The following is a 112,789-nucleotide window of genomic DNA, read 5'->3' as shown; positions in this document are numbered from 1 at the left end:
TCTTAGCCACGCTTAACTCCTGTCATCGCGTCGGACAGCCCCGACCTTAGGCTTCTGCCAAAGGCAGGCGTTGTTCGATAATACCTCCACCAAGGCACACTTCGCCGAGATAGAACACGGCAGATTGGCCAGGCGTGACGGCCGCAACCGGCTCGTCAAATCGGACTTCAATACGGTCGTCGCCGTGCGGAATGATTTCGCAGGGAATATCGGTTTGACGATAGCGGGTTTTTACCGTGCAGCGTAGCGGGGCCGCGATAGGCTGACGATTGACCCAATGCAGCTGCTGGGCAATCAAGCCGACCGACATCAGGCGCGGATGGTCGCCACCTTGCGCCACGATCAGGCGATTGCGCGCCACATCTTTGTCGACCACATACCAGGGATCGTCGTTGCTCTCTTTACGACCACCGATACCCAAGCCTTTACGCTGGCCGAGCGTGTGATACATCAGGCCCTGATGTTCACCAACGATTTCGCCGTCAACGGTTTCAATCTCACCCGGCTGGGCTGGCAGATAGCGGCCAAGGAAATCGCGGAATTTGCGCTCGCCGATAAAGCAGATGCCGGTGGAGTCTTTTTTCTTCGCCGTGATGAGATCGAGCTGCTCAGCGATGCGGCGTACTTCCGGTTTCTCCAGTTCGCCAACCGGAAACAGACTTTGTGCGATCTGCTGGTGGCTCAGGGTATAGAGGAAGTAGCTCTGATCTTTATTGCCGTCGAGGCCGCGCAGCAGGTGACTCTGACCGTCAACATCCTGACGGCGCACATAGTGGCCAGTGGCGATGAAGTCTGCGCCGAGATCGTCTGCCGCGAATTCGAGAAAAGCTTTGAACTTGATCTCTTTGTTGCACAGGATATCAGGATTCGGCGTGCGTCCCGCTTTGTACTCTTCCAGGAAGTGTTCGAACACGTTGTCCCAGTACTCGGCGGCGAAGTTAATTTTGTGCAGTTTGATGCCGAGTTTGTCACACACGGCTTGTGCGTCAGCCAGATCATCGGCGGCGGTGCAATACTCCTCGCCGTCGTCTTCCTCCCAGTTCTTCATGAACAGGCCTTCCACCTGATAGCCCTGCTGTTGCAGTAACCAGGCGGAAACGGAAGAATCGACGCCGCCGGACATCCCGACGATCACTTTTTTCTGGCTGTTGTCAGACATGACGCACTCTTAAATTACGATAAAAACAGGCGGCGCATTCTATCATGCAGAAGCGGGGCGCGCACCCTCATGAAACGGCCACTGGAACGGCGCGACCAGTTGCAGCGGATAACGCGCGCCTTGTTGCCACAGTCGTACGCTCTCTGCCACCAACGGCGACCGCAGGCGATTGGCCGTCAGAATCTGCTCTGGCGGCAGCCACCAGCAGCAATCGATGTCGCGATCGTGCGGTGAGGTTTCCACTTTTTCCGCCAGATCGAGGCCAAACAGGAAACGCACAAAAGGTGTATCGTCCGGCGCAATCCACTGCTGCACGCCGAGAAAATAGTCGGGTTGGGCATCAATGCCCGTCTCTTCAAACAGTTCGCGCTGCGCTGCTTCGAGCAGGGTTTCATCGGCTTCAAGATGACCCGCTGGCTGGTTCCAGGTAATACGGCCGTGTACGCGCTCTTCTACCACCAGTAAATGTCCCTGGGCCTGCACAATACAAGCGACCGTTACATGAGGTTTAAACATCCTTCCTCCAAAATTGTTAACTAAAAGTTATTAAACGGCGGCGCTGATATCGCGCCATTCGCCCGGTGATAAATCGCCTAACTGGTGCTCACCCATCGCAAAGCGAATCAGGCGTAACGTAGGGAAACCAATGTGCGCGGTCATACGGCGTACCTGCCGATTGCGCCCTTCAAATAACGTGATTTTCAGCCAGCTGGTGGGGATGGCTTTGCGCTCACGAATCGGCGGCTGGCGTGGCCACAGCCACGCTGGCTCGGTCACTAATTCAATTCCCGCCGGTAAGGTTGGACCATCATTCAGCGTCACGCCGTGACGTAACAGGGATAAATCTGATTCCTGCGGCGCACCTTCAACCTGCACAAAATAGATCTTCCCGGTGCGCTTGCCGGGCTGCGTCAGCTGGGCCTGCAGCGCGCCATCGTTGGTTAAAATCATCAACCCTTCACTGTCGCGATCGAGGCGGCCCGCGGCATAAACGTCACTTACCGGCACAAAATCTTTCAGCGTGCGGCGTCCAGCCTCATCGCTAAATTGCGGTAAAACATCGAAAGGTTTGTTAAAGAGTATGACGCGTCTTGGGCCTTTCGGGCGGGTATCTCGGCGCACAGGCTTACGCGTTGGGGCGTTAGCACGCTTATCCTGGTGAATTCGTTGAGAAGTTTTTCGCATGGGCTTTGCAGTCGGAAACATTCGGCGCATTATAGCGCGAAACTACGGTGATTGGCGTAGCGGAAATAATCAAGTAGTATTGACCCGCATCTTACAAATCATTAACAAAAAATCGCTCGAAGGAGAGGTTGATGGAAAGCAAAGTAGTTGTTCCGGCGGAAGGTCAAAAAATCACCCTGGATCAGGGAAAACTGAATGTTCCGAATAACCCGATTATTCCTTACATTGAAGGTGACGGTATCGGCGTTGATGTTTCCCCGGTAATGTTGAAAGTGGTTGATGCCGCTGTGAAGAAAGCCTACAACGGCGAGCGAAAAATTTCCTGGATGGAAATTTACACCGGCGAAAAATCAGTAGAACTCTACGGCCAGGACGTCTGGCTGCCGCAAGAAACCCTCGATTTAATCAAAGAGTACCGCGTTGCCATTAAAGGCCCGCTGACTACCCCAGTTGGTGGCGGTATTCGTTCCCTTAACGTTGCGCTGCGCCAGGAGCTGGATCTGTACGTGTGTCTGCGTCCGGTTCGCTACTACAAAGGCACACCAAGCCCGGTTAAGCGTCCAGAAGATACCGATATGGTGATCTTCCGTGAAAACTCAGAAGATATCTATGCAGGTATCGAGTGGAAAGCGGGCACGCCTGAAGCCGATAAAGTGATCAAGTTCCTGCGTGAAGAGATGGGCGTGAAGAAAATTCGCTTCCCAGAGCAGTGCGGTATCGGCGTTAAGCCTTGCTCGGAAGAGGGTACCAAACGTCTGGTGCGCGCAGCGGTAGAGTACACCATCACCAACGATCGTGATTCTCTGACGCTGGTTCACAAAGGCAACATCATGAAGTTCACCGAAGGTTCTTTCAAAGACTGGGGCTACCAGTTAGTGAAAGAAGAGTTCGGCGGCGAGCTGATCGATGGCGGCCCGTGGATGAAGTTTAAGAACCCAAACACCGGTAAAGAGATCATCGTTAAAGACGTGATCGCCGATGCCTTCCTGCAGCAGATCCTGCTGCGTCCGGCTGAATACGACGTTATCGCCTGTATGAACCTGAACGGCGACTACATCTCTGATGCCCTGGCGGCACAGGTTGGCGGTATCGGTATCGCACCGGGCGCAAACATCGGTGACGAATGCGCGCTGTTCGAAGCGACGCACGGTACAGCACCTAAGTATGCTGGTCAGGACAAAGTGAACCCAGGTTCAGTGATTCTGTCAGCAGAAATGATGCTGCGTCATCTGGAGTGGTTCGAAGCGGCTGACCTGATCGTGAAAGGTGTTGAAGGCGCTATCGCTAACAAAACCGTGACTTACGATTTCGAACGTCTGATGGACGGCGCTAAACTGCTGAAATGTTCAGAGTTTGGTGACGCAATCATCAATAACATGTAATTTGCCTGACGGCAGAAAACATAACGGGAGCCAGTGGCTCCCGTTTTTTATTCACGTGTTAGAATGAGTTTGCGAAATTATAAAATTTTTTCTGATAAATAATGGGTTTTGTTAATACTTACTTTTTCTTCTTTAATAAAAAATCACTCACGATAAATGCCACGACAAGATATACAGCTGATGAAATTAACGCATATTCTGGCCAGTAGCGGGCAGCAATAACGGCAAAAATAACGGCAGTTAGTATGGGCAGGCGAACGCCAAATAATTCCCATATGAAGTCCTGAAGCCAGGCTTTAAAGGTTTTTTTCATGATGCAACGTTTAGAATAATAGAGACCCTATCTCCTGCTTTTTGACCGGTAAAAACATCAAAAACTTCGTCAATATGAATTTCTATCAGCACGTTATTGATCATATTCCCCCACAGCTTTGCTGTTTATCCTGACAACAGGGAGCCAATGGCTCCCGTGATGTTTATATCATCCAGTCTGCTGCTCATCTGAATTTGTCGTCTGCGCACGCGCTTGCGACAGCCGCCAGAAATCGCTACCGCCTGGATGTTGGTACATTCGCAATGAAAACTGACCGATAATCGCATAGATATACTCGAAAATGGCCGATTGTGAATTCTCGTAGTCAACCCATAGCACCGATGAGGTAAAGCAGTACACCTCCACCGGCAGGCCTTCAGGTGAAGGTTTCATCGCTCGCACTACGATATACATATCTTTTTTAATATCGTCGCGCTGCGACAGCCACGCCGTCAGGTATTTGCGAAAAACAGTTAAATTGGTGATGCCGTTTTCCGCAAACCAGCGCTCATTGACCGCATTCGTATCGCGCCCATCCATCAGCGCGGAAAGCTGTTCACTGACGCCGCGAATCTGGCTCATCTGCTGCACCATGTCGTGATCGAGAAAACGGATCGACATCTGATCGAGATGGAAGCTGCGCATAATGCGGCGCGCACCCGATGAGAACATCGCTTGCCAATTGGTATAGGTTTCTGTGAGGAAGTTTTTAGTTGGGATGCGCGACAGCGTGTTGTCCCAGTTGCGGATCGTAATAGTATGCAGCGCAATATCGATCACTTCGCCGCTGATCCCGTTATCGGGCATTTCAATCCAGTCACCCAGCTGCAGCACGTCATTTGATGACACCTGAATATTTGCTACCAATGACATTAGCGTATGCTGGAACACCAACATTAATACCGCAGCCACCGCACCCAAACTGGAAATGATAATCACCGGTGATTTATTCGACATAATCGCCAAAATCATGATCGCCGAAATAATGTGCACCAGAATTTTACCGATCTGAATATAGCCTTTGATCGAGTGATTCTTACGTTTGGCTTTTTTCGAGTAGGAGTTATTAACAATCTCCAGCACTTCGGTAAAGAACAGCGATAAATAAACGAAGAACAGAATGCCGCAGATGGTCTTGATCGCGATTAACAGATGTTCGGGCAAATCCGGCATAAACTGCAGCAGATAATAGACCGTAATCACCGGAATGAAATTGGAGAGCTTTTCAGATAAGCGGACATCTTTATCGAGCGGCACTTCATTCTTGTGCGCGCTGAAGAACACCTTTCTGACCACTTTAACGATAAAGAATTTGCAGATTAGATGGGCGATCATGCCAGCGACCATCAGGATTAGCAGGCTAAAAGCGGCAGACAATACCGTATTGCCCTCAATAAAATTTTGGATATTACTTAAAAAAGTCATTTCAACCACATACCGGACAGTGTTGAGGAGAATTCAAACATAATTGGCGTCAAGGGCGATATGCGACGCGTGCGTAATACGCTACCTGACTGCGGGTTTACAATCCCTTTCCTGGAAGTTTGAAACAGCTAGCATTTAAACATTAACGGTAGTGTGCGTTATCTCATAAACCGCTATCTTCATCGCATTCGTGAGAGGAGGTGGTATGCAAGGTGTCATTAAGTTCGTCAAAGGTTGGCTGCTGTTTTCGCTGCTGTGGGGCATTTTTATGTGGTTTGTCTCCTGGCAAGCGCAGGGTAAAGAGATGGGCATGGTGATCGTGATGAGCTTATATGCGGGATTAATTTATCAGGCGTTAATGACCATGGTGGCGCGCTATAAAGCACGACGTGCACAGATCTGATGAGAAATGAAGCCTGATGAGTAACGGGGCCCTGGAGGCCCCGTTTTGACGGATTATTTCCGTCCGAGCAGGAAACCGACAATCACGCCAATGCTGGCTGCCACGGCCAGGCCGGTTGCTGGATTATCACGCACCGATTTCACCACGCAATCCGCTGCATCCTGAACCGCATAGCTGGCCTGAGAGGGATAACGGCGCGCTGCGCCTTTCGCTTGCTGACGGCGTGAACCGGTGACTTCGCCAAATTTTTCCTGAACGGCACCCGCCGCTTCGTTCAATTTTGCTTCCGCTTTATCGCTCATGTTAACTCCCTGATAGTGGTGGATGTCTTACTTAGCGTAGTCAGAGAAACTGCAGTCAGCAAATGACGCAGCGGGAAAGGTTGTAACAGCAATTTGCAGTAAGCAAAAATTCTGTCCAGACTAAAAAGCGGTCAAGTGCATTCAGCACGCAGGTTAACGGGCGATTCAAAGCGGAGGAATCATGAAGCGCGATGTATTAAACGAAGACGATTATGATGAAGTATGCCGCGTGATCGGCGATGCCGTCATTGTATTAACCGAACTGGGACATGAAACCCGTCGGGCGGAAATCACCAGGCTGCTGCAACGTACACGTCATCAGCGCGCCCATGATGAGCGTGATGAACAGCGTATGTTAGAGCACGCCATTCGGCTGGTTAAGCCGTAATCTACTCATTTACGACATGGTTAGCTTTTATCTCGATACGCCGGATACCAGCTGACCAAAAAATGGCGCAGATGATCAAAACACCACTCCGCATCCTCGGCTTGCTGGCAGTAATAGCGCAACGTCACTTTTTCATAGTGCCGATGCCGGAGGTGAAGCGGTGACCAGCCCCAATCCAGCACGGCGCGCGCATAATTGATTAACGTTCCACTCTGCATGTTGTGCTGCTTTTCCTGACGACTCAGGTAAACCTCAAATGCCTGATCGAGGCTTTGTGTCTCTTCACGGCTGGCAGTGGATAGGGTTGGGCGAAAGGCGATATCGATAAAACCGCATACGCCATCCTCACGCCGCTGCCAGTCGCAGGCCAGCGTCATGAATAAGCCGTCCTGCAAATTGACCTCTTCGAGCAAGCGCCGCATATTTTCGGAATACTTTCCTGCAGCGATCTCGTCAATGCGACCGGTTTCTAACGTGAGGTCAAATCCGCAGGGATTCACCGAACCATCCACATTGGTGGTGGCAGGGAAGGGGAAATCGATATAACCGTTATTATCCAGACTTTTTTCCATCATGCAGGTCCGCAGCGTGAGATGGGCAGACAATAAACCATCTCACGTCGCGACGCACGGCTTAAGGGCACGTCCAGGTAATCATGGTGTTCTGATAAGGATTGATCAGGCGAAACTGTTTATCCGATAGTCGCTGGGCATAGAAGCCTTCGGCAGTAATGGCCGAGGGCACATACTGAAAGCGATCGGTGGAGTGCAGCGTACCGCTTTGGACTTTTACCCCATCGCGCGTAACGGCAAAGGCGTTGACCAAATCGAAGATTCGCGCCTGGGTATTGCCCATCGACTGACCATAAATTGTCGAAACCTCACCAGGACAGTCGACACCTTTTGGTGTCGAACTGCAGCCAGCTAAAACGAAAAGGGTGAGTACAACTGTGATTCGCCACATGAGCACCTGCTTCATTCCCTGGTTTGCCATGGCACGCCAATGCGTACTGATAACTGGATCATAGCAGGTCTGACGCTGCTTCCCATTTGTCATTTGTATAATCGTTAAGCGGAAGAAATGTAAAGGGGTGACTTTACTAGCTGATAAACGGTATTCTTGCCAGCGTTGCGCACCGGGTAAGCAAAACAAGGGTAAATGAATGAAAGAAGAAGAAGCGAGTTTAATGATTCTTCAGCACGCGATCGACAAATTAGAAGCCGACAAAAAAAAGCAGGTCATGAACTGCGTAGCGGCCATTCAGGAAGTGATGCAGCGTTTTGAAGCCGAAGAGGCCGGCCTGGCCTTGATGTTAGTCGCCGCACAGGTGGCTGCAGAGTAAATCCTCTCTCCCTCGTCTCACCATAAATTCTGTCAAATAGCTTTGCTGCTGCTCAGTCGACAAGACTGATGCCCAGCAGCAAAGCTATTACGTATTAATCTTTCTCCTGGTTTTCTTTCAGGCAGTCTGTGCTACACCTGTTTGTGAATCCAAAAGGAGGATGAGATGAAAAAGACACTGTTTTTAGTGGGTACTTTTAGCCTTGGCCTGCTGCTGGCGGGTTGTGCATCCGATCACGTCTTGCATACCACCGATGGTCAAACCATTGTGGTTCAGGGTAAGCCGAAGGTCGATGACGATACCGGCATGATTACTTACAAAGATATTGACGGTAAAGAACAGCAGATTAATCGCAATCAGATCAAAGACATGAACTCGATAAACTGACCTTTCCAGTTTGATTTTTTTTAGTGCGGCCCGCGTCCTGCAGGCCGCTTGCCTTCATCATCCCCACAAATGTGTTACCCTTCTGCACGAAAATCCCAACGAAATCATCATTTAACCTCAGCGGAGAATCCAATGAAGGCGATAGTTATGGCCGTTGGCGTGCTGGCTTGTCAGATTGCGCCCGCCTGGAGCGAAACCGAATATCAAATCACGTGTCCGGGTCGTCCTACCATGACGGTATCACGTGCCGAGTACGGACTGAGCACCCTGATGTGGCCTGCGCGTCATTTTCAAATTGCTGCCGGGCAGCAGCGTACCAGCCTGAAAGAGGGTGACAAGGTTTCCATCACCCGCTTTCGCAATGGCGATCAGTTGATTGTGAACAAAAATAATCAAGAGACCTTTTTCGTCTACGCAGACAGCGATAAGCTGTTGCCCTGCAGTCGCACGGAAAAACGCGACGCGGAAATCCTTTCACTGGAACGTTATGACGATAGCGCCCGCCCAAACTCGTGATTGCCATTACAAGGAGCTCGTTATGCAACTCAGCATTACCGATAGCGTCTCTCATCAGGATCTTGATGAAGTCCGCCTTGGCCTCAACACCTACAATAGTCGCTTCATTAACGTTGATGAGTTAAAACCGATTGGCGTGTTTATTACCGATGCATCGGGCCGTAAACAAGGTGCATTAACCGGTTCCACTTATGGCAACTGGCTACGCATCGATATGCTGTGGGTCAGTGATGAACTGCGCGGGCAAGGGGCAGGCAGTCAGTTAATTCTGGCGGCAGAAGAGGAAGCGCGTGCGCGCGGCTGCCGCTATGCGCAAGTTGATACCGCCAGTTTCCAGGCGCGTCCGTTTTACGAGAAGCTGGGCTATACGTTACGGCTGAGCCTTGATCACTATCCCCGCCATCATCAGCGTCACTATCTCAGCAAAACGCTGTAGTTAAATCAGCTGCCGCTGACGCAGATCCAGCGGCGACTGTTCTGCTTCATCAATCGCTGCCAGCCAGCTTTGCAAGTTCACCTTTGCCCATGAAAGATGTCCGCGCGTGGTGCTCATCAACACCACATCGGGTCGCAAAGAGCGATAGAGCTCCAGCGACTGCTGCAGCTCAGTAAGGTTACTCTCCGGCATCAGTACGCTGATCCAGCGATTGTAGTCACGCGTTAGCGTATCACCCACAAACAGATAGGTATGACCCAGCGGGGAGCGATAAAGATAGCTGCTGCTGCCGGGCGTATGGCCGGGCGTCGGCAGCAGATGAAAATCGCCGAAATGCGTCTCTTGCTGGGTAAAGGTTTCATCTGGCTCGATAACCAAACTCACCGGACCCAGCGAACGGCTGTGGCAGTAGAGCGCGCTATTAAAGCGTTGCTGAATGGCGCGCGCGCCGGGCGCCGCTTCATGCCAGTGCGTGAAATAGTGACGAATCACGCCACCCGCATCGTCGAGAAATTCGTGGTCGAGTGGATGCTCCACGCGCCCAATTAATAAATTGCCGCGCGGATGGCGCAGCATAAAGCCATGCATCATTAAATCGCTTGCCGTTTGTTCGGCAGGGAATTCTGGCGTGGAGATCCACAAATCGTCGTACAGTGGCTTCATTGTCGGTCTCCTGCGGCAAAACGTTAGCGCAATGTCGGGTGGCCGGTGAAGGCGAGCTGTGCTTCTCCGCTCTCAATCTGCAACGTGGCGCTGGCACCCAGCGGCAGCGTCACGGTATCAGCATCGTGACCAAATGCCAGATCGCTAATCACGGGGATGTGGTACTCATCTCGGACGCGCTGCCAGACGGTGGAAAAATCAAAACCATTGTCGTAGGCCGACAGCGACGTACTGGTAAAGCTGCCGGTGATAATTGCTTTCTGGCGCGGCAAAATGCCACTCTGCTGTAGCTGAATCAGCATGCGTTCAATGCGGAAGGGATGTTCATTAACATCCTCGATCACCAAAATCCCGCCTTCGATCTGCGGCATCCACGGCGTACCAATCAGCGAGCAAATCATGGCCAGATTGCCACCCCATAACGTACCGTGCCAGCGGCCGCGATCCGGACTCTCACTTGGCCAGCTAACGTTGACTGTAGGTGAAGTTAGCGCTTGCCAAAAGTGGTACTGAGTAAATTCAGATAAAGCCTCTGCGCCGAAATTGCCCGCCAGCATTGGCCCATTGAAAGTAATCAAGCCCGTTTGCGCCAGCAATGCCAGCTGAATGGCGGTGAAATCGCTGTGTCCACATAGCGCCACCGGCTGATTAAGCAAGCGACGTTGCAGGCCGATATAATCAATCTTATCGAGCAAACGCGATGCGCCATACCCGCCGCGCACTGCCAGCATGATATCGGGCAGAGGTTCCAGTGTTGCCAACTCATTGATATCATTCAGCCGCTGGGCATCATCGCCGGCAAAACGTTGATAGCGGCGAGTAATCGCGGATTGATTCTGCAGATGATGGCCTGCGGCCTGTAAACGACTGACCGCGCGCTGGGCGGCATCCTGATTGTGGCAATAGCCGGAAGGGGCGATTAAACGTAGCGTGCGGGGCGTGAACATAACTTCCATCCTGCTGTCTATTTGCCTGCCGATGATGACGAAATGCGTTAACGAAGTCACGGCAGCATAAGGTTTTTTACCGATTTAGGATAAACGGTAATTTTGCATCGCGCTGCGCCAGGTATGATAGCTTGCGCCAACCCTATTGCGGAACCAAAAATCAGTGAAAATTCGCCTACTTATGCTTTCTGCACTGTTGCTAGCTGGCTGTTCAAGCGAGCCGGAGAAACCGGCACTGCCCGAGAAGAATACGCCATTAACGCAGGCACCCCCCTCGAAAGTAAATGATGCATGGTCAATGTTTACCGAAGATGCCGCCAGTCATTATGGCGTTGATGAGAAGTTAATCAGCGCCATTATTAGTGTCGAATCCGGAGGCAATCCCACCGTAGTGAGCCGCTCCAATGCGGTTGGTTTAATGCAAATTAAGGCTTCGACCGCCGGCCGTGAAGTTTATCGTACGCAGGGCCGTCGTGGTCAGCCATCCTCTTCAGAGCTGCGCGATCCGGCAAAAAACATCGATATCGGGGCCGCGTATCTGAAAATTCTGCAGGATTCAGCGTTAGCCGGCATTCGCGATCCGCTGACGCTGCGTTACGCCACCATTGTTTCCTATGCGAATGGTGCGGGTGCGCTGCTGCGCACCTTCTCGCGTGACCGCGATCGTGCCATTGCGATGATCAACGCCATGACGCCGGACGAGTTTTACCAACACGTACAGAACAAACATCCGGCGGCGCAGGCCCCGCGTTATCTGTGGAAAGTCACCACCGCGTACCGCACCATCGGTTAATGTACCGTAGGGTCGCCATTCATGGCGACCCGGTTAACAACCGCAATATTCATGGCGACCTGGTTAACAGCCGCACCACATTAACCCTCTGCCAATAATCGCGCCGTCGGATAATCGACAATCAACACCTGCACATAGCCGCCGCGCAACGCGCCGCGAATCGCCTGCGCTTTCTCTTTGCCGCCGGCGAGTGCCACCACTTGCGGACAGCGTTTAACCTGCGCCAGCTCCATACCAATCACCGGATCTTCTGCCGCGCTCAGCACCGGCTGACCATCGGCATCGAAATAGTGCAGGCAAATATCACCCACCGCGCCACGCTCGGCCAGCGTGCGCAGCATCTCGCCGTCGTAATAGTTGCCGGAGTTACGCAGCAGGGCGGATGGCTCAAGATCGCCAATGCCGACAATCGCCAAATCCACCTGGTCAAACTTCTCCAGTACCACCGCCACCTCGGGATTAACCGACAAACGCTGGCGATCCTGCACCGAATGCTCAATCGATTGCGATGGCAAAAGCCATGCCGGACAGTTCAGCAGCGCCGCCAGATTTTGCGTCAGGATCGTCGCCTGCACGTTGCCATTGGCGCCAACCCCGCCCAGCAGCTGAATCACCCCTTTGCAGGGGGCGCTCAGCGGATGCAGCGCATCCACCATAGCGCGGATGGTGCCGCTCCATGACGAAATGCCAATCAGCTCATCGGCGCGCAGACGCGTTTCCAGATAGTGCGCGGCAGCGGAACCGATCGCCTGTTTGATCTGCAAAGCCGATGCCTGATCCGGCACATCCACCACAATTACCTGCGGCAGTTGATACCGTTGCTCAATGGCTTTTTCCAGTTCGGGAAACACGTTGGCAGGCGGCACAACGCTTATCTTCACCACGCCTTCTTTCACGCTGCGATTGAGAATACGTGACACGAAGGATTGTGACAGCTTCAGCAGCTGCGCAATGTCGGACTGCTTCCTGCCTTCCACGTAATAGAGCGTGGCGATTTTCACCATCAGCCGCTGTTCATCCTGTTTTGCCATGGTTTTTTCTCTCTCTTAACCTGCCTGGTATTGTTAATCAGCCGCTGATAAATAACAACGCAGAACATTTTGTGATCGTTTTCGCTTTTTAAACATCGCGCATTGGACGTGCTCATTAAGGCAGCGCATAGTCACTATGCATATAAAATCATAATTGAATATATATTCAATCGGAGATCGCCAATGAAAGCCTCTGTTCTTAAAGTCTCTCTACTTGCTTCACTCATATTGATATCGGCAGCGTCGCTAGCGGCGGATAAGGGGCTGCTGGCCATCATCACGCCATCGCATGACAACCCGTTCTTTAAAGCGGAAGCCGACGGCGCGCAGGAAAAAGCCAAAGCGCTGGGCTACACCACGCTGGTGGCCTCGCATGATGATGACGTCAACAAGCAGAACCAGTTGATCGAAACCGCTATCGCGCGCAAAGCCAAAGCCATCATCCTTGATAACGCCGGCGCTGATGCCACCGTTGGACCGGTACAGAAGGCCAAAGACGCCGGTATTCCCACCTTCCTTATCGATCGTGAAATCAACAAAACCGGTATCGCCGTGGCACAAATTGTCTCTAACAACTATCAGGGCGCGCAGCTCGGTGCGGAGAAGTTCGCAAAGCTGCTGAACGGCAAAGGCGATTATGTGGAGCTGCTGGGTAAAGAGTCGGATACCAACGCGGGCGTGCGTTCGCAGGGTTATCACGATGTGCTGGACGATTATCCCGATCTGAAAATGGTGGCACAACAGAGTGCCAACTGGAGCCAAACCGAAGCGTTTAGCCGGATGGAAACCATCCTGCAGAAGAACCCCAACATTGTCGGTGTGATCTCCGGTAACGACACCATGGCGCTGGGTGCGGAAGCGGCACTGAAGGCGGCGGGCAAAACCAACGTGATTATCGTCGGTTTCGACGGCAGTGATTACACCCGCGACTCCATCATCAACAAAGGCAATATCAAAGCTACCGTGCTGCAGCCGGGCTGGGATCAGGCGCAAATGGCGGTTGAGCAGGTGGATTATTACCTGAAGAACGGCAACGCGCAGAAAGAAGAGAAGCAGCTGATGGATTGCGTGCTGATTGACGACAGCAACGCCTCGAAGCTGAAAACCTTCAAGCTGGCGCAATAATATGGCGGTCGGCATGAAGGAGAAGATGTTGGTCGTGCTGCTGACGCTGATGTTAGCCGCCTGCACCGTGGTAGATCTGGATGCCAACGGCAATCCCATCATGCCGAAAGATCCTCACGCGCAGCCGGGTTACCGCGATCAAACCCCGCAGCAGATCGCGGAATCGAGCTGGGCCAGCCGCGTGCAGCAGCCCGCAGAGAAACAGGCGCTGAGCTGGGCCGATATGGAAACCAAAAGTCATACCGTCAAAACGGGCGGCAGTGCAAGCGTGTTCGTGCGCGCCTCTGGCACGGTGACGGCATTTGACAACAGCAATGAGCGTGAGCGCAGCCTCACCATGACCATCAACGGCAAGCCGGTGAAGGTGTTGATTGGCCCGGTGTTGCGCGGCAATGCCATTCGCGACGCCGCCGGCTTTCGTTTTGAAGAGTTCACCAATCAAGTGCAGTACGCGCAGCTGACCAAAGCGCTCAATCGCCATGCGGTGCAGCAGTTGCCGACGGTGGATGCCAGCTGGGTCGGCAAACCGGCGCAGGCGCTGCTGGCCGTCAGCATGGGCGCGGGCACGGTGGACGATGCAGTGGCACTTCAGCTGCAGCAGGGGAATCCATGATGAGCGATGAAATCATTCTGCAGGCTAACCAGATGTCGATGCTGTTTCCTGGCACGCTCGCGCTAGATCGCGTGGATTACCGCGTATGGCGCGGCAAGGTCAACGTCATCATTGGCGAGAACGGGGCGGGTAAATCGACGCTCATGAAAATTATCGCCGGCGTGCAGCAGCCGACCAGTGGTGAAATGCTGCTTAATGGGCAAAAAGTGGCTTTCAGCAGCACGCGTGACGCCGCGCGCCACGGCATCGGCATGGTGCATCAGGAACTTAACCTGTTTGAAAACCTCAGCGTGGCAGAGAACATTTTTCTTGGTCGCGAAATTCAGCGCGGCATACGTCCGATCAACGAAGCCGAGCAGAAACGCCGCACCGCTGCGCTGATGCAGCGCCTCGATCAGCCGATTTCACCGGATGAGAAGGTCGGCAACCTCAAAGTTGGCCAGCAGCAGCTGGTGGAGATCGCCAAAGCGCTGGCGGAGGATGCTGACATTCTCATCCTCGACGAACCCACCTCGGCGCTGAGCAAAACCGAAGTAGAGATGCTATTTCGGGTGATCCGCGAACTGACGCGTCAGGGCGTTTCCATCATCTACATCTCGCATCGGCTGGAGGAGTTGATGGCGATTGGCGATGTGATCACCATTCTGCGCGACGGCCGGTTTCAGGCTGAAGCCCAGGTGAGCGATATCGATGTGCCGTGGATCGTGCATGAAATGCTCGGCAGCGATCCGGTTAACACCTTCCTGCCAGCGAACCGGCAGTTTGGCGCACCGGTGCTGGAAGCGGAACACATCACCTGCGTCAGCCCGAATGGCAATACGTTGGTGGATGACGTCAGTTTCCAGGTGCGTTCCGGCGAAATCGTCGGCATTTACGGCTTAATGGGCGCCGGGCGTACCGAGCTGTTTGAGTGCTTACTCGGCACCCAGCGTAACTATTTGGGCAAGCTGTGGCTTGATAGCAAACCGCTGCCGACGCGCCTGCCCACCGCAGAACGCATCCGCATGGGGATGAGCCTGGTCCCGGAAGATCGCAAACGCTCAGGCATTTTTCCCATCTCGTCGGTGGCGAGCAATCTGACCATCGCCAGCCTATGGCGACGCCTCTCCCATCGCACCGTGATTTCTGATCAGGCCGAACGCGACGTGGTGGCCAGCACCGTTGGCAATCTGGCCATCAAAATCTCCTCGCCGGATGTCGCCATCAGCGCGTTAAGCGGCGGTAATCAGCAGAAAGTGGTGATTGGCCGCTCGCTGCTGACCAACCCGCGCTTGCTGCTGCTGGATGAACCGAGTCGCGGCATTGACGTCGGTGCAAAAGGCGAAGTGTTCCGCATGATGGTTAAGTTATCGGAGCAGGGCATTGCGGTGGTGTTCTCCACCTCGGACCTGAAGGAAATTATGGCCGTTGCCGATCGCATCCTTGTGATGTCCGGCGGCAAACTGACTGCTGACCTGCCGCGCGCTGAAGCGGAAGAGGCGGCGCTGGTTAAAGCAAGCGCACAAGGGTTCTGATATGAAAAATAACGGCGCGCTCGCGCTCTCAACGCCGGGCAAAGCGTTCAATTCACGCGAAAGCCTGATATTGCTGTTGTTAAAACTGCGCACCTTTATTGCGCTGTTTCTGATTGTTGGCTTCTTTGCCATCACCGTGCCGGATTTCCTTGCGCCCGGTAGCCTGGTGATCATGGTGAAACACATCGCCATTAATGCCTTCCTCGCGCTTGGTATCACCTTTGTCATTATCACCGCGGGCATCGATCTTTCCATCGGCGCAACGCTCGGGCTGTGCGGCATGATTGCCGGTTGGCTGATTACCAAAGGCATTGTGCTGCCGATGTTCGGCATCGCCATCTTCCCCAGCGTGTGGGTGATTGTGCCCATCGTGCTGCTGATTGGCGGCGTGATTGGCGCAGCTAACGGCTGGATTATCACCCGCTACAACGTGGCGCCATTTATCTGCACGCTCGGCACCATGTATATCCTGCGCGGCACGGCGATGCTCACGTCGGGGGGCGAAACCTTCCCCGGTCTGCAGGGCAATGCGCTGCTGGGCAATACCGGATTCGACAAGATTGGCGCGGGCTATTTTCTTGGTTTGCCATGGGCCATCTGGATGATGGTGCTATTGGCGCTGATCATTGCTTACGTCGCGCGGCGCCTGCCCTTTGGCCGTCAGGTTTATGCGATTGGCGATAACGAACGCGCGGCGGAGCTCTCGGGCGTGAAGGTGAAGTCGATAAAAATCTGGGTATACGCCATTTCCGGCTTCTGTGCGGCCATTGCTGGCATCGTGGTCTCGTCACAGCTGGTGGCCAGCCATCCGGCTAACGGCACTTCATTTGAAATGAACGCCATTGCTGCCGTGGTGCTCGGCGGCACCTCGCTGGCCGGTGGGCGCGGCACCATTCTCGGCACGCTGATTGGTGCTTTCGTTATCGGCTTTCTCGCCGATGGTTTGATCATGATGGGTGTCAGCGAGTTCTGGCAGATGGTGATTAAAGGCATCGTGATTATCGTGGCGGTGATCATCGACCAGATGCAAAGTCGCATGCAGCAGAAAGCGGCAGTGGTGGCACAAAAAGCGGTGATTGAGGAGAGTGCCAGTCCGGCAAAAAGGTAATCGGTTGGGTGCAGGCGTAGTGAGTCTGCACCTTTTTTTCTTTATCAAGAATATATATTCATTATCGATTTAAAATTCAGAGGTATTTATGAATCCTTTCAACTACTCGATAGCGGATCTGGCCGCCAAAGCGCGTGCCGTGCGCCGCCGCATCATCCAGCTTAATGCAGGCAGCCCGGCAGGTGGGCACACGGGGGCCGATCTCTCTCAGGTGGAGATTTTGACCGCGCTCTATTTCCGCATCCTTAACTGCGCGCCGGATCGCACCAACGATCCCCGGCGTGACATTTATATTCAGTCGAAAGGCCACGCAGTTGGCGGTTATTACTGCGTGCTGGCGGAAGCGGGTTATTTCCCCACCGAATGGCTGCCGACGTATCAGCATGCGGATTCACCTCTGCCGGGCCATCCGGTACGGCAGAAAACGCCGGGCGTTGAGCTGAACACCGGCGCGCTGGGGCACGGATTACCGGTCGCCGTCGGCATTGCCTTAGCAGCGAAGAAAGATAACAGCGACCGACGCATATTTGTCGTCACCGGCGACGGAGAACTGGCGGAGGGCAGTAACTGGGAAGCGGCGCTGGTGGCGGCACATTACGGCCTCGATAACCTGGTGATCATCAACGACAAGAACAAGCTGCAGCTGGCGGGCCATACGCGCGACATCATGAACACCGATCCGCTGCCGGAAAAATGGCGCGCCTTTGGCCTGGAGGTGAGCGAGTGTAGCGGCAATGACATGGCTGCCGTGGTTGAGGCCATCGAAAAGCTGCCACGTAACGGCGGCAAGCCGCAGGTGATTGTGGCGCATACCGAAAAAGGCTTCGGCATCTCCTTTATTCAGAGTAAACCGGAGTGGCATCACCGCGTGCCGAAAGGCGAAGAGATTGCATTGGCATTGGAGGAGCTGAAAGATGAGTAATGCAAAACACCTGGCGACGGTGATGGTCGAGGCATTTATCGATGCGGTGAATCGCGGCGTTGATTTAGTGCCGGTGGTGGCGGATTCCACCTCAACCGCCAAAATCGCGCCGTTTATTCAAGCGTTTCCCCATCGCCTGATTAATGTCGGCATCGCAGAACAAACGCTGGTGGGCACCGCCGCCGGTCTGGCGATTGGCGGCAAAGTCGCCGTCACCTGTAATGCCGCGCCGTTCCTGGTTTCCCGCGCTAATGAGCAGGTAAAAGTCGACGTCTGCTACAACAACACTAACGTCAAACTGTTTGGCCTGAATGCTGGCGCCAGCTATGGGCCGCTGGCCAGCACCCATCACAGCATCGACGACATTGCCGTGATGCGCGGCTTCGGCAACATCGAAATCTATGCGCCATCCTGCCCGCTGGAGTGTCGCCAGATCATTGAGTACGCGCTGGCGCATGTCGGCCCAGTGTACATCCGTCTCGACGGCAAAGATCTGCCGCAGCTACACGATGAAAACTATCAATTCCGTCCCGGCCAGATTGATGTTTTACGTGAAGGTGATGACATCGTGCTGGTGGCGATGGGCTCGACGGTACACGAGGTGGTTCACGCCGCCGAGCAACTGCATGCGCAAGGCATTAGCGCGGGTGTGATCGCCATTCCATCGATTCGACCTTGTGATACCCAACGGCTGCGCGAGCTGTTAAATCACTATCCAGCGGTCATCACCGTAGAGGAGCATAACGTTAACGGCGGCGTCGGCAGCCTGGTGGCAGAAGTGCTGGCTGAAGGTGGCTGTGGTATCCCGCTATTACGTTTGGGCATACCGGACGGCGAGTACGCCATTGCAGGCGATCGCGCTTCAACGCGTGCTCGTCATGGCATTGACGCAGCCAGCGTGGTGAAGCGTGCAGTGCGCATCTGTGCAGGAGCGTAAAATGGCAGGTTCGTTGATACTGGCGATTGATGAAGGCACCACCAACGCGAAAGCGATTGCGGTGGATCGCGCTGGAAACGTGGTGGCGCGCGCTAGCCAGCCGCTGACGCTGGAACATCCGCAGCCGGGCCTGGCCGAGCAGGACCCGCTGGCGATTTGGCAGGCGGTAAAACAGGCGGTGAGTGCTTGCCTGGCGCAGTGCGCAGGCGCGGAGGTGGCAGCGGTGGCGATCAGTAACCAGCGCGAATCGGTACTGATCTGGCAACGACATAACGGCGAGCCGTTGACGCCGCTCGTGAGTTGGCAGGATCGTCGCTCGGAAGCCTGTTGCCGTGATTTACGTATGGCGGGTAAAGCGCCGCGTATTACGGGTCTGACTGGATTAGCGGTCGATCCAATGTTTCCTGCCGCCAAACTCACCGGCATGCTCGCCGCGCTGCCGAAGGGTTTGGTGCGGGCGCAGGCCGGGGAACTGTGCATCGGCACGGTAGACAGCTGGCTGAGCTGGCAGCTGAGTCAGGGCGAAAGCTTCGTTACCGATCATGCTAATGCGGCGCGCACCCAACTCTATAACCTGCACAGCGGCGACTGGGATGATGAACTGCTGGCGTTATTCCACATTCCACGCGCGGCGCTACCGCAGATTGTGCCGTCGGCCAGCGCCCATGGCGTGGTAATACGTCATGATATTCCCGGTTTAACGCCAGGCACGCCAATTCTGGCACGCATCGGTGATTCGCACGCCGCGCTGCAAGCGCAGCGCAGCGGCAACGAGGAGGTGGTGAAAGCGACTTACGGCACCGGGTCGTCATTAATGATGTCAATGGCGACGCCGTTGCTCACCGAAAATGGCCTCAGCACCACGGTAGCCTGGCACGACGGCACGCTGCGCTACGCTTTTGAAGGCAACATCACCCATACCGGATCGGGTGCCGCGTGGCTTGGGCGCATGATCGGCGTTAGCGATCCGCGCGAACTTACGGCGCTGGCCCAGCGCAGCGAGCACAATCAGGGCATCTATTTTGTGCCAGCGCTCTCCGGCCTGGGTGCGCCATGGTGGGATCTTAAAGCGCGCGGTATGGTGTGCGGGCTGACCGATGCGGCGACGCCAGAAGTACTGGCGCGCGTGGCGCTGGAATCGATCGCTTTTCAGATTGCGGATGTGTTTTTCGCGATGGAACAGGCTAGCGGCGTGCGGTTGCCAGCGTTGTGCGTTGATGGCAGCGCCACGGAAAACAGCTGGTTGATGCAGCTGCAGGCGGATGTATTGCAGCGGCCACTTAAGCGAGCGCCAACAGCGGAAGTCTCCGCATTGGGCGCAGCGTTATTGGCGGGCCGCCAACTTAACTGGTGGCAACAGGGCAGTGAGATGCAGGCATTGCAGGGGGGCAGCGTCATTTTGCCGCGTGAGGATCAGGCGAAAAGCATGCAGGATAATTATCAGGGGTGGCTTGATGCGGTGGCACGCTGTCGCTATCAGCCGCATTGACCGGTGCGGTTTTCGTCGGGTGCGCATTGATGCGCACCTGGGTTACTGGAATCGATTCGCTTTATCACGCGCCAGACGCTCCAGCGCAAAAATCACCTGCTGCAGCTGACGTTCCTGAAGGGGCTCGATGGCGGTAAAGCGGAAGCTCAGGCGAGGCGTCACGCGGGTTTCATTCTTGCTGGTAACGATGCTACGTTCGCCAATGTGCAGCAGCTGCGCAGTCACCTCGAAGTGACCATATTCCGCCAGGTCAACGCGGAGATTTTTAAAGGTATCGCCGCGATTCAGACCCTCAGGCAGCGCTTCGTCCAACAGCACGCCAACGCCGCCCAGTGACAGGTCCTGCAGACGGAAACGTGCAGTGCGGCCGTCGGGCCATTGACTGTGGCAATAAAAAACGGGCTCCAGCGGCGCGTTTACGCGGAAAAATTCGCGGCGCTGAATCTGCCACACCAGGTCGGGCAGCGAGGCGGCGAAAGCAGGCAATCCTTCGAAGTCGATACGCTGTAAACCGCTGAGGCCAAACTCCACTTTCGCACCGTGTGTTTCTGCGGCGATATTCACTTCGCCCCCCTGCAGCGCTAAATCGTTATCAAGCGCGTTGCTGCCAAGGTCAAAGATCACCTGGTCCTCATCGGCTGCCAACAGGCGGCTGATAAACTGCCCACGTGAGAAACTCACCATCAGCGGCGTTTGAAAACGCAGCAGGTCCTTCATGACCCCCAAAACCGCTAATGTGCCTCGCTTGAGGTATTGTTCTTTATCGGCTTCACCCACGTCCTGCTCCACTTATCCGATTATTGTTTTACGCGCGCCAAAGTTATCCGTCAGTTATCGGCACCGCTACGCTAAGCTTTAACATGCCAACGATGTCTTACTGCGACAATTTGCGAGGCAGATCAAAAAATCCCGTCTATACTTGTTGCGGTGAACACATTGATTAATAACGTAAGGAGCAGTACATGGGTATTCTTTCATGGATTATTTTTGGTCTGATTGCCGGTATCATCGCTAAGTGGATTATGCCGGGCAAAGATGGCGGCGGCTTTATCATCACCGTGGTGTTGGGTGTGGTAGGTGCGGTGGTCGGTGGCTGGATCAGTACCCTGTTTGGTTTCGGTAAAGTTGACGGTTTCAACTTCGGCAGTTTCGTGGTGGCGGTAATTGGTGCCATCGTGGTGCTGTGGATTTACCGCAAAGTTCGAAGTTAACAGCGCAAAAATGATTTAATGAAATCCGCCATCCTTGCAGGGATGGCGGATTTTTTTATGCCAGGTTAAAAGTCGTAGCCTACCGTTGCCATTACGGTGCGCTCGGCGCCGCGATAGCAATAGCCGGTGCCATAACAGGCCGCCAGATACTTTTTATCCGTCAGGTTGTTGGCATTGACCTGCAGCCATGCGCCTTTCAGCTGTGAACTCCACGCACCAAGATCCGCGCGTACCGATGCATCAAACAGCGTTACGGATGGCAAACGCGTGGTGTTTTCGTTATCTGCCCACTGTTTGCCGATATAGCGCACACCGGCACCGGCGCTTAAGCCATAATCAAACTGATAATGACCCCATAAAGACGCCATGCTGTTCGGCGTGACATACGGCGTATGGCCGTCGTTGCCATCTACCGAATCCTTAAAACGCAGGTGATTCAGCGTGTAGCCGGCGATGGTGCTAAAGCGTGACGTCAGTTGATTGCGCGCTTCAAGTTCAATGCCCTGCGAATGCACTTTGCCTGATGGCGTATAGGTGCCGTCGAGCACGTTACGGTTGGCAACATCGTCCTGGGTCAAATCGTACACCGCGAGGGTGTACATATCACGCGTCCCGACCGGCTGATATTTCACGCCCGCCTCATACTGCTCGGAAGTGGTCGGTTTCAGCTGATTACCATTAGGATCGGTTAATGACGCTGGTGTAATCGCCTGGCTCCAGCTGACGTAAGGCGATACGCCATTTTCGAAAGCATACAGCAGTGCGGCACGTCCGCTGATGTGATCGTCCTGACGACGGCTGGTGCCGTTTTCCGACACGATGCGATCATAGCGACCGGAAAGATCCAGATGCCAGCGATCGAGCTGCAGCTCATCTTGTAAATACAGGCCGGTTTGATAGTAGCGGCGCGTTTGCGAGGTCCAGGCGAAGTCCGGCATGATGCCCACTTCATCGCCGTTCCAGGCATTCAGCGAACTGGCGGCTCCGCTGGCTTCGGTAATGTCATTTTTGTAGCGATGATACTCGGCACCCAGCGTCACGCGATGCTGCACGGCGCCCGTCGCGAAATCGGCCTGCAATTGGTTGTCGTTAGCCCATGCGCTCAGTGAAGAGCGTTCGCCGGAGAAATAGCGATTCAGCAGGTCCGGATTGGTGGCATTCCAGCCAATTTGATACACCTGATCAAGCGCGGTATTCGAATGGCTGTAGCTGCCGGTTGAGTGCACGGACCATACATCGTTAAAGCGATGTGAGAAGTCATAGCTATAAATCTGTTCGTGGCGCTTGAACTGATCGTAGGCGCTGTCGCCCTCGTAGAAACTGTCGCTCAGCTTACGGCCATTGTGGCTGTAAAGCGTACCTTCAGCCGGCACCGAACCGTGATAGCCGCCAGAAGGATCTTTTTGCAGATAGGCGCGCAAGACTAAATTGGTGTCTTCACTCGGCTGCCACATCAGCTGCGGTGAAATCGCATACTTCTCTTCACGGGTGTGATCGTACTGGGTATCGCTGTTACGCGTGATGCCGGTTAAGCGGAATGCCCACTGATCGTTGATGGCGTTGGTGTAATCAAACGCGGCGCTGTTGGTGGCGTTGGTGCCGGTCGAAAGGCGGAAATGGCCCTCTTCAGCGAACTGCGGACGCTTACTCACCATATTCACTAGGCCGCCAGGTACGGTTTGGCCGTAGAGCGCGGAAGAGGGGCCTTTTATCACATCAATGCGATCGAGAAACCAGTTATCCACCTGCAGGATGTTGAAACTGCCGCCATCGCTCATGACGCGCAGGCCATCGAGGAAGGTGTTATCAACATCGCCACCGTGGAATCCACGCAGGGCGATGGTGTCGTAGCGCGTAGCGGCACCGCCAAAGTTGGTGAACACCCCTGGCGTGTAACCGAGCGCCTGATTGAGATCCTGTGCGCCCTGATCTTCCATCTGCTGACGCGTCACCACCGAAATGGACTGCGGCGTCGTGATCAACGGCTGATCGGTTTTACTGGCACCGCTGCTGCGCGTGGCGAGATAGCCTTGCGTGGGTGATGTTGCGCTCTCTTGCGGCTGAGCCGTGACAACAATCGATTCTTCAGCGAAGGTTGCGGCGGGTAATGCCAACGCAAGTGCGCACAGCATGCGGCCACGTTTCAGGGTAAACAGCGATGTCATGAGGGTTCCTGTTGTTATTAATGGGAATAGGTATCGATATTAGATTGAGAATTATTATCTTTTAATGCGGTTGTTTCAAGGTGTGAATTTGTTGTAAGAAGGTTGTGAGAAAAATGCACAGATGATGCATACAAGCCGTAGCGGCGCGATTTATCGCGCATAGTAATGGCGGCATTATGCCCATCCAGAGAATGCGCAATAAATTGCGCCGCTACGGAATGTGCGGTTGCCGGGCCTGTTGCCCGGCATGAGGGATAGAATTACTTCGCGGAAGTCAACGCCGGCATATTGGGAATATCGCCGGCGCTATTACAGGTTTTGTCTTTCGGGCAGTATTTGTCGAGCAGTTTCAGCGTCACGCCGTTGGTCCAGCCAAAGCCATCCTGCAACGGATATTCACCGCCGCCACCGCCGCCCAACTGAGCCCCTTCAACCACGTACTTCTCAACCAGCTTATGCTCCTTGTCATACGTCGCCTGTACGTTTTGCAGGAAGCGTTGACCAATCTGCTGTGCCAGCTTCGGTTGCTTATAATGCTCGAGACCTTCCACCGCAACCCATTGCAGCGGTGCCCAGCCGTTTGGCGCATCCCATTGCTGGCCGTTATTTACTGTGGTCGTAACCAAACCGCCCGGCTTCAGCAGCTGTTTCTCGACTGCGGAAGCGGTGCGTTCGGCTTGCTTATCGCTCGCCACCTGCATGTAAAGCGGGAACAGCGTCGCCGCCGTCAGCTGTGGATGAATCTGCTTTTTCTGGAAGTCGTAATCGGCATACCAGCCTTGTTTGTCGTTCCACAGATAGCGATTGATAGCCGCCTGACGTTTTTCCGCATCCGCCGCAAACGCTTTGGCTTTGTCATCCTGCTTGTCCAGTTTTGCTGCTTTGGACAGCGTTTGCTCCAGATGGAACAGCAGGCTATTGAGATCGACCGGCGCTAGCTGGGTGGTGCGGATTGAGGCCAGATTATGCGCATCGGTAAACCAGCGCGAACTGAAATCCCAGCCTGAAGCCGCGCCCGCACGCAGGTCGCGATACACCTGCTGCTTATTACGCTCTGGCGCTTTGTTCGCCGTCGTCACGTCATCCAGCCAGGATTCGGTACGCGGCGCATCACGATCGTCCCAGTAACGGTTCAGTAGCGTGCCATCGCTAAGTTTGATAACACGTTTGCTGGCCTGGCCGGGCGCCACTTTGTCGCTATCCGCCATCCAATAGTCGTACTCTTTCTGCAGCTGCGGCAGGTATTGGCGATAGACATCATCACCTTTATGCGTCGCTAACAGGTCAACCATTAAACTGAAGAACGGTGGCTGCGAGCGGCTGAGATAGTAGCTGCGGTTGCCGTTAGGAATATGGCCATATTTGTCGAGCTCGGTAGCGAAGTTCTCCACCATATCCTGCACGCGATCCCAGTGGCCGCTCTCGGCCAGGCCCAGCATGGTGAAGTAGCTATCCCAGTAATAAACCTCGCGGAAACGTCCGCCTGGCACTACGTAGGGTTTCGGCAGCAGCAGCAGTGAATCGTACTGGCTGGCGCTCTGTGCGGTGCGCGTCAGCACCGGCCACAATCCATTGATGTGTTCGCGCAGGCTTTGACCGGCGGGCGGCACATATTTGTCCTGCTCTTGTGGCAGCGTAAAGTTGCTATCGACAAAATGCTTGAGATCAAAATTGCGCTGGCCCTTTTGCATCTGCCAGTCGGCCAGAATCGAAGAAGGATTCGATTTCGGTACCGCGTCGGCGAAGGTTTTCTGATCAGGGTAAAATTTAGCCTGCTGTACCGCATTGAACAACGGTCCCAGGCGCACATCCGGTGGCTGCGGTTGGTTGCTTAGCATGCGGCTTTGGTCATCGGCGTGTGCGGCGCTGGCACCCGCCAGCAGCGCGGCACTCAATAAAAAAGTCAGACGCGCGGGCGTAAATACGGCATTTTTTATCATCGGTTTTTCTCCTTGTCCGAAAAGGTGGTGTGCTAACGCATTGACCACCCGAACAACTTTAGTCGTTATCGCGCCGCTTAGCCTCGCATAGCGGTGGAAATGTGAAGCATCCTGAATTAATCACGCGAGAAATTGCGTGAGGCGACGGTTTTTGCTTGCCCTGTATCGCTATTTGCCTGAGGCTGAAGGCAAAAAAAGGAGAGCAGTATGGAGATTATCTGGTATCACCCGTCGCTGGCGCCGCAAAGCTGGTTGGACGGTTTGCAGCAACGTTTACCCGAAGCGCGCGTGCGCCAGTGGCAGCCGGGCGACAATGCGCCGGCCGATTATGCGGTGGTACGTTCTCCGCCCGTTGAGATGCTGGCGGGGCGCGAGCTAAAAGGCGTGTTTGCGATGGGGGCAGGAGTAGACGAAATCCTCAAACAGCTGCGCGACAATCCCCAGATGCTAGCTGATGACGTGCCGCTGTTCCGCCTGGAAGACACCGGCATGGCGCGTCAGATGCAGGAGTATGCCAACTGGTGCGTGTTGGGGTGGTTCCGCCGTTTCGCTGAATACCGTCAGCAGCAACAGCGGGCGCAGTGGCAGGAGCTTGACGCTATCGATCGCGAAAACTTCACCATTGGCGTGTTGGGGGCGGGTGTCCTTGGCCGCAGCGTGTTGGAAAGCCTGCGTCAGTGGGGATTCCCGTTGCGCTGCTGGAGCCGCTCCGCCAAACAGATTGACGGCGTGCAGAGTTTCCACGGGCGCGATCGGCTGAATGCTTTCCTCGATGGCACCCAGGTGCTGATCGATCTGCTGCCCACCACACCGGAGACCACGAACTTAATCGATAGCCAATTGCTGCGCGTGTTGCCGCACGGTGCCTGTTTCCTTAATCTGGCGCGCGGTGCCCATGTGGTAGAAGCCGATTTGCTGGCCGCGTTGAACAGCGGCAAGCTTGCCGCCGCAGCGCTGGATGTGTTCCAGACCGAGCCGCTGCCGCAGGATCATCCTTTATGGTCTCATCCGCATGTCACAATTACGCCACATACTGCGGCCATTACCTTACCGGGTGAGGCGATGAATTACATTGCGGCTGCCATACTTGCTGTGCAGCAAGGCCAACAGCCGAGCGGTTTGGTCGATCGCCGACGCGGTTATTAATTCACATTAAGTCAGGAGATGAAGATGTATCCCGTTGATTTACATATGCACACCGTCGCCAGCACCCATGCTTACAGCACGCTGCATGATTATGTTGCTCAGGCGAAACAAAACGGCTTGAAGCTGTTTGCGATTACCGATCACGGTCCAGATATGGCCGATGCGCCGCATTATTGGCACTTTGTCAACATGCGTATCTGGCCACGCGTGATTGATGGCGTCGGCGTGTTGCGCGGTATTGAAGCCAACATTAAAAATCAGCAGGGCGAAATTGATTGCAGCGGCCCGATGCTGGACGCGCTGGATTTGATCGTGGCGGGCTTCCATGAACCGGTGTATGCGCCGCGCGATAAAGCGCATCACACCGAAGCGATGATTGCGGCGATGGCGGGCGGGCAGGTGCATATTATTTCGCATCCCGGCAACCCGAAGTTCCCGGTGGATATCCGCGCAATTGCTGAAGCTGCGGCGCATTATGATGTGGCGCTGGAGATCAATAACTCCTCGTTCACCCATTCGCGTCCGGGCAGCGAACCGAACTGCCGCGCCATTGCGGAAGCGGTGCGCGATGCGGGTGGTCGTCTGGCGTTTGGTTCTGATTCGCATACGGCATTCACGCTCGGACATTTCGAACACTGCCTTCGCATCACCCGCGAAGTGGATTTTCCTGAAGATCGCGTGTTAAATGTCACGCCGCGTCGCCTGCTCGATTTCCTCGAACAGCGCACCGGCAAACACATTGCTGAATTTGCTGATTTTTAACTTTTTTGCCTCAAGGAATTCTGTTGCATGAATGAGTTTTCCATTCTCTGCCGCGTCATCGGTTCGCTGTTTAATCGTCAACCTCAGGATCCGCTGTTGGTGCCGCTGTTCACTCTGCTGCGTGAAGGCAAACTGCAACAGCAGTGGCCGCTGGAGCAGGACGAACTGTTGTCGCGTTTGCAGCAGAATAGCGATCCGCAGGCGCTGGCTGCTGACTATAACGCGCTGTTTGTTGGCGGCGAGTGCAGCGTTCCGCCGTATGCGTCACAGTGGCCGAACGGTGTCGCTGAAGCGGACGTGCGCGCATTTCTTAGCGCACGCGGCATGCCGCTGAGCGACGCACCGGCCGATCATTTCGGCGTGCTGCTGCTGGCGGCATCGTGGCTGGAAGATCAGTCGGCAGAGGATGAATCCGCTGCGCAGCTGGCGCTGTTCGACGAGTATCTGCTGCCGTGGTGCGGCGCCTTCCTTGGCAAAGTGGAAGCTCACGCTACCACGGCATTTTATCGCACGCTGGCGGCGCTCAGCCGGGAAGCGATTCAGGCGATGTACGACGAGCTGAACGAAGAGCAGGACGACGACGCCTGAGTATCACCAGCTTGCTGCGCTGCTGCCGAGCTTCACGCCTGGCGTAGCGCAGATCATTGGCGTGCCGGGCAGATATGCCGCGGCACGCAATCTCTCTGCAATCCCCCACTGATTAATCTCAATGGTGCTAAGTGCGTCATCGTGCTGTGCATGAATACCGTTTTGCCGATTTCCCGGTGCGGCGCCGTGCTGCTGCAACAGACGCGCGGTGCGGGCCAGTGACAAACGTGCCTGCCAGCCCACCCCTTGCGTGAGACGCTGACGTAAACCTTCCAGCACCGCCGCCGCCATCAGATAGCCGGTTGCGTGATCGAGCGCTTGCACCGGCAGCGGTGTCGGCTTGCCGCTGCCGCTCCAGCGCATGCCTTGTTCGGCAATGCCGCAGCCCATCTGCACCAGGCTATCGAATCCGCGCCGGTTGCGCCACGGGCCGCTCCATCCCCACGCATTCAGGCAGACATCCACCAGCCCTGGCGCCAGCTGGCGTCGGGCATCCGCATCCAGCCCCAATTTTTCCAACGCATCAGCGCGGTAACCGTGTACCAGTACATCGCTGTGCTGCAATAGCTGGCACAGCTGTTCGCGGCCCGCGCGGGATTTGAGATCGAGACGCGCGCAGCGTTTGCCGTAGGTGATATCTTCTTCCAGCGTCGGCTCCTGCCAGTTCGGCGGATCGATGCGCAGCACCGTTGCGCCAAGGCTGGCAAGAAAGCGTGTCGCCACCGGGCCGGCAATGATCCGCGTGAGGTCCAGCACGCGTACGCCGAGCAGCGGCCGCGCGGGCGATAATGGCCAATCTGGCGTTGGCGCTGCGTCGCTGGCCTGCTGGGCGATCAGCGGTTCCTGTTGCACCGCGCTGCCTTGCGGGTGCTGCAGCCATTGCGCTTCGCTGTGCATCTGCGCGGCGCAGCCGCCTGCCTCAATCACCGCCTGTTCCAGCGCGGCGGCGGGCCAGCGCGCCACGGCATGTGCCAGAGCGGCTCGGTTGGCCTGTTGGCCAAGCACCTGCTCCATTGCCGCCCGATGATGCGCGGCGTTGGTATGCAGGCGGATCCACCCGTCGGCGCTGGCATAATCACCGGCAAATTCATCCCAAAGCGCGGCAGGTGGACGATTCAAGGGAACAACGCTGTGTTGAAACCAGCGTGAAGCGAGGCGTACATTGACGCTCACCGGCCGGGATTGGCCAAGTAAATCGCTCAGCGCCTGGCTGGCGAGGCCAATACTGGTGGCCGCCAGTTCGCTAACGGCGAAGGCAGAGGCGAAGGTATCGGGTTGGAGAAAAGTGAGCGTGGGAAGCGGGTCCGCGCCACGCAATCCCTGCCACATTTGCTGCCACAGCGCGGCAGCACGTTGATAATCCATGTTGAGTCTCCGGATAACGCGCGAAACTCAAGCATAGCAGAGCGAATTTAACGACGGCGTAAACGCGGAAACCGCGCGTGCATGCGCAGGTTGCGCAGGTTAATCACCGCAATTGCCGTACCTAAAATCACCAGCGAAGCGCCGAGAATTTTAAAGCTGTTCATGCTATCGCCGAGCACCAGCACGCCCATCAGCACCGCCAGCACCGGCGTCAGCAGCGAGTAGGGCATGATCAGGTTGACGTTATATTTCTTGAGTAAGGCGTACCACAGCGTATAGGCCACAATAGACGAGGCGATAGCGCTGTAAAGAATGCCAAACCAGCCGCGCCAGCCCGCGTGGCTCAGCGCATAAAACTGCTGTGATTCAGTGAGCCAGGAAGCCGCGCCAACGATGGGCACGGCGAGGAAGGAGATCCAACCGGTGAGCGTCAGAGGTTTGATCGGCGGCGATTTTTTTACAATCATATTGCTGATTGCCCAGCCAAAGGCGCTGCACAGTAATATACACAACACCCACCAGGCAGGAATGGTTGGACTGCCCGAGAGCACCGCCACGCCGCTTAACGAAATGGCGATACCTATCAACTGCACCAGCCGCAGTTTCTCTTTCAATATTACCATCGCCAGCAGCATGGCAATCGGCGTACCGAGTTGCACCACGATGGCTCCGGTGCCGGCATCGGTGTAGCGCATGCCAACAAACAGCAGCGAGAAGTGCATAAAGCCGAAGGTGAACGCCAGCGTCAGCAGCCAGGGGAGTTGCTGGCGGTTGATGCGGCAGAAGGGGATCAGCACAATCGCCACCACCACAAAGCGCATCCAGGTAAGAAAAAGCGGCGGAAGTTCCAGTAATCCCCACTTTACCGCCACGTTGTTGAAGGCCCAGATGGAAACCACCATCAGAACCATAAAAAAATGCCGCACTGCCACAATGTCTTCCTTCACGGATTAATCAAAATAAGCTCCGCCTAATGATGGCATGAAGGTGATGACTTCGGGCACAGGCGGCAAAATTTTTTCTTTCGTGCATGCGCTTATGCAGGAAAAAATAAGACATGTCGCTGATTTACTGGCAAAGTGGATGTCCGAAACACGACCATTATGAGGAACGTATTCGGCATGACACAGACCCGCGCTTTACCCCTTGCCCTGATTCAACTCGACGTTCCGCCGCAGCAGGTTGTGGCGCAAATTGGTGAACAACCTCAGTGGTTTATCGACGCGCTGCAACTGCAGCCCGATGATTATGTGATTGTGCGTCCGCATCTTGGCGATGATTTTCCGGCGTTTGACCGCGTCAGCGGTGCGATTCTCAGCGGTTCCTGGGCGATGGTGACCGATCACGCCGACTGGAGCGAACGTACTGCCGCATGGATCCGGGGCGCGCTCGAATCCGAATTGCCGCTGCTTGGCGTCTGCTACGGCCATCAGCTGATGGCATATGCGCTGGGAGGCAAAGTGGGCGATAACCCGAATGGTTGGGAGCGTGGGCTCAAACCGCTCACGTGTAGCGACTGGGCAAAAAGCGATCCGTGGCTGGCCCCTTTGCCGGGTGAATTCCAGGCGTGGCTGTCACATCGCCAATCGGTATTAACGCCGCCGCCCCATGCGCAGGTGCTGGCGAGTTCGGCGCTCGATGGCTGCCAGATTTTGCGTTATTCACCGCAGGCGCTGTCGGTACAATTTCATCCCGAGTTTACCCGCAGCATCATGACTGCCTGTTTACCGGCTGGCATCAGCGATGACGGCACGCCATTAACAGGCGAAGATTGGTCACGTGAACTGTTGCGCAGCTTCTGGCAGCAAACGCGGCTGCAGCCGCGCGTGCAGGCTCAAGGTGCGTAATGCCGCGTGCAGCGGTAAACCCATGCGGGTGGCATGTTCTTCAGCACGCGTTGGCGCTCCCAGGTAAAGTAGCGTGACAAATTAGGCTGGGTAAACGAGGTGTATTGAAACTGCACAAATACGCCGCGTGGACCCAGCGCATCATGCACCGCATTCAAAATGTTATCGCGCGTTGCCGGCGGCAATGACAGCAGCGGCAAACCAGAAAAAATCACATCATATTCGCCGGAAAGATACTCCGCAGAACAGGCGCGCACCTGCATGCGCGGGTCCGGTAAGCCGCGCAGGCTTTTAACCAGCTCCGGGCTAATTTCGAACACATCCAACTGGGCTTGCGGCGACATGCGGGCCAGCAAATGGCGCGTCAGTACGCCGTCACCGGCGCCGAGTTCAGCGATACGCAAACTGTGATCCCAATTCACCGCATCACACATGGTGCGGCACAGCGCGGCGGAAGAGGGCGTGATGCTGCCCATTTTGCGCGGGTTGCGGATAAATTGCTGAACAAAGTTCGCTTTGGCGCGCATTAACGTCAGGGCTGAAGCCAACATCTGTTTCTCCTGGTTAGTATCCTGCTTCATATTGACCGCATATTTCGCCTATGTTTCGTTTTTTGCAGCATCACCGGGAAAACTCGGAATTATCTGGCGCCTGTTGCGCAAAAGCGCGCAATAAATAACGTAATGCCGATCGGTTAAGCGCGTTGTTTATCGCGCATCGCACCGTCTATTGCGCCGGATTCCCACGGTGAGGTCACAGTTTCCGGCTCAGCGATCTGACAGGCTGGCATTGATCGTTCAATGTTAATAACAAGTTTCACAGTTGTTAATAGCCACTCAGTCCCGCAAGGAGGAATACCATGCGTTACGCTGCTCCAGGAGAACAAGGTTCTCTCATTACTTTGCAATCGCGTTATGGCAACTTTATCAACGGCGAATTTGTTGCGCCGGTGAACGGTAATTACTTCGTCAACACCTCACCGATTAATGCTTCAACCATTGGCGAGTTTCCACGTTCGGATCGTGCGGATATCGATAACGCCGTAGCAGCGGCGCAGGCGGCGGCCGATGCATGGGGCAAAACCTCACCGCAGGCACGTTCACTGGTGCTGCTCAAAATTGCCGATCGCCTTGAAGAGAATCTGGAATACATCGCGGTCAATGAAACCTGGGATAACGGTAAACCAGTGCGCGAAACGCTGGCGGCCGACCTTCCGCTGGCGGTCGATCACTTCCGCTATTTCGCCGGTTGCGTGCGGGCACAGGAAGGCACCGCCGCAGAGATTGATGAATTCACCGCCGCCTATCACTTTCACGAACCGCTCGGCGTGGTGGGCCAAATTATCCCGTGGAACTTCCCGCTGCTGATGGCCGCGTGGAAACTGGCTCCGGCGCTCGGCGCAGGCAACTGTGTGGTGCTAAAACCCGCCGAACAAACGCCGCTGTCGATTACGCTGTTTATGGAGGTGATCAAGGATTTGCTGCCGCCAGGCGTGATTAACGTGGTCCACGGCTACGGCAAAGAGGCCGGCGAAGCGCTGGCGTCGCATCCGGGGATCGCCAAAATCGCCTTTACCGGTTCCACCGCAACCGGTGGCCATATTCTCGAGCTGGCCGCGAAAAGTTTGATTCCGTCAACCGTCGAGCTGGGTGGTAAATCGCCAAACATTTTCTTCGAAGACATCATGGATGCCGAAGAGAGCTTTATCGAGAAGGCGGCAGAAGGCGTGGTACTCGGCTTTCTCAATCAAGGCGAAGTGTGTACTTGCCCATCACGCGCGCTGGTGCAGGAGTCGATCTTCGAGCCGTTTATGGCGGCGGTAATGAAACGCATCAAAACCATCAAACGTGGCGATCCGCTGGATACCGAAACCATGATTGGGGCGCAAGCGTCGCAGCAGCAGTTCGACAAGATCCTCTCCTATCTGGAAATTGCGCAGCAAGAGGGCGCGCAAGTGCTGCACGGTGGCGGGGTGGAGAAAATCGGCGAGGAGTTTGCCAGCGGCTACTACATCCAACCGACCTTGCTGAAAGGCGATAACAGCATGCGCGTGTTCCAGGAAGAGATCTTCGGGCCGGTGGTTGGCGTGCTCACCTTCAAAGATGAAGCGGAAGCGCTCGCCATCGCCAACGACTCGATTTACGGCCTGGGTGCAGGCGTATGGACGCGGGATATTAATCGCGCCTATCGTATGGGACGCGCGATTAAAGCTGGACGTGTGTGGACCAACTGTTATCACCTCTATCCAGCGCACGCGGCGTTTGGTGGCTATAAGAAATCGGGGATTGGCCGTGAAACCCACAAAATGATGCTCGATCATTATCAGCAGACCAAAAATCTGCTGGTGAGCTACAGCACGCAACCGCTGGGCTTCTTCTAATCGACGACGGCAGCGGGGCGAACCGCTGCCGTCGTCATCACAGCGTCATTTAGGCGTGTCACAGTGCCTGAATCACGAATACAGATTTTTCCTCATGAAATTAAGCCAGGTCTTGCCGATAGTAATAACTCAGAGCGAGTAAAGTGATGCACTGCTTTTAAGGAGAAAAGATGAATACGCTGTATGACTTTGCGGAACTGCACGATGAAGTGCTGGATGCCGAGGAACAAAACATCATTACCGTGAATTTGCCAGGGCGTCAGGCAATTTACGTGATTGGTCAGAATGACGACGATGTGGATATGCTGTTAGACGTGCAAATGTGTGGTGTGTAGGCCCACGTAGATGATGAGAAACGAAAAAATCCGCAGCCATTGAGCCGCGGATTTTAGTTTGAGGCAGGTAAAGGGTTACTTCACGCAGGCCGCGCAGTTATTGTGAATCTGCTGGAAGAAGTCGTTACCTTTGTCATCCACCAGAATGAACGCCGGGAAGTTTTCCACTTCAATCTTCCAGATCGCTTCCATGCCCAGTTCGGCATACTCCACGCATTCCAGACTCTTAATACTTTGCTGCGCCAGCACGGCTGCCGGGCCACCAATGCTGCCGAGGTAGAAACCGCCGTGCTTGTGACACGCATCGGTAACCTGTTTGCTGCGGTTGCCTTTGGCCAGCATCACCATGCTGCCGCCGTTGGCCTGCAGCAAATCAACGTAAGAATCCATACGACCCGCAGTCGTTGGGCCGAGTGAACCGGAAGCATAGCCTTCTGGCGTCTTGGCCGGACCTGCGTAGTAAACCGGATGATCCTTGATGTACTGCGGCAAACCTTCGCCGTTATCAATACGCTCCTTCAGCTTGGCGTGCGCGATATCGCGCGCCACGATGATGGTACCATTCAGTGACAGACGGGTTGAGACAGGATAGGCCGACAGTAGCTTCAGGATCTCGCTCATTGGCTGGTTCAGGTCAACATGAACCACTTCACCTTCGCCCTGCTGGCGCAGTTCTTCCGGGATGTAGCGGCCAGGATTGTCTTCCATCTTCTCAATCCAGATACCTTCGCGGTTGATTTTGGCTTTGATATTACGGTCTGCGGAGCAGGAGACGCCCATGCCAACCGGGCAGGAGGCGCCGTGACGCGGCAGACGTACCACGCGGATATCGTGCGCGAAGTATTTACCACCAAACTGCGCGCCCAGGCCAAGTTCCTGCGACGCTTTCAGCAGCTCTTCTTCCAGCTGTACGTCGCGGAAAGCCTGACCATGCTCATTACCTTCGGTCGGCAGTGAATCGTAGTAGTGCGTTGATGCCAGCTTAACGGTTTTCAGCGTGCTTTCCGCTGAGGTACCGCCAATAACGAAGGCGATGTGGTATGGCGGACAGGCTGCAGTACCCAGCGACATCATTTTATCGACCAGGTAGTTCTTCAGCTTCGCAGGGGTAATCAGCGCTTTAGTTTCCTGATACAGATAGGTTTTGTTAGCGGAACCGCCACCCTTAGCGATGCACAGGAATTTGTATTCGTCGCCGTCGACGCTGTAGAGGTCGATCTGTGCCGGCAGGTTGGTGCCGGTATTCACCTCTTTATACATATCCAGCGCGGCGTTCTGGGAATAGCGCAGGTTATCTTCGATAAAGGTGTTGTAGACGCCTTGCGACAGCGCGGCTTCATCGCCACCGCCGGTCCAGACGCGCTGGCCTTTTTTACCCATGATGATCGCGGTGCCGGTGTCCTGGCAGGTTGGCAGCACGCCTTTCGCGGCAATCTCAGAGTTGCGCAGGAACTGCAGGGCAACGTATTTATCGTTTTTGCTGGCTTCGTCATCGGCGAGGATCGATGCCACTTGTGCCTGATGCGAGGCGCGCAGCATGAAGGAAGCATCGTGAAATGCCTGCTTTGCCAGCAGCGTCAGCGCTTTGGGATCCACTTTCAGCACTTCTTCACCATCGAAGTTGGCCACAGAGACGTAATCGCGGCTCAGCAGATAGTATTCGGTATCATCTTTGGCGAGAGGAAAGGGATCTTGATAATAGAAGGGTTTGTTCGACATGTTGGCTCACTTAGCTTCGTGTTGCCCGCCAGCATGACGGGCGACAAATTAGGCGATCTGTTATTTGGTTTTCTCTCGCCAGCCCTCCGTAGGGGCTGACTGGCGAGTATCATAACATTTTCACGGTAATGCGCGGCTCCGTTTTAACACCGAAGCAACATCATCAGAACATCATCACCATCCATGGATAGGCGACAACCATCAGCAGAACCAGGAATAACGCACCGAAGATGGTACCAAGACGCCAGTAATCTTTAGTTGGCAGATAGCCGCTGCCGTAGTAAATCGGGCTTGGGCCGGTGCCGTATGGCGTAATAATCCCCATCACACCTAAAGAAACACACATCATCAGACAGAATACCGGCATGTTGATGCCTGGGATTGATGCTGCAATGGTCAGCATGGCAGGCAGCAGTGCGGTGGTGTGCGCCGTGGTGCTGGCAAACAGGTAGTGCAACAGGTAGAAGGCAACCAGCAGGACCACAGCAGAAACTTGTGGGTCATAGCCCTGCAGTAACATGGCACCCTCTTTACCCAGCCAGGCGATGAAGCCAACGCGGGCTAAACCATCAGCCAGCGCAACCAGCGTGGCGAACCAGGCGAAGGTGTTCCACGCCGCTTTATTGCTGGTGATGTCATTCCAGTTCAGAACACCAGTCCACAGCATCAGCACAATAACTAACAGCGCGGCCATGGCTGGCTCAATCCACGCGGTAGCGAAGATCCACATCATCAGTGCGGCAACAACAAAGCCCAGCAGCAGGATTTCATTGCGTTTCAGTTTGCCCAGTTTAGCCAGCTCAGCGGTGGCCCAGCGTGGCACTTCATCATTCACTTTCACTTCTGGCGGATAGAGCCAGTAAGCCAGCAGCGGCATGGTGAGAATCAGCAGTACGCCCAGCGGCAGGAAGGCGAGGAACCACATGCCCCAGGAGATATCGAAACCGACCACGCTTTTCACCAGCGCCAGCGCCAGCAGGTTAGGAGCCAGTGCTGAGAGGAACATGGAACTGGTGATACAGGCGGCGGTGATCGCAACCCACATCAGATAAGAACCAATTTTACGCGCGCTCGGATCGTTCGGTTTTGAACCGTACAGCGGCGGCAGGTTAGCGATAATGGGGTAGATAGTACCGCCACTGCGCGCCGTGTTTGAAGGCGTAAACGGCGCCAGCAGCAGATCGGCGAAGGTAATGGCATAACCGAGCGTCAGGCTGCGACGGCCGAGATATTTCACCAGAATCAGCGCCAGACGGCGGCCGAACTGGGTCTTATCGTAGCCCGCGGCGAACATAAAGGCACCGAAGATCAGCCAGACCGTAGAGTTGCCGAAGCCACTTACTGCCCATTTGAACGACTGCGCCGCCGTTTTGAACTTGGGATCGGCCAGTTCCGCCGGGCTAAACAGCACCCATTGGCTGAACAGCGCAATCACCACCACGCCGGTTAAGCCGATAACGGCACCCGGCAATGGCTCGAAGATCAGCCCGACAATCACGCCGACAAAAATAGCGAAGAAGTGCCACGCATAAGGTTCCAGTCCCGCAGGGGTGGGAACCAGCAGCAACAGCACGGCCACAATAATTGGCAGGCACAACATGATCAGGCGGTTCTTTTTCCCCGGCGCCGCAGGCGGCGCTTGTAGGGATTCACTCTGGGTTGTTTGTGTGTTCATAGTTTTGGTCTGCAAGTTATGGAGAATGCGTTTGTACGCCCCGAATCAATCCGATTTTTTTAGTTACAAAACTCTTTTAACAGATTAGTCGTGACATTTAAAACTGGCTTTTAAATAAATCGCTTTCAGGAAAATTTGATACGCGAATTATCAATTGAATGTGGCTATGATGCGATTAATTAAAATATCTATTTTGATCCAGATCAATAAAATTTATTAGTGGTTTTTTTGCTTTAAGCATGCGTGCATTAATAAACGAACCATTAGGTGAAAAATAACCGTGCGGTGTTAACGAAACGCCAAAAATCAAGCAAAAAAGAGCGGAAGGAGGCATTTTATCTTTATGATAAGACTGGATTTGTTTTAAATGTAAGGAAAAAGTTGATTTTTGTCAAGTATTGGTTAAAACTTAGCGAAGCGAAGCTTTGAGACATGAGCATCAAATATTATTTCCAAAGGTAAAACTTATATAACTAACGAATAAGGTTATGTAACTAAATAAAATGGTATATTTACACCATGAAATCGGACCACTTAAATAATTATAAAATCTCCGAACCGCCAAAGAATTGAATACAAAGTTTCTTAATTTTGGAGTTGCTCATCATGAATACGCTCACCCCGATTCTTAATCCGCTTACGTTACCGAAAGGTGCAGTGCTTAAAAACCGCCTGGTTATGGCACCGATGACCACCTGTACCGGTTACTTTGACGGCGGTGTTACCAGTGACCTTGTCGAATATTACCGCGTACGTGCCGGCAGCATCGGTACCGTCATTGTTGAATGCTGTTTTGTCGATAACCGTGGTCCGGCGTTCCCCGGCGCGCTCGGTATCGATAGCGATAACAAAATCCCCGGTCTGGCAAAAATTGCGCATGCCATCAAATCGCAGGGTTCAAAAGCGATTCTGCAGATTTATCATGGCGGCCGTATGGTGGAACCTGCGCTGATTGGCGGTAAAACGCCGGTCGCGCCAAGTGCCATTGCGGCGCCGCGTGAGGGTGCAACCAAGCCGCAGGCGTTGACCGCAGAAGAAGTCGACGTGATGATCACCAAGTTTGGTGATGCGGTGAACCGTGCAATTAAAGCCGGCTTCGACGGTGTCGAAATCCATGGTGCCAACACCTATTTAATTCAGCAGTTCTATTCGCCCAATTCCAACCAGCGCGACGACAAATGGGGCGGCAGCCGCGATAACCGCGCCCGCTTCCCAATGGAAGTGCTAGAGATTACCCACAAAATGGCTGACCGCTTCGCCGCGGCGGATTTCATTATTGGTTATCGCTTCTCACCGGAAGAGCTGGAAGTCCCTGGCATCCGCTGGGATGACACGCTTTATCTGCTGGAGAAACTGGCGGAACGTGGTCTGGACTATGTGCACTTCTCTGTCGGCCAGCTGCTGCGTCCGTCTATTGTCGACACGCAAGATCCGACGCCGTTAATCACCAAATATCTGGCACAGCGCTCACCTAACCTGGCAAAAGTGCCGGTGATTGGCGTTGGCGGTGTGGTGAATAAAGAAGACGCGGAGAATGCGCTGGAGCATGGCTTTGATCTGGTCGCGGTAGGTAAAGCCTGCATTGCCTATCCAGACTGGACCGACCGCGTCATGAAGAATGAGCACATGGAGCTGTACATCGACAGCACCAAGCGCGAAGCGCTCACCATCCCAGAACCGCTGTGGCGCTTCTCGCTGGTGGATGCCATGATCCGCGACGTCAGCGATACCGGTCGTAAATACAAAGCCGGCGTTTATCAGGCGAAAGTGGAAGCCGAAGCGCTGAAGCTGAAAATCAACGTCACGCTCGACACCGACCGTATCACCGATATCTCGCTGGTGCCGGACCCGAGCCTCGACGTCGATTTCACCAGCACCTTTGAAAGCCTGCGTGAACGCATTCTGGTGGCGAACAGTCCACACGTTGATGCCATCACCGGCGCCACCACGCAGAGTGAAGCGCTGAAGAAAGCGGTATCCCGCGCCATGACCACCTCGAGCAAAGAGTATGTGATTGAAGAGGGCGGCAACCCGAACGCGCCGGTCAATTACGATGTGGTGGTAGTCGGAACCGGTGGTGCTGGTTTGGCGGCGGCGATTCAGGCACATGACGATGGCGCACGCGTCGTGATCATTGAGAAGATGCCCACCATCGGCGGTAACACCATCAAAGCGTCGGTCGGCATGAACGCGGCAGAAACCCGTTATCAGAAGCTGAAAGGCATTGAAGACAGCAAAGAGTTGTTCTACGAAGAGACGCTGAAAGGCGGCAAATTCAAAAACAACCCGGTGCTGCTGCGCGAGTTTGTTGAGCAAGCGCCCGAAGCGATTGAGTGGCTGGCGGCGAAACAGATTGAACTGTGCGACATCACCATCACCGGCGGTATGAGCATCGATCGTACGCACCGTCCGGAAGATCGCTCAGCGGTGGGTGGGTTCCTGATCAGCGGCCTGGTGAAGAACGTTAATCAGCGCAATATCGAAGTGCTGCTGGAAACATCGGTCGCCGAAATTTTGATGGAAAACGGTGCGGTCACCGGCGTGAAAGTAGTGGATGAGTATAACGATAGCCGCATCATCAACGCGAAAAGCGTGATTGTGGCGACCGGCGGCTTCAGTGCTAACCGCGAAATGGTGGTGAAGTATCGCCCTGAGCTGGATGGTTTCGTCACCACGAACCATAAAGGCGCAACCGGTAGTGGCATCGCCATGCTGCAGCACATTGGTGCGGATACCGTCGATATGGGCGAAATCCAGATTCACCCAACGGTTGAGCAAACCACCTCGTATCTGATTTCCGAAGCGATGCGCGGCGGCGGGGCGATTCTGGTGAGTCAGGCGGGCAAGCGTTTCTATAACGAAATGGAAACCCGTGACAAAGTCTCTGCTGAGATCATTGCGCTGCCAGAGAAGAGCGCATGGATCGTGTTTGATGAGCAGGTACGCGCCAATAACAAAGCGGCGGATGAATATATCGCCAAAGGTTTCGTGATCAGCGCACCCACTCCGCACGAGCTGGCGGTGAAACTCAACATGGATCAGGAAGCGCTGCAAACTACGCTGGGTCGTTACAATGAGTTCGTGGCGAAGCAGGATGACGAAGACTTTGGCCGTAAAACGGCGCTGCGTCATCCGCTGAATAAAGGTCCGTACTTTGCGATTCGTATCGCACCGGGCGTGCACCACACCATGGGCGGCGTCACCATCAACACCGATACTGCGGTGCTGGATGCACAGAAAGCGGTGATTCCAGGTGCGTGGGCGGCAGGTGAAGTGGTCGGCGGCATCCACGGTGCAAACCGCATCGGCGGTAACGCGGTGGCAGATATCATCATCTTTGGTATCAAAGCTGGTCACAATGCCGCTAAACTGGCGCTAGGACACTAAGCTGTAAAGATGCCCGCCTCGTGCGGGCATCATTTTCTTTAGAGGCATGCAATGACCGCTGGCGTCTTTTCTTACTCTGCCGTGCTCATGGGTTCGCCCATTCTGCTTAAACTCTTCGATGACAATCCCACGTTAGCCCGCCAGGTTTTTCAACTCATTAAACAGCAAGAAAATCTCTTCACCGTTAATCGCGCTGAATCTGAAGTGATGTCGATCAATCAGGCGGCTGGTCATCATCCGGTGGTGGTGAGCGAGCCGGTATTTGCCTTAATCAGCGTGGCACACGCCGTGAGTTTGCTGCCGGAAAGCGCGTTTAATTTCACTATCGGGCCGGTGGTGAAGCGCTGGAAAATTGGATTTCAGGGGCGCGCGGTGCCGCCGGCAAACGAGATTGCTGCTCTATTGAAACTGACCGATCCACATCAGGTGGTGCTTAATTCCGCCGATTGCTCGGTATTTCTGCAGCAGCCGGGCATGGAGATCGATCTGGGTGCCATCGCCAAAGGCTATATCGCCGATCGCGTGCAGGCATTTCTGCGCCAACAGGGCGTGCAGCAGGCGCTAATCAATCTGGGCGGCAACGTACAAACGCTGGGCTCGCCGCCGCATGAGCCGCAAGGTTGGGGCATCGGCCTGAAAAAGCCGTTTGGCCGCGACGATGAACTGTTAGGCGTGCTGCAGGTGCAGGGAAAATCGGTGGTGACGTCGGGGATTTATGAGCGCTATTTTGAGCTGGATGGGCGCTGCTGGCACCATATTTTTGACCCGCAAACCGGTTATCCGCTCGATAACGAATTGCTGAGCGTGACGGTGATTTCCGATCGCTCAATTGATGGTGATATCTACACCACGCTATTGTACGGCATGGGCGTAGAGCAAGGGCTGGCGTATCTCGCTGACCAGCCCGACATCGATGCGGTATTTGTCACGCGCGATCGGCAGATTATCTGCTCCTCGCCGCGCCACTTCCAGTTCCAGCAGCGCGATTTCGCCTGACAGCTGCGTTACTGACAATATTGCTGCAGCAGCGAATGGTACTCCGGCTGCAGGCGATAGCGATATACCGGTCGACCGGTCGCGCCATAGTGAATGCTGGTAAACAGAATATTAATCTGCGCCAGCCAAATCAGATATTTACGACAGGACACGCGCGAAATATTCACTTCCGCCGCCAGCTCATCGGTTGAGAATTCGTGACCTGGATGGGCATCAATCCACTGACACAGCGTGCGCAGCGTCTGCGGCGTTAAGCCTTTTGGCAGGCGCTTATTGTCGTGCTGCGTTGCCGGGCTGCCGTGAATCAGCAAATCAACATCGGACTGCTGATAGTAATGCTGATTGTCCATCAGCGATTTCTTCTGTCGCCAACCGGTCAGTGCCTCTTCAAAGCGCGGGAACTGGAATGGTTTGATCAGATAATCCACCACGCCGTAATGCAGCGAAGTTTTGATATTCTCCGCATCCGCGGCGGACGAAATGATGATCACTTCGACTGCGCTCTGCGCCGTGCGCAATTCCGGCAACAGATCGAGACCATTTTCCTGCTGCATATAGATATCCAGCAGCACCAGATCGACCTCGGTATCACTGTTAAACAGGATCTCTTTGGCCTGCTTCAGCGTTGAGGCGGTGCCGCAGCAGTTAAAGCCCTGTATTTGGCCGATATAAGCGCGATTCAGCTCGGCGACCATGGCGTCATCGTCGACCACTAGCACATTGATCATGCGGATTGGTTTCCTCCATCCCAGGGAAGTTGGACTAAAAATTGGGTAAATATCCCGGCTTCTGACTCTACGCTCACGCTGCCGCCGAGGTTTTCCGTTTGCTGCTTCAGCAAAAACAGCCCGACGCCGCGATTTTCACCTTTGGTAGAGAAGCCTTTTTCGAAAATGGTATTCAGGCGTTCAGCTTCAATACCGGGACCGTCGTCACTCACTTCACACGTCAGCCAGCCATTCTGATAATGCAGCATGACGTGGATCTCACCCTCAACCTGCTCGCTGAGCGCATCAAGGGCGTTCTCAATCAGGTTGCCGATCACGGTGATCAGGGCCGCCATTTGTTGCTCATTGCCGCTGTCAGGCAAGAAACTGGCATCGCTGATCGTGAGGCGATGACCACAATCTGACGCGCGATTAATTTTACTCAACAGAAAACCCGCAATCACCGGCGACTTAATTTTATCGAGCAGAAAGCCAATTTCGGTCTGATAATTGTTGGCGGTCTTGAGAATATAGGCTTCTACCTGCGCGTAATTTTTCATGTGCAGCAGGCCTAAAATCACATGCAGCTTATTCATAAACTCGTGCGAACGTTCACGCAGCGCATCAACGTAGTTTACCATGCCCGTCAGGCGCTGCATTAGCTGACTGATTTCTGTTTTATCCCTGAAGGTACACACGGCGCCGATAATCCGCCCCTGATTTCGCACCGGTACGGTATTGCTCAGTAAAACGCGCCCATTCACATTGAGCTCTTCATCACGGCGCGCTCTCCCGTTGTGCAACACATGCTGCAGATGATCGTTGATCACCGAAGCATCATAAATACGGTCGCCGCTCATCATGCCGCTGGCCATCGGATCGTTAAGCAGCGAACGTGCCGCCTGATTCACCAGCGTCACCTGCGCCTGGTCGTCCATTGCCACCACGCCTTCTTTCAGCGAGTTGAGAATCGCCTGGCGCTGTTCGAACAGCGTCGAAATTTCGTAGGGTTCAAGACCAAACAGAATGCGTTTCAGCACGCGTACTAAGACAAAGGTACCGATAGCGCCCGCCAGCGTACCAATAAAAATGGTCCACAGGATACTCCAGCGGCTCTGGTTGATCTGCACGGTGACGGCATCCAGCGAGATGCCAATCGCCACCACGCCAATCTGCTGATGCTGCGCATTGAAAACCGGGGTGAAGACGCGTAGCGCTTTCGCCAGTGAACCTTGATTCACCGAGACGTTCTCATGGCCGTGCAGGGCCGGCTCAATATCTTCACCGATGAAGTGTTTACCAATCAGTTCAGGGTTGCGATGCGAATAGCGGATGCCGTCCATATTGGTCACCGTGATGAACAACAGGTTATTGCTCTCCTCAACGGCTTTGGCAATCGGTTGGATGCGCGTACCATTGGGCGGATAGGCTAAAGCGCGCTGTATTTCGGGCGAATCCGCCAGGGTGCGCGCCACCGCCATGGCTTTATCTTCCAGCTGCGCGCGGGTTGAGGCGCCAATCTGGAAAAAATAAAACATGTGCACGCTGAGCAGCACCAGCACAATGACCGCGCTGAGCATCAGGGTAACCAGCGTATTAAGCTTCATCGGCTGCTTACGCGCCGCGATTCCTTGCTGTGAAGAAGACATGATCGCTCTCGGTAGAGAAGAGGGCGCTTAGTATGACGGATAATAGAGGGAAGGTCGCGTACTCTCATCCATGGCATCGTGCCGGGTTTGATTGTGTAGGGTGCGCATGTACGCGCACCTGGGGTTCGGAATTAACTCGATTTAACGCGATTAGCAAAGCTCTTACGCAGCTTCTGCAATTTCGGTGGAATCACCGCCATGCAGTAACCGTTGCGCTGCCCGGCGCCTTCCCAATAATCCTGATGATATCCTTCCGCCGCATACCACTCTTTCAGCGGCTCGATGGTGGTCACCACCGGATCGCTCAGGCCTTCCTGCGCGCGCGCAATGGCGGCAATCGCTTCGGCTTCCTGCTCGGGGTTGGCGGGGAAAATCGCCGAACGGTATTGCGTGCCAATATCGTTACCCTGGCGGTTCAGCTGGGTTGGATCGTGGGTAGCAAAGCTAATATCCAGCAGATCGCCATAGCTCACCTGCGCCGGATCGAAACCAATGCGAATCGCCTCCGCGTGGCCCGTAGCGCCGCTGCACACTTGCTCATAAGTCGGATTCGGACGTGCGCCGCCGGTATAACCGCTCTCGACTGACTCCACGCCAATCACATCTTTAAAAACTGCTTCGGTACACCAGAAACAGCCACCGGCGATCACCGCATATTCGGTTGCCATTGTTTTTTACTCCTGTCAGGGCGAAAGCATCAAAGTGGGGTCAAGCCTATAGCAATTCAAGCAGTTAAATTAACATTTCTGGCTTAAAGTCATCGCGCTTATCGAGCAGTAATTTGCTCATCACGCTAAAGCGGCCTTCGCCCGTGTAGTGTAACGTGGGCGGAAACTCTGGCGTTTCGGTGACATGCGCTTTAACGATCTCGAAAATGAAGAAGTTGTAATTATTCACCATCGAATCGTCATACAGCTGACACTCAAAGCTGGCAAAACACTCATTAATTAACGGGACATTGACCACGCTTGCCGGTTCAGGCGTCAGTTTAAAGGCATCAAACTTATCAAGGCGATCGCCGTGGCTATTACCAATCGCCACCACGTTGTCGACCAGATCCGCCGATGGGACGTTGATCACGCACTGGCCGCTCTGGCGGATCAGTTCATGGCTGTGGTTGCCGCCAGCGATCATGCAGCCAACCAGCGACGGCGAAAATTCCAGAATGGTGTGCCAGCCGAGCGTCATGATGTCGCGTCGATCCTCATACTGAGAACTCACTAATACCACCGGACCCGGCTCCAGATATTTCCGCGCTTTGCTGACCGGAAAGTCGATTTTATGCATCGGGCTTCTCCTGTTGTAGGTAGCGATGTTCTAAGTGTAGCTGCCAGCCTTTACTGGGCGGCAATTTCGCGGCATGTTAATGCGTCATCTTATCTGGAGCTGTTTTATGGAATCTGTGTGCGCATCGACATCCCGCCCGACCTTACATCTGCTTTGTGGCAAAATTGCTGCCGGGAAATCAACGTTGGCCCATCAGCTGGCGCAGCACACGGGTGCGGTGATCGTCAGCGAGGATGCGTGGTTGGCCCATCTATTTGCCGAAGAGATGCATGATGTGGCTGATTATTTGCGTTGTGCGGGTAAGTTGCGTAACGCGATGACGCCGCACCTGATCGCCTTGTTGCAGCGTGGCGTTTCGGTCGTGCTGGATTTTCCAGCCAATACTGTCAATCAACGGCAGTGGATGAAGGCGGTGATCCACAGCGCCGGGGCAGAGCATCAGCTCCATTATCTTGATGTGCCCGATGACGTGTGTAAAACACGCCTGCATGCGCGCAACGCCAGCGGGCAGCATGACTTCGCCGCAACCGATGCGCAGTTTGCGCTGATCAGCAGCTACTTCGTTGCGCCCCAGAGTGAAGAGGGCTTTAACGTGGTAACGCATAGCGAATTAAGCAGGTAAATGATGAACCCTTCTTTATGTCAGACGCTCAATCTCACCTATCCGATTATCCAGGCGCCGATGGCGGGCGTCTCCACGCCGGAAATGGCGGCGGCGGTCAGTAACAGCGGCGCGCTGGGATCGATCAGCGTAGGTGCTTCAACGCCGCAGCAGGCGGATATCATGATCCGTAAAACACGTTCTCTGACCTCCGCGCCCATTAACGTCAACGTCTTTTGTCACGCGCCGGTACAGCGCAATGCGCAGTTAGAACAGGCGTGGATTACACGCTTCCAGCCCGTATTTGAGCGTTATGATGCGGCGCTGCCCGCGTCGCTGTCGGAGATTTATCAAACTTTCCTCGATAACGACGCGATGCTGGAGGTGCTGCTGGCTAACGCACCTGCCGCAGTGAGTTTCCATTTCGGGTTACCTTCCGCCGCATTTGTGCAGCGATTGAAAAGCCGCGGCATTATTACGCTTGCGAGCGCAACTAGCCTTGCTGAAGCACAGGCTATCGAAGCCGCCGACATCGATTTTATTGTCGCGCAGGGCATTGAGGCCGGGGGACATCGCGGGATGTTTAATCCTGCAGATGAAGATCAGCAGCTCAGCACCTTTACGCTGGTACAAACGCTTCGCAAGGTTTCGCGCCTGCCATTAATTGCCGCGGGTGGGGTGATGGATGGTGCGGGAATTGCTGCCATGCTCAAGCTGGGCGTGGCGGGCGTACAGTTAGGTACCGCGTTTATCTTGTGCCCGGAATCAGCCGCCAATGCGGCTTATCGTCAGGCGTTAAACAGCGAGCAGGCCAATAGCACCGAGATTATTGCGGCCATCTCTGGCCGTTCGGCCAGATGTATCACTAACGATTTTTGCCACCTGGCGCGTGGATTTGCGCAGGATTCCATTCCGCCTTATCCGCTGGCCTACGCGCTAGGCAAAGCGCTGGCTGCCGCTGCAGCGGCCAAAGGTGATCATGGATTTGGTGCTCAGTGGGCCGGTCAGGGCGCTGCACTGGCGCGAGAGATGCCTGCGGCAGAGCTAGTGAAAACGCTCGTTGCGGAGTGGCAGGCGGCGTAAGGCGGCAAAAGCGCGTTCATTGACGCTCAGCGTTCAGTAGCGGGATAACAAAGTCGATGAAGGCACGCACTTTGGCAGGGGGAAGGTGCCGCGAAGGATACAAGGCGTAAAGCGGAAAACGCTCGCCTTGCCATTCGGTGAGTAATTCTACTAAGCGGCCTTCAGCAAGCAGCGTTTCAATACCGCTGGCTTTGATGCGCGCAATACCGGCACCCGCCAGACAGGCCGCGAGCAGCGTGCCGGATTCATTGACCATCAGGCGGCTGGAAATTTTGGCCGCAACCACGTCGCCATTTAAACGGTACTCCCACTCGAGCGGCAACCCGGTCATGGTGCTTTTCATCTGGATACAGGCGTGATGAGCCAGATCGTCAGGTGTGGCAGGTTGGCCATGCTGACGCACATAGTCTGGCGATGCGACCGTCACCGTGCGCGTCTCCAGTAGCTTGCGTGCAACCAGCGAAGACGTGGGTGGATGCCCAAAGCGCACGGCAATATCAAAACCTTCAGCCACCATATCGCCAAGCCGATCGCGCACCACCAGCTCCAGAGCAATCTCCGGATAGCGCTGCATAAACCTATCAATATGCGGCGCCAGAATGTGGCGTGAGAAAAAGGGATCAACATTAATGCGCAGCCGCCCATGTATCGCGGTGGAAGCGCCGGAGGCCAGACTCACCGCATCGCCAATGCCCGCCAGCAATGGGCTTATCTCTTCATACAGTGTCCGCCCCTCATCTGTCAGGGTGACGGCGCGGGTGGTTCTGTCAAACAGTCGTACGCCGATGCTGGTTTCCAGACGTGTCACCGCACGACTCACGCCAGAGGGCGACAAATTGAGCGCGTCAGCCGCGCGAGCAAAACTGCCGCTGTGTACGATAGCGGCTAACACGCTGATATTTGACAACAAACGGCCATCAATGCTCATCAAAATTTCTCACATACGCAGGGTGATTCTATGTCATCAAAGTAATGAGTCGATGTGCATTCTGTCAATTAACCGGGTTTCCTATACTGCCGTCCGTACCGTTTCTTTAAGCAAACAGGAAATTAACCCATGTATGTGATCACTGGTATTACCGGAAAGGTTGGCGGCGCAGTTGCGCGCGCCTTACTCAGCAACAATCTTCCCGTGCGCGGCGTAATGCGAGATGTCAGTAAGGCCGCCCAGTGGCAGGACCTGGGCTGTGAGGTTGCCTTTGCCGAAATGAAGGATGCCAGCGCATTGGCCGATGCGTTTAACGGTGCGACTGGCGTGTTCATTCTTCCCCCGTCGGATTTTGATCCCGCGCCGGGATTTCCCGCCGCCCGCCTCATCATTGATGCAGTGGTCCAGGCTATTCGTTGCGCATCGCCTGAGAAAGTGGTTTGCCTCTCGACCATTGGTGCTCAGGCCGAGAAAACGAACCTGTTAACCCAGCGTACCCTGCTGGAGCAGGCGCTCAATGCACTGGATCTGCCGGTTACTTTCCTGCGTCCGGGCTGGTTTATGGAGAACTGCGCATTAGATGTCGTCTCTGCGCGTGATAATGGTGTGATTCACAGCTATTTACATCCGCTGGATAAAGCGGTACCGATGATCGCCACCGCTGATGTCGGCACCCTGGCCGCAATGTTGCTGCAGCAAGAGTGGCAGGGGAAACGCATTGTTGAGTTAGAAGGCCCGCAGTGCGTGACACCCAACGACATTGCTAACACGTTTGCCTCCATTCTAGGGCGCCCGGTGGTTGCGGAAGCCGTCGAGCGTGATGCGTGGGAAGCGATTTTTCGTTCGCAGGGGCATCAGCATCCTTTACCGCGCATGCGGATGATCGATGGCTTCAATGAGGAGTGGATCTGCTTTGAAAAGCCGCAGGCAGAACGGGTAATGGGTGAGACGGAACTTGAAGTGGTGTTGCGCGCTTTGCTCAAAACCGCAGGCTAATGAAATCGGCGCCAAAGAAAATCTGCACCGCTAAGCCCTTCGGTGCAGATTTTTCATCCTTTCACTCTCGGTTTTCAGGGCTCATCAATACGCGCGACTTTTAATGTGGTTTGTTCCCCGTGACCATACACTTTTCCGCTGACGCGGACTTTGTCATCTGCCGAATAGGTTTTTCCCTTAAAGGCCTTTGCATCTGCGATAATTGTTACGTTTCCGGTGTTATCGCGAAATTTGTAACTGTCACCTTTTAATTTTTCGACGATATATCCCTCCAGCGTAACGTATCCTCCCTGACGGAAATCCCGTATTTGGGATATTGCGGTCTGTCCGGTATCTTCAGAACCTTTGTAACCCGCATCCTGTTTATTCTGCGGCGGCGGGGTTTCCCCGGCTTTGAATCCACCTTCAGCGGCACTCACACCTAAACTAAACATCATTATTACCGAAGCCAAAATAATAGGTTTCATCGTCTCTCCATGGATTTATTCGTTCATGCTGGATTAAGTCTGGCACAAATATTCACGATTGCACTGCAAGCGCACCGGTAATAACAAACGCCACTTCTGAGTATTTATGCCAGGGTATAAAGGTGACTTTTTTATCAATCGGGATAAGCGAGCCATTTCATTCGCGGTGCGCTTATTAGCACACCTAAAATTAAATCCCATTAATTAGGACAATAACGCATGAAAGCTATCGTCTATAACGGACCTTTTGATGTATCGGTAAAAAATGTACCGGATGCCAAAATTGTCCGCCCAACAGATGCGCTGATTCGTATTACGACCACGAATATCTGCGGCTCAGATTTACATATGTATGAAGGGCGTACCAGCTTCGAAGAGGGGCGTATTTTTGGTCATGAAAATCTTGGAGAGGTGATTGAAGTTGGCAGCGGAATAGAACGTATCAAGGTCGGAGACTACGTTTGCATGCCTTTTAATGTCGGATGTGGTTTCTGTGAAAACTGTGAAAAAGGCTTAACCGGCTTCTGCCTGACAGCCAATCCGGGCACAGCGGGGGCTGCCTATGGATTTGCCGAGATGGGCGCCTGGGAAGGGGGCCAGGCCGAGCTGCTGCGGGTGCCTTTTGCCGATTTCAATTGCCTTGTGCTTCCTTCGGATGCGCAAGAGAAGGAGGAGGATTATGTCATGTTGTCAGATATCTTCCCCACCGGCTGGCATGCGACCGAACTCGCAGGTATGCGGCCCGGCGATAGTGTAGCCATTTATGGGGCCGGGCCAGTAGGCTTGATGGCGGCCCATTCCGCCGTGATCAAAGGGGCGTCACAGGTCTTCGTGGTGGATACGCATGCCGACCGTCTTGCGCTGGCAGAGAAAATGGGCGCTACGGCAATCAATGCCGTGGGGGAAGATGCCGTTGAGAAAATTCTTGCGCTGACCAATGGCCGTGGTACGGATTGCGGCTGCGAATGTGTGGGCTACCAATGCTGTAATCGGCATGGGCATGAAGACAATAGCGCGACGATGAATAGCCTGGTCGCCTCGACCAAAGCAACCGGCGGTATTGGCGTGGTGGGGGTATTTATTCCGCAGGATCCAAACGCAGCCAGTGAGCTGGCAAAGGTCGGTAAAATGCCGTTTGATTTTGGTAGCTTCTGGTTTAAAGGGCAGTCAATTCGTACTGGCCAGGCGAATGTAAAAGCGTATAACCGCCAGTTAGCCCGGCTAATTGCAACAGGTAAAGCTCAGCCGGGCAGTATTATCTCTCATCGCTTATCGTTGGAAGAGGGGCCCGACGGCTACCGTCATTTTGACGATCGCGACGATGGCTGGACCAAGGTTATCCTTAAACCCTAAATTGCCCGCTTGTGGCGCCACGGTCGCCATCCTTTACGCGATGTCGACCGTGACGATTAACCCGGCCTGCAATCAGAAAAGAGATGTCCCTGATTAATCCACTCTGACAAGCTATTATTTGCGTCAAGTCAACCTAAGCGAAACGGGTATTTAGTGACTGAACGAGTAAGTCTAAAAAAATAATTAAACGCTTCGTTTAAAATTACGCCTCTTTAAATCAATGTTATTGATTCATTCGCGCATCATTTATACATGAAGCGGCAATCTTTCTGATTTTATGCTCTACAGTTAATGGGGTCTTAACCTGAAGGAGCATGTGACATGTCGAAAGAAAAAAAAGAACAGAATTTAGAACATACCGCCCCGCATAAAGGGCCTGAAACATCTCAACCGGGATTAGGGGATTTAGCGCCGCAGGGCGGAGGACATAAACCTGCGGCAGAACCGACGCCACCGGGCAAACAGCCCACTGCACCGGGCAGCCTTAAAGCCCCCGAGACGCAAAACGCGAAACTTGAGCAGCTTGATGAGTATCGTAAAAATGGCGAAAACGCCGGGCTTACGACCAACCAGGGCACGCGGATTGCAAACGATCAGAACTCGCTTACCGCGGGTTCGCGTGGGCCAACGTTGCTGGAAGACTTTATCATGCGTGAAAAAATCACGCATTTTGACCATGAACGTATCCCAGAGCGTATCGTCCATGCGCGTGGTTCAGCCGCACACGGCTATTTCCAGCCCTATCGTTCGTTAGAAGCCCTGACCAAAGCCGGCTTTCTCAGCGATCCCGACAAAACCACACCTGTCTTCGTGCGCTTTTCCACCGTGCAGGGGGGCGCCGGATCGGCCGATACCGTGCGTGATATCCGTGGATTCGCCACCAAGTTTTACACCGATGAGGGCGTGTTTGATTTGGTCGGCAACAATACCCCGGTATTTTTCATTCAGGATGCGCATAAATTCCCGGACTTTGTGCACGCGGTAAAACCCGAGCCGCATAACGAAATTCCGCAGGGACAGAGCGCACATGACACTTTCTGGGACTATGTGTCGCTGCAGCCTGAGACGTTGCATAACGTGATTTGGGCGATGTCCGATCGCGGTATTCCGCGCAGTTATCGCACCATGGAAGGGTTCGGCATTCATACCTTCCGCCTGATTAACGCGGAGGGTAAAGCCACCTTCGTGCGATTCCACTGGAAACCGGTTGCCGGCAAAGCCTCGCTGTTGTGGGATGAAGCACAGAAGCTTACGGGCCGCGATCCCGATTTCCACCGCCGCGATCTGTGGGAAGCGATTGAAGCCGGTGATTACCCGGAATACGAATTAGGCCTGCAGCTAATACCTGAGGAAGACGAGTTTACATTCGATTTTGATATTCTTGATGCGACAAAACTCATTCCTGAAGAGCTGGTACCGGTTGAGCTGGTCGGTAAAATGGTACTCAATCGCAATCCAGACAATTTCTTTGCGGAAACCGAGCAGGTAGCGTTCCATCCGGGACACATTGTTCCGGGACTGGACTTCACCAACGATCCGCTGCTACAGGGACGACTGTTTTCCTACACCGACACGCAAATTAGCCGCCTCGGTGGCCCCAACTTCCATGAGATCCCGATTAACCGTCCGGTTTGCCCTTACCATAATTTCCAGCGACAGGGCATGCATCGTACGGAAATTGACACTAACCCGGCCAACTATGAACCCAACTCGATCAACAATAACTGGCCGCGCGAAGTCCCACCGGCGGCCAAGCAGGGTGGATTCGAAAGCTATCAGGAGCGGGTGGAAGGCAGCAAAGTACGCGAGCGCAGTCCGTCGTTTGGTGAATACTACTCCCAGCCAAGGCTGTTCTGGCTGAGCCAGACAGCGGAAGAGCAGCAACATATTATTGGCGCTTACTCGTTTGAGCTCAGTAAGGTGGCGCGTCCCTATATCCGTGAGCGCGTCGTTGATCATCTGCTGCAAATCGATGTCAACCTGGCGCAAGGCGTGGCGAAAAATCTGGGCCTCAAGCTGAGCGATGAGCAGCTTAAGACGGCGCCGCCAAAAGATGTGAATGGCCTGCAAAAAGATGAAAGCCTGAGTCTGTATGCGCAGCCGAGTGGTGACGTTAAAGGTCGCCAGGTGGCCTTACTGCTCAGTGACGGCACGAAAGCAGCCGACGTTCTTGCCATCCTTCAGGCACTGAAGGCAAAAGGTGTGCATGCTAAACTGCTGGCCGCGCATATGGGGCAAGTGCTGGCCGATGATGGTTCCGTTCTGCCGATTGACGCGACCTTTACCGGACTTCCTTCGCTCACCTTCGACGCGGTGATTGTGCCTGATGGCAATATCGATGCGTTACTGCTCAGCGGTGATGCGCGCTATTTCTTGCTGGAAGCCTATAAACACCTCAAAGCGATTGGTCTGAGCGGCGATGCGCGTCGGTTTAAAGCGCAGTTCAACGTGCAGGACAGCGAAACGGAGGAGGGGCTGGTGGAAGCCGCCAAAGCGGAGGGAACATTGATGGATGATTTCCTGACCGTAATGGCGTCCCACCGGGTCTGGTCGCGCAGTAAGAAAGCATTGACTGTAGCGGCATAAAAGCCGTGGGCGGAGTGAATTGCTCCGCCCTCTGCAGGCTATTTTTCCGGCTGGTGAGTGTGGGCGTCGGTCACCATCGGCTTAATCTCAAACACGCCTTGCGAGGCCATCACAGAACAGCTTAGTGCGGCCGCCAACGTTAGCCCAATCCATATCTTCTTCATCTGTCCTCTCCCGCAAAAATATTATTTCACTTTCAGGTTTAGCATTGTTTATTTGAAAGTCGAGCATGATGAGGATTTTAAGAAATATCCTTCCTGATAAGTTGGATTAAAGGTGAATTTAAGTATCACCCGAAATCATTTATTAAGGTAACCAGTTATTCCTGATTGCCGCGTTAACGTGTGATTTTCATTTTTATTCTGAAATCTGAACTAGCCTTGATCGTGGCAGTTATTTAGTGGCTGCATTCGGCGTCCACATCGTTAAACTCTTCAGGAAAACCATTTTGGAAAATCAGCAATATTCTCATCCGCAACGTATTAATGGATTCGCCGGACTGGGTGACTATGCGGCAATTGGGGAAGGACGATCCGTGGCGCTTATTGCGCCAGATGGTTCTATCGACTGGTGGTGCGCACCTAATCTCGATTCAAAACCCCTTTTTGACCAAATACTTGATCCACAGATTGGCGGTTTCTTTCAGATCGTCCCCGTGGCGGATTACCGCGTCACGCGCAACTATCGCGAAAAAAGTAATGTGCTTGAGACCCGTTTCGATACCGATAGCGGGTCGGTGCTGCTAACAGAATCGATCAATAGCACGCTGGCAGGGCGCTTACCCTGGAGTGAACTGGCCAGGCGTATTGAGGGGCTGGCAGGTGAGGTGACCTTAAGAATTACGCTGCGCTTCGGCACCGCCGCCGAGACGCGTTCCCCGTGGATTGCGGACAGCGCACAGGGCAAGGTGTATCACATTGCCGATTTGATGGCGATGCTGCGCACCAGTGAAGACATTATTCTCGATCATATCGACGATGAATTAGTGACCGGCACGCTCACCGTGAGCAAAGGCGCACGTTCGCTTTGTGCCCTGCTGGTAACGGAAAAAGAGCCGCTGGCGGTTCCGGACATGAATGCCATTGATGGCCGCATCGAAACCAGCGACACGGCATGGCGTGACTGGGTCAACAGCCTGAGCTATAGCGGCCGTTATGCGCCGCTGGTGATACGTTCGGCGCTGTCGTTGAAATTTCTCTGGTACTCGCCGACGGGCGCGCTGGCGGCGGCCGCCACCACATCACTGCCTGAAGGTATCGGCAAAGAGAAGAACTACGACTACCGCTACGCCTGGGTACGCGATGCCTGTCTGATCATTAAAGCCTTTATTTGCCTGGGCGCGCTGGAAGATTGTAAAGCCGCGTTCTCCTGGCTCACGCAGACCATCATCGATCATGGCGTACGGCTCCGCGCCTGCTACACCCTGGAAGGTGAGAAAGTCCCTGAGGAGCGCTATCCAGCGTTACGCGGCTATCAGGATTCGCAGCCGGTGCGTATTGGTAATAACGCGCGCGATCAGATTCAGCTCAGCATGTACGGCGATATGCTGGCCACGGCGCAGGGCTTCGTGGAGGCCGGACACGTGCTGGACCTCACCACCGCGCGCCTGCTGGGTGAGCTGGCAAACTGCTGTGCGGATAGCTGGCGCCAGAAGGATTCTGGCATTTGGGAGTTGCCGGAAGAACAGCACTATACCCATTCGAAGATGGCATGCTGGCTGGCTTTAGATCGTGCGGTGGTATTGGCCGAAAAGAAATACATTGAGCCCACCTGGGTTGAACGCTGGAAGCGAGAACGTGACCGCATTAGCCACTGGATCGAAACGCACTGCTGGTCTGAGACGCTGCAGAGCTATACCTTTTATGTGGGCAGTGATGAGCAGGTCGATGCCGCGCTGACGCTGATGCACCATTATGGCAACAGCGTTAATCCGCAAAGGATGCTCTCCTCTTATCGCGTAATCCGGCGCGAACTGGGGAATAACGGTGCGATGCTTTATCGCTATAGCAACGTAGATAAAGAGGAGAGTACTTTCCTGGCGTGCTCTTTCTGGATGGTGGAAGCCTGGGCGGCCATGGGCGATGGCGCCGGTGCAGAAGCGATGATGGAAGAGATTTTGGTCGCGCTTAATCGTCAGGGTAACGTCGACATTTTCAATGAAATGTATGATGTCCGCACGCAGTCATGGCGAGGGAATATGCCTCAGGGGCTCAGCCATCTGGCGCTGATCTTCGCGGCTCAGGGCATTAGTCATGCTCTGAAGCCATCATAAAAAAGCCCGCATAGCGCTGGCCCAACGATCGCGTATGTAACGCGTGCGGTATGAGTCGACCACGGAAAGTGGTCGACTCATACTACCGTACTCGCTTGTAACGGTCATAGGCGGTAGTGATGGCGCGCTAACCTGCCATTATCTGCGAGTCACCGCGGCGTTTTAAGCGGTTGTATTGATATTTCATCCCAGCCGATTATCCGCAGAGACTAATCTGATAGTTCACCTTCACTCGCTGATTTATCCACTATCAACTTCCCCTCTGTTATTTACATGCTTAACTCTGTTGTGGGCTTAAAACAGAGGACACAATGCCGTTAAAAAGGAAAATGGATAAAAAGGTCAACACCGAATCTGGCCTGCTGAAAAGCATTGTGCTGTCCGGTCTCTTCCTGATCCTCACGGTGGTCGGTATGAGTCTTTGGACGCTACGGGAAGACTGGCTGGCCACGGTGCATCAAACGCAGGAAACGGCGATGAATCTCGCCGTGTCGCAGTCGCGCCAGGCGGAAGATACCTTTCTCCAGGCAGAACTTTCGCTGAGACAGATACAGCGCGATCTGCAACTGCAGTTGGCGACAGGGATTCAGGGGGCGGATCTGAGCCATACTATGCGTGAGTTGCAGCACCGCCTGCCGCAACTGCACGGACTGTTTTATTACGATGCGGACGGCACATGGATCGCGACCTCTGCCGATCGCGTGCCCAGCAACATCAATAACGCCGATCGTGAATACTTTACTTATCAGCGCAGCAACCGACGCAATAACCTGCACATTGGCCCGGTGATTCGCAGCCGCAGCACGGGCGATCTGGTGATCCCCGTTTCCCTGCGGGTGAGCGATGCCAGTGGCGGATTCAAAGGGGTATTGTTGGCGACCATAAAGGTGGATTATTTCCGTCGTTTTTACAGCTACTACGAGCTCGGCAAACGCGATGTGCTGGTATTAATGTTGTCCGACAGCACCGTGCTTTATGCTCGTCCGATGCCAGACAGTTACATTGGTAAAGATCTCTCCTCAAGTCCGCTGTTTCAGCATATGCTCGCCAAAATGGATCGCGGCAGCGGTCAATGGAAGGCGGCGCTGGACGGGCAAGCGCGGATCTTTGGCTTTGCGCGTTCTGACCGCTATCCGATCATCGTCGCCGCGGGTTACAACGCCGACGATCTCTTTAGCATTTGGATTAATGGGCGGGGGCAGGACATTATCCTCAGCCTGATTCTGCTGTTGACCATCTTATTACTGGGGACGTTTCAGCTGCGTCATGCACGGCGCGTATTGCGCTATCAGCAGGAACTGACCAGCCTACGTGATGAGCTGCACAAGGCCAATCTGTCGCTGGACAAGCTCGCACATATTGACGGGCTTACCGGGTTAGCGAATCGCCGGGAATTCGATCGCTTCCTCCGTGAAGCGCTGGGCAACGCGGCCGCAAGCGGTAAACCCCTTTCGCTCATCATGATCGATATCGATTTTTTCAAACATTACAACGACACCTACGGACACATTGCGGGAGATGAAGGGTTGAAGGTGATAGGTGAGCTACTGGCTTCGTTATCCGTGAGGCGATCGGATATGGCGGCCCGCTACGGTGGTGAGGAGTTTGCGCTTATCTTGCCGGATACCGCATTCGATGAGGGGATAGCGCTGGCTAACCGCGCGGTAGAAGCCGTGAGGATGATGAAGCTGCCCCATGCTTCTTCACCGCTCGGTCACGTGACGCTTAGCGCCGGCTGTGCCACGACGTCCACGCCCGCCACGGTTTCCGCAGTAAAACTGCTGGAGCATGCCGACCATGCTTTGTATAGGGCGAAGCGTGGCGGGCGTAATCGTGCGCAAGGGATCGATGTGCCGGCGTTGCCAGAGCAGAGAAGGGAGTAACCGACTGACATTCTCGTCTCTGGCTTATTCCACCGTCGGCAGCTGATAGTTGATATATTGGCGAAGCGCTTCGTGCATTTGGCTATTTAGCTCATCATCTAACCCGCGCTCTTCATATTCTTTTGCTAGCTGAATGATAACCTCATCATATTTTCCCTTAAAGGTGATGTTATTTACCGCAACTTGCTTGATCATCAGTTCGCGCAAGGCAGCAACTTCGATTTCCAGCCTGTTTACGTTCTCTTCAAGTTCTTTCACTCTCTCTTCACTCGACATACTGCCTCCGGGTGTTAATCAAATTTAACGGTGTAGGGGAAGGATGATATAGCCAGAATATCGCATTGGCCTGTTATTAATTCAAGGGAAAGGAAACGGTTAACGTTACCTTATTAACAATTTGCATTGGCTGGTAATAACCCATTCATGAGAAATAATTGGCCTCGATTATTTAGCGATAGGCGTCAATAAACCGAAGCGCATCGAGGTTACTTTGCCACGGGAAGATCGGATAAACGTGTTGTATATGCCGGTGAAAGCATCTCACGCTTCATTGCCCAGGGCTTCTGGATACCCTGTCCGGCAAACCATAACGCACCGCGCTGGTGGGCATTCATCTTGTCGATCAGTGCCATTAGCTGCTCGCTGTTGTGACGCGGCTGATATTCGGCAAACAGGTCGAACTGCGCCACGCCATCGCTGAAAAAATCCCCCAGCATCACGCCGCCTTTCATGTAGCGCTTACCGGGAACCCAGATGCGATCCAAACAGTTGAGCGTCGCCTGAATGATGTCACGACTATCGGCAGTTGGCGTAATAAGCGTCTGGCTAGCGGCATTCGCATAATAGGGATGATGCGGATCGTGTGGGCTGGTGCGAATAAAGGTGCCAATATGGCGACAATATTGCCGCTCGCTGCGCAGCTTTTCGGCGGCGCGGGCAGCGTAATTGGCAATAGCCTCGCGCATATCGTGATAGTCGGTAATGCGGTCGCCAAACGAGCGCGAGCACAATATATTTTGCCGATTCGGGATCACCTCATCAAACGCCAGGCAAGGCTCACCGCATAATTCACGTACGGTGCGCTCCAGAACCACGCCGAAGTGTTTGCGGATCAACGCTGTGGGCGTTTCAGCTAACTGCAGCGCGGTATCAATGCCCATGAGATTGAGCTTTTTCGATAAGCGGCGACCGACACCCCATACCTCTTCAACCTTGACCCGCTTCATCAATTCACGCTGGCGCAGCGGTGCGGAAAGATCCATCACATTCTCGGCTTTGGTCCAGCGCTTGGCGGCCCAGTTGGCCAGTTTGGCGAGGGTTTTGGTGGGGGCGATACCGACCCCCACGCGCAGATGCGTGTCCTGATAGATGCGATCGCGAATATCCCGCCCCAGCTGTTCTAGCGTCATACAGGCGTTGATGCCGGTGACATCAACAAAGGCTTCATCAATGGAGTACTCGTCGACGCGTGTGGAGATCAGCGCCAGCGTCTCCATCACGCGCCGCGACATATCGCCATAAAGCGCATAGTTGGAGGAGAACACCACCACGTTATGGCGCGTTAACTCTTCGCGATGTTTAAAGTAGGGCGCACCCATTTTAATGCCGAGCTTTTTGGCTTCTTTACTCAGCGAAATAATACAGCCGTCGTTGTTGGACAGCACCACAATCGGTTTGCCGCGCAGATCCGGGCGAAACACGGTTTCGCAGCTGGCGTAGAAAGAGTTCACGTCCACTAAGGCGAACATTAGCGGCCCAACGTTTTGATCACGTGTTTGACGATGCCGAAGACTTCGAACTGATCCACATCGGGAATGGGGATGATCGCATGGGCCGCATTCATGGGTTTGAGGTGCAGGTAGGGCCGCAGCATAAGTTGTTTGACGGTGAATTCACCCGAGAGAGAGGCGACCACAATATCGCCGTGCCTGGGCTTGGGGGAGCTGTCTACCACCAGCAGGTCCCCCTCCGCAATACCGCCTTCAATCATGGAATCACCGCTTACTCTGATGAAGTAGGTTGAACTGGGGTGATCCACTAAAAAGTGGTTGAGGTCAATGCGCTGTTCAACGTAGTCCTGAGCCGGCGAGGGAAAGCCACAGGGCACCCGGCTAATGAATAAAGGAAAGTCTACAATGGCACGGATTTCCGCGGGCTGATAAAACTGCATGGCTGCGATCTCAAATTATTACTGTATGTGTATACAGTAATATCGAGTGGGCAGGTTGATCAAGCCAGTACCGGCGACTATCTGCAAAACAATTGGCAGGAAAGGGAATTTAATTTTAGTGAGAGGCCGCGGCTTGCCCATGCAGAGGCAAGCCATAAACGGGATGCGAAGGCTAAATCATCATCCCCAAAATCTGCAGCGTGCTCTGCTGCGAAGCGGTGATGAATGGAATGTCTTTGATGTGTTGCATGCCGAAGGCTTCATAGAACTTACGTGCGCGGACATTCTCGCCTAATACTTCCAGCCACAAGTAGCCTTCGCGCTTATCGCGTGCCTCATTAATAATGCTCTCGAACATCCATCTGCCGTAATTCTTGCCGGTTTCTTCCGGGTTGAGGTACAGCTTGTTCAGCAGTGCGCCGCTCATGCCTGAATCCGGTACCGGTGTGTTCCAGGTGACTTTGGCAAAGCCAATGGGTTTGTCCGTCTCGGCGATAAGCCAGCTCTCATTCGATGCGGCCAGACTGCTGGCAAGCTCGATGAGGCCGTACTCTTTGTCGATAAAGGCATCCAGTTCTTCTGCGGAAACCCACATATGCTTGAAATGCGCACTGTAGGTCATGCGTCCCAGCTGGTGCAGCAGCTCTGCATCCTCCGCCTGGGCTTTACGTATGGTGAACTCCATGCCAGCTATCCTTTCTCATTCTTGTTATTAACCTTATCGTCGGTCATCACAATCATGACCGAAGGGCACTTACCATAGCGTGTTAGTAACAAAAACCCAAGAAAACAGGCGATTACTGTTAACAAATGCGCGCAGCAACGGCGTCGATCTTTATCTTCTTACTCAATGACCCGATAATACCGTAATGCCGAACAGTTAAGCGCCGTCTCACATCACCGCACCTTCCGTAGCGGCGCGATTTATCGCGCAATACATTGCGCCGCTACAAGGTGTGCTCTCGGTAATGAGGGTTTTCATGTCTTAACTGACAACCATTACCCGATAATACCGCAGTATCGTTGCAGCACGCGCTGCGTAAGGCGGGAAGCCGATGATCTATAGTTAACACTGAGAAGCAAGCGTAAGCCCATATTCTCAGGAGGTAAAAGATGTCAGATTCGCAACCTAAAATTATCGGTGAAGCGGCCTACGCCTTGCTGGTACGTCGCGAGGAAGTCAACGTCTACTCGCTGCTGGCCGAACTTGCGCGCATGTCGGAAAACGAGAAAAGTCGTCAGCGGCTGGAGCGCATTGCGCATGCCCGCCAATGGTTAATGGCGCATCGTCAGCCGGCAGAAAGCGATAATCGCGCCCATTCGGCGTTACGTGGCCTGAGTCGACAGGAAGGGAGCGTTAGAATGCCCTCTGCGGATGGAGACGACAGTTGACGCCACAGGGCCCAGCGCCGGTCGCTGCCGGCGCTGGGCTCACGAATTTGGAAATAATAAGTTTCCAATTATCCGAATCCGCTCCCATTAGCACTTTTTGCAACAAACACCCCCGTATAAGTTCAGTAAGCTTTTTGTACAGCTTTAGATTAACCTGTACAACTTTCATTAGGTCAGCTGACCTAACATTTTAATTTATTGGGGTCAATTATGCGTCAGAACGGATATACGCCAAGTTCAGTCGAGGCCATTGCCAACTATTTCAGCAAAGCGTCTCTGCCATCGCAGCAAGAAACATTAGGACAGGTTGTGGTCGAAATCCTGCGTGAAGGACGTAATCTGAACCGCAAATCGCTTTGCACCAAGCTTCTGCGCAGACTTGAACTCGCTTCCAATGCGGAAGAAGAGCACCATTATCATCAGTTGATCGGTCTGTTGTTCGAACGTGAAAGCTAAGAACTGATTTGACGTCCAGGTTGTACAACTATAAGACTTTACTCTGATAACGCACTTCCTTGTGTATGACCTGTGACAGGCTGTACTGCGCTACACTGACTTGTGTAGCGCACCCATTTTGCCGTGTGCCGGGTTGAGGGCGAAGCGGCATTCAGAGATTCGTTATGAATAGAAGTGAATACCAGAAAATAATCGATGAAATAATCGGGGAAGCGGCGCTAGTGCTGTTGCAAAAGGCGGGGCCGGTAAATACTCAAGCGCTGATTGATCAGCTTATATGTATGAAAGAGCAGAGCACCGACCACGAACAGCGTGAAGCGATTATCGCCGCTATTACCGATGTGCGTAACAGCATCCTGGCGGGTAAGAAACTGCGGGAAGAGCAACCAAACAGGGACAATGTTCTGCCGCTATTTGGTGATAAGGAACAGTCTGGCAGCAACCGCAAGCATTAAGCGTTTGCCTCGTGTTTAGTGAATTATCATTTGAACGTATCGCTATCAGTACGGGACTGGAATCATGTCGGAAAATCACGACCTCTACTCTGCACTGCCTGACATTGAGTTGGCAGAGCATTTTCGCAATGCAGACAGCAGCCTAAAGCATGAATCGGCAGTATTGGATAGAGTTATTCGCCACGTGCTGGCCACCGAAGGGCGCGTCAGTAATAAATCGATCATTCTCTGCCTGATTATGGCACTGGAATCTGCGGATACCGATGCTGAAGGCGATATCCTGCGTAGAACGCTGGAAATCGTTGTGGGCTATACGCCAGACGATGCCTGATAGTTGATTTTTGCCCCCCCAGCCGTGGGGGGCAATTTAGTGCATCATACCTGCCAGTAACCGCATCGCGGCATCGCACAGGCGCCGCAACTCTTTATCCTTTGTCCCTGACTTCATTACATGAAGCGATAAAGAAATATCATGCGCTTTGAAAACGCGCTCCTCCCTGATGAACTCCGCGACGGCCATACCGATGAGCGCATAAAGGTCCGGTGTTGGACGGTTTTCATCTCTCAACATCACCTCCGATGCTTGTATATATATACAGTCTGGCATAGGGAAATAGACGGCGATACCTTTTTCGTGCGTTGTGTTGAGGGAAGGAATAAATAAGCGAAGCGTTAATTAAGCGATAATGTGTGATAAATGCGCGGGTTAAGCCAAAATAGTAGCGTGAAAAAATTTACTCTTTTTTCAATAGCGCCGCTTTCTGTTTCGCTCTATCAATGTTAAATCTGTGTAACCAGGTGCGAAACTGCTTCAGCTGGGCTTGTGAGGAGCTTTCATTAGAAAGCGTGCAAATATAAAGCTGACTCTGCGTATGATTATTCATACCCAGCGCATAGAATTCACTTTTATTTTCACGGTGTTGCAACTCAATTCCCGTGAAATGCATTTCTTTGCGCAAATGCAGAATAGCTTCGAACTTTTTAAAGTCCATCATCATGCCCTTATTATTCTAAGTTGATAGCAAGAGGAGCTGGCTTCATATAGCGTAAACCTATGCAGAGAGTAAGCCAGCACATGTTGAACTGAGTCGCTTAAATCACGGATAGCCACGTTTCGCGACGGATCGCTTCAGCCATTTACGTTTACTCCCGCTTTGCTTATCCATCGCTAATGCGCTGGCGCTGGCAGGATCAAAAAGTGACAGGCTTTCTATCTGGTGCACCATAATCACTTTACGAAATTCCAGCGCGCTTTTCGGCGTGGAAGAGAAATCAATACTGTGATTGTGGTACCACTTACTGTAGTTATGCTCGATCGCCAGATTCAGCGTACGGGCGTCGCGATAACCGCTGAGCATCGGAATCAACACAATATTTGCCGTGTTGGCATATTCGAACGTAGCGGCATGAATCATACCAATATATATACGCTTTGATTTCAGCGTCACCCAGGCTAATTCACCTTCTTCCATGCACTGCAGTAATAGCTGCTCAATGCCATTAGAGCGCGAAAGTCGCTGATAAAGCTCTTTGCGGCTGCCCGGATTAAGGCGTGCGCTGACAGCCCAGTTAGAGCGATACATACAAAACAGAATGGCGAAGGCCAGCATCAATACGACCGGTGCCTGAATGCCTAAAAAACTCCAGGTCATGAAATCGACATTCCAGTGAACATTCTCCATCGACGACAGCGCAAAAGCGTTGTTCACCCCCGATGCGATAAGCAATATGAGCCAGATTATTCCCGTTGCCAGCACGCCTTGTAGCACAAATATGCAGCCATAAAGTGCAATAAGAAAATAGACATCCCAGCCGAACGAACGCTTAATCTTTAAGCGACTCGACATATCACGACTGGTATACCAGTAGCCGCATACCATCATGACCATAAATATTGCGGTACCCATTTAAATATCCTTCAACGTCATGACATGCTGAGCAAAATCGCGCTGTACTTCAGGGCTCAATGCATTTACCGAGGCGTTACCATCTTCATCGATAATTATTCTGTCGCCTTCCTGTATCGATTCCTGAATATCCTGGCGAGTCATCACTTGCACCAGCGCCTCTGGACTACCGAACATAGACGTTAAAAAACCAAACATAGCGAGGGATCCTTTTATTCATGCCAACACAAACTATGGCACATCCCTCGACAGCTACGCGCTTAAAGGCGGCGTGATGGATGATATCGGTAACTTTCCGGATTAATCTGCCAGCAGGTAATAAAAACGGAGAGGAATAAATAGACAGCAGCCATAATAAATTACAGCTGCTTTTATTTTTGCGATCAGAAAAGCTCAAGATAGAGTGATTTAATCATCTCAACGCTACACTCGCGGGGATTTCCACCGGTGCAAATATCGTCATAGGCGGCCGCGGCCAATGCTGCGGCATCCTCCACCCGCATACCGATATCGCGTAATTTGAGCGGAATACCGATGTCACGATTGAGGCGGGTCACGGCGTCAATCGCCAGCGTACGCGCCTCCGACAAAGAACATTCATAGGCGCCTTTGATACCCAGCGCATGCGCGATATCGCGGTATTTCTCACCGGTATATTCCGCATTGAAAGCCATAATATGCGGAAGCAACACGGCGTTGGCGATACCGTGCGGTGTGCCATAAAAAGCGCCCAGCGGGTGCGCCATGCCGTGTACCAGCCCCAGTCCGACATTGGAAAAGCCCATACCAGCAATGTATTGCCCCAGCGCCATATCGGCCACGCCGGCTGACACACCTTTCACGGAATCACGCAGCGAACGGCCAATAATCTCAATCGCTTTGAGATGGAACATGTCGGTCAGTTCCCAGGCGCCGCGGGTAATAAATCCTTCAATGGCGTGGGTCAGTGCGTCTACGCCGGTTGCCGCTTTCAGGCTGGCTGGCATGCTGGCCATCATGTCGGGATCGATAATAGCGATCGCCGGGATGTCATGCGGATCGTAGCAGACAAATTTGCGTTTCTTCTCTTCATCGGTGATGACGTAATTGATCGTGACTTCTGCAGCCGTGCCGGATGTGGTGGGCACAGCAATAATTGGCACCGAGGGATGGCGCGTGGCGGCACCACCTTCCAGCATGCGCACGTCGGTAAATTCGGGATTAGCAATCATCATACCGATGGCTTTGCAGGTGTCCTGCGGCGAGCCACCGCCCACGGCAATCAGATAATCCGCGCCCGCACGGCGAAATGCAGTGACGCCCGCGTGTACCACCTCTACGGTTGGATTAGGGATCACGCGATCATAAACCTCATAATCCAGGCCGTTTTGCGCCAGCAGGTCGGTAATTCGAGTGGCGACAGAAAACTTGATCAGATCTTTATCCGTGACCACCAGCGCTTTGGTAAAACCGCGCTTGTTAATCTCATCAACAATGGCGTTGATAGCACCCGAACCAAAGTAAGCCGTTTCATTGAGGATCATTCTGTTAATCATGTTAATTACCTTCACGTAGATGCCATATTTGATTTTTTTGATTAAAATCATCAAGATAAAATGATTTAACCCTATTTAGATCTACGGGGTAAAAGGGATGTTTATATTGCGTTTCCTCAATAAAAGCGCTGTTTCCCGCCTGCTGGACTGGCGACGCGCAAGTGAGAGGAAAGTAACGGAGAGTCGAAGAGTGCGCAGGGCGGAAATGGCGAAAGGCTGCCAGCGATGCAGCCAGCGTTGGCGGGGGCGATCAGGAACCTAACCGCATATTCTCGGCGCGTTTTGCGGTGTCATAAACATATTGCAGCATGGGTTCCAAATCGGTATCGGGGCCGGAACTGATAATCTTGCCGCGCAGCCACTCTATTTCGCTGGTGATATCCGGAGGGAAAATGGTGTTGTTCTGCGCATTGCGCAGCCACTTAAGCAGAAAGTTATTCTTACCGCGTACGCCACCCGACTTTTTCGTTTTGGCATTGATTTTCAGCGCAATCAAAATGCAGTAATAGAAGTGAACGCGCTGGCTGTAGTTTTGCGGCATCATTTTCTACCTCCCACCCTGACATGGCCAAAATGTGAAGTTGATCGGTTTTCCATCATCCTGATTCCTGCCTGAAGTCATCTCAATGCGCTGATTTATGCTCTCAAGAGCCGTAACTCCGCACTGTGACCGCGCGGTAGACGCACCATATGACAATCTTTGCCGCCGAATCAAGTCGGCTTAATCTGGGAAATGTTTGCCGGCATGGTGGTGTCCGACGAGGTTGTGGCAGTCAGAAAACTAAGCGAAGCGCCTGAAAAGCCACGGATGCAATTTTTTTCCTGCCTGAAGCTTAAAACGGCCACTTATCCTATAGCGAAGCCGTATGCATCTGGCAATATCGTGATCTACGTCTACACTTAAAGCTGACGATGTTCGCTGTCAGGTTGCCATGTGAGTCCAGATCATGTTTGTTTGTGGGGAGTTAACTATCGAAATACCGTGTTGTCGGCAAAATCTCCTCGCACGCCATTCTGCGGTTTTTAACCGCCTCTCTCATTCAACTTGTCTCCGAACATCCACAGAAGCGAAACCCCAGGATACAGGAGGAGAGTCGTGACCCCCGCGGTTAATCAGAACAACACGTTGCCGTCGTTGAGCGGCGGACTTTATGCCTTCTTTTTTGACGTCGACGGTACGCTGGCGGCGATTCAGTCGCAGCCCGAGTCGGTTTCAATTCCCGCCTCGGTTCGCCAGCACCTGCAACACATTTCCAATCTTAGCCACGGCGCGTTAGCACTGGTCTCTGGACGCCCGATTGCGCAACTGGATGAACTGGTTGCGCCACTTGAAGCGCCAGCGGCCGGCGTGCACGGCGCTGAGCGGCGTGATGCCAGCGGACGCGTCCATCGTCACAGCTTGCCGGGCGATATCGCCCATACCTTGCAAACTGAGCTGCAGCAAACGCTGGATCAATGGCCCGACACCCTGCTGGAAGTCAAGGGTATGGCTTTCGCGCTGCACTATCGCAATGCGCCGCAGTACGAAAACGCCATTATGCAGCTGGCGGAAGATGCCGTTGCACGTTTTCCCGAGCTGGCGCTTCAGCCAGGAAAATGTGTCGTAGAACTGAAACCGCAGGGCATTGATAAAGGTGCCGCGGTGCGTGAGTTTATGCAGGAAGCCCCGTTTATCGGACGTATTCCGGTATTTGTGGGAGACGACCTGACAGATGAAAAAGGATTTCTCGCGGTGAACGCGATGCAGGGGATTTCTGTCAAAGTCGGTGAAGGTGCCAGCCACGCACGCTTTCGTCTGAACAGCGTTGAGGCAGTGTGGCACTGGCTTGAACAACTATTATTACAACTAGAACATGACAATGTTGGTAAGGAGTTTAGGTTATGAGTCGTTTAGTCGTCGTATCTAACCGTATCGCTATTCCCGATGGCAGCAAGGCCAGCGCAGGCGGACTTGCTGTCGGTATTTTGGATGCACTGCAAGATACCGGAGGATTATGGTTTGGCTGGAACGGAGAGATTAGCGAGTTCTCTGGTGAAGATGAGGATGAAGAGCTCACGCAGCTCGAGCATAACGGAATTACCTACGCGTCATTGCCGCTCAATCAGAACGATTACGATCAATATTATCTCCAATTTTCGAATACCGTGATTTGGCCGGCCTTCCACTATCGCCTTGATCTGGTTGAGTATCAACGTGAAGCCTGGGACGGTTACTGCCGGGTTAATACCTTACTGGCGCAGCGCCTAAAACCGCTGCTGCAGCCGGACGATATTTTGTGGATCCACGATTATCATCTGCTGCCGTTTGCTGCCGAGCTACGTAAACTCGGCATTAATAACCGCATTGGCTTCTTCCTGCATATTCCGTTCCCGACGCCAGAGATCTTCAACGCTCTGCCGCCGCATCAGGAGCTGCTGGAGATGATGAGCGATTACGATCTGCTGGGATTCCAGACAGAATCCGATCGCGTTGCGTTCCTCGATAGCCTGAGCCAGCTAACGCAGTTGCAGAATAAAGGTGAGAAAAAGCACCTTGCCTTTGGCAACACCTTTATGACCGAGGTGTATCCCATTGGTATCGAACCGGACACCATTAAAGAGATGGCTGAAGGACCATTGCCACCGAAGATGGCCGCGATGAAACGCGATCTGGGTGATTTGCAAAATATTATTGCCTGCGAGCGTCTGGACTATTCAAAAGGTCTGCCAGAGCGTTTTCTGGCATACGAAGCTTTACTGGCGAATTTCCCGCAGCATCGCGGCAAAGTGCGTTACTCGCAGATTGCGCCAACCTCACGCGGTGATGTGCAGGCGTATCAGGACATTCGTCACCAGCTGGAAACCGAAGCGGGGCGCATTAACGGTAAATACGGCACCTTGGGCTGGACGCCGCTTTATTATCTCAACCAGCACTTCGATCGCCGCCTGTTAATGAAGATCTTCCGCCTGACCAACGTTGGCTTGATAACGCCATTACGTGATGGGATGAATTTGGTGGCGAAGGAGTATGTTGCGGCGCAGGACCCCGATAACCCAGGCGTACTGGTGCTGTCGCGCTTTGCCGGTGCGGCGCAGGAGCTGACGTCCGCGCTGATCGTTAACCCTTACGATCGTGATGACGTAGCGGCCGCGCTGGATCGCGCCTTGACCATGCCGCGTACCGAGCGTATTTCGCGCTACAACGACATGATGGCTGTGTTGCGCAAACAGGACATTTCACATTGGCGTGAAAGCTTCCTGAAAGATCTGAATACCTTGCCGGTGCGTAGTGAAGATCACGGTACGGTAAATAAAGTCGCTACCTTTCCCAAATTAGCGTAAGACAGACCCTTTGGTCATGTAGGGCCGCCAACAATGGTGTAATGCTCGTCAGTTAAGCATGAATCGGTCACCATTAATGGTGACCCTACGTGGATATCGCCGGGTTTTCGTAGGGTGCGCATTCATGCGCACCTGCATAAACAGGCATTTTTTTGCTTAAGTGAGCGGCATTACGCCAACAATGGTGGCTCTACACGCATCGCATACTCCACAAACCACTAGCTCTCCATTTGCAGCCTGCCACTTTATTAGCCTGAATCGTGTCCTGCTGCCCGCTGTACTGCAAAGCGTTTTCACGCGCCACCATAACCTGACGAAATCGATTTCATTTCTTAATGCCGTAATGGGCTGACACATCAGAAAAAAAGCACATTTTGGTTAAAAAGCAGGCAGTCAAACGGCAAAAAGCGCTTTTTTTTGTCGCAACCCTAAAGATTCGTCGTGGCACGCCGATAGTTATCGTGAGATAAACCGCAAATCCGCTGATTCATTCATTTCTCTAATGTAACGCTCTGTTACATACCCTGTCGTACGCTAAACACTCCCTACGATCTACTGACAGTTCCCTGGCGCAGCGCGCCCAGTCTTCACGCTTCGCTTGCGGCATAGTAATGGTGCTTGCAGGCAATATTCCCTGTAAGTGATTAATTTAGAAGCGAATAATTTCGCTCTGTTTCGGAGTATTATCCTGCATATAACGGCTATTGTAGCGGGATATAGCACTAATAGTGCAGATGGGCAGATAACTGATCGTGTGGTAATGGCAATCTCCGGCAGAGACTAAAACCGGTGTTGCGTCGATGAAATATTAAGGAAACAATTCGAATTCGTACAAAAAACGCACAACATAAAAGCGATGCTGAAGGTTTCAGAAAAAAATTTGCCTTAAAAGTGTGACACAGATCACACTTTATCTAAAATTTCGCGCCACTCACGTTGTATGTCGAAATCAGACGATATAGATTTGCCTTGTTTTCGGAATAGTCTTAAAAAACTGTAAGCAGACGTCACGGAAGATGGTTACAACTCAAGCAAAGAATGGCCTGGAGTTTTGATTACTACTGATCAGCGTCCTGACAGGAAATGAAACGGTCAGGAACGCGTTGGCTCAAGCCTGATTATTTTTTTGCCATCTTTAGATTTACCAACCAGCAGCCCGAACCATAGAACATTTAATTCTGTGGCCGTATATGTGTCGCGTCTATCAGGATGGAAAAAAATGGGTACATCAGAATTACTAAAACATATATATGACATCAATTTGTCATATTTGCTTCTTGCTCAGCGTTTAATTAACCAGGAAAAAGCTTCAGCAATGTTTCGTTTAGGCATCGATGAATCGATGGCGGATGCATTGTCACAATTAACTTTACCTGAGATGGTAAAATTAGCGGAAACCAATCAACTGGTTTGCCAGTTCCGCTTTACCGATCACAACCATATTAATCGTCTGACCCAAGAGTCACGCGTGGATGACTTGCAGCAAATCCACACCGGTATTTTATTATCCAGCCGCTTACTGCGTAACGCGTCGAAAGATGACGTTTCTGCGAAGAAGAGGGCAGTTTAATGAGTGAAAAAAGTATTGTTCAGGAAGCGCGCGATATTCAGCTGGCAATGGAGCTGATTACATTGGGCGCGCGTCTGCAAATGCTCGAGAGCGAAACGCAATTGAGCCGCGGACGCCTGATTAAATTGTACAAAGAATTACGCGGTGCACCCCCACCGAAAGGCATGCTGCCATTCTCAACCGATTGGTTCATGACCTGGGAACAAAATATCCACTCCTCTATGTTCTGTAACGCCTGGCAGTTCCTGTTAAAAACCGGATTAAGCAGCGGCGTTGAAGCGGTGATCAAAGCGTATCGTTTATACCTTGAGCAGTGTCCGCAATCGGACGAGGGCCCGCTGTTGGCGCTGACGCGCGCATGGACCCTGGTGCGATTCGTTGAAAGCGGCATGCTGGAACTTTCTGACTGTAAGTGCTGCGGTGGAAGCTTTATCAACCACGCACACCAGCCAGTCGGCAGCTTTGTCTGCAGCCTGTGCCAGCCGCCATCACGTGCCGTAAAAAGACGTAAACTTTCTGCAGATTCTGCCGATACCTTTCCACAACTGCTGGATGAACAGGTTAAACGCGCCGTTTAAGTTTGTTCGCATCGTGGAAAACATCCAGCAGCGGTTAATACCGCTGCTTTTTTTTTGCCTGCGATTAGCGAATAACACCTGCGGCTCTCTGGCTTAACTTCCATCAACACGTTACGGACGTAAGGATTTTTTGTGCTGATTATTCTGGGTTATATCGTGGTCGTCGGCTCCGTGTTGGGCGGCTACATGATGGTCGGTGGACATTTAGGTGCGCTTTATCAACCGTCGGAGCTGCTGATTATCGGCGGGGCCGGTATTGGTGCCTTTTTAGTCGGCAATAATGGCAAGTCGATCAAGAAGACATTAAAAGCGTTGCCATTGTTAATGCGCGGCTCGAAATATAACAAAGCCGTATACATGGATTTAATGGCGCTGCTTTATCGACTGATGGCGAAATCACGCCAGCAGGGCATGCTGTCATTAGAACGCGATATTGAAGACCCGAACCAGAGTGAAATTTTTGCTAACTATCCACGTATTTTGTCCGATAAACAGTTGGTGGACTTTATTACCGACTATTTACGTTTAATGGTTAGTGGAAATATGAATGCATTCGAAATCGAAGCCCTGATGGATGAAGAAATCGAAACTTACGAACACGAGTGTGAAGTACCAGCGCAAAGTATATCTGCAGTGGGTGATGGCTTACCGGCTTTCGGCATCGTGGCGGCGGTAATGGGCGTGGTTCACGCGCTGGCCTCGGCCGATCGTCCTGCGGCAGAGTTAGGGGCATTAGTGGCCCATGCGATGGTCGGTACTTTCCTCGGCATCCTGCTCGCCTACGGCTTTATCTCGCCGCTGGCATCCGTGCTGCGTCAGAAATGTGCCGAAACCACCAAGATGATGCAGTGCGTGAAAGTGACATTGCTCTCCAGCCTGAACGGCTACGCGCCGCAGATTGCGGTCGAGTTTGGTCGCAAAACGTTGTATTCCGCCGAGCGCCCGTCGTTTACCGAACTGGAAGAGCATGTGCGTAACGCGAAGAACCCGGCGAAACAAACTTCGGATGAGAATTCATGAAAGCTGGCAATCGCCCCATTGTGCTGGTTAAAAAGCGCAAACATAAAGGTCACCATGGCAGCCACGGTTCGTGGAAGATTGCCTATGCCGACTTTATGACGGCGATGATGGCGTTCTTTATGGTGATGTGGCTGCTCTCCATCTCCAGCCCCAAAGAGTTGGTACAAATTGCGGAATACTTCAAAACCCCGCTGCGGGTGGCATTAACCGGCGGCCAGCGCAGCAGCGACAGTGAAAGCCCGATCCCTGGCGGCGGTGACGATCCCACGCAGCAGAAGGGAGAAGTGAAGAAAATCGTTGATATGGATGCGCAGAAAAAAAAGCTGGAAGAGATTCGCCTGAATCGTCTGCGTGAAAAACTCGACCAGCTGATTGAAGCCGATCCGCGCCTGAAAGCACTGCGCCCGCACCTGATCATTAATATGGTGCAGGAGGGGCTGCGTATTCAGATTATCGATAGTCAGAATCGCCCGATGTTTAAAACCGGCAGTGCGGAAGTTGAGCCTTACATGCGCGATATTCTGCGCACCATCGCTCCGGTACTGAACGATATTCCCAACAAAATTAGCCTGTCAGGCCACACCGATGATATCCAGTATGCCAACGGCGATCGTGGCTACAGCAACTGGGAACTGTCGGCAGATCGTGCCAATGCCTCACGTCGTGAGTTGATGGTCGGTGGGTTGGACGGCAGCAAAATGCTGCGTGTGGTCGGTATGGCCGACACCATGAAGCTGAAAAACCGTGGTGCTAATGATGCAGTCAACCGCCGCATTAGCCTGCTGGTGTTGAATCACGACACCGAAGCGGCGATTGAAAAAGAGAATGCCGAGAGCGATGCCGTACAGGTGAGCGACCCGGCGCAAATTATTCCCGACATTACCGCACCGGCTGTACCGGCTGCGCCGACTGCTCCGACAGGTTCCACTGCGACACCGGCTGCGCCGGCTGCGACAGCGACACCTGCGGCAGTGGCCACTCCGGCGGCTGGCGCGGTGACACCAGACCAACCCTCACAGCCGAGGTGATCCCGTGAGCATGGACATCAGCGATTTTTACCAGACGTTTTTTGATGAAGCCGATGAGCTGTTAGCGGATATGGAGCAACACCTGTTGGGACTCGATCCCCAGGAGCCCGATTCCGAGCAGTTGAATGCCATTTTCCGCGCCGCCCACTCCATCAAAGGGGGCGCCGGTACGTTTGGCTTTACGGTTTTACAGGAAACCACCCACATCCTGGAAAACATTCTGGATGGTGCGCGCCGCGGCGAGATGCAGCTCAGCACCGATATCATCAACCTGTTTTTGGAAACCAAAGATATTATGCAAGAACAGCTCGATGCCTATAAAACGGCGCAGGAGCCGAATGCAGAAAGTTTTAAATACATCTGCGAAGCGCTGCGCCAACTGGCCCTGGAAGCAAAAGGCATCGCGCCTGAAGCGGCAAACGTCGCCGAGGTGGTGGCCATCGCTGCGCCGGCTGCCACCTCAGGCCTGCGCCTGCAGCTGGTTGATCTGAAAGAAAAAGAACCGGAGCTAATGCTGGAAGAGCTCGGCAACCTTGGCACGGTCAGCAATGTGATAAAGAGCGCGAATTCACTCGAGGTCACGATTGATGGCGTGGGCCAGGATGACATCGTCGCCGTGCTCTGTTTTGTGCTGGAAGAAGCACAAATCCTCTTCCCGCAAGAGCGCGCCCCCGCTGCTGCCGAGACGCCAATGGCCGACGCGGTGGTCGCGGAACCGGCACCGGTACAAACTGCCACCGTGACCGAGATTACCCCCGCCGCGAAACGCGAGCCTAAGCGTGCAGCGGCACCGGCGAAAGTGAGCGAATCCAGCAGCATTCGCGTGGCGGTGGAAAAAGTTGACCAGCTGATTAACCTGGTGGGCGAACTGGTGATCACCCAATCGATGCTGGCGCAGCGTTCTGGCGCGCTGGATCCGGTGGCACACGGTGACCTGCTGAATAGCATGGGACAGCTGGAACGCAACGCCCGCGATTTGCAGGAATCGGTGATGTCGATTCGTATGATGCCGATGGAGTATGTCTTCAGCCGCTTCCCACGGCTGGTACGCGATTTGGCCAGCAAGCTGGGCAAAGAAGTGGAGCTCACGCTACTCGGCAGCTCGACTGAACTGGATAAGAGTTTGATCGAACGCATCATCGATCCGTTAACGCACCTGGTGCGAAACAGCCTCGATCACGGCATCGAAACCCCGGAGAAACGCCTCGCGGCCAGCAAAACCGCGGTCGGTAATCTCACGCTGTCTGCGGAACATCAGGGCGGCAATATCTGCATCGAAGTGATCGATGACGGTGCCGGTCTCAACCGCGAACGCATCCTGGCCAAAGCGCTCTCATCCGGCTTGCCGGTCAGCGAAAGCATGAGCGATGAAGAAGTTGGCATGTTGATCTTCGCCCCTGGCTTCTCCACCGCCGAGCAGGTTACCGACGTGTCAGGCCGTGGCGTGGGCATGGACGTGGTGAAACGAAATATTCAGGAGATGGGCGGCCACGTCGAAATTTCCTCGAAGCAGGGTAAAGGCACTACCATTCGCATTCTGCTGCCACTGACGCTGGCGATCCTTGATGGCATGTCGGTGCGCGTGGCGAATGAAGTGTTCATTCTGCCGCTCAACGCGGTGATGGAATCGCTGCAGCCAACCGCCGAAGAGTTGAAACCGCTGGCCGGCGGCGAGCGCGTGCTGGAAGTGCGTGGCGAATATCTGCCGCTGGTGGAGCTGTGGAATGTGTTTGAGGTAGAGAACGCCAAAACAGACGCCACGCAAGGCATCGTGGTGATCCTGCAAAGCGCAGGCCGTCGCTACGCACTGCTGGTCGATCAGCTGATTGGGCAGCATCAGGTGGTAGTGAAGAACCTTGAAAGCAACTATCGCAAAGTGCCGGGCATCTCAGCCGCCACCATTCTTGGCGATGGTAGCGTGGCGCTGATTGTGGATGTCTCAGCACTGCAATCGTTGAACCGTGAAAAACGTGTGGCCGGTGCCGCAGCGTAATAGATAACCAAAGGGTAAAAAAATGACTGACATGGCAACCGTGACCAAAATCGCTGGCGAAACCGTTGGCCAGGAATTCTTAGTTTTCACTCTGGGTGACGAAGAGTACGGCATCGACATTCTGAAAGTGCAGGAGATCCGCGGCTACGATCAGGTCACCCGCATCGCCAATACGCCAGAGTTCATCAAAGGCGTCACCAATTTGCGCGGCGTGATCGTGCCAATTATCGACCTGCGAGTGAAATTCTCGCAGCCGGATGTGGAATATAACGAAAATACCGTGGTTATCGTGCTGAATCTGGTTCAGCGCGTGGTGGGTATTGTGGTTGACGGCGTTTCGGATGTGCTGTCGCTGACGCAAGAGCAGATTCGCCCGGCACCGGAATTTGCTGTCACCATGTCTACCGAATACCTCACCGGCCTTGGCGCGTTGGGTGAACGCATGCTGATTCTGGTCGACATCGAAAAGCTGCTGAGCAGCGAAGAGATGGCGCTGGTGGACAACCTGCGCTCCGCGTAAGAAACCAACGGGTCGCTGCGGCGGCCCGTTATCATCACGTCTATGAACTAATTCTTTGTTAGTAAACAAGAAAACAGTAAAATACCCGCGTTTTTCCTCAATATTCCAGCCGCTCAGTCGATAACTGCTCTGTACGATTTTTCTTCATTTTCCAGGGCAAGCTATGTTTACGAAAATCCGCGTTGTGACCAGTTTATTGCTGGTGTTGTTGGTATTTGGTTTTCTGCAGTTGTCGTCCGGCTCGCTGTTTTTCAAAGCGCTGAGCGATGACAAAAACAGTTTTAACGTTTCACAGCTGGCGAGCAAAAATATCGCCGCCATCAACGATGCCTTCATGAGTCTGAATCAAAGCCGCGTGGTATTAACCCGCATCCAGCTCCGCATGGCAACCAGCAAGCTCAGCGGCAGTGAAGCGGATGTGGCGGGCTTGTATGAAGACAGCAAAGCCTTCCAAAAAGATGCGGCGGATAACTACCAGCTGTTTAAAGCCACGCCGGATACGCCGGGACAGGATGCTGCGCTGAATCAGCGGGTTGATGATACCTATTCAGCTTACGCGCGCGCGCTGGCTCAGATGCAGGATGCGCTGGTGGCAAAAGATTTGGTGCAGGCCGGCAAGGTCCCGGTGGCGCCAAGCCAGAGTGCATTCCTGAAAGAGTACCGCCAGTGGCGTGCCGACCAGGACCGTTTAACGGCGGCGGGCGCGGCGGCCAACAGCCTGGCGTATCAGCACATGATATGGCTGCTGAGCGCGGTCATGGCGCTGGTGGTGGCCGTGATTGTGCTGTGCTGGTTTGGCATGCGCAAAATCCTGATTACCCCGCTCAACGGGAATATTCAACACATCCAGCATATCGCGCAGGGCGATCTCACCCAGCACATCGTTGTGACGGGACGTAATGAGATGAGCCAGCTGGCGGCCAGCCTGCATGATATGCAGCAGTCGCTGGTGCGTACGGTGAGTGATGTGCGCGACGGTTCGGATGCCATTTTTACCGGAGCCAGTGAGATTTCCGCCGGTAATAACGATCTCTCGGCGCGTACTGAAGAGCAGGCTGCCTCACTGGAGCAGACCGCGGCCAGCATGGAACAACTAACCGCAACGGTAAAACAGAACGCGGAAAATGCGCGTCAGGCGTCGCAGCTGGCGTTGAGCGCGTCAGAAACCGCCCAGAAGGGGGGCGATGTGGTGCAGGGCGTGGTGCGTACCATGAGCGACATCGCCGGTAGTTCGAGGAAAATTGCCGATATCACCAGCGTGATTGACGGCATCGCTTTCCAGACCAATATTCTGGCACTGAACGCTGCGGTAGAAGCTGCGCGTGCCGGGGAACAAGGGCGCGGATTTGCGGTCGTCGCGGGTGAGGTGCGTAATCTGGCGCAGCGTAGCGCTCAGGCGGCGAAAGAGATTAAAGCCTTGATTGAGGACTCGGTGAACCGCGTCAATTCAGGTTCGAAGCTGGTGGGCACCGCCGGTGAAACCATGAGCGATATCGTCAATGCGGTCACACGCGTCACCGATATCATGGGAGAAATTGCGTCGGCGTCAGATGAGCAGAGCCGCGGCATCGATCAGGTCGGCCAGGCCGTGACGGAGATGGATCGCGTCACGCAGCAGAACGCCTCGCTGGTGGAAGAGTCTGCCGCAGCGGCGGCCTCGCTGGAAGAGCAGGCGAGCCGCTTGAGCCAGTCGGTGGCGGTGTTCCGCGTGCCGCGTGCTGCATCTTCGCCGCCGCAGGCAACAGCGGGTATGCGTCACCCGCAGATTGCGCCGCCAACCCTGAGCGCACCGCGTAAAGCGGTGATCGCCGCGGCAGGCGACAGTAACTGGGAAACGTTTTAATTCGCTGAAAGTCCGGTCAGCATCAATGCCGACCGGACACGATTGACCCGTAGGGTCGCCATTCATGGCGACCAGAACAACCCTGAAAATGCGCCTTTATCGCTCACCCGATAAAGGCGCATTTTTTTTAGTGTTAATTTCTTTAGTTATAAAACACTGCAATCACACTAAAACACAGAATTTTAATTCGTAAAGTCGCATGGGCACCCTGAAAAATTCAGGTTGCCGGTCGATAACTGGGGGAGCCGAAACACATTTCTGGAGACCCCATGTTAAAACGAATCAATGTTGTGACCAGTTTAATCGTCGTATTGCTGGTTTTTGGTGCTTTGCAGTTATTTTCTGGCGGGCTGTTCTGGTCCGCATTACAAAAGGATAAAGAGGCATTTGCCGTTGCGCAGATCTCAAGCAACAACGTGGCAGCGATGTCCGATGCCTGGATCGAACTGAATCAAACGCGCACGGTACTGAATCGCGCCATGTTGCGTATGCAAGGCACCATGGCCGCGCAGGCTAACGGCGGTCAGCTCGGCGCGCTGATTGCGCAAACCGAAAAACAGCTCGATGTCGCCGCGGGCCATTATCAGCGTTATGCCAGTTTGCCCGCCACGCCGGGCTTGCCGCAGGCGCTGCGCGATAAGTTAGAAGCCAACTACGCTGCGTTTAACGACGGGCTGAAAGCGATGCTGGAACGCCTGAAGGCGAACGATCTACAAGGCATGTTTGCGCAAAATATCGAAACCAAACAGGTGGCAATGAAAGCCACCTACGAAGAGTGGCGCAGCGCGCAAAGTGAGCTGGCAGCGGAAGGCGTGGCGCAAAATCAGCGTGCTTTCCAGACCATGATGTGGCTATTGGCGGCGGTTGCGCTGGTTGTCGTGGTGGTCATTATCGGCTGCTGGTTTGGCCTGCGCAGCGTGCTGATCCAGCCGCTGCATCAATTACTGGGACATATTCGTCATATCGCGGCGGGCGATCTTACCCAAACCATTGCGGTGGAAGGACGTAACGAAATGAGCCAGCTGGCGAGCAGCCTGCATGAGATGCAGCAGTCGCTGGTTAGCACCGTAAGCAATGTGCGTGATGGTTCCGACGCCATTTTCACGGGCGCCAGCGAAATTTCTGCCGGGAACAACGATCTATCGGCGCGTACCGAAGAGCAAGCCGCGTCGCTGGAGCAAACGGCCGCCAGCATGGAACAGCTGACTGCCACGGTGAAACAGAACGCCGAGAATGCGCGTCAGGCATCACAGCTGGCGCTAAGCGCTTCTGATACCGCGCGCAAAGGCGGAGAAGTGGTGGATGGCGTTGTCCGTACCATGCATGACATTGCCGGTAGCTCGAAGAAAATCGCCGATATTATCAGTGTGATCGATGGCATTGCCTTCCAGACCAATATCCTGGCACTGAACGCGGCAGTGGAAGCGGCGCGTGCCGGTGAGCAGGGCCGTGGCTTTGCGGTGGTGGCCGGTGAAGTGCGTAACCTCGCACAGCGCAGCGCCCAGGCGGCGAAAGAGATCAAAGGGCTGATTGAAGATTCAGTTAATCGCGTGAATAACGGCTCTCAGCTGGTAGGCACCGCTGGTGAAACCATGAATGATATCGTCGGCGCGGTGACGCGTGTCACCGATATCATGGGTGAAATTGCCTCGGCTTCCGATGAGCAGAGCCGTGGCATCGACCAGGTAGGGCAAGCGGTAACCGAGATGGATCGCGTTACGCAGCAGAATGCCTCACTGGTGGAAGAGTCCGCCGCCGCCGCCGCTTCGCTGGAAGAGCAGGCCAGCCGTCTCAGCCAGTCGGTGTCGGTGTTCCGCATTCCGCGTGCATCGCAGGCTCAGCCGGTCAAAACTCCCCTCGCGCGTCAGGTCATCAACGCGCCGCGCAAAGTGGTTGCCGCGCCGGTCAGCGACGGTAACTGGGAAACGTTTTAACGCTGAGTAGCAGGTCGGCATACATGCCGACCCTACGAAATCGGTACTTCAGCCGCAGGGTCGCCATTGATGGCGACCTCCTTCCTCTTTCCCTCCACGAACACACATAAAGATCCCCTCGCATACGCCGATAACAGGAGCGTTCCGCCAACCAATGAGGTGTTTATGTTTAGTCGTATTCGTGTTGTTTCCGGTCTGCTGTTTGTGCTGGCGCTGTTTGCCTTACTGCAGCTGTTTTCGGGGGGAGTGTTCTATTCCACGGTGAAAGCCGATAAAGATAATTTTGCCTATAACCAGCGTCTCAGCACGCTGCAGCGGGCGATGGGCACCTCATGGGTATCGCTGGTGCAGGCGCGTAATACGCTAAACCGTGCGGGGATCCGCTATCTGCTGGACAGCCAGCAGGCAGGATCGGGCGCTACCGTAAAAGATCTGGTGGCGCTGGCAAGTGAGGAGTTGAAAAACGCGGATGCGGGGTTCGCCGAATTTAACGCCAATTTGTCCGAAAAGGGCAAAACGGCGGAAAACGTGCTGACGCTGCAGGCCAACTACAACGCCTATCGTGGGGCGCTGAGCGAGCTGATCGATTTCCTGGGAAGCGGGAATTTCAAAGGATTTGTCGATCAGCCGACGCAAGGATTCCAGGACAAATTTGCTAAAGATTACAACGCGTGGATGGCCTACAACATCGTGCTGGCCAATAAAGGGGTGGAGTCCAATAACGCGGCCTACAGCCAATCCATCATGCTGGTGGTTGGCACGTTGCTGGTGACCTTGCTGGTGATTGCGTTGGTATGGAGCGGTATGCGCAGCGTGCTGATCCGTCCGCTGAAGCAGAGCATCGAGCATATCCGTCATATCGCCCGCGGTGACTTGACGCAGCAGGTGGAAATCAACGTGCGCAATGAGATGGGCGAGTTGCTCACTTCGCTGCAAGAGATGCAGCAAGCGCTGGCGAGTACGGTGCGTACCGTACGTGATGGCTCCGATGCCATTTATACCGGTGCCAGCGAAATCGCCATGGGCAATAACGATCTCTCCTCGCGTACCGAGCAGCAGGCGGCCTCGCTGGAAGAGACAGCGGCCAGCATGGAGCAGCTTACCGCCACGGTGAAACAGAACGCGGAAAACGCCCGCCAGGCATCGAAGCTGGCGCTAACCGCCTCAGAAACTGCGCAGCAGGGCGGCAAAGTGGTGGATGGCGTGGTTACTACCATGAAAGAGATTACCGGCAGTTCGAAGAAAATCGCTGACATCATTAGCGTGATTGATGGCATCGCCTTCCAGACCAACATCCTCGCACTGAACGCAGCGGTTGAAGCCGCGCGCGCCGGTGAGCAGGGCCGTGGTTTTGCTGTGGTGGCGGGTGAAGTGCGCAGCCTGGCACAGCGCAGTGCGCAAGCGGCCAAAGAGATTAAAGCCTTGATTGAAGACTCGGTTAGCCGCGTCAACACCGGCTCAGTGCTGGTAGAGAGCGCTGGCGAAACCATGACGCATATCGTGAATGCGGTCACGCGCGTCACCGACATCATGGGCGAAATCGCCTCGGCGTCGGACGAGCAGAGTCGTGGTATCGATCAGGTTGGACTGGCGGTGAATGAGATGGATCGCGTCACGCAGCAGAACGCCGCGTTGGTTGAGGAGTCTGCCACTGCCGCCGCCGCGCTGGAAGATCAGGCAAGTCGACTGAAACAGTCGGTTGCGGTGTTCAATATTGGTAAAGAATTTGTCGTTCAGGCCGTTAACGTATCTACAGCGGCAAAAAATTTGCGTTCGGTAGCGCCAAAAACACTGGCACAACCCGCAGGCGCACGTAGCTCTGACGATAACTGGGAAACCTTTTAACCCTTGTGGCCGCCGCAGGGCGGCCCCTAAGCATGGCGCGACTGGCAGCACAGTAGCAACCGCAGTATCACAATTTAATCAGTTTGTTGCCGGGTGACCTGAAATGAAGAAATCGACGTTATTGGATCAAAGTGAAGCGACAACGCTGCTCTCGCAAATGGTGCAGCGTTTACCGCTCTCGGATACTCATTTTCGTCGTATTAGCCAGCTGATCTATCAGCGAGCGGGCATTGTGCTGGCCGACCATAAGCGCGAGATGGTTTACAACCGTTTAGTGCGTCGCCTGCGTATGCTGAATATTGATGACTTTGGCCGCTATCTGGCGCTGCTGGAACAGGACCAAAACAGTGCGGAGTGGCAGGCATTTATCAATGCGCTGACCACCAACCTGACCTCCTTCTTCCGCGAGGCGCACCACTTTCCGATCCTCGCGGAACATGCGCGCAAGCGTACGGGTAATTACAGCGTCTGGAGCACGGCCGCCTCAACGGGCGAAGAGCCATACTCCATTGCCATGACGCTGGCAGAAACGCTGGGCACCGGCCCGGGCAAGTTCCAGGTGCATGCCAGCGATATCGATACGCAGGTGTTAGAAAAAGCCGTTGCCGGCGTCTATCGCCAGGAAGAGCTGCGCACCTTGTCGCAGTCGCAGCTGCAGCGCTTTTTCCTGCGCGGTACCGGTCCGCACGAAGGCATGGTGCGCGTGCGTCCTGACCTCGCCAACATGGTGAACTATACGCAACTGAATTTACTGGCTCATGACTGGGCGTTGCCCGGTCCGTTCGACGCCATTTTTTGTCGCAACGTTATGATTTACTTCGATAAAGAGACGCAGGAACAGATTCTGCGCCGTTTCGTGCCCCTGCTGAAACCCGGCGGCCTGTTGTTTGCTGGGCATTCAGAGAACTTTAGTCAGATCAGCAAAGAGTTCTGGCTGCGTGGACAGACAGTCTATGGACTGAGCAAGGAAAGACGATGAGCAAAATCACCGTGATGTGCGTGGATGACTCTGCGCTAATGCGTCAGCTGATGACGGAAATCATCAACAGCCATCCCGATATGGAGATGGTCGCGAGTGCGCCAGATCCGCTGGTGGCACGGGATTTAATCAAACAATACAACCCACAGGTGTTAACGCTGGATGTGGAAATGCCGCGCATGGATGGTCTCGACTTCCTTGAGAAGCTGATGCGCCTGCGTCCGATGCCGGTGGTGATGGTCTCTTCACTGACCGGCAAAGGCTCTGAAGTGACGCTGCGCGCGCTGGAGTTAGGCGCGGTGGATTTCGTCACCAAACCGCAGCTCGGCATCCGCGAAGGCATGCTGGCCTATAGCCAGATGATTGCCGATAAGATTCGCGCCGCAGCGCGCGCCAAACTGCATGCGCGTGCGGCCTCGCCGATGCCGGTGACGCTTAAGGCCGGTCCACTGCTGAGTAGCGAAAAGCTGATTGCCATCGGCTCTTCCACCGGCGGCACCGAGGCGATTCGCCACGTACTCCAGCCGCTGCCGGCCACCAGCCCGGCACTGCTGATTACGCAACATATGCCGCCAGGGTTTACCCGCTCGTTTGCCGAGCGGCTGAACAAGCTGTGCCAGATCACCGTGAAAGAAGCGGAGGATGGCGAGCGTATTTTGCCGGGCCATGCCTATATCGCGCCGGGCGCAATGCACATGGAACTGGGGCGCAGTGGCGCCAACTATGTGGTGAAACTGAATGACGGTCCGCCGGTGAACCGACACAAGCCCTCGGTGGATGTGTTGTTCCGTTCGGTGGCGATCCATGCAGGACGAAATGCGGTTGGGGTGATCCTGACGGGGATGGGGAATGACGGCGCGGCCGGGATGCTGGAAATGCATCGCGCGGGTGCCTGGACCATCGCCCAGGATGAAGCCAGCTGCGTGGTATTTGGCATGCCGCGCGAAGCGATAGCGATGGGCGGCACCAGTGAAGTGGTCGATTTAGGCCACATCAGTCAGCACATGCTGGCGAAAATTAGCGCCGGACAGGCATTGCGAATTTAACGAGCCCGTCCTGCTGGACGAGACAACACAGGAGTAGATATGGCTGATAAAAATATGCGCTTTTTGGTGGTGGATGACTTCAATACGATGCGTCGTATCGTCCGTAACCTGCTAAAAGAGCTGGGATTCAATAACGTCGAAGAAGCAGAAGACGGCGTGGATGCGCTGACCAAACTGCGTGCTGGCGGCTTTGATTTCGTGGTCTCTGATTGGAACATGCCCAACATGGACGGTCTGGAACTGCTGCAGACCATTCGTGCAGATGCCGCGCTGAGTAAACTGCCGGTGCTGATGGTGACTGCCGAAGCGAAGAAAGAAAACATCATCGCGGCAGCACAGGCGGGTGCCAGTGGCTACGTAGTGAAACCGTTCACTGCCGCCACGCTGGAAGAGAAGTTAGGCAAAATATTCGAAAAACTGGGTATGTAAGGAGATGTGATGAGCGACCTTCCGAAATCAACCGAAGAAGCCTCGGCACACGACATTATTACCCGCATCGGCTCACTGACGCGCATGCTGCGTGACAGTCTGCGTGAGCTCGGGTTAGACCAGGCGATTGCTGAAGCGGCGGAAGCGATTCCTGATGCGCGCGATCGTCTGGACTATGTTGTGCAAATGACGGCGCAGGCGGCTGAACGTGCGTTGAACTGCGTTGAAGCCGCGCAGCCACACCAGGACCAAATGGAAGCCAACGCCAACCAGCTGAAAGGCCGCTGGGACGCGTGGTTTGAAAATCCGATTGAACTGACCGATGCGCGCGAGTTGGTTTCGGATACGCGCCAGTTCCTGACTGACGTTCCGGGACACACGTCGTATACCAATAAGCAGTTGCTCGAAATCATGATGGCACAGGATTTCCAGGACCTTACCGGTCAGGTGATCAAGCGCATGATGGATGTGATTCAGGAGATCGAACGTCAACTGCTGATGGTGCTGCTGGAAAACATGCCAGAAGCGAACGCGGCGGCCCGTAAAGAGGGCAATAGCCTGCTGAACGGTCCGCAGATCCATGCCAATGCACCCGGCGTGGTGGCGAACCAGGATCAGGTTGATGACCTGCTGGATAGCTTAGGGTTTTAATTTTTCCGCGAGCGGTCGGCATAAATGCCGGCCCTACAAAACTGCGTAGGGTGGGCATTTATGCCCACCTGGTCAACGCGTGCCGTAACATCACGATGCCGCACGTTTTCTTAACCCTTCCGCTCAGCAAAATCGTTGTCCCCGGCTCGTCATTGTCCTAATCCGCACCCGACATCCCCGGCACTTAGCGCAGAATGTGCTAGGGTAGACAGATGCAATTTTGTGATCTACCTCTAATTATGAGCTGAGCCGAACCCTATTTTTGACTATGTTATCTACTTTGCTATCACTCAAAAGCGTGCGTTACGTTTCTGGCATATCCTTACTGGCCGCTGCCACGCCCGCTCTGGCGCTGATTACCGATACTAAACTCTCGGATACGCCGTTTAGCGATCCCACACGTTTCCAGAAAATGGCCGATGCGTTGCCAGCATTGGGCTATCAGGATGAAACGGCGGCATTCGATAAAAAACTGGCGACCATCGCGAAAAGTATTGGCGAAGCCAGCCAGAACAGCAGTGATGATAATGCCCTGAGCCAGCAAGCCAGCCTCTGGGCTTTTAATCATTTCCGCGATGAGGTGGGAAGTCGGCTGGTGGATGAAGGGCAGTCGCTGCTGTCACCTTATGGCAGAGCGCAGATCGACTTTAACGTCGATATCGACGGAAACTTCAACGGTAGCGGCGCCTCACTGCTGACACCCTGGGCCGATAACTACCGTTATCTGACGTTCAGCCAGGTGGGGTTTCATCAGACCGATGATGGATTGGTGGGCAACGTTGGCCTTGGCCAGCGCTGGGTCGCGGGTAAATGGTTGCTGGGTTATAACGGTTTTGTCGATCGCATGTTCAATAGCGGGCAGCAACGTGCCTCGCTGGGAACGGAAGCGTGGGGCGATTATCTGCGTTTTTCCGCCAATTATTACACCCCGCTGTCAGGGTGGCAGGATCGCGATCCCTTCCAGCAGCAGCGTCTGGCGCGTGGCTATGACTTCACCACGCAGGGCTATTTGCCTCAGTATCGTCAGTTAGGCGCATCGGTCAGCTGGCAGCAATATCTGGGGGATGACGTTGATCTCTTTAGTTCCGGTAACCGCTACCATAATCCTTCAGCGCTCACGTTTGGTGTGACCTATACGCCGGTGCCGCTGGTCACGCTGTCGGCCAGCCATAAAACCAGTGATACCGGTGAAAGCCAGGATCAGCTGGGCTTACGCCTCAACTACCGTTTTGGTGTGGCGCTGAGCCAGCAGTTGAGCCCCAATAACGTTGCGGAAGCACACTCGCTGCGCGGCAGCCGCTACGATAATGTCACGCGTTCCACCACGCCGGTGCTGGAGTTCCGTCAGCGCAAAACGCTATCGGTATTTCTCGCTACGCCGCCGTGGCAGCTGAATGGCGGGGAAAGTTTGCCGCTTAAATTGCAGATTCGTAGCACCAATCCCATCGCGAAAGTGCTGTGGCAGGGCGATACCCAGGCGCTGAGCCTGACGCCAGGCGCGAATCCGAATGATCCTCAGGGCTGGAGCGTGATTATCCCCGCGTGGGATAGCTCGCCAGGGGCTCGCAACAGTTATCGCTTGTCGGTGATGCTGGAGGACACTAAGCAGAATCACGTCACATCGAATGAAATCATCCTACAGCTGCAGCCGCCATTCTCGCTGGATCAGGACCAGGAGAGCCGCTTTAATTTGCTGGCACCCTGAGAAAACAAAAAAATGGGCAGCTTGCGCTGCCCTTTGCTCATCTTCAGCCGACACTAGCCGAAGATGCCATGAGGGTACTGCCGGTTAAAACTGATACACCAAACCTACCGCGGTCACATCGTCAGTTGGAATATTCAGCGCATTGTTGTCTTTCAACAGGTTGATTTTATATTCGCTGTACACGGACATGTTTTTGTTGAAGTAGTAGGTTACGCCGACTGCAACGTATTTAAAGATGTCAGCATCGCCAATATTTTCAATGTCTTTGCCTTTCGACGAGACATAGCCAACAGAGGGACGCAGGCCGTTCAGGAACTGATACTGCGCAACCGCTTCAAAGTTCACTGCTTTGTTCGCAAAGCCACCGCTAATTGGCGTGGCGTTCAGCGTTTCGCCGTAGATGGTGGCCAGGTAGATCTGGTTAGCATCGTATTTCAGGCCGGCAGTCCAGTGCTGTGCTTTCTCGCCTTCACCACGTGTGGCCAGGTTCTGCGCATTGGTGCGATCCAGGCTGGCGTATGCGCCGACCAAACTCAAACCGAAATCGAAATCATAGGAGGTAGAGAGCGCGTAGCCATCCCCATTCGAACGGCGCACCGCGACACTCGGATCGGTGCGATCGTTTTTACCTTCATACTGAGCGGCCACGCTCCAGCCTTTTACCAGACCGAAGAAATCTTTATTGCGCCAGGTCAGCACGCCGCCCGAGCGGCCAGAAAGAAATGCATCGGTATAACCGGAATCACCGCCGAAGAATGGCAGCATATCGGTATAGCCCAGCACGTCATAGATCAGGCCATAGTTACGACCATAATCCACGGAACCGAACTGACCAAACTTCAGACCGGCAAAGCCCAGACGGGTTTTGTTGCCGGTCTGCGCGTCGGTGCCTTCAGAGTTGCTCAAGCTGTACTGGTACTGCCACTGACCATATCCGGTCAGTTGGTCATTAATTTTGGTTTCGCCTTTAAAGCCCAGACGGGTATAAGACGAATTATCACCATCGGCCGCATCGTTATCAGAAAACAGATGCGAGACGTTAATTTTGCCGGTCAGATCCAGCTTATTGCCATCTTTGTTATAGATTTCGGCGGCCTGAGCCGTAGAAAGTCCCAGCAGTAAAGGCATCACTGCTGCCAGTAAGGAGCGCTTCATCATTTAATTTTTACCCTGTGATATTTTTTAATTTTATCCCCAGATTTGGGGTGAAAAGAAAATGACACAAAAGGTTCAAGATCGACAGTGCAATATATGTAACTAAATATTTCCAATTGGCTTTTTGTGTGATTTTTAATCTTTAATTCCATTATGCGGAATTTTACATTGGAGAAACTTATCCATAATAAGCAAGGGTTAAAACTAGAAATAATACTTAGTTAATTGATATTAGTGCAATTTTTATAAATTAAAGATGCGTAAATATCTTAAATTCATTGTTGGTTAAATAGCACAAGCCTATGCATTATTGTTCCAAAGGAAATATTCAAATCTGGCTAATCATTAGCAGGGTAATTACTTGGTTCATGGCTTTGTGTCTGTTTATTTCCATTATGATAATAACCTTCGTCATGAAATGATATTGAACGTTGGATAAACGCATGCCTGCTTAAATAATATTCAACCCTGCTACGCAATTGTTAAAACACTCTGACATTGAGCACGCCCGGTTCGACCCACTTTTTATCTTTATTTGCACCACGCGCGAGCATGTATGCCCCAAAAAAGTGCTTCAGCTGCGCCTTTTTGGCGAAATATTTCCTGTGCGATCACAAAAGCAATATTTCATTTTGCAGATGCATAAATCCGCTAAATAAATCTCTGGCGTTCAACGTTCATCAGACATTTATTCACTTTTTATGCAATTTATGTGAATAGTGGTGGTGATTAAGTTATTGATATTTCGTAGTGTCCAGGCATTTATGCATTTTCCCTGCTGGCTGGCACGCTAACTGCAATATACAGTAGAGCGGTCACTTAACATTTTTAACAATTTTAAAACAAAGGCTTTGCTAAATGTGAAGCAGGAGAACGGGCTATGTCACTGCAGGTTTCGCGTCACGATTTCGATCAATGGATGATGCCGGTTTATGCTCCGGCGGCTTTTGTACCGGTACGCGCTGAGGGCTCGACGCTGTGGGATCAGCAGGGAAAAGAGTATATCGATTTTGCCGGCGGCATTGCCGTTAACGCGCTGGGTCATGCACATCCTGCGTTACAACAGGCGCTGACTGAGCAAGCCGGTAAATTGTGGCATACCGGGAATGGCTACACCAATGAACCGATCCTGCGTCTTGCCAAACAGCTGATTGATGCCACTTTTGCCGACCGCGTGTTCTTTTGTAACTCCGGTGCTGAAGCGAATGAAGCGGCACTTAAGCTGGCGCGTAAAACGGCACACGATCGTTTCGGGGCCGAGAAAAATGGCATCGTGGCGTTTAAGAATGCCTTCCACGGCCGCACGCTGTTCACCGTGACTGCGGGTGGGCAGCCAGCTTACTCCCGTGATTTTTCTCCGCTGCCTCCGGCGATTGACCATGCTGTCTTTAACGATTTGGCGTCAGCGGCGGCGTTAATTAATGATCAAACTTGCGCGGTGATCGTCGAGCCTATCCAGGGTGAAGGTGGCGTGCTGCCTGCCGACCCTTCCTTCCTGCGCGGCCTGCGTGAACTGTGCGATAAACATCACGCGGTGCTGATCTTTGATGAGGTACAGAGCGGCGTAGGCCGTACCGGTTCGCTGTATGCCTACATGCACTACGGTGTGACGCCAGATGTGCTCACCACCGCTAAAGCGCTGGGTGGCGGCTTCCCGATTGGTGCCATGTTAACGCGCGAAGATTTGGCGCAGGTGATGGGCGTGGGTACGCATGGCACCACCTATGGCGGCAACCCGCTGGCCGGTGCCGTGGCGGGAAAAGTGATGGAGCTGATCAATCAGCCTGATTTCATGGCGGGCGTTGCCGAGCGTCATCAATGGTTTGTCGCCGCGCTGCAAGAGTTGAATCAGCGTCTGCCGGTATTTAAAGAAGTACGCGGCCTTGGCCTGTTAATTGGCGCGGTACTCAATGACGACTTCGCCGGTAAAGCCAAGCAGTTCAACCTTACTGCCGCCGAAGAGGGCGTAATGGTTCTGATTGCTGGCGCCAACGTGGTGCGCTTTGCGCCCGCGCTCAACATCAGCGAGCGTGAGGTGAAGGAAGGATTGGCACGCTTCGAACGTGCCTGTGAACGCGTGCTCAAAGGAGCCACATCATGATGGTCATTCGCCCCGTCGAACGTGACGATCTTGCGCAGTTATTGTCGCTGGCGGGCAAAACTGGAGGCGGCTTAACCTCGCTGCCTGCGGATAGCGATACGCTTAAAGCCCGCATTGAGCGGTCGCTGCTCACCTGGCAAGGCGCGCTGCCGCGTGCCGAACAAGGCTATGTGTTCGTGCTGGCCGACAGCGAAGACAATCGCGCCGTCGGCATCTGTGCCATTGAGGTCGCCGTTGGCTTGCAGGATCCCTGGTATAACTTCCGCGTGGGGACGCAGGTGCATGCCTCGAAAGAACTTAACGTTTACGCCAGTTTACCCACGCTATCGCTGAGCAACGATCACACCGGCAGCAGCGAGATGTGTACCCTGTTTCTCGATCCCGATTACCGCGATGGCAAGAATGGTCATCTGCTATCGAAATCGCGCTTTCTGTTTATGGCTAACTTCCGCGATCGCTTTATGAAACGTGTTGTTGCGGAGATGCGTGGCGTCAGCGATGACAACGGGCATTCGCCATTTTGGGATAGCGTAGGTAGCCGCTTCTTCTCCATGGAGTTCAGTAAAGCGGACTTCCTCAGCGGCACCGGACAGAAAGCGTTTATCGCCGAGCTGATGCCGAAACATCCGCTCTACATTCACTACCTGTCTGAAGCAGCGCAAAAAGTGATTGGCGAGGTGCACCCCAAAACGGCGCCGGCGCGCGCGGTGCTGGAGGCAGAAGGATTCCGCTACCTCAACTATGTCGACATTTTTGACGGCGGCCCCACGCTGGAGTGCGAAATCGATCGCATCCGCGCCATTCGCAAGAGTCGGCTACTGCATGCCGCCGAGGGAGAAGCCGAGGAGAGCTGGCCGCTTTGCCTGGTGGCCAATGCAGATTACCAACATTTCCGGGTAGCGATGCTGCCGGTAGATATCGCTTCCGGCGTGGTGCGTCTTAATGAGCGCCAGCGCACGGCGCTGCACTGTAACAATGGCGATGAGCTGCGTGTGGTCACGCTGTGTCGCGAGGAGAAAAAAGCATGACGCATTTTATTAATGGTCAATGGGTGACCGGCGGCGCTGACGCCTTGAGCAAAAACAATCCGGTTACCGGCGAGACACTGTGGCAGGGCAAGGCCGCCAGCGGTGAGCAAGTAGCGGCAGCCTGTGAAGCGGCGCGCGCGGCGTTCCCGCAGTGGGCGAGAATGCCTTTTACGCAGCGTCAGGAACGGGTAGAGCGCTTTGCGCGTTTACTCGAAAGCCATAAAACCGCGCTGGCGGAAACCATCGCGCAGGAAACCGGCAAGCCGCGCTGGGAAACCCTGACGGAAGTGCAGGCGATGATCAATAAAATTGCCATTTCAATTAAGGCTTACCACAGTCGCACCGGCGAGCAGGCGGAAGGTGAAAGCTCACTGCGCCATCGTCCACACGGCGTGCTGGCGGTGTTTGGTCCTTACAATTTCCCCGGCCATCTGCCAAACGGTCATATTGTACCTGCGCTGCTGGCAGGTAACTGTGTGGTGTTTAAGCCGAGCGAACTGACGCCTAAAACCGCCGAAAAAACCGTTGAGCTGTGGCAGCAAGCGGGATTACCCGCAGGAGTGATTGCGTTGGTGCAGGGCGGCCGTGAAACGGGTCAGGCGCTGGCGAATGCGTCACAAATTGATGGCCTGCTGTTTACCGGCAGCGCCGCCACTGGATACCACCTGCATCGTCAGTTTGCCGGCCAGCCGGAAAAAATGCTGGCGCTGGAGATGGGCGGCAACAACGCGTTGATTGTCGACGATCCTGCCGATCGCGATGGCGCGGTGCATATTGCCATTCAGTCGGCCTTTATTACTGCTGGACAACGTTGCACCTGTGCGCGCCGTCTGCTGGTGAAGCGGGGTGCGGCAGGTGATGCCTTCCTGCAACGTTTAGTCGAGGTGTCCGCACGCCTGCAGCCTGGCGCGTGGAACGCCGAGCCGCAGCCATTTATGGGCAGCGTCATCTCGCCAGCGGCGGCCGGACAGATTTTTGCCGCCTGGCAGCAGCACGTTGAACGCGGCGGCAAAGTGTTACTGGCGATGCATTGGCCGGATCGTGACAGCGCAATCATCACCCCGGGCATTATTGATGTGACGGATGTTGCTGACCTCCCCGATGAGGAGGTGTTTGGTCCGCTGCTGCAGGTGATTCGCTATGACAGCTTTGAACAGGCGATTGCTATCGCCAATAACACTCGCTATGGCTTGTCATGCGGCTTGATTTCACCGCAGCGCGCGCAGTTTGATCAACTGTTACTGGAGGCGCGCGCCGGGATTGTTAACTGGAACAAACCGCTCACCGGAGCGGCCAGCACCGCGCCATTTGGTGGCATTGGTGCCTCGGGCAACCACCGCGCCAGTGCGTGGTATGCAGCAGATTACTGCGCCTGGCCGATGGCCTCGCTGGAAAGTCCAAGTCTGGCAATGCCTGCCAGCTTGTCGCCGGGACTCGATTTCTCGCCACAGGGAGCAAAATAATGAAAGCGTTTGAAGCCAACTTTGATGGATTGGTCGGTTTGACGCACCATTATGCCGGGCTGTCGTTTGGTAATGAGGCGTCGACGCGCAATCAGCTGCAACCTTCGAATCCGCGTTTGGCGGCGAAACAGGGGTTGCTGAAGATGAAAACGCTGGCTGATATGGGCTACGTGCAGGGGGTCATCCCGCCGCATGAGCGTCCTAATCTGCCGCTGCTGCGTCAGCTTGGCTTTAGCGGCAGCGATGAGCAAGTGCTGGCGCAAGCGGCAAAGCAGGCACCGCAACTGCTTTCGTCGGCTAGCTCGGCTTCAGCTATGTGGGTGGCGAATGCCGCTACGGTTTCTCCCTCGGCTGACAGCGCCGATGGTCGCGTCCACTTCACCGTCGCCAACCTCAATAACAAATTCCATCGCGCTATCGAAGCGCCGGAAACGGCCGATCTTTTGCGCGCCATTTTCCGCGACACGCAGCACTTCAGCGTGCACGATGCGTTACCACAGGTGGCGCAGTTTGGTGATGAAGGTGCGGCGAATCATAATCGCTTTGGCGCTGACTATGGTGAAGCTGGCGTGCAGTTGTTTATCTATGGTCGTGATGGCCAGCAGCAGGGTGCCACACCTGCACGCTATCCGGCACGGCAAACGCGTGAGGCCAGCGAAGCGGTGGCGCGTTTGCATCAGCTTAACCCTGAGCGCACGCTGTTTGCCCAGCAGAATCCAGCGGTTATTGACCAGGGCGTATTCCATAACGATGTGATTGCGGTGAGTAATCAGCAGGTGCTGTTCTGCCATCAGGATGCATTTGTTAATCAACCGCAACTGCTCAACGATCTCGCCGCGCGCGTCAGCGGTTTCCAGCCGATTGAAGTGCCGCGTGATAGCGTCTCGGTTAGCGATGCAGTAAATACGTATTTGTTTAACAGCCAGCTGTTACAACGTGCTGAGGGTGGCATGCTGCTGGTGCTGCCGGAAGAGTCGCGTCAACATGCTGGCGTGTGGCGCTATCTCAGTGAGCTGGTGGAGAGCGGCGGCCCCATTCGTGAACTTAGCGTGTTTGACCTGCGAGAAAGTATGTTTAACGGTGGCGGTCCAGCATGTTTACGCTTGCGCGTGGTGTTAACGGAAGCTGAGCGCCAGGCGCTGAATCCAGCCGTACTGATGAACGATCGTCTGTTCGCCACATTGAATGATTGGGTTGACCGTCACTATCGCGATCGCTTAACCCAGGCGGATTTAGCCGATCCGCAGCTTCTGCGTGAAGGGCGCATTGCGCTGGATGAGCTGACGCAGCTGCTAGACTTAGGCAGTGTCTACGCGTTTCAGCGTTAACGCCGGGGCGAGAGGTTCGCCCCACGTCGTTAAAAAAGGAGTGAACATGCAGGATTTTTTACAGCAGACACTGTCTGGTGTGCCGCCACAGCAAAAAGAGGGCAGCAACGAACATCTTCGTTGGCAATGGCATAATGAGGGACTGTTGTCCCTCACACCGCATACCGCGACGCAGCAGGCTTTAGTGCTTTCCGCCGGCATTCACGGCAATGAAACCGCGCCGGTTGAAATTCTCAACCTATTGATGACGCCGCTGTTAAAAGGTGAAAAGCCGCTAGCGGTGCGCCTGCTGGTGATTTTAGGTAATCCCGCGGCGTTACGCAGCGGTAAACGCTATCAGCAATACGATATCAACCGGCTGTTTGGCGGACGCTGGCAGCAGGTGGCTGATGTGCCGGAAGCGCAGCGTGTGTTACAGCTGGAGCAGGAGCTGGAGAATTTCTGGCGTGCCTGCCTCGATCATGAAGTGCGCTGGCATCTCGATCTGCATACTGCTATTCGCGGCTCATATCATGCGCGATTTGGCGTGATGCCACTCAATCCGAATCCGTGGCCTGAAGAATTTATGCATTGGTTAGCGGCGGCGGAACTGGAAGCGCTGGTGTTCCATCGTTCACCCGGCGGCACCTTTACCCATTACAGCTGTGAACACCATGATGCGGCGAGCTGCACGCTAGAGCTGGGAAAAGCTTTACCTTTTGGTGAAAACGATTTGAGCCAGTTTGCTGGGGTACAGCAGGCGCTGGCGGCGCTGCTGTATGGCGAGACGTTGCCGGACGTGCGTGAACGTCCGCGTCATTATCGCGTGGCGCAGCAAATTACCCGCCACGGTGAGAAGTTTGTCCTGCATATGGGGCCGGAAACCTTGAACTTTACCGCCTTCCCGCAGGGCACGCTGCTGGCAGAGGAGGGCGACACGCGCTATTACGTGCAGCAAGCGCGCGAATTTGTGCTGTTTCCCAATCCTCACGTCGCACCAGGATTACGTGCAGGACTGATGCTGGTGGAAGAGAATGAGCAGACGCAGGCGCTGGCGCTTTAATGTGCTTTCACCTTCACCCTAATCCTCTCCCGCCGATGGGAGAGGGACATTTCGGAGATGACGCTGGCACCGCGCACATTTCCCTTTCTGAAAACCGACAATGCCGTTACACTCCTCCTTAATTCCTGCCTTTTTCCTTTGATTGTCATAAACTTTTTCAAATCCTCACGCATTTCTTCGCTTTCTCTCCATGATTGCCTGATTTTTGTCTTTTATGCTTTCAGGGCTTTACTCAGCCTCTGAGTAGTTGACGTTCAGCGTCGTATGCTTGTTTCCGAAGACGCGACACAGGCTGTCGTCATTAAACTGATAAGTAAGGACAATATTATGCGTAAATTAACTTCTGTTTTCCTGGCTACCGCAATGGCTCTTGGTGCTGCAAATATCGTCCATGCTGCGGCAGACAATCTGACTCCGCCGCCAGCGGGCAGTGAAAAACCGATGCACAAGCCGCCGATGCGCCATCACGGCATGGAGATGATGTTTAAAGGACTGAATCTAACGGATGCGCAGAAAGCGCAAATCAAAACTATCCTGCGAGATAGCCATAAAGAGATGAAACGCCCGTCGCTGGAAGAGCGTCGTGCTGACCATGCCATCATCGCTTCCGATACCTTTGACCGCGCGAAAGCCGAAGCGCAGGCCGAGAAGATGACCGCGAACGCGAAAGATCGCGCTCTGCAGATGATGGAAACCCAGAACAAAATCTATAACGTGCTGACGCCAGAACAGAAAAAACAGTACAACGCGAACTTTGAGAAACGCTTAACGGAAAAAGGTCCGCACGATGGCAAAACCCCGCCAGCGCCGGCTGATGCTGAGTAAGCATTTTCGCTAACTGAATAGAGACCGCCGACGTTGTCCATTGCGTTCGATGCTTTGGGCAACGTTGGCGGTTTTTTTTATAGCTCGATCAGCGGGAACACGCCTGAGAGCAGCGGACGGCAGAGGATTTTGTAGCCATCATGATCAAAGCCGTGCGAGGCACGCTGCAGCTGGCGCGCTTCGGCTTCGCTACTCACCGAACCCAGCCAGAACCAGTGATCGATCACATGGATTTGCGTAATATCGGCACCGCGCTCCACCATGCCAACCGGACCTTGCCACGGCCAGCACAGGATACGCATCTGCTCTAAGGCGGCATGCAGACGCTGCTGATGCGCAGCAACCGACTCCTTTCCGCAGCACGCGCCGGCACAGCGGTTAAGCGCCGCACGAAAACAACCTCGCCCCGGACGCAACGATTCCAGTCCCAGCAGGCCGTGACACAAGCGCTGCTCATCGGCAAGCGTTTTCAGTTTCTCCAGCGCGGCAAAGCGGCTGCGAAACAGGCCATAAAGATTGGGCGAACGGGAGAAGTCGAGATCCTTCGCATAAACCACCTGCGGCGCGCCGTCGCCTAACTGCAGCGAACAGAGCTGACGATTTTTACGAAGTCGCTTGTTGAATAGCGGCTGCTGAGTTTTGATCATTTGCGCTTCCAGCAGCTGCGCACCGACATCTCCTGCGGTGGGGATCCAGGTCACGCGCCGCGCCTGACGCAGCATGCTGGCTTCATCTGGCGTACGAAAATGTGCCATGACCCGACTGCGCAGGTTAACGCTTTTGCCGATATACAACGGCAGATTTTCATTTTCGCCATGGAAGGTATACACGCCTGGCTGGTTAGGTAACCCTTCCAGCCATTGACGTAGATGTTCGGGATATTGATAGATTGCTGCCGCATCGAAATCGAGGCGGTGGCTGGCTGCACGTCTGACCAAAGCACACTCCGATTACTGGTTGTCCATCCAGTGTATCAAAGTGTGCTTTTTCTCGCCAGTCAGCGGGGAGGAGAAAGTTTCCCGCATTGACGGCGGGAAAGGAGGAGCGCTTACTTCTTCCAGAAGTCGTCGAACACGGTAATCGGCGGACGACGTTTGTGCTCGGTTTTCAGATACCAGCCTTCAATAGTTTTTGCCGCGGCGGCATCAATGGTTTTGCCTTCCAGATAAGCGTCGATTTGCTGATAGGTGACACCAAGCGCCACTTCATCCTGCAAGCCGGGGCGATCATCTTCCAGATCGGCCGTCGGATGCTTCAGATAGAGATGTTCCGGGCAGCCGAGCGTTTTCAGCAGCTGTTTGCCCTGGCCTTTATGCAAGCGGAAGATCGGATTGATATCGCTGCCGCCATCGCCGTATTTTGTGAAGAAGCCGGTGATCGCCTCAGCCGCATGATCCGTTCCTACCACCACACCTTTGGTCATGCCGGCAATGCTGTACTGCGCTTTCATGCGCTCACGGGCTTTCTCATTGCCACGCACGAAATCTGAAACGGTAATACCCGCCTCTTTCAATGCACGTTCACTGGCCAGGATCGCTTCTTTAATATTCACCACCAGCGTGCGGTCCGGCTGGATAAATGCCAGCGCATCCTGACAATCCTGCTCATCGGCCTGCACGCCATACGGCAAGCGTACGGCGATAAAGGTGTAGTCATTATCGCCGGTCTCTGCACGCAGTTCGCGAATTGCCGTTTGTGACAAAATGCCGGTAAGCGTGGAATCCTGGCCGCCGCTGATACCGAGGACCAGCGTTTTCAAAAACGGGTGGGCTTGCAGATAGGATTTCAGGAAATCAACGCTGACGCGGATCTCCTGCTGCGGGTCAATAACGGGCTTAACACCAAGGGCTTCAATGATTTCCTGTTGCAATGACATGGACCTCTCCTCAAGTCAGTAGCCTGACGGCACAATGCGAATCATCTGCTAAAGCTAACGCCTCTGTCCCCAAACAACAAGCCGCACGGATTATTGTCGAAGTTAAAAGCTTACAAATCAGGCGCTTTTTGATTTCTGTACCAATATATTGAACGACACAATCGCCAGCATGAAGCAGCCAAAAATCGTGCCCGTCATGCTCACCACCGAGGTGCCGCCCAGGCCGGTGATTGGCACGCTAATGGCACCAAAGGTAAACATACACACGCCGATAACCGCCGATGCGCTGCCCGCACGATGTCCCTGGCTCTGCATTGCCAGGGAGGAGGCTGTGGTGGCAATCACGCCATTACTGGCAATGGTGAAGAACAGGGCCACCAGCAGGATCGGCAGCGCGGCACCTGTTAGTCCAGCCAGCAGTAAACAGCTTGACGCCACAAACGCCAGCGTAAGACCGCCTTTCAACACGCGATATTCTCCCCACAGCGGGCAGAGGCGTGCACTGGTTTGGGATGCAATAATCAGGCCGAGGCCGTTGGCGGCGAAGCAGAAGCTGAATGCTTGCGGCGTGAGTCCGTAAAGCTGCTGCAGCACAAACGGTGACGCCCCGATGTAGGCAAACATACCGGACATCATGAAACCCTGCGTCAGGCAGAAGCCCATGAACTGACGATGCGTCACCACCTGGCCCAGTGCTGCCCACGCTGAAAAAATCGATCCCTGGCTACGACGTTCGGCCGGTAAGGTTTCATGCAGCTTCCAGCGCGTGAGGAAAATTAACACAATGGCAATGCAGCCGAGCACCACGAAAATGCCGCGCCAGTTAAGCACCGTCATTAACGCGCCGCCCAGCACCGGCGCACCAATCGGTGCCAGGCCGTTGACCAGCATCAGCAGAGCAAAGAAACGCGTTAATTCATGGCCGCTGTACATATCGCGGGCAATGGCGCGCGACAGCACGGCACCGCCCGCACCGGCCAATCCTTCAAACAGACGAGCCACCAGCAACGCGTTGATATCTTTTGCCAGCGCGCAGCCAATCGAGGCAATAAACAGCAATATCAGCGATAACAGTAACGGACGGAGGCGACCAAATTTGTCGCTCATTGGTCCAAACAGCAGCTGGCCGGCCCCCAAACCGAGCAAACCTGCCGTTAGGCTCAGCTGCGCCGTGGCCGTTTCGGTGTGCAGATCGCGCGCCAGTTCCGGCAGCGCAGGTAGATAAAGATCGATACAAAGTGGCCCGAGTGCCGCGAGCAGCCCCAGCGTAATGGCATAAACCAGGCGGTGAGAAGGTGCAGGTGTCATTTATCCTCAGTCTTAATTCATTGCTATCGGTATTTTTTCGCGGGTGATTATACGAACCCTGGCGCATCAACACAGCATTTTTACGAAAACCTGACGCTTAAGATTTTGGTGAAATTTATCCCATAAAGTTGATAAATCTGGATTTATGTTCCAGGCTTACTTCACATGGACAAAAAAACGAGGAACAACAACATGAATAAAGTGATGGGATGTATCGCTGCCGCTATGACGCTGGCAGCCCTGTCGGGTTGTACGACTTATGACAAAGCTGAAAGCTACGTAACCAAGCCGGTGGTAAAGGATGTGAAAAAAGGCATGACGCGTGATCAAGTGCGTCAGATTGCAGGTCCAGCCTCAACCGAAATCACCATGGTTCATGCGCGCGGTACCTGCCAGACTTACGTGATTGGCGAGCGTGACGGTAAACCGCAGACCTACTTCGTGAGCTATAACGATACCGGTCGCGTGATGAATTACGGCTTCCAGAGCTGTAAGGATTACGATACCGACCCGCAAGCGGCGCAATAAGCGCAGCAGAATAATAAACGGCCCGTCATTGACGGGCCGTTTTTCGTTGCAGGCTTATAAGCCGTAAGGGCGAGGCACTTCAATATAGCTGCCGCCGATTTCGCGCTGGTAGTAATGACCTTCCTGCACATAGTAGCGCTTGCCATTGAAATCGAGCACGCGCATGCCGCCAGCGGGCGGGCTGTCAGGCGGTTGTACTACCACGTAAGTGTCGCCCTGACGCTGATAGTAGCTGCCATTCAGCATGTAGTAGGTGAGTCCGCCAATCAGCACCGCCGTTGCCGCTTCAGGTAAGAAGCGTAGCGGGCCAGGCCCACCCCAATGCGGGCCTCTTCCCCAATGGGGATCTCTCCCCCAATGCGGACCAGGGCCCCAACCGCCGGGATACGCATGACTTATAGCTGGTGTTAATAAGGTTAACGCCAGCACCGAGGCGATAACATTTTTCATCGGTGATTCTCCTGCTGTGATTAGCAGCAGAATTGGCCTTCTGGCGGCAAAACTCAAGCGAAAAGCGGTCGATTTTTCCTCTGTTTACTATGCTTAACGCTTTCCTGACACAGCCGCCATGATTGGGGGGAATTGGGGAGAAAAGGACATAAAAAAACGGCAGGCCCATTGGCCTGCCGTTGTGTTAATGCGGTGCGTTAGCGGTGCGCCAATTCAGCATGTTCGTCGCTCTCTAACACTTTTTTGTCGGTCAAACCGAGCCAGCGGCTGGTAAGTGAACCGGCCGTCATTGAGCCATTAACGTTGAGCGCGGTACGGCCCATATCAATCAGCGGCTCGATGGAGATCAGCAGCGCGACCAGCGTGACCGGCAGGCCCATCGCCGGCAACACGATCAGCGCGGCAAACGTTGCACCGCCACCGACGCCCGCCACACCGGCGGAACTCAGCGTCACGATACCCACCAGCGTGGCAATCCACATCGGATCGAAGGGATTGATGCCAACCGTAGGAGCAACCATCACCGCCAGCATCGTCGGATACAAGCCCGCACAACCGTTCTGACCAATGGTGGCACCAAACGATGCAGAGAAGCTGGCAATGGATTCGGGTACGCCGAGGCGACGCGTCTGCGTTTCCACATTCAACGGAATGCTCGCGGCGCTGGAGCGGCTGGTGAAAGCGAAGGTGATCACCGGCCACACTTTACGGAAGAAGCGCATTGGGTTGATGCCGTTGACCGACAGCAGCAGGGCGTGCACGGCAAACATAATGGCCAGACCGAGATACGATGCAACAACAAAACCACCCAGTTTAATGATGTCCTGCAGATTGGAGCCGGCCACCACTTTGGTCATCAACGCCAGCACACCGTACGGCGTCAGCTTCATGATCAAACGTACCAGCTTCATCACCCAGGATTGCAAAGTATCGATCGCCACCAGCACGCGCTCGCCTTTGACCTTGTCATCTTTCAGTAGTTGCAGCGCCGCCACGCCGAGGAAGGCAGCGAAAATCACCACGCTAATGATGGAAGTAGGGTTGGCACCGGCCAGATCGGCAAACGGGTTTTTCGGAATGAACGACAGCAGCAGCTGCGGCGTGCTGAGGTCAGCGACTTTGCCAACATAGTTGCTTTGAATCGCACTCAGACGCGCGGTTTCCTGCGCACCCTGTACCAGACCTTCAGCGCTTAGGCCGAACAGGCCGGTAACCAGTACGCCGACCAGCGCGGAAATCGCGGTTGTCACCAGCAGCACGCCAATGGTTAGCACGCTGATTTTACCTAGCGATGAGGCATTATGCAGACGCGCAACGGCGCTCAGAATCGAAGCGAAAACCAGCGGCATCACAATCATTTGCAACAGCTGAACGTAGCCATTACCGACGATATTGAACCAACCAATTGACGCTTTTACCGTGGCGCTGTTTTCGCCGTAGATGGTTTGCAGCGCCAGACCGAAGGCCACGCCCAATACCAAACCGGTCAGCACGCGCTTTGACAGGCTCCAGCTTTGGTTGCCAATGCGATTCAACAGAATCAGTAGCGCGATAAACGCCACAATATTAATGATTAGGGGAAAATCCATGCTCAACTCCAGAGTGTGCCGCGCCAGCAGATTATGATGGCGCGGATAACAGTAAGTCCCCGTTAGGGAATATTTAGAATGTTATCAGTTCAGCGTTGGGCGGGCTTATACCCAAAAAGAATGTTTTATAACTTTATCGCTGTATTTGAGTGGTTATTGACCGTTTCGACCATTAACCATGCGACCGACGCCATTTTGTAGCGTATTGAACAGTTGTTCCGGCCAGCCATTGGCACCAAAAGAGGGCATTCCGGGCGGGAACCATAAGGCATAACCGACCAGCGCGAGACAAAGCGCGCGTTCAAGTTGGTTACCTTTTTGACTATTAAGAATTGGTAAGCGGAAGCGCCAACGGCAGGGCCACAGCAGCGGCACGCCTGCGGGGGTGAGCATATCGGCCACGATGTGGCTGAGATAGCCAAGCGTCATGCCTTGCAGCACATCAGCGGGCAAAAACCAGTCGGCAGGCACGTTAATCTGGAACAGCCACAACCCCACCGCCACGGCCAGTAAACTGTGAGTAAAGCCGCGGTGACCAAAAGCGCGGGCAATGGGGTGCGATAGCCACCTTAGCCGCTGGCCTAACACGGATTTAGGGTGATCGATATCGGGAAGCAGGCAGGTTAGCAATGCAGCAGGCACCAAATGCCACCAGTCGGCGCTGGCCAGGACTGGCGTCAGTTCCGCACGCTTGGCAAAAATGGCGCTGGCAATGGCAAAAATGATATGGCCTTCGGCCGTCATGATGGAACCTGGCTGCATAAAACTGTCGATGCATCCAGTATAGGGATTTATCCAGTAAATGAGAATGGTGACGCTGTAACGAAGCGTTAATAATTTCTGCTTTCCCGCGCCACAATGACGCGGGAAAATAAGGGGTTAGCTTAGCGTGCTAACCATCCGCCGTCGACAGCCAGCGTGTAACCGTGCACGTAGTTTGCAGCGCTTGAGGCGAGGAAGACAATCGGCCCCATCATGTCGTCAGGAATGCCCCAGCGTCCGGCAGGAATACGGCCTAAAATCTCCTCATTGCGCGCTTCATCACTGCGCAACTGCTCAGTATTATTGGTCGCCATATAACCCGGCGCAATGGCGTTGACGTTGATACCGTGTTTTGCCCATTCATTTGCCATCAGGCGTGTTAAGCCCATCACCGCGCTTTTCGAGGCGGTATAGGAGGGCACGCGAATGCCGCCCTGGAACGAGAGCATTGAGGCAATATTGATGATCTTGCCGCCATGGCCTTGCGCGATAAACTGACGCGCCACCCGCTGCGACAGGAAGAACAGACTCTTACTGTTAATGTTCATCACATCATCCCAATCTTTTTCGCTGAAATTAAGCGCATCTTCGCGGCGAATAATGCCGGCGTTGTTGACCAGAATATCAATACGACCAGCGTAGGCTACCGCCTGTTCAACAACGTGTGGAACCACGGAAGATTGGGTGAGATCGGCCTGTATCGACCAGAAGCGGCGTCCTAGCGCCACGACTTTAGCTTGGGTATCGTCAGGCCCCGCGCGGTTGACGCCAATAATGTCACAACCCGCCTGCGCTAAACCGAGCGCCATGCCCTGGCCCAGTCCGGTATTGCAGCCAGTAATCAGCGCCACTTTGCCTTCCAGATTAAATGCATTGAGTATCATGATTGCTCCTTGTTAGCGCAGCGCGCTGATGTTGACGTGGTCCATGTCATCAAACACCTGGTTTTCACCTACCATCCCCCAGATAAAGGTATAACGCTGCGTACCGACGCCAGCATGAATCGACCAGCTGGGGGAAATCACCGCCTGCTCATTGTGCACCAGCAAATGACGCGTCTCTTGCGGCTGGCCCATCATGTGGAATACCGCGCTGTCATCGGCCATATGAAAGTAGAAATAGACTTCCATGCGGCGCTCATGCGTGTGACACGGCATGGTATTCCACAAGTTACCGTCATCGAGGCGGGTTAAGCCCATGGTCAGCTGGCAGGTAGGCAACACATCCGGCACGATGAATTTATTGATAGTGCGACGATTCGAGGTGGCGGCATCGCCCAGCGTGGCTTTAACCGCTTCGTTGAGGGTGATTTTTTTGTCAGGATAACGCGTGTGCGCCGGTGCGCTGTTGTAGTAAAACTTCGCGGGATGATGGGCATCGCTGCTGCGAAAAATCACGCTCTGCGCACCTTGCCCAACATACAGTGCTTCCTGCTGGCCAATCTCCCAGGTTTTGCCGTCTACTTCAATTAAGCCCGGTCCGCCGATGTTAATCACGCCGAGCTCGCGGCGTTCGAGGAAGTAACTGACGCCTAACTGCTTGCCGACTTCATGGCCAATAGTGACTGCTGTATGCACCGGCATTACGCCACCGATGATGATGCGGTCAATATGGCTGTAAGTGAGGGTGTAATTGTCAGCGTCGAAAATTTTCTCGATGAGAAACTCGCGGCGTAAACCGGCGGTGTCGAGGGTTTTGGCGTGATCGCTGTGTATGCTTTGACGAACGTCCATCTCAGGCCTCTCAAGAGTCAAAGGAAGTGGTCCCGATGCGGGTCTTTGGGCATCTTAGGCAGGATGGGATGCGAATTCAATAAAAATGAAACGATGTTTTATTTATTTGAGCAGTTGATCAAATTGCATAAAAAAGCCCGCGTTCAGCGGGCGACGGTTAACCGTGCAGATGCTCGGGTTTGAGCTGGGTTAAATCATCAAGAGTAACATTCGCCAGCGACCAGCGCGCATCATCACGATGTTCGGGGGCAGGCACTACAATCGAACGCATGCGTGCCGCTTTGGTGGCGATCATGCCGTTGAACGAGTCTTCCAGCGTTACGCAGTTCAAGGGATCAATCCCCAGTTTGGCTGCCGCATCCAGGTAAACCTGCGGGTGCGGTTTGCTGTAGGGCAACGCTTCGGCTGAAGCCAGCACGTCAAAGTAGTTGCGCAGGTCGAACATCTCCAGCACGCGTTCCAGCATGTGCAGGGGCGAAGCGGAGGCGAGACCGATTTTCAAACCTTGCTGCTGGCACAGTTGCAGCGCCTGCTCCACGCCCGGCAGCAGCGGACGTGTCTCTTCAACCAGCGCGATCGCACGCGCAATGATGCGCTTTGTCACTTCCTGCTGGTCCGGACCGTTCCAGGGCAGCGCTTCATACCACATGCGCACGGTTTGATCGATGCGCAGACCTAGCGTATCCGGTAATTCATGGCGGCGGGTGATATCCACATTGAGGCTGGCGAAAATATCCAACTCAGCCCGATCCCATAACGGTTCAGAGTCAATCAACAATCCGTCCATATCAAAGATGGCGGCCAAAACAGGACGACGGTATGACATAAAACTGCTCCCTAAGACATTTTGCTTACCTTAGCACGAGTGCTCAAAAAAGCCGACTTACGGCAGGTTACGCATTTTTCAGGAAAAATTGCGATAGTGCAGGTAGACTTAGGCAAAACGATGATCAGTTCAGGGAGACTCCATGACTTACCAACAGGCTGGCCGCATCGCCATCCTTAAGCGCGTGGCTGGTTGGGTGATTTTTATACCTGCATTGCTGTCCACCCTTATTTCGCTACTGGGTTATATGTTTAAGCACAGTGAAAAGCAGCCCGGCATTGATGCGGTGATGCTCGATTTTGTGCATGTGATGGTCGATATGGTGAAATTCAATACGCCGTTTCTTAACGTGTTTTGGCAGAACTCGCCGGTACCGGAATTTCACGGCGGCACGAATGTGGGCTTTTGGCTGATCTACATTCTGATTTTTGTTGGCATCGCGTTACAGGCTTCAGGCGCACGCATGTGGCGTCAGTCACGCCACATTAAAGAAGGTATTGAGGATCAGTTGATTCTGGAGCAGGCCAAGGGAAGTGAAGGGCGAACGCGTGTGCAGCTGGAAGATAAAATCCACATACCGCGTCACACCATTTTCTTACAGATTTTTCCGCTCTATATTTTGCCCGTCATTATCGCTATCGCCGGATACTTCGTGCTGAAGCTGCTCGGTATGTTGTAAAGTGTCAGGCCGGTCTGGCCTGACGTTCTCCCAATACATCTTCATCTAACAACTGGCCGACGGCCAATTGCGCTGCGCCGGTCCAGTTGCCGCCAAAGACATTGGCGCGATTGAGCAGGTAATAGAGCTGATAAACGGGCTGTCGCTGCGAGAAACCGTCCGCCAGCGGCCACACAGCCTGGTAGCCATCAAAAATCTCACGCGGAAGATCGGCGTAGTAGCTCAGCATCGCCAGGTCGCATTCACGATCGCCCCAATAACAAGCCGGATCGAAGAGCCAGGGCCCGTTCGCGCTGCCCGCACAGTTGGCTGGCCATAAATCGCCATGCAATAAAGAAGGCTGCGGGTGATGGTTGGCCAGCGCGCGCTGTACGCAATCCACAATCAGTTCGGTATCGCCGTAATGCACGCCTTTTTCCGCTGCTAACTGCAGCTGCCAGCCGATGCGTTGTTCAGCGAAAAACACCGACCAGCGGCGTAGCCAGCTATTAGGTTGTGGTGTGGTCGTGATGTTGTTGTCGAAATCGAGGCCAAATTGCGGTTGCTCGCTCCATTGATGCAGATGCGCTAATTGCTGGCCGAGCTGAAAAGCACTTTGATGATTGAACGGCTCGGGCGAGATGTACTCCAGCAGCAGGAAGCTGGTGTCGCGATCGTTACCGACGCCATACACTTTTGGCACCCGTACGGTCTGCGTGCGCGCTAACAGGTCAAGCTGGTCCGCTTCCCAGCTAAATAGGGTGAGCATATCGCGAGTGTTGCATTTAACGAACACATCTAACTCGCCATAACGAATGCGCCATGCCGGATGGACATCGCCGCCGGGCAGTTCCTGACGTTCGGTAATGTCGGCATCGCCGGCGTACTCGCTTAACAGTCGACTAATGGCTGACCACATCGGGTAATCCTCTTTATTCGCTGTGTAAGTTCGATTGTAACGCGCAAAACTTCAGCAAACCTGACGTCGATGCCGTTTTTTGCAATGAGTCAGGATTGTTCTTTCAAAAAAGCTTCCAGCGTCGTGATTTTAACCTCAGGTTTATGTTTCAGGGCAATCTCGGCAAAGCCCGCCGCTTGCTCTGCCACTACATGTTCCTCTAACGCACTGACGAAACCGAAGCTATTGGTTCCCAGTTCGTGTGGATGGCCGTCATCATCGCTAAGAGTGGTGCTGAATCCAGCATTGATCATTGCACTGTTAACCGACTGGAGGTCACCCAATCCATTTTCCTGATACGTCAACGTGACAATGTAACGTTTGACATCACGGTCGCTCATTATTCACCTCATTGTTATCGAACAGATTTCAGCGTAGACCAGCACGCAACATAGAGCGAATTTTAGGCGATTTAACGCTGCTAAGCGGAGGGTAAATCTTCGTCAATAAGGTTCGGAAAATTCTTGTGGCTTTTAGGCTGCTATTTAATTAATTGCCTCCTATAATGCGCAGCGAAAATGGGAAGATTCCCATTAAATAAGCGCTTCAGCGACTTTTTTGGCTTTTTTTGTGAGTACATGCTTTTTTACAAAACTTACGCTAAATTGCATTGCTTGGCCGGAGAAACGCTTCAAACTCTTCGTTTTTTAAACTGTCGTACGGGTTACTTTTAATGAAAGCCTTCAACAAGCTGTCCGCTGTTTTATTGCTCTCTGCTGGAGCATTTTGTCACCAGGCATTTGCAGATAACGCCGTTTTCACCTCTATGGATGACCCTTCCACGGCAAAAAAACCGTTTGAAGGCAATCTATCAGCGGGTTATCTGGCTCAAACCGGTAACACCACCAGTTCGTCGCTGAGTGCTGCTACCAATATGACATGGTACCAAACCAATACCGCATTGAGTCTGTGGGGCAACGCTTCGAACAACTCTTCAAATGATGAGCGTTCGTCTGAGACCTACAACATTGGTGGCCGTAGTCGTTATAACCTCAACAGCGCCGATTACCTGTTTGGCCAGGCAAGCTGGTTGAGTGACCGTTTCAACGGTTATGACTCACGCGATGTACTGACTGCCGGTTATGGTCGTCAGATCCTTAACGGTCCTGTTCACTCACTGCGTGCTGAAGTCGGTCCAGGTGTGCGTTACGACGACTTCCATGATGGCGGACATGAAACCAAAGCGCTGGGTTACGGTGCGGTGAGCTATCAATGGCAGCTGACGGATACCACCAAATTTATTCAGGGTGTATCTGTGCTGAGCAGCTTCGGTGAAGACACCACGCTGAACTCAGAAACTGCGCTGCAGGTGGCGATTAATGACCACTTTGCGTTGAAACTGGGTTACAACGTGACCTGGAATAACAATCCGCCAGAATCTGCACCGGATCGTACTGATACCAAAACAACGATCCAGCTCTCATACGCAATGTAAGCGAGCCCGATATAAATCACCGCTGCCAGGCCTGTGCCTCGCGGCGGTTTTTTTTATTTCTCTTTAGCTTAGCGAATCTCTGCACGGGTTTTGATCGGCAGCGAAAGCTGCTATTATCATCGCCGCTTTACATTCCTGGCGTCATTCCGACAACGTGGGTCTGACATTACGCCGGGTTACTTATTACCAAACTGATTGTTGCATGTAGGCTTTCGTGTGGCTTACCACTGCAATTAAGGATATGAAATGCCAGTAATTACTCTTCCTGATGGCAGCCAGCGCAGCTTTGACCGTCCCGTCAGCGTAATGGATATCGCTTTGGATATTGGGCCGGGTTTGGCGAAAGCCTGTATCGCCGGTCGCGTGAATGGCGAATTGGTTGATGCGGTTGATCCAATCACCGAAGATGCTCAGGTAGCGATTATTACCGCTAAAGACGAAGCCGGTTTAGAAATCATTCGTCACTCTTGCGCGCACCTGTTAGGGCATGCGATTAAGCAGCTGTGGCCAAACACCAAGATGGCTATCGGCCCGGTGATTGATAACGGTTTCTATTATGACGTTGATCTGGACCACACCTTAACGCAGGAAGATCTTGAGCTGCTGGAAAAGCGTATGCACCAGCTGGCTGAAAGCAATTACGATGTGGTTAAGAAGAAGGTGAGCTGGCAGGAAGCACGTGATGTGTTTGCTGAGCGTGGCGAAAGCTACAAAACCACCATTCTTGACGAAAACATCAGCCATGACGATCGTCCTGGCCTGTATCATCATGAAGAATATATCGACATGTGCCGCGGTCCGCACGTGCCGAACATGCGTTTCTGCCATCACTTCAAACTGCAGAAAATCTCCGGGGCTTACTGGCGCGGCAACAGCGATAACAAAATGCTGCAGCGTGTTTACGGTACGGCCTGGGCGGATAAAAAGCAGCTGGCTGCTTACTTGCAGCGCCTGGAAGAAGCGGCAAAACGCGACCACCGTAAAATCGGTAAGCAGCTTGATCTCTACCACATGCAGGAAGAAGCGCCGGGCATGGTGTTCTGGCACAATGACGGCTGGACCATCTTCCGCGAGCTGGAAGTGTTTGTGCGTACCAAGCTGAAAGAGTACGACTATCAGGAAGTGAAAGGTCCGTTTATGATGGACCGCGTACTGTGGGAAAAAACGGGTCACTGGGAAAACTACAAAGAAGCGATGTTCACCACCTCATCCGAGAACCGTGAATATTGCATCAAGCCCATGAACTGCCCAGGCCACGTGCAGATCTTCAACCAGGGTCTGAAATCCTATCGTGACCTGCCGCTGCGTATGGCGGAATTTGGTAGCTGTCATCGTAACGAACCTTCAGGTGCGTTGCATGGCCTGATGCGCGTGCGTGGCTTTACTCAGGATGATGCTCACGTCTTCTGTACCGAAGATCAGGTACGTGATGAGGTGAACAGCTGTATCCGTATGGTATACGACATGTACAGCACCTTCGGTTTTGAAAAAATCGTGGTGAAACTGTCGACCCGTCCGGAAAAACGTATCGGAACCGACGAAATGTGGGACCGTGCGGAAGTAGATTTAGCAGAAGCGCTGAAAGAGAATGAGATTCCATTCGAATATCAGCCGGGAGAAGGTGCCTTTTATGGCCCGAAAATTGAGTTTACCCTGTACGATTGCCTCGATCGCGCCTGGCAGTGTGGCACCGTTCAGCTAGACTTCTCCCTGCCTAAGCGTCTGGACGCTACTTATGTAGGCGAAAACAACGATCGCCAGACACCGGTAATGATTCACCGTGCAATTCTCGGTTCGATGGAGCGCTTTATTGGCATCCTGACCGAAGAATTCGCAGGATTCTTCCCGAGCTGGTTGGCGCCGGTGCAGGCTGTGGTGATGAATATCACCGATAGTCAGTCAGAATATGTCAGCGAATTGACAAAGAAATTGCAGAATGCGGGCATTCGTGTCAAAGCAGACTTGAGAAACGAGAAGATAGGCTTTAAAATCCGCGAGCACACATTACGTCGCGTCCCTTATATGCTGGTTTGCGGTGACAAAGAGGTGGAAGCAGGCAAAGTTGCCGTGCGCACCCGCCGTGGTAAAGACCTTGGGAGCATGGACGTAGATGTGTTTGTTGAGAAGCTGCAACAAGAGATTCGCAGCCGACATCTTCACCAATTAGAGGAAACAGGTTATTAAAGGCGGAAAACGAGTACAACCAACACGTCCGAACCGTATCAACGGCGAAATCCGAGCCACCGAAGTGCGCTTAACTGGCGTAGACGGTGAGCAACTTGGCATTGTCACCTTGCGTGAAGCCATTGAGAAAGCTGAAGAAGCTGGCGTAGATTTAGTTGAAATCAGCCCGAACGCCGAACCGCCGGTTTGCCGTATTATGGATTACGGCAAGTTCCTTTATGAAAAGAGCAAGTCTTCTAAGGAACAGAAGAAGAAGCAGAAAGTTATCCAGGTTAAGGAAATCAAATTCCGTCCTGGTACCGATGATGGCGACTATCAGGTCAAACTACGCAACCTGATTCGCTTTCTGGAAGAGGGCGATAAAGCCAAAATCACGCTGCGTTTCCGCGGTCGTGAGATGGCGCACCAGCAGATCGGTATGGAAGTGCTTAACCGCGTCCGTAAAGACCTGTGTGAAGACATGGATTTGGCGATTGTCGAATCCTTCCCTTCGAAGATCGAAGGTCGTCAGATGATCATGGTGCTCGCTCCTAAGAAGAAGCAGTAGGCCTTCAAGTAATAAAACCGCGCAGCGCTTGCGTTGTGCGGATTTTTATTCGCCTATCTGATTCATTTTATTAACAATGCGAAGTGGATATTTGTAAAAATGCCAAAGATTAAAACTGTACGTGGCGCCGCTAAGCGCTTCAAGAAGACCGCTTCTGGTGGCTTCAAGCGTAAGCACGCAAACCTGCGTCATATTCTGACTAAAAAGTCTACTAAGCGTAAACGTCACCTGCGTCCGAAAGGCATGGTGTCTAAAGGCGATCTGGGTCTGGTTATTGCCTGCCTGCCGTACGCATAAGTAAACTTTTTATAAATTTGCCTGAAAACGTTGCGTAACAGCCATTGGCTTGCAGGGTATAAGGCGTCACAGAATATGATATAGGAGAGCTCACATGGCTCGCGTTAAACGTGGTGTAATTGCTCGCGCACGTCACAAGAAAATCTTAAAACAAGCTAAAGGCTACTACGGTGCACGTTCACGTGTATACCGCGTTGCTTTCCAGGCTGTTATCAAAGCTGGTCAGTATGCTTACCGTGACCGTCGTCAACGTAAGCGTCAGTTCCGTCAACTGTGGATCGCGCGTATCAACGCTGCGGCTCGTCAGAACGGTATCTCTTACAGCCGTTTCATCAATGGCCTGAAAAAAGCCTCTATTGAAATCGACCGTAAGATTCTGGCTGACATCGCTGTATTCGACAAAGTGACATTTACTGCACTTGTTGAAAAAGCAAAATCAGCTCTGGCGTAAGTCAGTTGAAAAAGGGAGCTTGCTCCCTTTTTTATTGCCTGCAACTCACGCAAAAGATTGACATTTTGGCCGCTGCGCATTTCAATAGTGCGTTTTCTATCATTACCAGGTAACGCAAGCATGCATGCTGCAATTTTCCGTTTCTTTTTTTACTTTAGCGCCTGAACATCAGGGGCTTTTGCGCATTAAGAAAAGAAACGAAAAATCGCGCTGAAAGCCTCCCTCGTGGAGGCTTTTTTGTTTCTGGCGACACTTAATCGGATCACACGATCCCAACGAGAACTGACCAGCCCGGCTGGAAGAAGAGGAAATCATGTCCCAACTCGCAGACCTGGTGGCCCGTGCCACGGCCGCCATCGACGAGGCGGCGGATATCGCTGCTCTGGACGCCGTGCGCGTCGAATTTCTGGGTAAGAAAGGGCACCTGACGCTGCAAATGACCACCCTGCGTGAATTGCCGGCAGAAGAGCGCCCGGCCGCAGGTGCGGTTATCAACGACGCCAAGCAGCAAGTGCAAGACCGTCTCACTGCCCGTAAAGAGACGCTGGAAAGCGCCGAGCTCAACGCGCGTCTGGCTGCCGAAACTATCGATGTGTCATTGCCGGGTCGCCGCGTTGAGAATGGCGGCTTGCATCCGGTGACGCGTACCATCGATCGTATCGAAAACTTCTTTGGCGAACTGGGTTTTGCGGTGGTAACCGGGCCTGAAATCGAAGACGATTACCACAACTTCGATGCATTAAACATTCCGGGCCATCACCCGGCACGTGCCGATCATGACACCTTCTGGTTTGATGCCACGCGTCTGCTGCGAACCCAAACCTCAGGCGTGCAGATTCGTACCATGAAAAATCAGCAGCCGCCAATCCGCATCATCGCGCCAGGACGCGTTTATCGTAACGACTACGATCAGACGCACACGCCGATGTTCCATCAGATGGAAGGTTTGATCGTCGATAAAGACATCAGCTTCACCAACCTGAAAGGCACGCTGCATGATTTCCTGAACAACTTCTTCGAAGAGAATCTGCAAATCCGCTTCCGTCCTTCTTACTTCCCGTTTACCGAACCCTCTGCTGAAGTGGACGTGATGGGTAAAAACGGCAAGTGGCTGGAAGTGCTGGGCTGTGGGATGGTACATCCCAATGTTTTGCGCAACGTGGGCATCGATCCGGAAGTGTATTCCGGCTTTGCCTTTGGCATGGGCATGGAGCGTCTCACCATGCTGCGCTACGGTGTGACCGATCTGCGCGCCTTCTTCGAAAATGATTTACGTTTCCTCAAACAATTTAAATAAGGGCAGGTTATCCAATGAAATTCAGTGAACTCTGGTTACGCGAATGGGTAAATCCAGCCCTGGATAGCGCTGCGCTGTCTGAGCAAATCACCATGGCCGGACTTGAAGTCGACGGCGTGGAGCCGGTTGCCGGTGCGTTCCACGGTGTTGTCGTGGGTGAAGTGGTTGAGTGCGGCCAACATCCTAATGCTGACAAACTGCGCGTTACCAAAATCAACGTCGGTGGCGACCGCCTGCTGGATATCGTCTGTGGCGCACCAAATTGCCGTCAGGGTCTGAAAGTCGCGGTTGCCACCGTTGGCGCGGTACTGCCGGGTGATTTCAAAATCAAAGCGGCAAAACTGCGCGGTGAACCCTCTGAAGGCATGTTGTGCTCGTTCTCGGAACTGGGTATTTCCGACGATCACAGCGGCATCATTGAGCTGCCTGCCGATGCACCGGTTGGTGCCGACATCCGTAGCTATCTGCAGTTGGATGACAACACCATCGAAATTAGCGTGACGCCAAACCGCGCCGATTGCCTCGGCATCATCGGTATTGCGCGTGACGTCGCGGTGCTGAACGGATTACCGTTGACTGCACCAGCCATTGAGCCGGTTAACGCGACCATCGCCGATACGTTCCCGATTCGCGTCGATGCGACCGCCGCGTGCCCACGCTACCTTGGCCGCGTGGTGAAAGGTGTGAATGTAAAAGCCGCCACGCCGTTGTGGATGCGTGAGAAGCTGCGTCGCTGCGGCATTCGCTCAATCGATCCTGTCGTCGATATCACTAACTATGTGCTGCTGGAACTGGGCCAACCGATGCATGCGTTTGACCTCGATCGCATCGAAGGCGGCATCGTGGTGCGCATGGCGAAAGAG

The 112,789-nt window shown here is 53.8% G+C and carries 117 protein-coding genes and 1 other annotated feature (2 of these 118 only partly in view); of the genes, 68 read left to right on the top strand and 49 right to left on the bottom strand.

Annotation, left to right across the window (positions count from 1 at the left end; all coding sequences use genetic code 11):
* The 4 genes in view from hflD to rluE are tightly spaced (at most 42 nt apart) and all read right to left on the bottom strand, a layout consistent with a single transcriptional unit that may run on beyond the window.
* Positions 1-10: the 5' portion of a high frequency lysogenization protein HflD gene (hflD, locus tag CRO19_RS01150; protein WP_097094216.1), read on the bottom strand. 632 nt of this gene lie to the left of the window's left edge; the window shows 10 of its 642 coding nt (coding positions 1-10); the start codon lies at positions 8-10; its stop codon lies off the left edge, out of view.
* A 36-nt stretch (positions 11-46) separates the two neighbouring features.
* On the bottom strand, positions 47-1,159 hold the full coding sequence (gene mnmA / locus CRO19_RS01145) for a tRNA 2-thiouridine(34) synthase MnmA (protein WP_097094215.1): 1,113 nt from the start codon (positions 1,157-1,159) through the stop codon (positions 47-49).
* Between the two features lie 42 nt (positions 1,160-1,201).
* Positions 1,202-1,675: an NUDIX domain-containing protein gene (locus tag CRO19_RS01140; protein ID WP_097094214.1), complete on the bottom strand. Its 474-nt coding sequence runs from the start codon at positions 1,673-1,675 to the stop codon at positions 1,202-1,204.
* 30 nt (positions 1,676-1,705) lie between these two features.
* On the bottom strand, positions 1,706-2,344 hold the full coding sequence (gene rluE / locus CRO19_RS01135; protein WP_370659778.1) for a 23S rRNA pseudouridine(2457) synthase RluE: 639 nt from the start codon (positions 2,342-2,344) through the stop codon (positions 1,706-1,708).
* A gap of 131 nt (positions 2,345-2,475) precedes the next feature.
* Here rluE and icd point away from each other — a divergent pair, with 131 nt between their 5' ends.
* On the top strand, positions 2,476-3,726 hold the full coding sequence (gene icd / locus CRO19_RS01130) for an NADP-dependent isocitrate dehydrogenase (RefSeq protein ID WP_097094212.1): 1,251 nt from the start codon (positions 2,476-2,478) through the stop codon (positions 3,724-3,726).
* Between the two features lie 118 nt (positions 3,727-3,844).
* Here icd and CRO19_RS01125 read toward each other — a convergent pair whose 3' ends face one another.
* Positions 3,845-4,039: a hypothetical protein gene (locus CRO19_RS01125; protein WP_097094211.1), complete on the bottom strand. Its 195-nt coding sequence runs from the start codon at positions 4,037-4,039 to the stop codon at positions 3,845-3,847.
* Between the two features lie 168 nt (positions 4,040-4,207).
* On the bottom strand, positions 4,208-5,464 hold the full coding sequence (locus tag CRO19_RS01120; protein WP_097094210.1) for a mechanosensitive ion channel family protein: 1,257 nt from the start codon (positions 5,462-5,464) through the stop codon (positions 4,208-4,210).
* Positions 5,465-5,669: 205 nt separating this feature from the next.
* Between CRO19_RS01120 and CRO19_RS01115 the strand changes: the two genes are divergently transcribed.
* Positions 5,670-5,867 carry a DUF6404 family protein gene (locus tag CRO19_RS01115; protein ID WP_097094209.1) on the top strand — a complete coding sequence of 66 codons (198 nt, stop codon included), beginning with the start codon at positions 5,670-5,672 and terminating at the stop codon, positions 5,865-5,867.
* A gap of 53 nt (positions 5,868-5,920) precedes the next feature.
* Here the strand turns inward: CRO19_RS01115 and CRO19_RS01110 are convergent, their stop codons facing one another.
* Entirely contained in the window at positions 5,921-6,169 is a 249-nt protein-coding gene (locus CRO19_RS01110) for a CsbD family protein (RefSeq protein WP_097094208.1), read from the bottom strand.
* Positions 6,170-6,350: 181 nt separating this feature from the next.
* Between CRO19_RS01110 and CRO19_RS01105 the strand changes: the two genes are divergently transcribed.
* The gene (locus tag CRO19_RS01105; protein WP_097094207.1) at positions 6,351-6,557 is read left to right on the top strand and encodes a DUF2767 family protein; all 207 of its coding nucleotides are present in this window, start codon (positions 6,351-6,353) and stop codon (positions 6,555-6,557) included.
* Positions 6,558-6,577: 20 nt separating this feature from the next.
* On the opposite strand, the gene CRO19_RS01100 is transcribed toward CRO19_RS01105, so the two are convergent.
* Positions 6,578-7,129 (bottom strand): hypothetical protein, encoded by a 552-nt coding sequence (locus tag CRO19_RS01100; RefSeq protein ID WP_097094206.1) that lies wholly within the window; start codon positions 7,127-7,129, stop codon positions 6,578-6,580.
* A 61-nt stretch (positions 7,130-7,190) separates the two neighbouring features.
* The gene (locus CRO19_RS01095) at positions 7,191-7,520 is read right to left on the bottom strand and encodes a hypothetical protein (RefSeq protein WP_097097554.1); all 330 of its coding nucleotides are present in this window, start codon (positions 7,518-7,520) and stop codon (positions 7,191-7,193) included.
* A 199-nt stretch (positions 7,521-7,719) separates the two neighbouring features.
* On the opposite strand from CRO19_RS01095, the gene CRO19_RS01090 reads away from it, so the two are divergent.
* The 4 genes from CRO19_RS01090 (at position 7,720) to CRO19_RS01075 (ending at position 9,238) form a co-directional block, all read left to right on the top strand.
* On the top strand, positions 7,720-7,899 hold the full coding sequence (locus tag CRO19_RS01090) for a hypothetical protein (protein WP_008108187.1): 180 nt from the start codon (positions 7,720-7,722) through the stop codon (positions 7,897-7,899).
* Positions 7,900-8,064: 165 nt separating this feature from the next.
* Positions 8,065-8,286 (top strand): YgdI/YgdR family lipoprotein, encoded by a 222-nt coding sequence (locus tag CRO19_RS01085; RefSeq protein WP_097094205.1) that lies wholly within the window; start codon positions 8,065-8,067, stop codon positions 8,284-8,286.
* A gap of 132 nt (positions 8,287-8,418) precedes the next feature.
* A complete protein-coding gene (locus tag CRO19_RS01080) occupies positions 8,419-8,802 on the top strand; it encodes a hypothetical protein (RefSeq protein ID WP_097094204.1) in 384 nt (127 codons plus the stop codon).
* 22 nt (positions 8,803-8,824) lie between these two features.
* Positions 8,825-9,238, top strand: coding sequence for a GNAT family N-acetyltransferase (locus CRO19_RS01075; protein WP_097094203.1), 414 nt, complete (start codon positions 8,825-8,827; stop codon positions 9,236-9,238).
* Here CRO19_RS01075 and CRO19_RS01070 read toward each other — a convergent pair whose 3' ends face one another.
* Positions 9,239-9,901, bottom strand: a complete 663-nt coding sequence (locus tag CRO19_RS01070) for an MBL fold metallo-hydrolase (RefSeq protein ID WP_097094202.1) — start codon at positions 9,899-9,901, stop codon at positions 9,239-9,241.
* 23 nt (positions 9,902-9,924) lie between these two features.
* Positions 9,925-10,848, bottom strand: a complete 924-nt coding sequence (ldcA, locus tag CRO19_RS01065) for a muramoyltetrapeptide carboxypeptidase (RefSeq protein WP_097094201.1) — start codon at positions 10,846-10,848, stop codon at positions 9,925-9,927.
* A 163-nt stretch (positions 10,849-11,011) separates the two neighbouring features.
* Here ldcA and emtA point away from each other — a divergent pair, with 163 nt between their 5' ends.
* Entirely contained in the window at positions 11,012-11,641 is a 630-nt protein-coding gene (gene emtA, locus CRO19_RS01060) for a membrane-bound lytic murein transglycosylase EmtA (RefSeq protein WP_097094200.1), read from the top strand.
* Positions 11,642-11,721: 80 nt separating this feature from the next.
* Here emtA and CRO19_RS01055 read toward each other — a convergent pair whose 3' ends face one another.
* On the bottom strand, positions 11,722-12,672 hold the full coding sequence (locus CRO19_RS01055; protein WP_097094199.1) for a sugar-binding transcriptional regulator: 951 nt from the start codon (positions 12,670-12,672) through the stop codon (positions 11,722-11,724).
* Between the two features lie 183 nt (positions 12,673-12,855).
* Here CRO19_RS01055 and CRO19_RS01050 point away from each other — a divergent pair, with 183 nt between their 5' ends.
* From CRO19_RS01050 to CRO19_RS01020, 7 genes are all read left to right on the top strand, one after another.
* On the top strand, positions 12,856-13,797 hold the full coding sequence (locus tag CRO19_RS01050) for a D-ribose ABC transporter substrate-binding protein (protein ID WP_176519116.1): 942 nt from the start codon (positions 12,856-12,858) through the stop codon (positions 13,795-13,797).
* A gap of 13 nt (positions 13,798-13,810) precedes the next feature.
* Entirely contained in the window at positions 13,811-14,410 is a 600-nt protein-coding gene (locus tag CRO19_RS01045) for a DUF2291 family protein (protein WP_097097552.1), read from the top strand.
* Positions 14,410-15,924, top strand: a complete 1,515-nt coding sequence (locus CRO19_RS01040) for a sugar ABC transporter ATP-binding protein (RefSeq protein ID WP_097097551.1) — start codon at positions 14,410-14,412, stop codon at positions 15,922-15,924. Before CRO19_RS01045 ends, CRO19_RS01040 begins: the two co-directional genes overlap by 1 nt.
* Position 15,925: 1 nt before the next feature.
* Positions 15,926-17,032: an ABC transporter permease gene (locus CRO19_RS01035; RefSeq protein ID WP_097094198.1), complete on the top strand. Its 1,107-nt coding sequence runs from the start codon at positions 15,926-15,928 to the stop codon at positions 17,030-17,032.
* Positions 17,033-17,120: 88 nt separating this feature from the next.
* Complete coding sequence (locus CRO19_RS01030; RefSeq protein ID WP_097094197.1) at positions 17,121-17,954, top strand: transketolase; 834 nt, start codon at positions 17,121-17,123, stop codon at positions 17,952-17,954.
* Entirely contained in the window at positions 17,947-18,891 is a 945-nt protein-coding gene (locus CRO19_RS01025; RefSeq protein ID WP_097094196.1) for a transketolase family protein, read from the top strand. Before CRO19_RS01030 ends, CRO19_RS01025 begins: the two co-directional genes overlap by 8 nt.
* A 1-nt stretch (position 18,892) precedes the next feature.
* Positions 18,893-20,380: an FGGY family carbohydrate kinase gene (locus CRO19_RS01020; RefSeq protein ID WP_097094195.1), complete on the top strand. Its 1,488-nt coding sequence runs from the start codon at positions 18,893-18,895 to the stop codon at positions 20,378-20,380.
* 42 nt (positions 20,381-20,422) lie between these two features.
* Here CRO19_RS01020 and CRO19_RS01015 read toward each other — a convergent pair whose 3' ends face one another.
* Complete coding sequence (locus CRO19_RS01015) at positions 20,423-21,157, bottom strand: flagellar brake protein (RefSeq protein ID WP_097094194.1); 735 nt, start codon at positions 21,155-21,157, stop codon at positions 20,423-20,425.
* Between the two features lie 185 nt (positions 21,158-21,342).
* On the opposite strand from CRO19_RS01015, the gene CRO19_RS01010 reads away from it, so the two are divergent.
* Positions 21,343-21,591, top strand: coding sequence for a GlsB/YeaQ/YmgE family stress response membrane protein (locus CRO19_RS01010; protein ID WP_008102737.1), 249 nt, complete (start codon positions 21,343-21,345; stop codon positions 21,589-21,591).
* Between the two features lie 65 nt (positions 21,592-21,656).
* Here the strand turns inward: CRO19_RS01010 and CRO19_RS01005 are convergent, their stop codons facing one another.
* Complete coding sequence (locus tag CRO19_RS01005) at positions 21,657-23,756, bottom strand: TonB-dependent siderophore receptor (protein WP_097094193.1); 2,100 nt, start codon at positions 23,754-23,756, stop codon at positions 21,657-21,659.
* A gap of 260 nt (positions 23,757-24,016) precedes the next feature.
* On the bottom strand, positions 24,017-25,696 hold the full coding sequence (gene treA, locus CRO19_RS01000) for an alpha,alpha-trehalase TreA (protein WP_097094192.1): 1,680 nt from the start codon (positions 25,694-25,696) through the stop codon (positions 24,017-24,019).
* Between the two features lie 207 nt (positions 25,697-25,903).
* On the opposite strand from treA, the gene ghrA reads away from it, so the two are divergent.
* From ghrA to CRO19_RS00985, 3 genes are read left to right on the top strand one after another with little or no spacing between them, the layout of a single operon-like run.
* Entirely contained in the window at positions 25,904-26,842 is a 939-nt protein-coding gene (gene ghrA / locus CRO19_RS00995; RefSeq protein ID WP_097094191.1) for a glyoxylate/hydroxypyruvate reductase GhrA, read from the top strand.
* Positions 26,843-26,866: 24 nt separating this feature from the next.
* Positions 26,867-27,604 (top strand): phosphatase, encoded by a 738-nt coding sequence (locus tag CRO19_RS00990; RefSeq protein ID WP_097094190.1) that lies wholly within the window; start codon positions 26,867-26,869, stop codon positions 27,602-27,604.
* A 27-nt stretch (positions 27,605-27,631) separates the two neighbouring features.
* On the top strand, positions 27,632-28,192 hold the full coding sequence (locus tag CRO19_RS00985) for a TorD/DmsD family molecular chaperone (RefSeq protein WP_097094189.1): 561 nt from the start codon (positions 27,632-27,634) through the stop codon (positions 28,190-28,192).
* 3 nt (positions 28,193-28,195) lie between these two features.
* Here the strand turns inward: CRO19_RS00985 and CRO19_RS00980 are convergent, their stop codons facing one another.
* Together CRO19_RS00980 and CRO19_RS00975 are read right to left on the bottom strand one after the other, a co-directional pair.
* The gene (locus CRO19_RS00980; protein WP_097094188.1) at positions 28,196-29,557 is read right to left on the bottom strand and encodes a CoA transferase; all 1,362 of its coding nucleotides are present in this window, start codon (positions 29,555-29,557) and stop codon (positions 28,196-28,198) included.
* A gap of 47 nt (positions 29,558-29,604) precedes the next feature.
* On the bottom strand, positions 29,605-30,489 hold the full coding sequence (locus CRO19_RS00975) for a DMT family transporter (RefSeq protein ID WP_097094187.1): 885 nt from the start codon (positions 30,487-30,489) through the stop codon (positions 29,605-29,607).
* A 189-nt stretch (positions 30,490-30,678) separates the two neighbouring features.
* Between CRO19_RS00975 and CRO19_RS00970 the strand changes: the two genes are divergently transcribed.
* Complete coding sequence (locus tag CRO19_RS00970) at positions 30,679-31,404, top strand: glutamine amidotransferase (protein ID WP_097094186.1); 726 nt, start codon at positions 30,679-30,681, stop codon at positions 31,402-31,404.
* Here the strand turns inward: CRO19_RS00970 and CRO19_RS00965 are convergent.
* Positions 31,392-31,955 (bottom strand): class I SAM-dependent methyltransferase, encoded by a 564-nt coding sequence (locus CRO19_RS00965; protein ID WP_097094185.1) that lies wholly within the window; start codon positions 31,953-31,955, stop codon positions 31,392-31,394. The two genes, CRO19_RS00970 and CRO19_RS00965, sit on opposite strands and share 13 nt — an antisense overlap.
* Positions 31,956-32,263: 308 nt before the next feature.
* Between CRO19_RS00965 and exaC the strand changes: the two genes are divergently transcribed.
* Positions 32,264-33,784 carry an acetaldehyde dehydrogenase ExaC gene (gene exaC / locus CRO19_RS00960; RefSeq protein WP_097094184.1) on the top strand — a complete coding sequence of 507 codons (1,521 nt, stop codon included), beginning with the start codon at positions 32,264-32,266 and terminating at the stop codon, positions 33,782-33,784.
* A 170-nt stretch (positions 33,785-33,954) separates the two neighbouring features.
* Positions 33,955-34,119 carry a hypothetical protein gene (locus CRO19_RS26030; RefSeq protein WP_176519115.1) on the top strand — a complete coding sequence of 55 codons (165 nt, stop codon included), beginning with the start codon at positions 33,955-33,957 and terminating at the stop codon, positions 34,117-34,119.
* 75 nt (positions 34,120-34,194) lie between these two features.
* Here the strand turns inward: CRO19_RS26030 and fumA are convergent, their stop codons facing one another.
* Both fumA and CRO19_RS00950 read right to left on the bottom strand, forming a co-directional pair.
* On the bottom strand, positions 34,195-35,838 hold the full coding sequence (fumA, locus tag CRO19_RS00955) for a class I fumarate hydratase FumA (protein ID WP_097094183.1): 1,644 nt from the start codon (positions 35,836-35,838) through the stop codon (positions 34,195-34,197).
* 163 nt (positions 35,839-36,001) lie between these two features.
* Positions 36,002-37,513 (bottom strand): anion permease, encoded by a 1,512-nt coding sequence (locus CRO19_RS00950; RefSeq protein WP_097094182.1) that lies wholly within the window; start codon positions 37,511-37,513, stop codon positions 36,002-36,004.
* Positions 37,514-37,780: 267 nt separating this feature from the next.
* Here CRO19_RS00950 and CRO19_RS26025 point away from each other — a divergent pair, with 267 nt between their 5' ends.
* From CRO19_RS26025 to CRO19_RS00940, 3 genes are all read left to right on the top strand, one after another.
* Complete coding sequence (locus CRO19_RS26025) at positions 37,781-37,942, top strand: hypothetical protein (protein ID WP_176519114.1); 162 nt, start codon at positions 37,781-37,783, stop codon at positions 37,940-37,942.
* A 177-nt stretch (positions 37,943-38,119) separates the two neighbouring features.
* Positions 38,120-40,900 carry a flavocytochrome c gene (locus CRO19_RS00945; RefSeq protein ID WP_097094181.1) on the top strand — a complete coding sequence of 927 codons (2,781 nt, stop codon included), beginning with the start codon at positions 38,120-38,122 and terminating at the stop codon, positions 40,898-40,900.
* Between the two features lie 51 nt (positions 40,901-40,951).
* Positions 40,952-41,896, top strand: a complete 945-nt coding sequence (locus CRO19_RS00940; protein WP_097094180.1) for an FAD:protein FMN transferase — start codon at positions 40,952-40,954, stop codon at positions 41,894-41,896.
* Between the two features lie 8 nt (positions 41,897-41,904).
* Here the strand turns inward: CRO19_RS00940 and dcuR are convergent, their stop codons facing one another.
* From dcuR to CRO19_RS00920, 4 genes are all read right to left on the bottom strand, one after another.
* A complete protein-coding gene (dcuR, locus tag CRO19_RS00935) occupies positions 41,905-42,624 on the bottom strand; it encodes a two-component system response regulator DcuR (protein WP_097094179.1) in 720 nt (239 codons plus the stop codon).
* A complete protein-coding gene (locus tag CRO19_RS00930; RefSeq protein ID WP_097094178.1) occupies positions 42,621-44,252 on the bottom strand; it encodes a sensor histidine kinase in 1,632 nt (543 codons plus the stop codon). Before CRO19_RS00930 ends, dcuR begins: the two co-directional genes overlap by 4 nt.
* 131 nt (positions 44,253-44,383) lie before the next feature.
* The gene (gene msrA, locus CRO19_RS00925; RefSeq protein ID WP_097094177.1) at positions 44,384-44,920 is read right to left on the bottom strand and encodes a peptide-methionine (S)-S-oxide reductase MsrA; all 537 of its coding nucleotides are present in this window, start codon (positions 44,918-44,920) and stop codon (positions 44,384-44,386) included.
* A 64-nt stretch (positions 44,921-44,984) separates the two neighbouring features.
* Positions 44,985-45,539, bottom strand: a complete 555-nt coding sequence (locus tag CRO19_RS00920) for a flavin reductase family protein (RefSeq protein WP_097094176.1) — start codon at positions 45,537-45,539, stop codon at positions 44,985-44,987.
* Between the two features lie 106 nt (positions 45,540-45,645).
* Here CRO19_RS00920 and CRO19_RS00915 point away from each other — a divergent pair, with 106 nt between their 5' ends.
* Entirely contained in the window at positions 45,646-46,161 is a 516-nt protein-coding gene (locus CRO19_RS00915) for a P-loop nucleotide/nucleoside kinase family protein (protein WP_097094175.1), read from the top strand.
* 3 nt (positions 46,162-46,164) lie between these two features.
* On the top strand, positions 46,165-47,223 hold the full coding sequence (locus CRO19_RS00910) for an NAD(P)H-dependent flavin oxidoreductase (RefSeq protein ID WP_097097550.1): 1,059 nt from the start codon (positions 46,165-46,167) through the stop codon (positions 47,221-47,223).
* A 16-nt stretch (positions 47,224-47,239) separates the two neighbouring features.
* Here the strand turns inward: CRO19_RS00910 and CRO19_RS00905 are convergent, their stop codons facing one another.
* Positions 47,240-48,151: a LysR family transcriptional regulator gene (locus CRO19_RS00905; protein WP_097094174.1), complete on the bottom strand. Its 912-nt coding sequence runs from the start codon at positions 48,149-48,151 to the stop codon at positions 47,240-47,242.
* Positions 48,152-48,280: 129 nt separating this feature from the next.
* On the opposite strand from CRO19_RS00905, the gene CRO19_RS00900 reads away from it, so the two are divergent.
* Positions 48,281-49,147: an NmrA family NAD(P)-binding protein gene (locus CRO19_RS00900; protein ID WP_097094173.1), complete on the top strand. Its 867-nt coding sequence runs from the start codon at positions 48,281-48,283 to the stop codon at positions 49,145-49,147.
* Between the two features lie 74 nt (positions 49,148-49,221).
* Here the strand turns inward: CRO19_RS00900 and CRO19_RS00895 are convergent, their stop codons facing one another.
* Entirely contained in the window at positions 49,222-49,614 is a 393-nt protein-coding gene (locus CRO19_RS00895; protein ID WP_097094172.1) for a YgiW/YdeI family stress tolerance OB fold protein, read from the bottom strand.
* Between the two features lie 219 nt (positions 49,615-49,833).
* Between CRO19_RS00895 and CRO19_RS00890 the strand changes: the two genes are divergently transcribed.
* Together CRO19_RS00890 and katE are read left to right on the top strand one after the other, a co-directional pair.
* The gene (locus CRO19_RS00890; protein ID WP_097094171.1) at positions 49,834-50,967 is read left to right on the top strand and encodes a glutathione-independent formaldehyde dehydrogenase; all 1,134 of its coding nucleotides are present in this window, start codon (positions 49,834-49,836) and stop codon (positions 50,965-50,967) included.
* Positions 50,968-51,288: 321 nt separating this feature from the next.
* A complete protein-coding gene (gene katE / locus CRO19_RS00885) occupies positions 51,289-53,553 on the top strand; it encodes a catalase HPII (protein WP_097094170.1) in 2,265 nt (754 codons plus the stop codon).
* 38 nt (positions 53,554-53,591) lie between these two features.
* Here the strand turns inward: katE and CRO19_RS26220 are convergent, their stop codons facing one another.
* Positions 53,592-53,717, bottom strand: coding sequence for a hypothetical protein (locus CRO19_RS26220; RefSeq protein WP_320204454.1), 126 nt, complete (start codon positions 53,715-53,717; stop codon positions 53,592-53,594).
* 284 nt (positions 53,718-54,001) lie between these two features.
* Between CRO19_RS26220 and CRO19_RS00880 the strand changes: the two genes are divergently transcribed.
* Both CRO19_RS00880 and CRO19_RS00875 read left to right on the top strand, forming a co-directional pair.
* Positions 54,002-55,825, top strand: a complete 1,824-nt coding sequence (locus CRO19_RS00880) for a glycoside hydrolase family 15 protein (RefSeq protein WP_097094169.1) — start codon at positions 54,002-54,004, stop codon at positions 55,823-55,825.
* 311 nt (positions 55,826-56,136) lie between these two features.
* Complete coding sequence (locus tag CRO19_RS00875) at positions 56,137-57,708, top strand: sensor domain-containing diguanylate cyclase (protein WP_097094168.1); 1,572 nt, start codon at positions 56,137-56,139, stop codon at positions 57,706-57,708.
* Positions 57,709-57,732: 24 nt separating this feature from the next.
* Here CRO19_RS00875 and CRO19_RS00870 read toward each other — a convergent pair whose 3' ends face one another.
* From CRO19_RS00870 to CRO19_RS00855, 4 genes are all read right to left on the bottom strand, one after another.
* Positions 57,733-57,984 (bottom strand): hypothetical protein, encoded by a 252-nt coding sequence (locus tag CRO19_RS00870; RefSeq protein WP_097094167.1) that lies wholly within the window; start codon positions 57,982-57,984, stop codon positions 57,733-57,735.
* A gap of 209 nt (positions 57,985-58,193) precedes the next feature.
* Entirely contained in the window at positions 58,194-59,456 is a 1,263-nt protein-coding gene (gene umuC, locus CRO19_RS00865; protein WP_097094166.1) for a translesion error-prone DNA polymerase V subunit UmuC, read from the bottom strand.
* A complete protein-coding gene (gene umuD / locus CRO19_RS00860; protein ID WP_097094165.1) occupies positions 59,456-59,878 on the bottom strand; it encodes a translesion error-prone DNA polymerase V autoproteolytic subunit in 423 nt (140 codons plus the stop codon). Before umuD ends, umuC begins: the two co-directional genes overlap by 1 nt.
* Before the next feature lie 172 nt (positions 59,879-60,050).
* Positions 60,051-60,563: a GNAT family N-acetyltransferase gene (locus tag CRO19_RS00855; RefSeq protein WP_097094164.1), complete on the bottom strand. Its 513-nt coding sequence runs from the start codon at positions 60,561-60,563 to the stop codon at positions 60,051-60,053.
* Between the two features lie 428 nt (positions 60,564-60,991).
* Here CRO19_RS00855 and CRO19_RS00850 point away from each other — a divergent pair, with 428 nt between their 5' ends.
* The 4 genes from CRO19_RS00850 to CRO19_RS00835 all read left to right on the top strand — a co-directional run bounded on the left by CRO19_RS00850 (position 60,992) and on the right by CRO19_RS00835 (position 62,512).
* A complete protein-coding gene (locus tag CRO19_RS00850) occupies positions 60,992-61,270 on the top strand; it encodes a hypothetical protein (RefSeq protein WP_097094163.1) in 279 nt (92 codons plus the stop codon).
* A 210-nt stretch (positions 61,271-61,480) separates the two neighbouring features.
* On the top strand, positions 61,481-61,726 hold the full coding sequence (gene ycgZ / locus CRO19_RS00845) for a regulatory protein YcgZ (protein ID WP_097094162.1): 246 nt from the start codon (positions 61,481-61,483) through the stop codon (positions 61,724-61,726).
* Positions 61,727-61,890: 164 nt separating this feature from the next.
* Positions 61,891-62,181, top strand: a complete 291-nt coding sequence (locus CRO19_RS00840) for a hypothetical protein (protein ID WP_097094161.1) — start codon at positions 61,891-61,893, stop codon at positions 62,179-62,181.
* Between the two features lie 64 nt (positions 62,182-62,245).
* On the top strand, positions 62,246-62,512 hold the full coding sequence (locus CRO19_RS00835) for a biofilm development regulator YmgB/AriR family protein (RefSeq protein ID WP_097094160.1): 267 nt from the start codon (positions 62,246-62,248) through the stop codon (positions 62,510-62,512).
* Positions 62,513-62,548: 36 nt separating this feature from the next.
* Here the strand turns inward: CRO19_RS00835 and CRO19_RS00830 are convergent, their stop codons facing one another.
* From CRO19_RS00830 to CRO19_RS00805, 6 genes are all read right to left on the bottom strand, one after another.
* Positions 62,549-62,752, bottom strand: coding sequence for a hypothetical protein (locus CRO19_RS00830; protein WP_141400220.1), 204 nt, complete (start codon positions 62,750-62,752; stop codon positions 62,549-62,551).
* 163 nt (positions 62,753-62,915) lie between these two features.
* A complete protein-coding gene (locus CRO19_RS00825) occupies positions 62,916-63,179 on the bottom strand; it encodes a hypothetical protein (protein ID WP_320204453.1) in 264 nt (87 codons plus the stop codon).
* A 99-nt stretch (positions 63,180-63,278) separates the two neighbouring features.
* Entirely contained in the window at positions 63,279-64,088 is an 810-nt protein-coding gene (locus tag CRO19_RS00820; protein ID WP_097094157.1) for a hypothetical protein, read from the bottom strand.
* Positions 64,089-64,286, bottom strand: a complete 198-nt coding sequence (locus CRO19_RS00815; RefSeq protein WP_097094156.1) for a hypothetical protein — start codon at positions 64,284-64,286, stop codon at positions 64,089-64,091. It lies immediately after the preceding gene.
* 185 nt (positions 64,287-64,471) lie between these two features.
* Entirely contained in the window at positions 64,472-65,623 is a 1,152-nt protein-coding gene (fucO, locus tag CRO19_RS00810) for a lactaldehyde reductase (protein WP_097097549.1), read from the bottom strand.
* Positions 65,624-65,873: 250 nt separating this feature from the next.
* Positions 65,874-66,164 (bottom strand): hypothetical protein, encoded by a 291-nt coding sequence (locus tag CRO19_RS00805; RefSeq protein ID WP_097094155.1) that lies wholly within the window; start codon positions 66,162-66,164, stop codon positions 65,874-65,876.
* A 555-nt stretch (positions 66,165-66,719) separates the two neighbouring features.
* Between CRO19_RS00805 and otsB the strand changes: the two genes are divergently transcribed.
* The 16 genes from otsB (at position 66,720) to CRO19_RS00725 (ending at position 86,085) form a co-directional block, all read left to right on the top strand.
* A complete protein-coding gene (gene otsB, locus CRO19_RS00800) occupies positions 66,720-67,508 on the top strand; it encodes a trehalose-phosphatase (protein WP_097094154.1) in 789 nt (262 codons plus the stop codon).
* On the top strand, positions 67,505-68,944 hold the full coding sequence (gene otsA / locus CRO19_RS00795) for an alpha,alpha-trehalose-phosphate synthase (protein WP_097094153.1): 1,440 nt from the start codon (positions 67,505-67,507) through the stop codon (positions 68,942-68,944). Before otsB ends, otsA begins: the two co-directional genes overlap by 4 nt.
* Before the next feature lie 1,219 nt (positions 68,945-70,163).
* A complete protein-coding gene (flhD, locus tag CRO19_RS00790) occupies positions 70,164-70,514 on the top strand; it encodes a flagellar transcriptional regulator FlhD (RefSeq protein WP_008102850.1) in 351 nt (116 codons plus the stop codon).
* Positions 70,514-71,092 (top strand): flagellar transcriptional regulator FlhC, encoded by a 579-nt coding sequence (gene flhC / locus CRO19_RS00785; protein ID WP_097094152.1) that lies wholly within the window; start codon positions 70,514-70,516, stop codon positions 71,090-71,092. Before flhD ends, flhC begins: the two co-directional genes overlap by 1 nt.
* A gap of 132 nt (positions 71,093-71,224) precedes the next feature.
* Positions 71,225-72,112, top strand: coding sequence for a flagellar motor stator protein MotA (gene motA, locus CRO19_RS00780; RefSeq protein ID WP_097094151.1), 888 nt, complete (start codon positions 71,225-71,227; stop codon positions 72,110-72,112).
* Positions 72,109-73,140, top strand: coding sequence for a flagellar motor protein MotB (motB, locus tag CRO19_RS00775; RefSeq protein WP_097094150.1), 1,032 nt, complete (start codon positions 72,109-72,111; stop codon positions 73,138-73,140). The genes motA and motB overlap by 4 nt, the downstream gene beginning before the upstream one ends.
* A 10-nt stretch (positions 73,141-73,150) precedes the next feature.
* A complete protein-coding gene (gene cheA, locus CRO19_RS00770; RefSeq protein WP_176519184.1) occupies positions 73,151-75,133 on the top strand; it encodes a chemotaxis protein CheA in 1,983 nt (660 codons plus the stop codon).
* A 22-nt stretch (positions 75,134-75,155) separates the two neighbouring features.
* Entirely contained in the window at positions 75,156-75,653 is a 498-nt protein-coding gene (gene cheW, locus CRO19_RS00765) for a chemotaxis protein CheW (protein ID WP_097094148.1), read from the top strand.
* Between the two features lie 163 nt (positions 75,654-75,816).
* Positions 75,817-77,496: a methyl-accepting chemotaxis protein gene (locus tag CRO19_RS00760; protein ID WP_097094147.1), complete on the top strand. Its 1,680-nt coding sequence runs from the start codon at positions 75,817-75,819 to the stop codon at positions 77,494-77,496.
* Positions 77,497-77,765: 269 nt separating this feature from the next.
* A complete protein-coding gene (locus CRO19_RS00755) occupies positions 77,766-79,430 on the top strand; it encodes a methyl-accepting chemotaxis protein (RefSeq protein ID WP_097094146.1) in 1,665 nt (554 codons plus the stop codon).
* A 165-nt stretch (positions 79,431-79,595) separates the two neighbouring features.
* On the top strand, positions 79,596-81,275 hold the full coding sequence (locus tag CRO19_RS00750; protein ID WP_097094145.1) for a methyl-accepting chemotaxis protein: 1,680 nt from the start codon (positions 79,596-79,598) through the stop codon (positions 81,273-81,275).
* A gap of 103 nt (positions 81,276-81,378) precedes the next feature.
* Positions 81,379-82,254, top strand: coding sequence for a protein-glutamate O-methyltransferase CheR (cheR, locus tag CRO19_RS00745; RefSeq protein ID WP_097094144.1), 876 nt, complete (start codon positions 81,379-81,381; stop codon positions 82,252-82,254).
* The gene (locus CRO19_RS00740) at positions 82,251-83,300 is read left to right on the top strand and encodes a protein-glutamate methylesterase/protein-glutamine glutaminase (RefSeq protein WP_097094143.1); all 1,050 of its coding nucleotides are present in this window, start codon (positions 82,251-82,253) and stop codon (positions 83,298-83,300) included. The genes cheR and CRO19_RS00740 overlap by 4 nt, the downstream gene beginning before the upstream one ends.
* Positions 83,301-83,339: 39 nt before the next feature.
* On the top strand, positions 83,340-83,729 hold the full coding sequence (gene cheY, locus CRO19_RS00735; protein WP_007892562.1) for a chemotaxis response regulator CheY: 390 nt from the start codon (positions 83,340-83,342) through the stop codon (positions 83,727-83,729).
* Positions 83,730-83,738: 9 nt separating this feature from the next.
* Entirely contained in the window at positions 83,739-84,380 is a 642-nt protein-coding gene (gene cheZ / locus CRO19_RS00730) for a protein phosphatase CheZ (protein ID WP_097094142.1), read from the top strand.
* A gap of 268 nt (positions 84,381-84,648) precedes the next feature.
* Positions 84,649-86,085 (top strand): YchO/YchP family invasin, encoded by a 1,437-nt coding sequence (locus CRO19_RS00725; RefSeq protein WP_176519183.1) that lies wholly within the window; start codon positions 84,649-84,651, stop codon positions 86,083-86,085.
* 84 nt (positions 86,086-86,169) lie between these two features.
* On the opposite strand, the gene CRO19_RS00720 is transcribed toward CRO19_RS00725, so the two are convergent.
* Positions 86,170-87,243, bottom strand: a complete 1,074-nt coding sequence (locus CRO19_RS00720; protein WP_097094141.1) for a porin — start codon at positions 87,241-87,243, stop codon at positions 86,170-86,172.
* An 877-nt stretch (positions 87,244-88,120) separates the two neighbouring features.
* Between CRO19_RS00720 and CRO19_RS00715 the strand changes: the two genes are divergently transcribed.
* The 6 genes from CRO19_RS00715 (at position 88,121) to spy (ending at position 95,027) form a co-directional block, all read left to right on the top strand.
* Entirely contained in the window at positions 88,121-89,341 is a 1,221-nt protein-coding gene (locus CRO19_RS00715; RefSeq protein WP_097094140.1) for an aspartate aminotransferase family protein, read from the top strand.
* A complete protein-coding gene (gene astA / locus CRO19_RS00710; RefSeq protein WP_097094139.1) occupies positions 89,338-90,369 on the top strand; it encodes an arginine N-succinyltransferase in 1,032 nt (343 codons plus the stop codon). Before CRO19_RS00715 ends, astA begins: the two co-directional genes overlap by 4 nt.
* A complete protein-coding gene (gene astD, locus CRO19_RS00705) occupies positions 90,366-91,832 on the top strand; it encodes a succinylglutamate-semialdehyde dehydrogenase (RefSeq protein ID WP_097094138.1) in 1,467 nt (488 codons plus the stop codon). Before astA ends, astD begins: the two co-directional genes overlap by 4 nt.
* Positions 91,832-93,160 (top strand): N-succinylarginine dihydrolase, encoded by a 1,329-nt coding sequence (astB, locus tag CRO19_RS00700; protein WP_097094137.1) that lies wholly within the window; start codon positions 91,832-91,834, stop codon positions 93,158-93,160. Before astD ends, astB begins: the two co-directional genes overlap by 1 nt.
* Positions 93,161-93,206: 46 nt before the next feature.
* Positions 93,207-94,202, top strand: coding sequence for a succinylglutamate desuccinylase (gene astE / locus CRO19_RS00695; RefSeq protein WP_097094136.1), 996 nt, complete (start codon positions 93,207-93,209; stop codon positions 94,200-94,202).
* Between the two features lie 327 nt (positions 94,203-94,529).
* Positions 94,530-95,027, top strand: coding sequence for an ATP-independent periplasmic protein-refolding chaperone Spy (gene spy / locus CRO19_RS00690; protein WP_097094135.1), 498 nt, complete (start codon positions 94,530-94,532; stop codon positions 95,025-95,027).
* A gap of 77 nt (positions 95,028-95,104) precedes the next feature.
* Here spy and cho read toward each other — a convergent pair whose 3' ends face one another.
* From cho to CRO19_RS00675, 3 genes are all read right to left on the bottom strand, one after another.
* Positions 95,105-95,965 (bottom strand): excinuclease Cho, encoded by an 861-nt coding sequence (gene cho / locus CRO19_RS00685; RefSeq protein ID WP_097094134.1) that lies wholly within the window; start codon positions 95,963-95,965, stop codon positions 95,105-95,107.
* 110 nt (positions 95,966-96,075) lie between these two features.
* Positions 96,076-96,903 carry an NAD(+) synthase gene (gene nadE, locus CRO19_RS00680; RefSeq protein WP_097094133.1) on the bottom strand — a complete coding sequence of 276 codons (828 nt, stop codon included), beginning with the start codon at positions 96,901-96,903 and terminating at the stop codon, positions 96,076-96,078.
* 117 nt (positions 96,904-97,020) lie between these two features.
* Positions 97,021-98,211 carry a multidrug effflux MFS transporter gene (locus CRO19_RS00675; protein WP_097094132.1) on the bottom strand — a complete coding sequence of 397 codons (1,191 nt, stop codon included), beginning with the start codon at positions 98,209-98,211 and terminating at the stop codon, positions 97,021-97,023.
* A 192-nt stretch (positions 98,212-98,403) separates the two neighbouring features.
* Between CRO19_RS00675 and osmE the strand changes: the two genes are divergently transcribed.
* Positions 98,404-98,739: an osmotically-inducible lipoprotein OsmE gene (osmE, locus tag CRO19_RS00670; RefSeq protein ID WP_007892614.1), complete on the top strand. Its 336-nt coding sequence runs from the start codon at positions 98,404-98,406 to the stop codon at positions 98,737-98,739.
* Positions 98,740-98,793: 54 nt separating this feature from the next.
* Here the strand turns inward: osmE and CRO19_RS00665 are convergent, their stop codons facing one another.
* The 6 genes from CRO19_RS00665 to hxpB all read right to left on the bottom strand — a co-directional run bounded on the left by CRO19_RS00665 (position 98,794) and on the right by hxpB (position 104,099).
* On the bottom strand, positions 98,794-99,189 hold the full coding sequence (locus CRO19_RS00665; RefSeq protein ID WP_097094131.1) for a DUF6515 family protein: 396 nt from the start codon (positions 99,187-99,189) through the stop codon (positions 98,794-98,796).
* Positions 99,190-99,386: 197 nt separating this feature from the next.
* Positions 99,387-100,778: an L-cystine transporter gene (locus CRO19_RS00660; protein ID WP_097094130.1), complete on the bottom strand. Its 1,392-nt coding sequence runs from the start codon at positions 100,776-100,778 to the stop codon at positions 99,387-99,389.
* A gap of 153 nt (positions 100,779-100,931) precedes the next feature.
* A complete protein-coding gene (locus CRO19_RS00655) occupies positions 100,932-101,522 on the bottom strand; it encodes a metal-dependent hydrolase (RefSeq protein ID WP_097097547.1) in 591 nt (196 codons plus the stop codon).
* 140 nt (positions 101,523-101,662) lie between these two features.
* Positions 101,663-102,424, bottom strand: coding sequence for a 2-dehydro-3-deoxy-D-gluconate 5-dehydrogenase KduD (gene kduD / locus CRO19_RS00650; protein WP_097094129.1), 762 nt, complete (start codon positions 102,422-102,424; stop codon positions 101,663-101,665).
* A 12-nt stretch (positions 102,425-102,436) separates the two neighbouring features.
* On the bottom strand, positions 102,437-103,273 hold the full coding sequence (kduI, locus tag CRO19_RS00645; protein WP_097094128.1) for a 5-dehydro-4-deoxy-D-glucuronate isomerase: 837 nt from the start codon (positions 103,271-103,273) through the stop codon (positions 102,437-102,439).
* Between the two features lie 157 nt (positions 103,274-103,430).
* Positions 103,431-104,099 carry a hexitol phosphatase HxpB gene (gene hxpB, locus CRO19_RS00640; protein WP_097094127.1) on the bottom strand — a complete coding sequence of 223 codons (669 nt, stop codon included), beginning with the start codon at positions 104,097-104,099 and terminating at the stop codon, positions 103,431-103,433.
* A 142-nt stretch (positions 104,100-104,241) separates the two neighbouring features.
* Between hxpB and CRO19_RS00635 the strand changes: the two genes are divergently transcribed.
* Positions 104,242-104,778, top strand: coding sequence for a YniB family protein (locus CRO19_RS00635; RefSeq protein ID WP_097094126.1), 537 nt, complete (start codon positions 104,242-104,244; stop codon positions 104,776-104,778).
* Between the two features lie 4 nt (positions 104,779-104,782).
* Here CRO19_RS00635 and CRO19_RS00630 read toward each other — a convergent pair whose 3' ends face one another.
* Both CRO19_RS00630 and ghoS read right to left on the bottom strand, forming a co-directional pair.
* Positions 104,783-105,676 carry a fructosamine kinase family protein gene (locus CRO19_RS00630; protein ID WP_097094125.1) on the bottom strand — a complete coding sequence of 298 codons (894 nt, stop codon included), beginning with the start codon at positions 105,674-105,676 and terminating at the stop codon, positions 104,783-104,785.
* 89 nt (positions 105,677-105,765) lie between these two features.
* Positions 105,766-106,056, bottom strand: coding sequence for a type V toxin-antitoxin system endoribonuclease antitoxin GhoS (gene ghoS, locus CRO19_RS00625; RefSeq protein WP_097094124.1), 291 nt, complete (start codon positions 106,054-106,056; stop codon positions 105,766-105,768).
* Positions 106,057-106,388: 332 nt separating this feature from the next.
* Here ghoS and CRO19_RS00620 point away from each other — a divergent pair, with 332 nt between their 5' ends.
* The 8 genes from CRO19_RS00620 to pheT all read left to right on the top strand — a co-directional run.
* Positions 106,389-107,150, top strand: coding sequence for a DUF481 domain-containing protein (locus tag CRO19_RS00620; RefSeq protein WP_097094123.1), 762 nt, complete (start codon positions 106,389-106,391; stop codon positions 107,148-107,150).
* A gap of 246 nt (positions 107,151-107,396) precedes the next feature.
* Entirely contained in the window at positions 107,397-109,334 is a 1,938-nt protein-coding gene (thrS, locus tag CRO19_RS00615; RefSeq protein WP_097094122.1) for a threonine--tRNA ligase, read from the top strand.
* The gene (gene infC, locus CRO19_RS00610; RefSeq protein ID WP_036621995.1) at positions 109,330-109,881 is read left to right on the top strand and encodes a translation initiation factor IF-3; all 552 of its coding nucleotides are present in this window, start codon (positions 109,330-109,332) and stop codon (positions 109,879-109,881) included. The genes thrS and infC overlap by 5 nt, the downstream gene beginning before the upstream one ends.
* Positions 109,882-109,980: 99 nt before the next feature.
* Positions 109,981-110,178 carry a 50S ribosomal protein L35 gene (gene rpmI, locus CRO19_RS00605; protein ID WP_004157374.1) on the top strand — a complete coding sequence of 66 codons (198 nt, stop codon included), beginning with the start codon at positions 109,981-109,983 and terminating at the stop codon, positions 110,176-110,178.
* Positions 110,179-110,272: 94 nt separating this feature from the next.
* Complete coding sequence (rplT, locus tag CRO19_RS00600; protein WP_007892678.1) at positions 110,273-110,629, top strand: 50S ribosomal protein L20; 357 nt, start codon at positions 110,273-110,275, stop codon at positions 110,627-110,629.
* Between the two features lie 115 nt (positions 110,630-110,744).
* Positions 110,745-110,871, top strand: a sequence feature (Phe leader region).
* Positions 110,750-110,794: a pheST operon leader peptide PheM gene (gene pheM, locus CRO19_RS26215; RefSeq protein WP_121626058.1), complete on the top strand. Its 45-nt coding sequence runs from the start codon at positions 110,750-110,752 to the stop codon at positions 110,792-110,794. (Overlaps the previous feature by 45 nt.)
* A 71-nt stretch (positions 110,872-110,942) precedes the next feature.
* Entirely contained in the window at positions 110,943-111,926 is a 984-nt protein-coding gene (pheS, locus tag CRO19_RS00595; protein WP_007892680.1) for a phenylalanine--tRNA ligase subunit alpha, read from the top strand.
* A 14-nt stretch (positions 111,927-111,940) separates the two neighbouring features.
* Positions 111,941-112,789 carry the start of a phenylalanine--tRNA ligase subunit beta gene (gene pheT, locus CRO19_RS00590; protein ID WP_097094121.1) on the top strand. The gene runs 1,539 nt beyond the window's last position, so the window shows 849 of its 2,388 coding nt (coding positions 1-849); the start codon lies at positions 111,941-111,943; the stop codon falls past the right edge of the window.

Source organism: Candidatus Pantoea floridensis (assembly GCF_900215435.1).
GTDB lineage: Bacteria > Pseudomonadota > Gammaproteobacteria > Enterobacterales > Enterobacteriaceae > Pantoea > Pantoea floridensis.
This window is presented reverse-complemented; position numbering and strand designations above follow the sequence as displayed.

What these genes read in the sequence shown, in the direction of transcription:
- CRO19_RS01140 (WP_097094214.1), bottom strand. Translation starts at nt 1,675, where the DNA reads ATGTTTAAACCTCATGTAACGGTCGCTTGTATTGTGCAGGCCCAGGGA.
- otsA (WP_097094153.1), top strand. Translation starts at nt 67,505, where the DNA reads ATGAGTCGTTTAGTCGTCGTATCTAACCGTATCGCTATTCCCGATGGC.
- CRO19_RS01115 (WP_097094209.1), top strand. Translation starts at nt 5,670, where the DNA reads ATGCAAGGTGTCATTAAGTTCGTCAAAGGTTGGCTGCTGTTTTCGCTG.
- CRO19_RS00660 (WP_097094130.1), bottom strand. Translation starts at nt 100,778, where the DNA reads ATGGATTTTCCCCTAATCATTAATATTGTGGCGTTTATCGCGCTACTG.
- CRO19_RS00820 (WP_097094157.1), bottom strand. Translation starts at nt 64,088, where the DNA reads ATGGGTACCGCAATATTTATGGTCATGATGGTATGCGGCTACTGGTAT.
- CRO19_RS00940 (WP_097094180.1), top strand. Translation starts at nt 40,952, where the DNA reads ATGACCGCTGGCGTCTTTTCTTACTCTGCCGTGCTCATGGGTTCGCCC.
- hxpB (WP_097094127.1), bottom strand. Translation starts at nt 104,099, where the DNA reads ATGTCATACCGTCGTCCTGTTTTGGCCGCCATCTTTGATATGGACGGA.
- nadE (WP_097094133.1), bottom strand. Translation starts at nt 96,903, where the DNA reads ATGTCATTGCAACAGGAAATCATTGAAGCCCTTGGTGTTAAGCCCGTT.
- CRO19_RS01105 (WP_097094207.1), top strand. Translation starts at nt 6,351, where the DNA reads ATGAAGCGCGATGTATTAAACGAAGACGATTATGATGAAGTATGCCGC.
- CRO19_RS00930 (WP_097094178.1), bottom strand. Translation starts at nt 44,252, where the DNA reads ATGTCTTCTTCACAGCAAGGAATCGCGGCGCGTAAGCAGCCGATGAAG.
- CRO19_RS01070 (WP_097094202.1), bottom strand. Translation starts at nt 9,901, where the DNA reads ATGAAGCCACTGTACGACGATTTGTGGATCTCCACGCCAGAATTCCCT.
- CRO19_RS00910 (WP_097097550.1), top strand. Translation starts at nt 46,165, where the DNA reads ATGAACCCTTCTTTATGTCAGACGCTCAATCTCACCTATCCGATTATC.
- cheY (WP_007892562.1), top strand. Translation starts at nt 83,340, where the DNA reads ATGGCTGATAAAAATATGCGCTTTTTGGTGGTGGATGACTTCAATACG.
- CRO19_RS00840 (WP_097094161.1), top strand. Translation starts at nt 61,891, where the DNA reads ATGAATAGAAGTGAATACCAGAAAATAATCGATGAAATAATCGGGGAA.
- CRO19_RS01030 (WP_097094197.1), top strand. Translation starts at nt 17,121, where the DNA reads ATGAATCCTTTCAACTACTCGATAGCGGATCTGGCCGCCAAAGCGCGT.
- CRO19_RS00760 (WP_097094147.1), top strand. Translation starts at nt 75,817, where the DNA reads ATGTTTACGAAAATCCGCGTTGTGACCAGTTTATTGCTGGTGTTGTTG.
- thrS (WP_097094122.1), top strand. Translation starts at nt 107,397, where the DNA reads ATGCCAGTAATTACTCTTCCTGATGGCAGCCAGCGCAGCTTTGACCGT.
- CRO19_RS01005 (WP_097094193.1), bottom strand. Translation starts at nt 23,756, where the DNA reads ATGACATCGCTGTTTACCCTGAAACGTGGCCGCATGCTGTGCGCACTT.
- ycgZ (WP_097094162.1), top strand. Translation starts at nt 61,481, where the DNA reads ATGCGTCAGAACGGATATACGCCAAGTTCAGTCGAGGCCATTGCCAAC.
- CRO19_RS26220 (WP_320204454.1), bottom strand. Translation starts at nt 53,717, where the DNA reads ATGAAGAAGATATGGATTGGGCTAACGTTGGCGGCCGCACTAAGCTGT.
- mnmA (WP_097094215.1), bottom strand. Translation starts at nt 1,159, where the DNA reads ATGTCTGACAACAGCCAGAAAAAAGTGATCGTCGGGATGTCCGGCGGC.
- CRO19_RS00895 (WP_097094172.1), bottom strand. Translation starts at nt 49,614, where the DNA reads ATGAAACCTATTATTTTGGCTTCGGTAATAATGATGTTTAGTTTAGGT.
- CRO19_RS00850 (WP_097094163.1), top strand. Translation starts at nt 60,992, where the DNA reads ATGTCAGATTCGCAACCTAAAATTATCGGTGAAGCGGCCTACGCCTTG.
- astE (WP_097094136.1), top strand. Translation starts at nt 93,207, where the DNA reads ATGCAGGATTTTTTACAGCAGACACTGTCTGGTGTGCCGCCACAGCAA.
- CRO19_RS00855 (WP_097094164.1), bottom strand. Translation starts at nt 60,563, where the DNA reads ATGGAGTTCACCATACGTAAAGCCCAGGCGGAGGATGCAGAGCTGCTG.
- motB (WP_097094150.1), top strand. Translation starts at nt 72,109, where the DNA reads ATGAAAGCTGGCAATCGCCCCATTGTGCTGGTTAAAAAGCGCAAACAT.
- CRO19_RS01110 (WP_097094208.1), bottom strand. Translation starts at nt 6,169, where the DNA reads ATGAGCGATAAAGCGGAAGCAAAATTGAACGAAGCGGCGGGTGCCGTT.
- ghoS (WP_097094124.1), bottom strand. Translation starts at nt 106,056, where the DNA reads ATGAGCGACCGTGATGTCAAACGTTACATTGTCACGTTGACGTATCAG.
- cheR (WP_097094144.1), top strand. Translation starts at nt 81,379, where the DNA reads ATGAAGAAATCGACGTTATTGGATCAAAGTGAAGCGACAACGCTGCTC.
- icd (WP_097094212.1), top strand. Translation starts at nt 2,476, where the DNA reads ATGGAAAGCAAAGTAGTTGTTCCGGCGGAAGGTCAAAAAATCACCCTG.
- CRO19_RS00715 (WP_097094140.1), top strand. Translation starts at nt 88,121, where the DNA reads ATGTCACTGCAGGTTTCGCGTCACGATTTCGATCAATGGATGATGCCG.
- exaC (WP_097094184.1), top strand. Translation starts at nt 32,264, where the DNA reads ATGCGTTACGCTGCTCCAGGAGAACAAGGTTCTCTCATTACTTTGCAA.
- CRO19_RS00950 (WP_097094182.1), bottom strand. Translation starts at nt 37,513, where the DNA reads ATGAACACACAAACAACCCAGAGTGAATCCCTACAAGCGCCGCCTGCG.
- CRO19_RS00620 (WP_097094123.1), top strand. Translation starts at nt 106,389, where the DNA reads ATGAAAGCCTTCAACAAGCTGTCCGCTGTTTTATTGCTCTCTGCTGGA.
- dcuR (WP_097094179.1), bottom strand. Translation starts at nt 42,624, where the DNA reads ATGATCAATGTGCTAGTGGTCGACGATGACGCCATGGTCGCCGAGCTG.
- CRO19_RS00920 (WP_097094176.1), bottom strand. Translation starts at nt 45,539, where the DNA reads ATGCATAAAATCGACTTTCCGGTCAGCAAAGCGCGGAAATATCTGGAG.
- ghrA (WP_097094191.1), top strand. Translation starts at nt 25,904, where the DNA reads ATGGAGATTATCTGGTATCACCCGTCGCTGGCGCCGCAAAGCTGGTTG.
- CRO19_RS00740 (WP_097094143.1), top strand. Translation starts at nt 82,251, where the DNA reads ATGAGCAAAATCACCGTGATGTGCGTGGATGACTCTGCGCTAATGCGT.
- CRO19_RS00980 (WP_097094188.1), bottom strand. Translation starts at nt 29,557, where the DNA reads ATGGATTATCAACGTGCTGCCGCGCTGTGGCAGCAAATGTGGCAGGGA.
- CRO19_RS00870 (WP_097094167.1), bottom strand. Translation starts at nt 57,984, where the DNA reads ATGTCGAGTGAAGAGAGAGTGAAAGAACTTGAAGAGAACGTAAACAGG.
- CRO19_RS00725 (WP_176519183.1), top strand. Translation starts at nt 84,649, where the DNA reads ATGTTATCTACTTTGCTATCACTCAAAAGCGTGCGTTACGTTTCTGGC.
- CRO19_RS00990 (WP_097094190.1), top strand. Translation starts at nt 26,867, where the DNA reads ATGTATCCCGTTGATTTACATATGCACACCGTCGCCAGCACCCATGCT.
- CRO19_RS00720 (WP_097094141.1), bottom strand. Translation starts at nt 87,243, where the DNA reads ATGATGAAGCGCTCCTTACTGGCAGCAGTGATGCCTTTACTGCTGGGA.
- CRO19_RS00835 (WP_097094160.1), top strand. Translation starts at nt 62,246, where the DNA reads ATGTCGGAAAATCACGACCTCTACTCTGCACTGCCTGACATTGAGTTG.
- CRO19_RS01090 (WP_008108187.1), top strand. Translation starts at nt 7,720, where the DNA reads ATGAAAGAAGAAGAAGCGAGTTTAATGATTCTTCAGCACGCGATCGAC.
- CRO19_RS00830 (WP_141400220.1), bottom strand. Translation starts at nt 62,752, where the DNA reads ATGTTGAGAGATGAAAACCGTCCAACACCGGACCTTTATGCGCTCATC.
- ldcA (WP_097094201.1), bottom strand. Translation starts at nt 10,848, where the DNA reads ATGTTCACGCCCCGCACGCTACGTTTAATCGCCCCTTCCGGCTATTGC.
- CRO19_RS00635 (WP_097094126.1), top strand. Translation starts at nt 104,242, where the DNA reads ATGACTTACCAACAGGCTGGCCGCATCGCCATCCTTAAGCGCGTGGCT.
- CRO19_RS00750 (WP_097094145.1), top strand. Translation starts at nt 79,596, where the DNA reads ATGTTTAGTCGTATTCGTGTTGTTTCCGGTCTGCTGTTTGTGCTGGCG.
- rpmI (WP_004157374.1), top strand. Translation starts at nt 109,981, where the DNA reads ATGCCAAAGATTAAAACTGTACGTGGCGCCGCTAAGCGCTTCAAGAAG.
- pheS (WP_007892680.1), top strand. Translation starts at nt 110,943, where the DNA reads ATGTCCCAACTCGCAGACCTGGTGGCCCGTGCCACGGCCGCCATCGAC.
- cheZ (WP_097094142.1), top strand. Translation starts at nt 83,739, where the DNA reads ATGAGCGACCTTCCGAAATCAACCGAAGAAGCCTCGGCACACGACATT.
- CRO19_RS01025 (WP_097094196.1), top strand. Translation starts at nt 17,947, where the DNA reads ATGAGTAATGCAAAACACCTGGCGACGGTGATGGTCGAGGCATTTATC.
- CRO19_RS00815 (WP_097094156.1), bottom strand. Translation starts at nt 64,286, where the DNA reads ATGTTTGGTTTTTTAACGTCTATGTTCGGTAGTCCAGAGGCGCTGGTG.
- rluE (WP_370659778.1), bottom strand. Translation starts at nt 2,344, where the DNA reads ATGCGAAAAACTTCTCAACGAATTCACCAGGATAAGCGTGCTAACGCC.
- CRO19_RS26030 (WP_176519115.1), top strand. Translation starts at nt 33,955, where the DNA reads ATGAATACGCTGTATGACTTTGCGGAACTGCACGATGAAGTGCTGGAT.
- kduI (WP_097094128.1), bottom strand. Translation starts at nt 103,273, where the DNA reads ATGGACGTTCGTCAAAGCATACACAGCGATCACGCCAAAACCCTCGAC.
- katE (WP_097094170.1), top strand. Translation starts at nt 51,289, where the DNA reads ATGTCGAAAGAAAAAAAAGAACAGAATTTAGAACATACCGCCCCGCAT.
- flhC (WP_097094152.1), top strand. Translation starts at nt 70,514, where the DNA reads ATGAGTGAAAAAAGTATTGTTCAGGAAGCGCGCGATATTCAGCTGGCA.
- umuD (WP_097094165.1), bottom strand. Translation starts at nt 59,878, where the DNA reads ATGCAGTTTTATCAGCCCGCGGAAATCCGTGCCATTGTAGACTTTCCT.
- CRO19_RS01040 (WP_097097551.1), top strand. Translation starts at nt 14,410, where the DNA reads ATGAGCGATGAAATCATTCTGCAGGCTAACCAGATGTCGATGCTGTTT.
- CRO19_RS01120 (WP_097094210.1), bottom strand. Translation starts at nt 5,464, where the DNA reads ATGACTTTTTTAAGTAATATCCAAAATTTTATTGAGGGCAATACGGTA.
- CRO19_RS01075 (WP_097094203.1), top strand. Translation starts at nt 8,825, where the DNA reads ATGCAACTCAGCATTACCGATAGCGTCTCTCATCAGGATCTTGATGAA.
- CRO19_RS00945 (WP_097094181.1), top strand. Translation starts at nt 38,120, where the DNA reads ATGAATACGCTCACCCCGATTCTTAATCCGCTTACGTTACCGAAAGGT.
- cheW (WP_097094148.1), top strand. Translation starts at nt 75,156, where the DNA reads ATGACTGACATGGCAACCGTGACCAAAATCGCTGGCGAAACCGTTGGC.
- CRO19_RS01055 (WP_097094199.1), bottom strand. Translation starts at nt 12,672, where the DNA reads ATGGCAAAACAGGATGAACAGCGGCTGATGGTGAAAATCGCCACGCTC.
- flhD (WP_008102850.1), top strand. Translation starts at nt 70,164, where the DNA reads ATGGGTACATCAGAATTACTAAAACATATATATGACATCAATTTGTCA.
- CRO19_RS00965 (WP_097094185.1), bottom strand. Translation starts at nt 31,955, where the DNA reads ATGTTGGCTTCAGCCCTGACGTTAATGCGCGCCAAAGCGAACTTTGTT.
- CRO19_RS01100 (WP_097094206.1), bottom strand. Translation starts at nt 7,129, where the DNA reads ATGGAAAAAAGTCTGGATAATAACGGTTATATCGATTTCCCCTTCCCT.
- CRO19_RS01035 (WP_097094198.1), top strand. Translation starts at nt 15,926, where the DNA reads ATGAAAAATAACGGCGCGCTCGCGCTCTCAACGCCGGGCAAAGCGTTC.
- fumA (WP_097094183.1), bottom strand. Translation starts at nt 35,838, where the DNA reads ATGTCGAACAAACCCTTCTATTATCAAGATCCCTTTCCTCTCGCCAAA.
- umuC (WP_097094166.1), bottom strand. Translation starts at nt 59,456, where the DNA reads ATGTTCGCCTTAGTGGACGTGAACTCTTTCTACGCCAGCTGCGAAACC.
- CRO19_RS01010 (WP_008102737.1), top strand. Translation starts at nt 21,343, where the DNA reads ATGGGTATTCTTTCATGGATTATTTTTGGTCTGATTGCCGGTATCATC.
- CRO19_RS01045 (WP_097097552.1), top strand. Translation starts at nt 13,811, where the DNA reads ATGAAGGAGAAGATGTTGGTCGTGCTGCTGACGCTGATGTTAGCCGCC.
- CRO19_RS00805 (WP_097094155.1), bottom strand. Translation starts at nt 66,164, where the DNA reads ATGCCGCAAAACTACAGCCAGCGCGTTCACTTCTATTACTGCATTTTG.
- CRO19_RS00655 (WP_097097547.1), bottom strand. Translation starts at nt 101,522, where the DNA reads ATGACGGCCGAAGGCCATATCATTTTTGCCATTGCCAGCGCCATTTTT.
- CRO19_RS00875 (WP_097094168.1), top strand. Translation starts at nt 56,137, where the DNA reads ATGCCGTTAAAAAGGAAAATGGATAAAAAGGTCAACACCGAATCTGGC.
- astB (WP_097094137.1), top strand. Translation starts at nt 91,832, where the DNA reads ATGAAAGCGTTTGAAGCCAACTTTGATGGATTGGTCGGTTTGACGCAC.
- CRO19_RS00900 (WP_097094173.1), top strand. Translation starts at nt 48,281, where the DNA reads ATGTATGTGATCACTGGTATTACCGGAAAGGTTGGCGGCGCAGTTGCG.
- osmE (WP_007892614.1), top strand. Translation starts at nt 98,404, where the DNA reads ATGAATAAAGTGATGGGATGTATCGCTGCCGCTATGACGCTGGCAGCC.
- CRO19_RS00755 (WP_097094146.1), top strand. Translation starts at nt 77,766, where the DNA reads ATGTTAAAACGAATCAATGTTGTGACCAGTTTAATCGTCGTATTGCTG.
- CRO19_RS00825 (WP_320204453.1), bottom strand. Translation starts at nt 63,179, where the DNA reads ATGATGATGGACTTTAAAAAGTTCGAAGCTATTCTGCATTTGCGCAAA.
- cheA (WP_176519184.1), top strand. Translation starts at nt 73,151, where the DNA reads ATGGACATCAGCGATTTTTACCAGACGTTTTTTGATGAAGCCGATGAG.
- msrA (WP_097094177.1), bottom strand. Translation starts at nt 44,920, where the DNA reads ATGGCAACCGAATATGCGGTGATCGCCGGTGGCTGTTTCTGGTGTACC.
- CRO19_RS00630 (WP_097094125.1), bottom strand. Translation starts at nt 105,676, where the DNA reads ATGTGGTCAGCCATTAGTCGACTGTTAAGCGAGTACGCCGGCGATGCC.
- astA (WP_097094139.1), top strand. Translation starts at nt 89,338, where the DNA reads ATGATGGTCATTCGCCCCGTCGAACGTGACGATCTTGCGCAGTTATTG.
- CRO19_RS01080 (WP_097094204.1), top strand. Translation starts at nt 8,419, where the DNA reads ATGAAGGCGATAGTTATGGCCGTTGGCGTGCTGGCTTGTCAGATTGCG.
- CRO19_RS01085 (WP_097094205.1), top strand. Translation starts at nt 8,065, where the DNA reads ATGAAAAAGACACTGTTTTTAGTGGGTACTTTTAGCCTTGGCCTGCTG.
- CRO19_RS00665 (WP_097094131.1), bottom strand. Translation starts at nt 99,189, where the DNA reads ATGAAAAATGTTATCGCCTCGGTGCTGGCGTTAACCTTATTAACACCA.
- CRO19_RS01050 (WP_176519116.1), top strand. Translation starts at nt 12,856, where the DNA reads ATGAAAGCCTCTGTTCTTAAAGTCTCTCTACTTGCTTCACTCATATTG.
- fucO (WP_097097549.1), bottom strand. Translation starts at nt 65,623, where the DNA reads ATGATTAACAGAATGATCCTCAATGAAACGGCTTACTTTGGTTCGGGT.
- CRO19_RS00970 (WP_097094186.1), top strand. Translation starts at nt 30,679, where the DNA reads ATGACACAGACCCGCGCTTTACCCCTTGCCCTGATTCAACTCGACGTT.
- CRO19_RS00915 (WP_097094175.1), top strand. Translation starts at nt 45,646, where the DNA reads ATGGAATCTGTGTGCGCATCGACATCCCGCCCGACCTTACATCTGCTT.
- kduD (WP_097094129.1), bottom strand. Translation starts at nt 102,424, where the DNA reads ATGATACTCAATGCATTTAATCTGGAAGGCAAAGTGGCGCTGATTACT.
- CRO19_RS01125 (WP_097094211.1), bottom strand. Translation starts at nt 4,039, where the DNA reads ATGAAAAAAACCTTTAAAGCCTGGCTTCAGGACTTCATATGGGAATTA.
- treA (WP_097094192.1), bottom strand. Translation starts at nt 25,696, where the DNA reads ATGATAAAAAATGCCGTATTTACGCCCGCGCGTCTGACTTTTTTATTG.
- spy (WP_097094135.1), top strand. Translation starts at nt 94,530, where the DNA reads ATGCGTAAATTAACTTCTGTTTTCCTGGCTACCGCAATGGCTCTTGGT.
- CRO19_RS00985 (WP_097094189.1), top strand. Translation starts at nt 27,632, where the DNA reads ATGAATGAGTTTTCCATTCTCTGCCGCGTCATCGGTTCGCTGTTTAAT.
- CRO19_RS00675 (WP_097094132.1), bottom strand. Translation starts at nt 98,211, where the DNA reads ATGACACCTGCACCTTCTCACCGCCTGGTTTATGCCATTACGCTGGGG.
- CRO19_RS00890 (WP_097094171.1), top strand. Translation starts at nt 49,834, where the DNA reads ATGAAAGCTATCGTCTATAACGGACCTTTTGATGTATCGGTAAAAAAT.
- CRO19_RS00905 (WP_097094174.1), bottom strand. Translation starts at nt 48,151, where the DNA reads ATGAGCATTGATGGCCGTTTGTTGTCAAATATCAGCGTGTTAGCCGCT.
- rplT (WP_007892678.1), top strand. Translation starts at nt 110,273, where the DNA reads ATGGCTCGCGTTAAACGTGGTGTAATTGCTCGCGCACGTCACAAGAAA.
- astD (WP_097094138.1), top strand. Translation starts at nt 90,366, where the DNA reads ATGACGCATTTTATTAATGGTCAATGGGTGACCGGCGGCGCTGACGCC.
- CRO19_RS01095 (WP_097097554.1), bottom strand. Translation starts at nt 7,520, where the DNA reads ATGTGGCGAATCACAGTTGTACTCACCCTTTTCGTTTTAGCTGGCTGC.
- CRO19_RS01020 (WP_097094195.1), top strand. Translation starts at nt 18,893, where the DNA reads ATGGCAGGTTCGTTGATACTGGCGATTGATGAAGGCACCACCAACGCG.